Here is an 88635-nt window from a genome sequence, read left to right on the forward strand (position 1 = left end):
GCTGCACGACGCCCATGGCGGCAGCCAGCACCAGCATCTTCTCCGGCGCGCGGCGGCGCAGCGCGATCACGGTGCACAGCGCGAGCGCCACGAAGACCGCCGCAGGCCGCTCCGCACTGCCGAGGAGCGTGTCCTCGACGAGCCACAGGCCGCTGAACCCGAGCAGGATGACAGCCCAGAAGCTGTCGACCCCTGTCGGGTGCCTGCGGAGGAAGTCATAGAGGCGCTGCACGTAACCCAGCGTATGCAGACCGCGTACGTGCCGGGGTCAACCGGAGGGCCGATCCCTGTGCCGGGCACGTACTCCCCAAGGTGGATGGGTGGCGGATGGGAAGCGGGCGGGGGCGGGTGGGAGCGGGTGGGAGGTGGTCGAGGCCGCCGCGCCCGCTCGCGCTTACGGTGGGGGCGTGGTGAGCGATAGGGCGCTGTGGCGGGGATGGCGCGAGGCGACCGAGGAGGCGCTGTACGGGCCGGACGGCTTCTTCGTACGGGAGCACCCCGCGGGCCACTTCCGCACGTCCGTGCACGCATCACCGCTCTTCGCGGGTGCCGTCGCCGAGCTGCTGGCGCGGGTGGACGAGGCGCTGGGGCGGCCGGACGCGCTGGCGGTGGTGGACGTGGGGGCCGGGCGCGGGGAGCTGCTTGCGGGGGTGCTGGGCGCGGTGCCGCGCGAGCTGGGCGCGCGGCTGCGGCTCCGCGCGGTGGAACGGGCGGAGCGGCCGGAAGACCTCGACGAGCGCATCGAGTGGCTCCGCGAACTCCCGGAACCGGAATCCGTCACGGGGCTCCTCTTCGCCAACGAGTGGCTCGACGACGTACCGGTGGACGTCGCGGAGTGGGACGCGTCGGGCACCCCGCGAACGGTCCTGGTCGCCCCGGACGGCTCGGAGCGGCTGGGCGCTCAGGTGACGGGCGCGGACGCGGCCTGGCTGCGGCGATGGTGGCCGCCGGAGCCGCCGGTGGATCCGCTGGCAGGCGAGCCGGGGTCGTCGGGCGATCCGGGGCTCGGGGCTGGGATCAACGGGCCGCGGGACGCGGCGTACGCCGTAGAGGCGGACGCGCAGAGCGGCGAGGCACGCGACGCCGCGCCGAGCCCGGTGGCGGGGCTGCGGGCGGAGGTTGGGAGGCCGCGGGACGCGGCGTGGGCGCGGGCCGTGCGGTGTCTGGCCCGCGGTCTCGCGGTCGCCGTCGACTACGGGCACACCCGGACCGCCCGCCCGCCCTTCGGATCGCTGACGGGCTTCCGCGACGGCCGCGAGGTCCAGCCGGTGCCGGACGGCTCGTGCGACATCACGGCCCACGTGGCGCTGGACGCCTGTGCGTCGGCAGGTGCGGAAGCCGTCCCCGGCGGAGCCCGTGACCCGGTCCTGCTGCCCCAGCGCCACGCGCTGCGCGCGCTGGGCGTCGCCGGCGGCCGGCCGCCCCTCGCGCTCGCGTCGAGTGACCCCGCCGCGTACGTGCGCGCGCTGAGCTCGGCGGGCGAGGCCGCCGAGCTCACCGACCCGGCGGGCCTGGGAGCCTTCACCTGGCTCATTCAGCCGATGGGCCTGGCACCGGAGTTCCTGACCGCGACGGGCCTCGCCCGCGCGGCCACCGGCCGACCGGGCTGACCCGGCCCGCTCGCCCGGAACAGCAGCCGTGCCCCGGACTCCGTCCGGACCCCGTGCCGTCCACGGGTCGGTGGTGGGTGGGAAGACTCCCGCCCGAGGCCCGCCGTCGGGTTCGTCAGTCCGAGGTGAGCCAGCGGTCCGGGATGGAGTTGCGGCGGCCCGTGCGTGAGTGGTCCGCCTGGGACGCGGTGATGCGCGCCGCATCCGCCGCGTCGCGCAGCCGCGCCGTGACCGTCTTGTTCGCGCCCGTGTCCACGTGGACCCCCGCCAGCCCGAGCCGCCGCTCCCACGGCCCCTGCGTCCGCCGCACGCTCTGCACCTTCGCGTGCGGGACCAGGGACAGCGAGCGCCCCAGCAGCCCATGCCGGGCCGCGAACACCAGCCCGTCCGCCGCGAACCCGTACCCGCGCCACCACACCGGCACCCGCCACCGCGCCCGCCGCGGCGGCGGCTCCAGCGCCTCCGTCACGGCGCACAGGTCGACGCCGGGCAGGACGCGGCCGATGACCCGTTCCGCGACGGCCCGCTCGGCGACCGGCAGCAGGACGTCGTTCTTGGAGCCCGCCACGTCCAGCTCCACCCGGACCCACCCGCGCCGCCGCCACAGCAGCGGCTCCACGATCCGTACGGTCTGCACCCGCCCCGGCGGCACGGTCTCGTGCTCGCGGTCGAGCAGCCCGTGATCGAGCCGCAGCCCGTCCGGGGATTCGCCGACCGTCCAGTCGTACTCGGCGACGAACCGGCCCCCGCTGCTCGCCCACACCCCGCCCAGGAAGGGCAGCGCGGTCGCGATCGCGGCCCACGGACTGCCGCTCACCAGCCACACCACCGGCGGTCCCACGACCGCCGCGGCCAGCGCCGTCCAGGTGCTCGCCATCAGCAGCAGCGACACCGCAAGGACCCGCGGCTCGACGCGCACCAGCCGCCGTACGGGCGCCTCGCCCGCCTCCCGTACCGCCTCGGGCGCGATGCCCGCCGCCCGCGCCAGCAGCTCCGCGCGCAGCGTCCGCGCCTCCTTCTCGCTCAGGAAGGCCAGCTCGTCCTTGTCCTCCGTGCCGATGACGTCGAGCTTGAGCTTGGCGACGCCGAGGAAGCGGGCGAGCAGCGGCTGGGTGACGTCCACGGCCTGGAGCCGGTCGAGGCGGATGTGCGCGGTGCGCCGGAAGACCAGCCCCGTACGGATCCGCAGCTCGGTGCCAGTGACCGAGAAGTGCGTGAACCACCAGGACAGGAAGCCGTACGCGCCCGCGACGGGTATCAGCACGGCGAGGCCCAGCAGCGCGAGGCCGACGGTCAGTTCGGCGATCCACTTCTGCGCCTGGCCGAGGTCGTGGACGATGACGCCGACGGCCACGGCGATCGGTGCCCAGGCGCGGCGCAGCGGGGTCACCGGATGCAGCCGCCGCTCCACCCCCGCGTCCGGCGGCTCCCCCGATACGCCACCCGGTGCGCTCCCCGGAACGGCCGAAGGTACGTCCGACGGTATGGCCGCCGGCTCCGGCCCCGTCACAGCCCCGCCGATCGCGCCTGGCCGAGCTCGGTGAGCCGTTCGCGCAGCCGCGCCGCCTCCTCCGGCAGCAGGCCGGGGATACGGGCGTCGCTCGCGGCGGCCGCCGTGTGCAGCTGGACGCTCGCGAGGCCGAAGCGCCGCTCGAGCGGCCCCGAGGTCACCTCGACGAGCTGCATCCGCCCGTACGGCACCACCGTCAGCTCCTGCCACAGCACTCCGCGGCTGAGCAGCAGGTCGTCGGCGCGCTCGGCGTACCGCCAGGAGCGCCAGTTGCGGCCGGTCATCCACCAGCCCCAGCCGGTGAGCGCGAGCAGCGGGAGCGCGGCCGCCGCGGCCCGGCCGGGACCGGCGAGCGGCCACAGCACGGCCGCCGCTGCCGCGGCGAGCGGTGGCAGCGTACTCACGAGCAGCAGCCGCCGCATTCGCAGCAGTCCCCCCGGCAGCCCCGTCCAGACGGTAGCGGCGTCCGCTCCCGGGTCCGGTTCAGCGGCATCCGGCCCCGATTCAGCGGCCTCTTGTCGTCCCGCCCCGGCGTCCTGTCCCATCCCCGTGTCCATGCCACCAGCGTAAGCGGGAGAAGGAGCTGCGAGACTGTCCTCATGACGGAGACGACAGTCGGGATCGGCGGTGCGGCGGAGAGCACGGACATGGTGCTCAACATCGGGCCCCAGCACCCGTCCACGCACGGCGTGCTGCGGCTGCGGATCGTGCTGGACGGCGAGCGGATCCAGCACGCGGAGCCGGTGGTCGGCTATATGCACCGGGGCGCGGAGAAGCTCTTCGAGGCCCGCGACTACCGCCAGATCATCGTGCTCGCCAACCGCCACGACTGGCTGTCGGCCTTCTCCAACGAACTGGGCGTCGTGCTCGCCGTCGAGCGGATGCTGGGCATGGAGGTGCCCGAGCGCGCCGTCTGGATGCGGACGCTGCTCGCCGAGCTGAACCGGGTGCTCAACCACCTGATGTTCCTCGGCTCGTACCCCCTCGAACTGGGCGGAATCACCCCGATTTTCCACTCGTTCCGGGAGCGCGAGGATCTCCAGCACGTCATGGAGGAGATCTCCGGCGGCCGGATGCACTACATGTTCAACCGGGTCGGCGGGCTGAAGGAGGACCTCCCCGCGGGCTGGCTCGGCCGGGCGCGGGCCGCGGTGGCGGAGGTGCGCTCGCGGATGGACGTGTACGACCGGCTGGTGCTCGGCAACGAGATCTTCCGCGGCCGCACGCGCGGCGTCGGCGTGCTGGCGGCCGGGGCGGTGCACGCGTACGGCGTGAGCGGGCCGATCGCCCGCGCCTCGGGCGTCGACTTCGACCTGCGGCGCGACGAGCCGTATCTGGCGTACGGGGAGCTGCGGGACGTCCTGAAAGTGGTCACCAGGACCGAGGGCGACTGCCTGGCCCGCTTCGAGTGCCTGCTGGACCAGACGCACAACTCACTCGAGCTGGCGGACGCGTGCCTCGACCGGCTCGAGGGACTGCCGCAGGGGCCGGTCAACCAGCGGCTGCCAAAGGTGCTGAAGGCGCCGGAGGGGCACACGTACGCGTGGACCGAGAACCCGCTCGGGCTCAACGGCTACTACCTGGTGTCGAAGGGCGAGAAGACGCCGTACCGGCTGAAGCTGCGCTCGGCGTCGTACAACAACATCCAGGCGCTGACGGTGCTGCTGCCGGGCACGCTGGTCGCGGACATGGTCGCGATCCTCGGCTCGATGTTCTTCGTCGTGGGTGACATCGACAAGTAACCGGACCCTTCACCAAATAGCGGGGGCATTCACGCTGTTCACCGAACAGCCCGATAGCCGGACAGCCGGACAGCCACCGCCCTTCAGGACGAGTGGGCGCGCAGCTCCCGTACGTCGATCTGCTCGGTCTCGTCGTGCTCGGTGAGGTCGATGACCTCGCCCCCGTCGGCTTCCTCCTCGCGGGCGGCGGCCAGCGCCTCGGCACCGACGACGTCCGCCAGGTCCTCCCCCGCCAGGTCCTCGGCTACCACGTCCCCGGCCGCCACGTTCTCGGCCGCCACGTCCCCGGCCGCCACGTCTCCGGCCCCCAAGTCCTCGCCGGATTCCGCCGGGACCGGCGACGGCGACGGGGCCGCCGCCAGCTCGGGCCGCTGTGCCGAGGCCAGGGCTGGCCGCTCCGGGCGCTTGCGGCCCCCGGACTTGGCGCCGAAGAAGTCGAAGCCCCCTTCGACGCGGGACGTCGGGCGGCGCAGCGGCGCGTACGGCACGACCGCGGCGGCCACCGGCACTTTGTGGCCGTCGTCGTCCGACCCCGCCGCGTCGTCGGTTTCGGTCCCGCCATCGGCCCCGGCCCCGGCGGAGCCGGCAGGGGCGTCGGCGGAGTGGGCAGCGGCGTCAGCGGTGTCGACGGAGTCAGCGGAATTGGGGGAATGGGCCGAGTCGGCGGAGTTGGCGGCCGAACGGGACCCGGTGCCCTCCCCGGTGGCCGCCGCGTGCTTCCCCTGTGACTGCTCCTCCCCCGCGCGCTCCTGCTCCTGCTCCCGTTCCCGCTCCCGCTCCCGCTCGGCGAGGTCGCGGCGGCGGGCGGCTTCGACCGTCCGCTTCGCGTGCTGGCGGGCGCCGTTGCGGATCAGTTCGGTGAGCGCCCGGTCGGCCCTGGCGTACGCGCCGGGAGTCGGGGCGCCGTTGGCGTCGAGGAGGCCGTTGGCCGACGCCGCGGTCAGCTCCTTGGCCGGGGCCGCCGCCTCCAGCGCGAGCAGCCTGCGGCCTTCCAGCGCGCTCGCCCGCTCGGTCTCGGCGGTCGCGTACCGGCGCAGCAGTTCGGCGTGCTCGTTGCGCAGCCGGGAGAGCTCGGTGCGCTTGGCGCGCAGCTTGGCCTCGAGGGCGGCACGCATCTCGCGCGACTCCTCGAGGTCGCCCTCGACTTCGGCTATCCGCTCCTCGGCGCGCCACTCGTCGCTGCGGCGGGCCCGGGTGAGCTCGGCGACGCGCTTGCCCGCGGCGCGGTCCCAGGAACGCATCAGGACCGCGCCGGTGACAGCGGCGGCGGCAGCGGCCGCCACCAGCACACGGAGCGCCACGGGATCGCCGAGCAGCCAGGCACCGGAGGCGCAGGCGACTGACGCGCCGGCGACCGCCGAAGGGGGAAGAAGCCTGTGCAGGGGCGGCGAATGGCGGTGACGTCCACGTGGCATGGCCAGAAACTTACCGTGCGTGCGGTACGCGTGGGGAGGCAGCAGCCAATCTGTTTTCCGCCGGTTGCGTTGCCGCTACCCCTTCAGCAATCGCTTGGACTCCAAGTACTCCTTCGCCACATCCGCGGGCTTCTGCCGCTCCGCGTCGATCTTCCGGTTCAGCTGGATCAGGTCGTCGGTCGTCAGGACCTTCGTGAGCTTGCCGAGAGCCGCCTCGACGCCCTTGTCTCCCGCGTCCTTCGCATTCACCACGGGCAGTACGTTGTCGGCGTTCTGCAGGCCCTTGTCGTCCTCGAGGAGAACCAGGCCGAAGTCCTCGAGCGTCGCGTCGGTCGTGGTGGTGAGCACCAGCTGGTCGGTGCCGTCCTTGACCGCCTGCTTGGCCTGCGGCGTGCCGACGCCCTTGGGGTCGATCTCGGTGATGTCGATGCCGTACGTCTTCTCGAGCCCCGGCCGGCAGAACGGCCGGAGGTCGCACTCGTCGCCCGCCGCGATTTTGATCTTCTGCTTCGACTTCCCCAGGTCCGAGAGGGTTTTGACGTTGTGCTCGGCGGCGAATTCCTTGGTCACGGCAAAGGCGTTCTGATCGACGGCCTCACCGGCGGGGAGGACCTTCAGTCCCTTCGGCTCGGCGAGCTTCTTCAGCGCCTCGACGGTCTTGTCCACATCGCTGGACGCGACCGGCTCCGCCTCCGGCCCGTTCTTCTTCGTGTTGAGGAATTCGGCGAGCGTGGCGGCGTATTCCGGTACGACGTCGATCTGGCCCTTCTCCAGGGCCGGTTCGTACAGCTCACGGTTCTTCAGGGTCTTGATCTCCGTGCCGTAGCCATCGTCCTCCAGCAGTTGGGAGTACAGCTCGGCCAGGAGCGCGGACTCGGTGAAGCCGGCCGAACCGATCACCAAGGAGCCCTTCTTGCCCCCACCGCTGCCCGTGTCCGAGCCGCTGTCCTTCTCCTCCAGGCTCTCGCCACCGCACCCGGCAGCCGTGGCCGCCAGCGCGACGGCGGCCAGGGCCGCGCCCGCCGCCCGTACTCCACGCCTCGCGCGCGGGGTCCTGCTCATGGGAATCACCATCCAACCGATCGTTTCTCACACTGCCGTGGTCACTGCCCTGGCAGGGGCTGCCGCGGCAGTACGCCGCCGCATGGGGTCCAGGAGTCGCCCGGCGGCGACGAGCACGGCTTCGACGAGCAGCGCCAGTGCGGCCACGAGCACCGCTCCGGCCACCACCTGCGGGGTGTTGTACGTGTTGAAGCCGTTCGTGATGATCCGGCCGAGGCCGCCCTCTCCGGCCATCGCGGCGAGCGTCGCGGTCGCGACGACCTGGACGGCGGCGGACCGCAGACCGGTCATGATCAGCGGGTAGGCGAGGGGGAGTTCGACCCGGAGGAACAGCTGGCGCCCCGACATGCCCATCCCGCGGGCCGCCTCCACCACCGCCGCGTCCACCTCGCGCATCCCGATGTAGGCGTTGGTCAGCAACGGTGGCACGGCGAACAGCACCAGCGCGATGATCGTCGGCAGGTCGCCCTGTTTACCGAGCGGGGTGAGTGTCAGCAGCACCAGCACGGCCAGAGTCGGAACGGCCCGCCCCACGTTGGAGAGGTTGACGGCAAGCGCGCCGCCCCGCCCGATGTGTCCCAGATACAGCGCGTTCGGCAGCGCGATCGCGCAGGCCAGCAGCAGGCACACCGAGCTGAAGTACAGGTGCTCGGCGAGCCGGTGCCACACCCCGTTCTCCCCCGCCCAGTTGGCGCCCGTGGTCAGCCAGGTCCAGGAATCCGCGATCGCGCCCATCCGTCAGGGCCCCTTTCCCGCGCGCACCCGGCCCCGGGTCCACGGCGTGAGCACCCGCTGTACGGCGAGCAGCATCACGTCCGCGGCCACCGCGAGCACCACGCAGATGACGGAGGCGGTGAGCACCTGCGCCTTGAAGTTGCTGTCGAGACCTTCCAGGATGAGCGTGCCCAGACCGCCGTAGCCGACGATCGCGCCGACCGTGGTGAGGGCGATCGTGGACACCGCGGCGATGCGCACGCCCCCGAGCAGCGCTGGCAGCGAGAGCGGCAGTTCGACTTCGAACAACAGGCGTATCGGCCCGTAACCCATCCCGCGGGCCGCCTCCCTGGCCTCCTCGGGCACCGCGTCGAGTCCGGCCAGGATGTTCCGCACCAGGACCGTCAGCGAGTAGAGCACGAGCCCTGTGACCACCACGGAGACCGAGACCCCGAACAGGGGCATCAGCAGCGAGAACATGGCGAGCGACGGCACGGTGTAGAGCACGGAGGTCAGGCCGAGCACGGGCCCGGCGAAGGCGCCGCGCCGCCGGGCGAGCAGCGCCAGCGGGAAGGCGACCAGCAGGCCGATGGCGACCGAGGCGGACGTGATCCCGACATGCTCGACCGTGGCGTCCACCAACTCCTGGCTCCGGCTGCTGACGTACTCGCCGCAGATCCAGTCGTTCGCCCTCAGGCAGCCCCGCTCACTCATGCCCCTCCACCTCCCCCGGCCTGCTCGTTCCAATGCCTGGCGACCCTATCCCCAAGGACTGACAATCGGTGAAGATCGCCATACCCCGGCAATACGCTCTTCATAAATCCCGGCCCGGGACCAGCCACAATGGGGTGCCATGATCCGCTTCGACCACGTCACCAAGCGCTACGCCGACGGCACGACCGCCGTGGACGACCTGTCCTTCGAGGTCGCGGAAGGCGAGTTGGTCACGCTCGTCGGACCCTCCGGCTGCGGCAAGACCACCACGATGAAGATGGTGAACCGGCTCATCGAGCCCACCTCCGGCCGGATTTTCCTGGAGGGTGAGGACATTTCGGCCATCGACCCGGTGGAGCTGCGGCGCCGTATCGGCTATGTCATCCAGCAGGTCGGCCTCTTCCCGCACAAGACCGTCCTCGACAACACCGCCACGGTGCCGCACCTCCTCGGCTGGCACCGCAGGAAGGCCCGCGACCGCGCGGCCGAACTGCTCGACCTGGTCGGCCTCGACCCGTCCGTATACGGCGGCCGCTACCCCGACCAGCTCTCCGGCGGCCAGCGCCAGCGCGTCGGCGTCGCCCGCGCGCTCGCCGCCGACCCGCCCGTACTGCTCATGGACGAGCCCTTCGGCGCCGTCGACCCGGTCGTGCGCGAGCGCCTCCAGAGCGAGTTCCTGCGGCTGCAGTCCCAGGTCCGCAAGACCGTCCTCTTCGTCACCCACGACATCGAGGAGGCGGTACGGCTCGGGGACCGCATCGCCGTCTACGGGGACGGGCGCATCGAGCAGTTCGACCCGCCCGCGGCCGTCCTGGGCGCGCCCGCCACGCCGTACGTCGCCGACTTCGTCGGCGCGGACCGCGGCCTCAAGCGGCTGTCCGTGACCGCGATCGAGAGGAGCGACCTCGAACAGCCGCCGGTCGTCCACCTCGACGACCCGCTCCCGAAGGCAGCTGCCCGGCTGACCGACGAGGGCGCACGCTGGGCGGTCGTCCTGGACGACTCCGAGAACCTGCACGGCTGGATCTCGCTGGACGCGGTGACGTCGGGGAGCGCGGGGGGTTCCGGAGGCTCGGGGGGTTCCGGAAGCTCGGGGAGTTCCGGAAGCTCGGGGAGTTCCGGAAGCTCCGGCAGCGCAGCGGGCACGGTGCGGGGGCACGCCCGCCGCATGGAGGCCTGGCTACCGCTCGGCGCCACCCTGAAGCAGGCGTTCAGCACGATGCTCCAGCACGACGCGGGCTGGATCGCGGTCGTCGAAGGCGACCGCTTCCTCGGCGTCCTCACCCCGGCCCGCCTCCACGAGGCCCTCCGCCGATCCATCGACGCGGACGCCAACGCAATCGCCCGCGAGGACGTCGACCTCGAGACGGTGGCCGGAGCGTAACCCTCGCTGGGCGGGCCACTCCGCGCTGCGACCTCCGCCCCCACCGGGCGGTCAACTCCGCGCCACGCATCCCGCCGACGCGCCATAAAACCACCCTCAACTGCCCATTCCACCCCTACCGGACAGCCCGCCGACGCTGCGGGCCCGCCCCACCGGCCAGACCACCAAGGCCGCGGTCCGCCCTGCCGGGCAGGCAGCTCAGCGCCACGTGTTCCGCTGACGCACCGGAAATCCACCCCCACTGGCTACTCCCCCTGCCGGGCAAGCCGCCCCCGCGCCGCGTATTCCACTGACACGCCAGCTCCACTGCCCATTTCACTGCCTACCGGACAGGCCGCCGACCAGACGGGCAGCCGACGCCGCGGGGTCCGCCCTCACCGGGCTGGCGGTCCAGCGCCGCGTACTCCGCTGACGCGCAGGAAAATCGTCCCGCACCTGCCCACCTCGCCCCCGCCGGACAGGCGTCGCCTCTGCGGGACTCGTCCGTCGCCTGAGGCGGGATTTCTTCGCGGCCGCCCCGTCTTCTGCCCGACTCGCTGCCCGTTCTCCTACGGCGCAGGGGGCAGGCAGCGGGGGGTTGAAGGGGCAGAGCCCCTTCAAAGGGCGGGCAGGTGGGCGGGTAGGTGCCCGCCGCGCAGCGTCGGCAGCAGGGTCGCAGGCGCGCAGCGGCGACAGGAGGGTCGCAGGCGCGGAGCGGCCCGCCCGGCGAGGGCTATCGCGGAGCGGCCCGCCCGGCGAGGGCTATGCCGGCGCGGCGCCCTCCGGCTTGTCCTCGTCCTCGTCCTCCGGGAGTTTGCAGACGCGCTCCAGGAACAGCGCCGCGATCACCACCGCGATCCCCGCAACCACCGACAGGCCCGCGTAGATCGCCTGGTCGCGCCGCGGCCCGGCGTCCAGGCCGTCGAGCAGCAGAAAGACGAACGCCCCGCCGTACATCCCCGCCACCAGCGCCGCCACCAGCGCGCTCGCCTGCCCGAAGACCACAGCCCGGGCGGCCACCAGCGGATCCACGCCCTTCGCGCCGGGCCGCCGCTCCCGCTGCGCGTTCAGCCGCGCGCGCAGCGACAGCGCGGTCGCGGCCAGCACGGCCGCGATCGCCCCCAGCACGATCGGAGCCGCCACCGGAACCCTGGGCAGCGTGCCGAAGGTGTCCCAAAGACGCGCACCGGCCCAGGACAGCACCCCGGCCACGGCGAACAGCCCGAACAGGACCCTGACCCGCAGCTGCTTCACTGGCTCTCTCTCCTCGCGATGGCGCCCGAGCCCAATTGAGCCCGACAGAGCCCGACCGTGCCCGCCCGTCCTCGTACGGCGCCGCCCGCCCGCGGCCCCCTACCCGGGAGCCTAACGACTACTCGGGCAGCCGGAGTTCCAGGTCCGCGCGCGGTTCCACGCCCGTGCGCCCCACCGCCGCCAGCAGCTCGGTGACCGCGCCGCGCCCCGGAACCACGGCCTCCGGGTCGATGTCGTACCACGGCACCAGCACGAAGGCCCGCTCATGGGCCCGTGGGTGCGGCAGGGTCAGCACCGGATCGTCGGAGACCACGTCCTGGTACGCCACGATGTCGACGTCGAGGGTCCGCGGCCCCCAGCGCTCGTCCCGCACCCGCTCGAAGGCCTCCTCGATCGCGTGCCCCCGCTCCAGCAGCGCGGACGGCGGCAGCGTCGTCTTGACCAGCACCACGGCGTTGAAATACGTCGGCTGCGAACCCGGCTCCACGCCCCACGGCTGCGTCTCGTAGACCGGCGAGACCGCCTTGACGCGCAGCCCCGGGGTGTCCTCCAGCGCGTCGACCGCACCCTGCAGCGTCTCCAGGCGGTTGCCCAGGTTGCTGCCCAGCGCGATCACCGCCCGTTTGGGGTTGCTCAACGTGACATCGGCCGCGTCCACCTGCTGGACCACCGAGGCGGGCACGGGCTGCACGGTCGGGTCGCTGCTGGTGCTCATACTCGGCTCCGGGTGATGGTGATGGTCACGTCGTCGAACGGCACGGTGATCGGGGCGTCCGGCTTGTGCACGACGACCTCGACCTCCCGCACCGCCTCGTGCTTCAGACACTGCTGGGCGATCCGCTCCGCCAGCGTCTCGATCAGATCCACCGGCTCGCCCTGCACGAGGTCCACGACCTCCTCCGCCACCACCCCGTAGTGCACGGTCTTCGCGAGGTCGTCGTCGGCCGCCGCGGGGCGGGTGTCCAGGCCCAGCACCAGGTCCACGATGAAGGTCTGACCCTCCTCGCGCTCCCGCGGGAACACCCCGTGGTGACCCCGGGCCTTCAGGCCGCGCAGCGCGACACGGTCCACGCGAATCACTCCTGCTGGTCGTCTTGTCTTCGGGTGCCTTCGGGCGCGCACCGGGGCCGCGCCCGGGTGCCACTCGCTTTGAATCTACCTGCGAGCACGGACAACGCTCACGTACGGGGGCTGCGGACACGGGTTCCCCCCGGCCGCCGTGCGGCTCGGCCTGCGCTTACCCCACCGCCCTGCCCCCCACCCCTACCCGGCTCTCCCCCGGCTCGAACGAGTGGGCCCGGGCACGGCGCTGACGCCCGCGCTGACGCCCCCGCCGACGCTGACGATCAGCTCTCGCCGTCCTCCTCGTCCTGGTTGTCAGCGAGTACGGGTGAGCCGTGATGAGACCACACCTTCCAGCCATCCGCTGTGCGCCGGAACACATTCGTCGCGACGACCAGCTGCCCCACGAGCGGGCCCAGGGCGCCGTCCTCCTCCGCGGGCCCGCCGCTGAGGATGTTCTCGGTGCAGGTCACCAGCGCCGTGTCGTCCTCGACCGCGACCTCGACATCGGTCAGGAAGAACTGGATGTAGTCGGTGTTCGCCATGATCAGGGCGTACGAGCGCAGGACCTCGCTGTGACCGCGCAGCACCGGCCACCCCGGGTGCACACAGCTGACGTCGCCGTCCAGCCACATCCCGGACACGGCCTCGAAGTCGCCCTGCTCCATGGCCTCGTAGAGGGCCGTGTTGGCCAGCTCGACCTGCTCGCGGTCCGTGCGGGCCGCGCTCACGCCATCCCCTCGTACGCGTAGCGAACAGCAGTCACAGCGCCCCCTCCACCGCGCGCGCCACGCGCACCGCATCCGCCGTCGGCCGTACCTCGTGCACCCGTACCGCCCAGGCGCCCTCGCGCGCCGCGATGGCCGAGACGGCGGCCGTCGCCGCGTCCCGCTCGCGGGCCGGCGGGGGGCTGCCGTCGCCCCCGGCCAGCACCCGCCCCAGGAACCGCTTCCGCGAGGCGGCCACCAGCAGCGGCCTGCCCAGGCCGTGCAGTTCCCGCAGGTGGGCGACCAGCGCCAGGTCGTGCTCGGCCTGCTTGGCGAAGCCGAGTCCCGGGTCGACCACGATCCGCTCCGGGTCGACGCCCCCCTCGACCACGGCGTCCATACGGGCCCGCAGCTCGTCCAGGACCTCCGCGACCACGTCCCCGTAGACGGCCCGGCTGTTCATCTCCTCGCTGAACCCGCGCCAGTGCATGACCACGAACGGCACCCCCGCCGCGGCCACCACCGGCACCATCGCCGGGTCCGCGAGCCCTCCGCTCACATCGTTGACCAGCACCGCCCCGGCCGCGACCGCCTGCTCGGCGACCGAGGCGCGCATGGTGTCCACGGACACGACGACGCCCTCGGCGGCCAGGCCGCGCACGACCGGGATCACCCGGCGCAGCTCCTCGTCCTCGTCCACCCGCGTGGCCCCCGGGCGCGTCGACTCACCGCCGACGTCCACCAGATCGGCCCCGGTGGCGGCCAGATCCAGCCCGCGCTTGACCGCCGCGCCGGTGTCGAACCAGCGGCCGCCGTCCGAGAAGGAATCGGGCGTGACATTGACCACGCCCATCACCGCACAGCGGTCCCACTCCGGAAGACCGGTCACCCGCCCGCGCAACGTGCTCATGCCCCCAGCCTAGGCCGCGACGACGCGGCTTCGGCTAGTGGGTTGCGGGCCGGACGGGTCTACGTCGATCTACGCCACCTGAGGCTCTCGTTCCGGCTTGTGGGCCGGGGCCACGGCGCCGAGGTGCGCGTGAGCGCAGGGGCGGGCGGCCGAACCGCGGGCGAACGGGCGCGGCAGGCCCAGTGTGACGAAGCCCTCGGCCTGCATCGCGGCGAAGCCGATGCGCGGCAGGTCACGGGTGTTCCCGAAGACCAGGAACCGCGGCTCCCACCGGGGCCGGAACTTCGCGTTGAACTTGTAGAGCGACTCGATCTGGAACCAGCGCGAGAGAAAGACCAGCAGCCCGCGCCACCCGCGCAGCACCGGCCCCGCGCCGAGCCGCTCGCCGCGCGCCAGCGCAGCGCGGAACATCGCGAAGTTCAGCGACACCCGCTGCACCCCGAGCTTCGGCGCCGCCTGCAGCGCGGCCACGATCAGCAGTTCGTTCATGCCGGGATCCGCCGAGCGGTCGCGCCGCATCAGGTCCAGCGACATCCCGTCCGGCCCCCACGGCACGAAGTGGAGTACGGCCTTCAGGTCGCCGTACGGGCTGGAGTGACCGCGGGAGTGCCCGCCCGCGTGTCCGCCGGCGTGCACGCCCGCGTGCTCGCCGGAGAGCCCGCCGGACTGCTCCCCGCCGTCGTCCGCCTTGTGCGCCGTGGCGATCACGCAGTCGCCGTCCGCCGGGTCCCCGATCCGCCCGAGCGCCATCGAGAAGCCCCGCTCGGTGTCGGTCCCACGCCAGTCCGCCGCCGCCCGCCGGACCCGCTCCAGCTCCTCGGCGCACAGGTCGGACACCCGCCGCACCCGCGTCTCGTAGCCGTTCCGCTCGATCCGCTTCACCATCTGCCGTACGTTCCGCATGGCGCGCCCTGACAGCGTGAAGTCCGGTACGTCCACCACGGCCTCGTCGCCCAGCTCCAGTGCGTCCAGACCGGTCTCGCGGGTCCATACCTGGCCACCGGTCTCGCTGCAGCCCATGACCGCCGGGGTCCAGGAGTGCAGCCGCGCCTGCTCCATGAACCGCTCGATCGCCCCGGGCCACGCCTCGACGTCGCCGATCGGGTCGCCGCTGGCGAGCATGACGCCGGATACGACGCGGTAGCAGACGGCGGCCTTGCCGCTCGGCGAGAAGACGACGCCCTTGTCGCGGCGCAGCGCGAAGTGGCCGAGCGAGTCGCGCCCGCCGTGCCGCGCCAGCAGCTCGCGCAGCCGGGCCTCGTCGTCGTCCGTGAGCCGCGCGGCCGGGGTCTCGGGGCGCAGCGCGAGGTAGATGGTGGTGATGGCAGTCAGCAGACCGAGCGCGCCGAGCGAGTAGCCGACGGTCCAGGACACCCGGCCCGTGTAGCCGACCGGGCCCTCCAGGCCCACGAGCCCGTACAGCACGTGCTGCAGCCGGTCGGCGAATCCGGGTTCCCCGATGACCCTGCGCGGGTGCGAGCTGACGATGACCATGCCGAGGCCGATGCTTGCCGAGCCGAGCAGGACGAAGTTGGCCGGCGCCTTCCAGCGGCTGCGCGGGTCGGGGAGGGCGGCGAACTCGCCGCGGTGGCGCAGCAGCAGCGCGAGGAGCGCGAGGGAGAGCAGCGCACCGACGAGGGAGTGCCGGTAGAGGAACTGCGCCACCGCGCCCGCGGGCAGCAGTACGACGGCGGCCGTCCAGGCGCGCCGCTTGCGACGCTTGAGGCCGTGCGCGAGGAGCAGGAGCAGCATGCCCGCGGAGATCGCGAGGGCGGCGGCGAACGGGCCGAGCGCGCCGGGCAGCACCTCGGCGAAGGCGTGCATCCGGCTGTGCCGGAAGCGCGGGAAGACCCCGGCGGCGATGTCCAGCAGGCCTATGAAGGTGCAGGCGGTGCCGACCCGGCCCGGCACCTTCTCGGGACGCGGTCCGCGCAGCGGGCGGCGCAGCCGCCCCTGCCGCACCGGAACCACATCGGACTTTTCACCATCTACCGTGACAGACATCGCTTCGCGTGGCTCCGTCGGGAAATATTGCGGCGGCTGCTCGCGCCATCCGGACAAATTTGCGCCCTCTAGGACGCCGATTCCCGGGCCCGGGTTGCGCCTGCCGGACTCCATGTGCCCATGAGCCGGGAAGCGGTGGCACCACCTCCACCGCGACACCGGCGACGCCGGGTCGCCCGCACAGGAAGCCGTCCATGGGTCTTACCAGCAAGAAAGTCCTGCTGCTCGCCGTCGTGGCGGCGGTTTTACTGTTCGCGATGACCGTGTGGCTGTGGCCGCGGCTGGCCCGCCGCAGCGCGCCCGCGGTGCTCGGACGGATCGGCGTGCTGCTGGCGACCCAGCTCTCGATCCTCGCCGCCGGGGGTCTTTCGGCCAATTTCTACTTCGGCTTCTACGCCTCGTGGGCCGATCTGCTCGGCACCGACCAGGACATGGGCGTCGTCGTGGAGCACGGCGAGGGCTCCTCGAAGCAGCTCAGGGTGGTCGGGACGCAGAGCGTCGGCACCCCGGGCGGCGGCAGCCCGAAGCGCGCGGGCCGGATCGACAAGGTCCAGATCAACGGCGCGAGCACGGGGATTGCGGCGCCCGCATACGTCTACCTGCCGCCGCAGTACTTCCAGAAGCAGTACGCCCGTACGCGGTTCCCGGCCGCCCTCGTCCTCACCGGCTACCCCGGCACGGCCGAGAACCTGATCACGCGCCTGCAGTACCCGCAGACCGCGACCCGCCACATCGCCGCGGGAACCATGCGCCCCACCATCCTGATCATGATGCGGCCGACAGTCGCGCCGCCGCGCGACACGGAGTGCGTGGACGTTCCCGGCGGCCCGCAGGCCGAGTCCTTCTTCACCAGGGACATGCGCGCCGCAGTCGCCTCCCATTACCGGGTGGGCGAGCAGGCGCGCAGCTGGGGCGTGATCGGCAACTCCACCGGCGGCTACTGCGCGGTCAAACTGACCATGCGCAACCCCCGGGCGTTCTCGGCCGGCGCCGGCCTCTCCGGCTCGTACAAGGCCCCGCAGGACCCGACCACCGGCGACCTCTTCGGCGGCAGCACACAGTACGAACGGGAGAACGACATGCTGTGGCGGCTCGACCACCGCCCCATGCCTCCGGTGTCCGTTCTCCTGGCCAGCAGCAAGAAGGGCGAGACCAACTACCGGGACACCCGCGCCTTCATCGTCAAGGCGAAACCCCCGCTGCGCGTCTCGTCGATCATCCTCGACAGCGGCGGCCACAACCTCAACACCTGGAACCGCGAGGTCCCGCCGGCCCTGGACTGGCTGTCGAAGCGCCTCAGCGCGCCATGATGAGGCTCATGGCCTCGGAGCGCGTGGCGGGGTCACGCAGCTGGCCCCGCACGGCCGAGGTCGTGGTCTTCGCACCCGGCTTCCGTATGCCGCGCATCGACATGCACAGGTGCTCGCACTCGACCACCACGATCACGCCACGCGGCTCCAGGATCTGCATGAGCGAGTCGGCGATCTGCGTCGTCATCCGCTCCTGCACCTGGGGGCGGCGGGCGTAGACGTCCACGAGCCGGGCGAGCTTCGACAGTCCCGTGATCTTGCCGTCCGTGGACGGGATGTAGCCGACATGAGCGACCCCGTGGAACGGCACCAGGTGGTGCTCGCAGGTGCTGTACACCTCGATGTCCTTGACCAGCACCATCTCGTCGTGCCCGAGGTCGAACGTGGTCGTCAGGACGTCCTCCGGAGCCTGCCGGAGGCCGCTGAACATCTCCTTGTAGGCACGCGCCACGCGCGCCGGGGTCTCGAGGAGCCCCTCCCGGTCCGGGTCCTCGCCGACGGCGATGAGCAGCTCGCGAATGGCGTTCTCGGCCCGCTTCTCATCGAAATCGCCGATGTGGCCCTCGCCGTCCAGCGTCACCGGGTCGGTCATCTGTGCCTCGATCCTCGTACGTCCGTGCAGGCGCTCATGGCCGAAAGCCGCGCCTCCTCAGGTTAGAACCCGAGGGGGCGCGGCTTTCATTCCGGGCCCCGTGGGGCCTCAGGTGCTCTGAGCAGGCTCAGCTGTCGGCGCTGGGCTCCTCCGGGCGCTCCGCCTTCTCGGTCGGCACCGTGGCGGGTGGCGAGCTCGAGCCCGGCTGAGCGCCGTTGGCCATGGTCAGCTCTTTCGGGGAGAGCACCGGCGGGCGGGTGGAGGGCGTACGGCGCGAGGAGCCGGTCCACGCCGGGCGCGGCGGGCGCTTCACGACCGTCGAGAAGACCTCGGCGATCTCCTCCTTGCCAAGGGTCTCCTTCTCCAGCAGCGCGAGGACCAGGTTGTCCAGAACGTCGCGGTTCTCGACCAGGATCTCCCAGGCCTCGTTGTGCGCCGCCTCGATGAGCTTCTTGACCTCCTCGTCGACCAGCGCGGCGACCTCCTCCGAGTAGTCGCGCTGGTGAGCCATCTCACGGCCGAGGAAGGGCTCGGACTGGTCGGAGCCGAACTTGATCGCGCCGAGCCGCTCGGTCATGCCGTACTGCGTGACCATCGCGCGAGCCGTCGCGGTCGCCTTCTCGATGTCGTTCGCCGCACCCGTGGTCGGATCGTGGAACACGAGCTCCTCCGCGGCTCGGCCGCCCAGCATGTACGCCAGCTGGTCCAGCATCTCGTTGCGCGTGGTGGAGTACTTGTCCTCGTCCGGCAGGACCATCGTGTAACCGAGCGCTCGGCCGCGGGACAGGATGGTGATCTTGTGGACCGGGTCGCTGTTCGGAGAGGCCGCCGCGACCAGGGCGTGTCCGCCCTCGTGATACGCGGTGATCTTCTTCTCCTTGTCGCTCATGATCCGGGTCCGCTTCTGCGGGCCGGCCACGACGCGGTCGATCGCCTCGTCCAGGAAGTGGTTGTCGATCAGCTTCTTGTCGCTGCGGGCCGTGAGCAGCGCGGCCTCGTTCAGGACGTTGGAGAGGTCGGCACCGGTGAAGCCGGGGGTACGGCGGGCGACCGCACCGAGGTCGACGTCGGGGGCGACCGGCTTGCCCTTCTGGTGGACCTTGAGGATCTCCAGGCGGCCCTGCATGTCCGGGCGGTCGACGGCGATCTGCCGGTCGAAGCGGCCGGGGCGCAGCAGGGCGGGGTCGAGGATGTCGGGCCGGTTGGTGGCGGCGATCAGGATGACCCCGCCCTTCACGTCGAAGCCGTCCATCTCGACGAGCAGCTGGTTCAGCGTCTGCTCGCGCTCGTCGTGGCCGCCGCCGAGACCCGCACCGCGGTGCCGGCCGACAGCGTCGATCTCGTCGACGAAGACGATCGCCGGGGCGTTGGCCTTGGCCTGCTCGAACAGGTCGCGGACCCGGGACGCACCGACACCGACGAACATCTCGACGAAGTCGGAGCCGGAGATCGAGTAGAACGGGACGCCCGCCTCGCCTGCGACGGCGCGCGCGAGCAGCGTCTTGCCGGTGCCGGGCGGGCCGTACAGCAGCACACCCTTGGGGATCTTGGCGCCGACGGCCTGGAACTTCGCGGGCTCCTGCAGGAACTCCTTGATCTCCTGGAGCTCTTCCACCGCCTCGTCGGAGCCCGCCACGTCGGAGAAGGTCGTCTTCGGGGTGTCCTTGGTGATGAGCTTGGCCTTGGACTTCCCGAAGTTCATCACCCGGGAGCCGCCGCCCTGCATCTGGTTCATCAGGAACAGGAAGACGACGACGATGAGGACGAACGGCAGCAGTGAGAGCAGAACGCCGACGAAGGGGTTCTGCTTGGACGGCGACACCGTGTAGCCGTCGGGCAGCGTGTCCCGGTCTCCATCGTTGGTCTTGGCCTGCAGGTCCTGGGCGAGCTGGGCGCCCTGGTCACCGATGTAACTGGCCTGCAGCTTGTTGCTGCCCTCGACCTTGGTGCCGTCCTTGAGTTCGACCTTGATCTTGTTTTCGTCGCCGGTCGTCAGCTCGGCGGACTGGACCTTGTTGTCGGCGATGGCCTTGACGACCTGGCCGGTGTCCACCGTCTTGTAGCCGCCGGACGAGCCGACGACCTGCATCAACACGACCACGGCGAGGACGGCCAGCACGATCCACATGACCGGCCCACGGAAGTAGCGCTTCACGTCCATCCATACGGGGTGCCTTGCACCCCGTCCCTCCTGCCACAGTGAGGCACGACAGCTCCGGCTGGAACCGTCTGTGCGTGCGGTGTATTACCCGACCTATTGCGAGTCCGACCTTCGGACCGTACCCCAGCATTGTCACCCGACGCCGCCCCGCACGGTTAACAAAACCGTCTTCCCATGCTCCAACGGCGGAAGACCGCGAGACGTTCCCGCGCATGACCGCCGCCGGGGTGGGGGGCCGGACGCCCGGTCAGCCGCCGTAGACGTGCGGTGCGAGCGTGCCCACGAAGGGCAGGTTCCGGTACTTCTCCGCGTAGTCGAGGCCGTAGCCGACCACGAACTCGTTGGGGATGTCGAACCCGACATATTTCACATCGATGGCGACCTTGGCGGCCTCGGGCTTGCGCAGCAGCGTGCAGACGTTCAGCGAGGCCGGTCCGCGCGAGCTGAGATTCGACAGCAGCCAGGACAGCGTCAGGCCGGAGTCGATGATGTCCTCGACGATCAGCACGTCCTTGCCGGCGATGTCGGTGTCGAGGTCCTTGAGGATCCGCACGACGCCGGAGGACTTGGTGCCCGCGCCGTACGAGGACACCGCCATCCAGTCCATCGTGACGGGGTTGGACAGGGCGCGCGCCAGGTCCGCCATCACCATCACCGCGCCCTTGAGGACACCGATGATGAGCAGGTCCTTGCCCGCGTACTCCGCGTCGATCTTCGCGGCCAGCTCGGCCAGCTTCGCGTCGATCTCTTCCTTGGTGATGAGCACCGACTGGAGGTCGGTGCCCATGTCCTTGTCGTCCACCCGCGCCACTCTCGGTTGTTCCGGTGCAGCCGGACGCACGGCTCGGAGGTCCGTACGGGCCCGGTGCGGCCGAAGGTTTCGGCTCAGTGCTCGGCGGCGGCCTCGTCGCGTCGCCGAATCACCAGACTGCCACACCGGCGGTGCACCTCGACCCGGCCGGGGAGGTTGATGACCCCCTGGCCGCGCCAGCCGGTGATCAGCCGGTCGACTTCCTCGATGTGCTTGGCGAAGAGGGATCCGGGCGGAGAGCCCGCGGCGATGGCGGCACGGCGGAGCACGCGGCGCCGGACGGCAGGCGGGAGGGCATGGAGCTTGGCGGCGTCCAGGGCGGCGCTGCCGCTCTCACCGCCCGCGGCGGCGTCCGCCCGTACGAACTGCTCGGCGTCGGCGGCCCAGGCGTCGAGCGCGTCGGCGTCGTCGCGGGAGAGCTGGGCGGTGCGGGCGAGGGCTTCGATGACGCCCTTGCCCAGGGACTTCTCCAGGGCGGGCAGGCCTTCGTGGCGCAGCCGGGAGCGGAGGTAGGCCGGGTCGGAGTTGTGCGGGTCGTCCCAGACCGGGAGGCACTGGACGAGGCAGGCCTTGCGGGCGGTCTGGCGGTCGAGGTGGAGGAAGGGGCGGCGGTAGCGGCCGCGGGTGCCGGAAACGGCGGCCATCCCGGACAGGGAGCGGGTTCCGGAGCCGCGGGCCAGGCCCAGCAGGACGGTTTCAGCTTGGTCGTCGCGGGTGTGGCCGAGCAGCACGGCGGCGGCGCCGAGCCGCTCCGCGGCCTCGTCGAGGGCGGCGTAACGGGCGTCGCGGGCGGCGGCCTCGGGGCCGCCCTGACGTCCGACGCGGACTGCTGTCGTCTCCACGGGGTCGAGGTTCATGGCGCGCAGGCGCTCGGCGACCTCGGCCGCGCGCTGGGCGGAGCCGGGCTGCAGACCGTGGTCGATGGTGATGCCGCCGGCGCGGATGTCCAGCTTGGGGGCTTCGAAGGCGAGGGCGGAGGCGAGCGCCATGGAGTCGGCGCCACCGCTGCAGGCGACGAGGACGAGCGGGCGCGGGGAGGCGGCGGGCGGAGTTCGTGGGGTGTCGACGCCGTTCAGAACGTCGTTGAGCACGTCGTGCAGGACGCGGCGGACTGCCAGGCGTATCGCTGCGACCGCTGGATGGGGACCCATGTCCGGTTCACTTCCTCGAGGCCGGTGGCGGGCCGCAAGGGCTCAGCCACGGCGTGTCGGTGACGACTTGTCAGTCACGGCTTTCATCACACTGAGTAGATAGATGGTGACAGAGGCGAGCCGTTCCCCGGGCATCGCACGCCTAATCCTTGCCCCAGGGTCCCTCGGACGGGTGACTGGTGGGGCGTACTTCTGCCATCTTCGGCCTTCGAACGCGCCCCTTCCGCGACCCTGCCCTACGGTGCCCCGTCGGTCTTGCGGTGCACCCGCGCGATCCAGTCCGCCGGTTTGGAGATCTCCGCCTTGGTGGGGAGCGTGTTGGGAGAGGTCCAGACGCGGTTGAAGCCGCCCATGCCGACCTCGTCCACCACGGCCCGTACGAACCGCTCGCCGTCCCGGTACTGCCGCAGCTTGGCGTCGAGGCCGAGCAGCTTGCGCAGCGCCTGGTCGAGCCGGCCCGCGCCGCTGGCCCGGCGCCTCTGGAACTTCTCGCGGATCTCGGCGACGGACGGTACGACCTGGGGGCCGACGCCGTCCATCACGTAGTCCGCGTGGCCTTCGAGCAGCGACATCACGGCGGTGAGGCGGGCCAGGATCTCGCGCTGCACGGGCGTCTGGACCAGCTCGACGATGCTGCGTCCTGCGCCGTCCTCCGGGCTGTCGGGGCGGTTGCCGGTGAGCGACTGGGCGGCCTCGCGCAGCCGCTCGAGGAGGGTGGACGGGTCGATCTCGGTCTCGTCGAGGAAAGACTGGATCTCGCCCTCGATGTGGTCGCGCAGCCAGGGGACGGCGCTGAACTGGGTGCGGTGGGTCTCCTCGTGGAGGCACACCCAGAGCCGGAAGTCGTGCGGCTGGACGTCGAGTTCGCGCTCGACGTGGACGATGTTGGGAGCCACGAGGAGCAGCCGCCCGGCGCCGTTCTCGCCTGCGGGGAGTTCGCGGGTGGCCGGGGCGAACGTCTCGTACTGGCCCAGGACACGGGAGGCGAGGAAGGACAGCAGCATCCCCAGCTCGACGCCGGTGACCTTGCCGCCGACAGCACCGAGGACGGCTCCGCCGGGGGTGTTGCCGCGGCGCTCCTGCATCTTCTCGAGCAGCGGCCTGAGGACCTCGCGGAACCCGGCGACGTTGGCCTTGATCCACCCGGTTCTGTCGACGACCAGGACCGGCGTGTCATGGCCGCCGACGGCTCCCGGCTCCGCCAGACGGGTGAACGACCGAACGTGCTCCTCGGACGACTTGGCGTGCCGGCGCAGCTCGGCGACGACGGCCCGCGCCTCGTCGCGGCTCACCTCGGGACCCGGCCGCACGAGCCGGGTCGCGGTCGCCACCGCGAGATTCCAGTCGACCATCTCCGCACCACCGATGCTCGTCATGAATTCACGGTACGTGCTGAAACGCCCTTCCGGTGAGGCCTGCCCTTAGCCCGGCCCCGGAGCCCCACCCTCGGACGGGCGGGTTCGGTGCCCACCCACCCATCTGTTCGTGGGGCCCGGGGGCGGCCCGTGAGGGCGGGGGCGGGGGCAGGACGGCGGGTGACGGGCCGTGGGCCCCGTCCTCCGCGGGAGGTCTGGGTCCCAGGGAACGGGTGGGCGGGGGATCGCGGAGCGGCCCGGACGGCGAGGTCAGCGGCAGCCGCAGTTGGCGACCGCCGACGCCAGGCGGTCGAGAGCCGACTGGGCCGCCCTGCCGTCGCCGGACTTCGACGTCATGAACGCGAAGGCGAGCAGGCGGCCGTCCGCGTCGACGACCGTCCCCGCGAGCGTGTTCACACCGGTGAGCGTGCCGGTCTTGGCGCGGACCATGCCCGTGCCCGCCGGCGCGTCCGCGTACCGGCTGCGCAGCGTGCCGCTGAAGCCCGCCACCGGCAGCCCCGTAAGGACGGGCCGCAGTTCCGGCCGGTCCGGGTCCGCGGCCCGTACGAGCAGCTGGGCGAGGAGGCCCGCGGAGACCCTGTCGTCGCGGCTGAGGCCGCTGCCGTCCGCGAAGCGTGCGCCGTCGAGCGGCACGTCGAGCTTCTTCAGCCGGACCGTCACGGCCCGCTCCGCGCCCTCGAAGGTCACCGGTTCGCCCTCGGCGATCGCGGTCTGCCGGGCCAGGGCCTCGGCGATGTCGTTGTCGCTGACCGTGAGCATGCGCTCGACCAGCGCCGACAGGGGCTGCGAGCGTACGGCGGCGAGCCGCTCGGACCGCGGGGGCGCGGCCGTGAGGTGCGGGTCGCCCTCGGTGTCGACGCCCCGCTCGCGCAGCAGCTCGGCGAACGTCCGGGCCGCGTCCGCCGCCGGGTCGGCGGAGCGCGGGGCGGGGCCGCTGTCGCTGTCGTCGAGGCGGCCCTCGTCGGCCATGAGCGGGCTGACGGGCGCGATGTTCGGGTTGGGCCCGATGGCGTGCATCGCAGGCCCGGCGTAGCGGGAGGTGTCGTACGCGAGCTCGACCTTCTGCCGGCCGCGGTCCTTCAGGGCGCGTGCGGTCTCGTCGGCGAGGGTACGCAGGCCGGCGGGCCCGTCCGGGCCCTTCCCCTCGCGGGCCGTGAGCGTCGGGTCGCCGCCGCCGACCAGGACGATCTCGTCGTCGCCGCCCCCTTCGACGACGGTCGTCTCGATGCGGTGGTCGGGACCGAGCGCGTCGAGGGCGGCCGCGGCGGTGGCGATCTTGATGGTGGAGGCCGGTACGGAGGCGGTGCCCGCGCCCGAGCCGTAGAGCTGCTTGCCGGTCGTGGCGTCGACGACGGACGCCGTACGGAGCGGGCCGAGCGCCGGGTCCTTCAGGAGGGGCGCGAGGGCGTCGGCGAGCCCGGCCCTGGTGGGCGGCGGCACGGGATCGGGGGACCGCGCCGGGGCGGCGGCGCCGAGCGCGGCGAGTACCGCGGTCGCGGGCGGCGCGTCGCCCGCCGCCGCCCTGCCGGAGCGCCCGCCCCGCCCCTCGCCGTGATCCTCGCCACCCGTCCGGCCCGAAGCCACTGCCCGCTCCCGCTCGGCCGTACGCTGGCCTGAGTCCCAGGGACCCGCCGCCGTCACCGCACCGCCCGCGACGGCCAGTCCGACCAGGGCGGATACGACGGGCAGATGCAACGCCGGTACCGCCCGCCACCGTTCGACGGCCCAACTGAACTGCCACGATCTGGCCTCGGGCACCTCGGACCAGCCCCTTTCGCCACCACACACACGCGTGAGGGACACTTAATCACCCGAAGTATGTGCTGATCATGGAGGAGCCACCCGTGGAGTTCGACGTCACCATCGAGATCCCGAAGGGTTCGCGGAACAAGTACGAGGTGGACCACGAGAGCGGTCGCATCCGCCTGGACCGTCGACTCTTCACATCGACCAGCTACCCCGCCGACTACGGCTTCGTGGAGAACACGCTGGGTGAGGACGGCGACCCGCTGGACGCGCTGGTCATTCTCGACGAACCGACGTTCCCCGGGTGCCTGATCAAGTGCCGGGCAATCGGCATGTTCCGGATGACGGACGAGGCGGGCGGCGACGACAAGGTGCTGTGCGTGCCGGCGTCCGACCCGCGCGTCGAGCACCTGAGGGACATTCACCACGTGTCGGAGTTCGACCGCCTGGAGATCCAGCACTTCTTCGAGGTCTACAAGGACCTGGAGCCCGGTAAGTCCGTGGAGGGCGCGACCTGGGTGGGCCGGTCCGAGGCCGAGGCCGAGATCGAGGCCTCCGTGAAGCGGCTCGAGGCCCAGGGCGGCCAGCACTGAGTCGCTGCCGTCGGCGCTGAGTCGCTGAGCAGCGGTTTTCTTTCCCGCGGGCGGGCGGCGCACCCTAGGAAGGGTTTGCGTCGCCCGCCCGTTGCGCGGTCCCCCCGCGCCCTGTGGGGGGCGATCGGGGCGACCGTGCGGCATGGTGTCCGGTGACGTCCCGGAAATAGCTATCCAAAAGCACCCGAACAGCACAGGCTCAACGCCCGTGGCAGGAAACACCCGAAGGCGTGAGAGAGGAGGAACGAAACGACGTGGTCGCGAACCCGAAGGGGCCACGCCCCCTGGCTTCGCCCGGAGGATCCCCGCACAACGGCGGCTGGGGGAGGAACAGCGCCGGTCCGGAGGCCGAGCAGTCCGAGGACCGCAAGCCGCAGTCGGACGAGGCGCACAGCGCCTTTACTCCTCCGTCCGGCGTGCCCCTGCCGCCAGTGCCAGAGGACGATCAGCCCACTTCGGAGTTCGCCGTGCCGAGCGGGCTCGCGCCGGAGCCCCCGCCGGAGCCGGAGGGTTCGGCCTTCGCCCCGCCCAGCGGGCAGATCGCGCAGCCGCAGTCACAGACGCAGACACAGACGCAGGCCGGGCAGCATCCCGGCTTCGTGGCCTTCACGCCGCCGAGTGGCATCCCCATGGTCCGGCTGACCAAGGACACGCCGTGGCAGGACCGGATGCGCACGATGCTGCGTATGCCGATCGCCGAGCGGCCCGTGCCGGAGCGGGTGCAGCGACAGGAGGACGAGACCGGCCCCGCGGCGCCGCGCGTCCTGGACCTGACGCTCCGCATTGGCGAGCTGCTGCTGGCGGGCGGTGAGGGCGCGGAGGACGTCGAGGCGGCGATGTTCGGCGTCGCCCACGCGTACGGCCTGGACCGCGTCGAGCCGACCGTCACCTTCACCCTGCTGTCGGTGTCGTACCAGCCGTCGCTCGTCGACGACCCGCTGACGGCCAGCCGGACCGTACGGCGGCGGGGTACGGACTACAACCGGCTGTCCGCGGTCTTCCGCCTGGTCGACGACATCTGCTCGGAAGACGTCGAGGTCACGCTGGAGGAGGCCTACCGGCGGCTGGTGGAGATCCGGCGCAACCGGCACCCGTACTCGAAGTGGACGCTCACGGTCGCCAGCGGTGCGCTGGCGGGCGCGGCGAGCACCCTGGTGGGGGGCACCTGGCTGGTGTTCTTCGCGGCGGCGATCGGCGCGATGCTCGGCGACCGGCTGGCGTGGATGGCGTCCAAGCGCGGGCTGCCGGAGTTCTACCACTTCGTGGTGGCGGCGATGCCGCCCGCCGCGGTGGGGATCGCGGTGAGCCTGGCCCAAGCGGATGTGCAGGCCTCCGCGGTGATCACCGGTGGGCTGTTCGCCCTGATTCCGGGGCGGGCGCTGGTCGCGGCCGTCCAGGACGGGCTGACGGGCTACTACATCACCGCGTCCGCGCGCCTGCTGGAGGTCTGCTATCTGATCGTCGGCATCGTCTGCGGCGTGCTGATCGTGCTGTACGGCGGTGTGCGGCTGGGCGCGACGCTGCGGCCGGAGGAGGCGCTGGGCGGCGTCGCCCAGCGGCCGGTGACGCAGATCCTCGCGGCGATGCTGCTGACGCTGGCCTTCGCGGTCCTGCTCCAGCAGGAACGTCACACCGTGCTGATGGCAACGCTCAACGGCGGGGTCGCATGGGTCATCTTCGGAGCCCTGCACTTCGACCCGGTCGGGATGAACCCGGTGGCCTCGACGGCGGTGGCGGCGGGTCTGGTCGGCCTCTTCGGCCAGCTGCTGTCGCGTTACCGGTACGCGTCCGCGCTGCCGTACGTCACGGCGGCGATCGGGCCGCTGCTGCCCGGTAGCGCGACGTACTTCGGACTGCTGGGGCTGGCCCAGGGCAACATGAACGCGGGCATGTCGTCGCTGACGAAGGCGGCCGCGCTGGCGCTCGCCATCGCGATCGGTGTGAACCTGGGCGGTGAGATCGCCCGGCTCTTCATCCAGGCCCCGGGCGCGGCCGAGGCCATGGCCCGCCGAGCCTCCAAGCGCACCCGCGGCTTCTAGGCCCCCTGACTCAAGGCTTACGGGGCGGGGGTGTGCCCAGGGTTGTGCCTGCAGGAGGCCGCCCGGGGGCGCCGGCTCGGCGAGGCTGTCCCCCGGCGGAGTTACCTCTTGGCGTGGCGGCGGCGCTGGGCCGGTGACGGGGACGGGGTGTCGCCCGGCTCGGCGGGGGCCGCCGCGGCGGCCTTCTTCGACTTGCCGCGGGCGCGGAGGTACTCGATCACGATCGGCAGCACCGAGAGCAGGACGATCCCGACGAGGATCCCCTCGATGTTCTTGTGGACGAAGTCGACCCGGCCGAGCGCTGCTCCGAGCAGCGTGACCCCGACGCCCCACAGCACGCCGCCGATGACGTTGAAGGTGATGAAGGACCGGTAGTTCATCCGGCTCACGCCCGCGATGATCGGCGTGAAGGTCCGCACGACGGGCACGAAGCGGGCCAGGACCAGGGACTTCGGGCCGTACTTCTCGAAGAACTCGTGGGCCTTCTCGACGTTCTCCTGCTTGAAGAACCTGGAGTCCGGGCGCTTGAAGAGCGCGGGCCCCACCTTGCGGCCGAAGAGATAGCCCGCCTGGTCCCCGGCGATCGCCGCGAGTGCGATCAGCGTGCAGATGAGCCAGAGCGGGGTGTCCAGCTTGTCCGTGACCACCAGCAGACCGGTGGTGAACAGCAGCGAGTCGCCCGGCAGGAAGAAGCCGATGAGCAGGCCGGACTCGGCGAAGACGATCGCGAGGATGCCGATGAGCCCGAAGGTGTTGATCAGGTAGTCCGGGTCCAGCCAGCTTGGGCCGAGCGCGAGGGTGGTCACGGTTGACAGGCTCCTGGGTCGAGGGCGCAGGCACAAGCAGGGCCCGGGCACAGGTTCGGGGCTGGGGGTGTGGCGCTGGGTGTACCGCCCAAAGCTATCAACGCGAACGCGCGTTCCCCGGTTCCGGAGGCCGGACCGGGCACCCGAGGTGCGCCCACACCGCCACCACGCGACGCTTTCGGGAGGAGGTGGATGTGTGATGGGCATCGACGAGTACGGAGGCGGACAGCGGACCGCGTCCGACGTCCTGGTAGTGACGACGAACGACGTGCCGGGCTACCACGTCCAGCAGGTCATCGGAGAGGTCTTCGGCCTGACGGTGCGCTCGCGCCACCTCGGCAGCCAGATCGGCGCGGGTCTGAAGTCGATGGTCGGCGGCGAGCTGAGGGGCCTGACCAAGACGCTGGTCGAGACCCGCAATCAGGCCATGGACCGGCTGGTGGAGCAGGCCAGGGCGCGCGGCGGGAACGCCGTACTGATGATGCGCTTCGATGTGACGGAGGCTGCGGACGTGGGCACCGAGGTGTGCGCGTACGGCACGGCCGTGGTGCTGGCCCCGCAATCCTGACGGGTGCCGCCGATCCACCGGGGCCCCGCCTCCTGCGGACGGACGCGGGGCCCCGGCCTCGGACCGGGCCCAGCGGGCCCAGCCCCGGGGGCATGGCCCCACGCGCCGTCAGGCGTCGCGGGCGGCGTTGGCGAGGATCGCGTCCCGCAGGTACCCGGCGAGGCCCGGCTTGATCTGCTCGAACGTGGCAGAGAAGCGCTCGTCCGACATGTACATCTCGGCGAGCCCGGTGTGTATCTCGTACGTGCACTCGTAGAAGTTCCGGCTGATCTGCTGCCGGTGCTCCTCGGCCAGGTCCATCGCCTCCCCGGAGTCCGGCGCGGCACCGGCGTCCATCAGGGCGGTGAAGGCGCTGGTGTTCTGAGCACCTTCGGCCTTGATGCGCAGCCAGTCCTCCTTGGTGTAGGAGGACGCCCTGCGCACCGACTCCCGATAGGGCTCGGTGTCTCCCCAGCGCTGCAGCGACTCCTCCGCGTACTGGTCCGGGTCGTGCTCGCCGAAGACCTCGAACTTCTCCTCGGGCGTGAGGTTGATGCCCATCTTCCGTGCCTCCATGGCGTGTTGGACGGCGGCGGCCATCTTCTGAAGCTTCTCGATCCGGACGGTGAGCACGTCGTACTGCCTCCGCAGGTGCTCCTGCGGATCCGCGTCCGGGTCGTCGAGCAGGGCCGCGACCTCTTCGAGCGGAAAGCCGAGCTCCCGGTAGAACAGGATCTGCTGCAGCCGGTCGAGGTCGGCGTCGTCGTACCGCCGGTGACCCGCGTGGCTGCGGGCGCTCGGGGAGAGCAGCCCGATCTCGTCGTAGTGGTGCAGGGTGCGCACCGTGACACCGGCGAAACCGGCGACCTGTCCCACGGAGTAGCTCATCGTCTCCGCACTCCTTTCTGCGTGCGCTCCTCAGCCTGGGTCCTCACGCCACGTAAGGTGCAACCCCCTGAGTTTCTCTGCAGTTTCGTCCTATTGGTACGTCTATGGTGTGGCGGTGGTCACGGAAGCCTCCCGCCAGCCCTCCAGCGTCGGCGGTCCGAGGCTGCTGCTCCGGCTGACCGTTCCCGCTCTCGTGATCGGGGTCGCGGCAAGCTTGCTGCTCATCGGGGTGGAGAAGCTGGCCGGGCAGCTGGAGCACGTCCTGTGGACCACGCTGCCCGGCACCCTGGGCATCGGCCGCTGGTCGGCCGGCTGGATGCTCGCCGTCCTTACGGACACCGGTCTCGCCGTGGGACTCGTGGCCTGGAAGGTCCCGGGGCACGCAGGCCCGGATCCGGCCACCACCGGGCTGGTGGAGCCCCCCCATGCCCGCCTCCGTCGTGCCGAGCGTGCTGGCCGCCAGCGCGCTGGCCCTCGCGGGCGGCGTGAGCCTCGGTCCCGAGAACCCCGTCACCGTGGCCAATGTCGCGCTCGCGTACTGGTTCGGGCGGCGGGTGGCGCCCGGCAGCCCGGCCGAGCTGTGGGTGTCCCTCGCCGCCGCGGGCACGATCGGGGCGCTGTTCGGGACGCCGGTCGCGGCCGCGCTCGTGCTCACCGAGACACTCGCCGGCGGCACGGTGCAGACGCCGCGCCTGGCGTCGCTGTGGGACCGGCTGTTCGCGCCGCTGGTAGCCGCCGGGGCGGGCTCGATCACGACGGTCCTGATCGCCGAGCCGTCGTTCACCGTCAACCTGCCCGACTATTCCGGCCCGAGGTACGGGGACATCCTGACCGCCATGGTGATCTCCGCAGCCGGAGCGGTGGTCGGCATGGCGGCGGTGTACGCGTTCCCTTACGCCCACCGGGCCTTCAGGGTGCTGCGGCACCCGGTGGCGATGATCACGGCCGGAGGTGTGGTGCTGGGGCTGCTCGGTGCGCTCGGTGGACATCTCACCCTCTTCAAAGGTCTCGATCAGATGCTGGAACTGACGGAGGATCCGGGCGACTGGTCGGCCGGCAGGCTCGCGCTGATGACCGGGGTCAAGCTCGCCGCGGTGGTGGTCGCCTCCACCTGCGGCTTCCGGGGTGGCCGGATCTTCCCCTCGGTCTTCGGCGGCGTCGCACTGGGGCTGTTCGCCCACGCGGTCGTGCCCGAGGCGCACACCACCGTCGCCGTGGTGTGCGGGGTGCTCGGCGTCCTCATGGCGGTCACCCGGCACGGCTGGCTGAGCCTGTTCACCGCGGCTGTCCTGACACCCCAGATCACCATCCTTCCGCTGCTGTGCCTGGCCGCACTCCCCGCCTGGCTGCTGGTGACCGGGCGTCCGCTGATGCAGCTGCGCGAGGACGGCACGTCGGTGCGGTGACGCTCGACGCCATGCGCAGCAACCGGACGGGCCGGGCGGGCGATATGCCCGTATCGTCACGGCGAGAGGAGGCGCCAGCACGATGTCGCTGCACAAGGGACCGGGGCCCGCGGGGGCCGAACGAGCCGGGCTGTCGGTCAACCCCTTCATCGGCCCCGCCGATCCGGTCGGCGGCATGGCCTCGGAGCCGCCCCGCCACCGGCTGCCGAACGGCCCGATGACCCCCGACGCCGCCTTCCAGCTCGTCCACGACGAGCTCATGCTCGACGGCAACTCCCGGCTGAACCTCGCCACCTTCGTGACCACGTGGATGGAGCCGCAGGCCGGTCGGCTCATGGCCGTCTGCCGGGACAAGAACATGATCGACAAGGACGAGTATCCGCGCACCGCCGAGCTCGAGCGGCGCTGCGTGGCCATGCTCGCCGATCTCTGGAATGCCCCCGACCCGACCACCGCCGTGGGCTGTTCCACCACCGGGTCCAGCGAGGCGTGCATGCTCGCCGGGATGGCTCTCAAACGCCGCTGGGCCAAGCGCGCCGCGACGCGGGACGAGGGCGGCCGCTATCCCGGGAGCGCGCGGCCGAACCTCGTCATGGGAACGAACGTCCAGGTCTGCTGGGACAAGTTCTGCAACTTCTGGGAGGTCGACGCCCGCCAAGTCCCCATGGAGGGCGACCGGTTCCACCTCGATCCGCAGGCCGCGGCCGACCTCTGCGACGAGAACACCATCGGAGTCGTGGCCGTACTCGGCTCGACCTTTGACGGGTCCTACGAGCCGGTGGCCGAAGTGTGCAAAGCCCTGGACGCGCTTCAGGAGCGCACCGGCCTCGACATCCCGGTCCACGTGGACGGCGCGTCCGGCGCGATGATCGCCCCCTTCCTCGACGAGGACCTGGTCTGGGACTTCCGGCTGCCGCGCGTCGCCTCCATCAACACCTCCGGTCACAAGTACGGCCTGGTGTACCCGGGCGTGGGCTGGGCCCTGTGGCGCGATGTCGCCGCCCTGCCGGAGGAGCTCGTCTTCCGGGTCAACTACCTGGGCGGCGACATGCCCACCTTCGCGCTCAACTTCTCCCGTCCGGGCGCGCAGGTCGCCGCCCAGTACTACACCTTTCTGCGGCTGGGCCGGGACGGCTTCCGGGCCGTCCAGCAGACGGCGCGGAACGTGGCCCGCTCGCTGGCCGAACGGATCGAAGCCCTGGGCGACTTCCGCATGCTGACCTACGGCGACGAGCTCCCGGTCTTCGCCTTCACCACAGCGCCGGAGATCGCCAACTACGACGTCTTCGACGTCTCCCGGCGGCTGCGCGAGCACGGCTGGCTCGTGCCCGCATACTCCTTCCCGCCCAACCGCGAGGACCTGTGCGCCCTGCGGGTGGTCTGCCGCAACGGCTTCACGGCTGACCTCGCCGAGATGTTCGTCGAAGACCTCCGGACGCTGCTGCCCGAACTTCGAAGCCAGTCCGCGCCCCTGGACCGTCCCGAGTCCGAGGCGACCGCCTTCCACCACTGAGGCATGTCCGGCGGGCCTTTCTCCCATCCCACCCCTCCCCGTCACCAGGGCCCGCGGCGCAGCCGCTGTCGGACACAGCGCCCCTGGTGACGGCAGTCCGGGACGGAGCCACAGACCCCCGCAGGCGCCCAAAATCCGCCGGACACGCGCTGATTCAACAAGCTCATACGGATAAAACCGACCGGCCACGATGCCCCCTCAGTGCGGACGCCCCCGACGGGCGCCGTCACTTTCTGTACACCGCAGCCCGCCGCGAGGTTCCCACCCCGGCCCGCCTCACCTGCTGAGCCGTCGGAAGCGCCCCACCGCCAGCGGGAAGAAGACCGCGAGCAGAACCAGGGGCCAGACCACGGCCATCTGCAGGGAGTGCTGCGCGATCCACGAGTCGCCGCCCCAGCCCGGGTTGGCGAACAGCTCACGGACCGCCGCTGCCGTCGCCGACAGCGGGTTCCACTCCGCGATCGCCCCCAGCCAGCCCGGCATCGCCTCCGGTGACGAGAAGGTGTTGGACAGGAACCCGACCGGCCAGACGAGGATCTGGACGGCCTGGACGAGCTCGGGCCTGCCCGCGACCAGACCGAGGAAGATGCCGATCCACAGCATCGCGAACCGCAGCAGAAGCAGCAGCCCCATGGCGGCGAGCGCCTCACCGAGGCCGCCGTGCCAGCGCCAGCCCATCGCGAGCCCTACCCCGACCATGATCAGCAGACTGACCGCGGACTGGAGCATGTCGGCGACGCTGCGGCCCACCAGCACCGCCGACGGTGTCATCGGCATCGAGCGGAACCGGTCCACGACCCCCTTGTTCAGGTCCTGCGTGATCGCGATCATCGTCGCTTCGAGCCCGAAGGCCATGGTGAGGGCGAGCATGCCCGGGACGAGGAACTCCTTGTAGCCGCCGCCGCCCGCGACGGTCATCCCGCCGCCGATGAAGTACGCGAACATCAGCAGCATCATCACCGGGAAGACGAGGCCGACGACGACCTGGACGGGCTCCCGCGCCCAGTGGGCGAGTTCGCGCCGGGTCATGGTCCAGGAGTCCGCGAGAGCCCAGCCCAGCGTGGAGCCGCCCATGGCCGCGGGAGGGGTTGTGGTGGTCATACGACAGCCTCCTGGTCGTCCCGGTCACCGGCGTCAGGGGCGCCACGGCCGTCATGTGCGGCATGTACGTCTCGGGCGTCACCCGCGCCACTGCCCTCGGGGCCGCTACGGCCCCCCGTGAGGTGCAGGAACACCTCATCGAGCGTGGGCCGCCGCAGGGCGATGTCCTCCGCCTCGATCCCGGCCGCGCCCAGGGCACGTACGGTCTCGGTCAGTGCGGTCATCCGATCGGTCACCGGGGCGCTGACCCGGCGGCCGTCCACATCCGTCTCGACGGCCCCGGCCCGCGCCGCCGAGCCACCCGCAGCCGGGCCGCGCGCCACTGAGCCGCTCACCACCGAGCCGCCCGCCGCCGAGCCGCCCGCCGCCGAGCCGATCAGCGCGGCGGCGCGCGCCAGTTGACCCGCGTCGTGCAGAACGACGTCGATGCGGTCTCCGCCGATCTTGGACTTGAGCTCGTCCGGCGTGCCCTCGGCGATGGCCCGCCCCCGGTCGATCACCGAGATACGGTCCGCGAGCTGGTCCGCCTCCTCCAGGTACTGGGTCGTGAGCAGCACCGTCGTACCGCCGCCGACCAGCGAGCGGACCGCGTTCCACACCTCGGTGCGGCCACGCGGGTCGAGCCCGGTCGTCGGCTCGTCCAGAAAGAGGATCCGCGGGGCGGTGATGAGGGCGGCGGCCAGGTCGAGCCGCCGCCGCATGCCACCGCTGTACTGCTTCACGGCCTTCCGGCCGGCGTCGTCGAGACCGAACCGCCCCAGCAGCTCGTCCGCGCGCGTGCCCGCCCGGCGCGCGCCCAGGTGGTAGAGCCGCCCGAACATCTCCAGGTTCTGCCGACCGCTCAACTCCTCGTCGACTGCGGCGTGCTGACCGAGCAGGCCGATCCGGGAGCGGACCTCGTCGGGCCGGCGCAGCACGTCGAAACCGGCCACCTCGGCGCGGCCGCCGTCGTGCCGCAGCAGGGTGGAGAGGATGCGGACAGCCGTGGTCTTGCCGGCGCCGTTCGGGCCGAGCACCCCGTGGACGGTGCCGGCGGGGACGGTCAGATCCAGGCCGTCGAGGGCCTGCTTGCTCCCGTACGTCTTCCGTAGTCCTTCGACGACGATCGGCAGATCGAAGTCAGTCACAACGCTCGCCTCCAGATTCCTGCTTGTAGTCAAACTTGACTACAGCCTGGAAATTACTGCCCGCTCGACCATTAGTCAAACTTGATTAATCGTGGTCCCGCCCAGCCACGGCCCGCCCGCCGGCTCCACCGGCCCGACCGGCCCCTGGATCTCCCGCCCCCGCCCCCGTCGCGTACGGGTTCTCGACCCCCTCCGGCAGGACGCCCACGAACGGCTCCCCCTCCCCCGCGAAGGCGTACGCTCCGGCCTCGATCCGCTCGATCAGGCCGCGGGTCCACTCGGCGCCGCTGTCGGCCGAGTGGACCCACATGTTCATGATCTCGCCGATGTGGCCGATCGATTCGGGCCCTTCCTCGGGCGTGTAGTACTCGGTCACCGACGAACGCCACCGCTCCAGGCCCTGCACCCGCTCCTTGAGGAGCGCCACCGCCTCCTCACGCGGAAGGTCGACGATGAAGCCGATCCCGGCCGACAGCATGTCGATCTTCTGGTCGTGCCGGGACACCGCCTCGCGCAACAGCTTGAAGTACTCCTCCCGGCCCGCGTCCGTAACCTCGTACTCCGTACGAGGAGGGCCGCCTGCCGTGCTCGGCGCGGTCTCGTGGGCGAGCAGCAGCCCCTGCTTGGCCATCTGCTTGAGGGCGTGATAGATCGATCCGGGCTTGGCGTTGGACCACTCGTGGGCGCCCCAGTACTCCAGGTCGTTGCGCACCTGATAGCCGTGCGCACGCCCGTGCTGGCGGACCGCCCCCAGCACCAGCAGCCGGATCGCTGACATCGCCCGTATCTCTCCGTCTCGCCTGTCGGCCCTGATGGCCCCGCGTGTGGCCTGCGCCTATGCCTATGCCTATGGCGCCACAGTAGCCGGGACAGCGCGCTATTCAACCTTGACTAGCCTCGGCGACCAGCGCGAAAGCGGTCTTGCCGTCCAGCGACTCGCGGATGATGTCGGCGTGGCCCGCGTGCCGCGCGGTCTCCTCGATGAGGTGCAGCACCAGCCAGCGCATCGAGACCCGCGAAGCCGGCGGGAACCAGGGCGCCTCGGGCAGCGGGAAGGTGTCGTCGAGGCTGGGCACCGAGCGGATCCACTCCTCGGTCTCCCGCGCCGTCTTGTCCCAGAAGGCGAGCGTGCCCGCGACGCTCTCGCCCTCGACGAGGCGGAAGCTGTCGGCCCAGGTCTCCTCGGTCCGCGCGACTTCGCTGGGCCGCTGCTGGGCGCGGCGGAGCCAGCCGAGTTCGGTCTCGGCGACGTGCTTGAGGAGCCCGGACAGGGAGAGTTCGCTGGCGCTCGGCTTCTGCGCCGCCTGCTCGTCCGTGAGGCCGAGGAGCGTGCGGCGGACGCCGCCGCGCTGGGCCTCGAGGAAGGCGAGGAGGGCGCCGCGCTCATCGCCGTGGGCCTCGGGGAGTACGTGCGTGGGCATGGGGTCCGCCTTTCGTCACGCAGCCTCGCGCTGCGTCGCGTTGGTGTCGTCCGTCCTTCTCGACACCCACGACGCTATGGGCCCTTGCGGTCAGACTCTGTCCGCAATCCCCGCGCCGGAGAGAATCCGCGCGCGAAAATTCCGTACGCCAAGGACCCGCGCGATCAAGGAACCGCAAACCGCTACGAGGAACTGCGCTACGAATGCGTCGCCTCGGAAGCCTGGCAAGGCCGGCCTCAGAAGGGGAAGCCGCTGCGCCCGTGCTGGATGGAGATCCACTTCTGGGTGGTGAACGCCTCCACCATGGAATCGCCGTTCAGCCGCCCGATCCCGGAGTGCTTCTCGCCCCCGAAGGGCACGATCGGCTCGTCGTGGACCGTACTGTCGTTGATGTGGATCATGCCGGTCTGGATCCGCTGGGCGATCCGGACGCCCCGCTCGATGTCGCCCGTGTGCACCGCGCCGCTCAGGCCGTACGGGGTGTCGTTGGCGATCCGTATCGCCTCCTCCTCCCCGTCGAAGGGCACCACGAGCGCCACCGGCCCGAAGATCTCCTGCGACAGGACGGGCGAGTCGGCCGGAAGCCCCGTGAGCACGGTGGGGGCGACCAGGTTCCCCTCGGTGCCGCCCCGCACCAGGGCCCTCGCGCCCGCCTCGACCGTCGTCTCGACGAGCGCCGAAACCGCCTCGGCCTGCGAGGAGTTGATGAGCGGACCGATGTGGGTCTCCGGGTCCGCCGGGTCGCCGACCTTCAGGGCCTTCACCTTGGCGACGAACTTCTCGGTGAACTCCTTCTCGACCGTGCGGTCCACGAGCACCCGGTTCGCCGCCATGCAGACCTGCCCCTGGTGCACGAACCGGCTGAAGACCGCCGCGTCCACCGCGTAGTCGACGTCGGCGTCGTCGAGCACGATGAGCGCGCTGTTGCCGCCCAGCTCGAGGACGACGCGCTTGAAGTTGGCCGCGCAGACGGTGGCGACGTGCCGCCCCACCTTGTCGGAGCCCGTGAAGGAGATGACCTTCGGCACCGGGTGCTCGAGCAGCGCGTCGCCGATCTCCGCGATGTCGGTGACCACGACATTGAGCAGGCCTGAGGGCAGGCCCGCGTCCTCGAAGACCTTGGCCACCAGAGTCCCGCCGCAGATCGGCGTGTTCTGGTGCGGCTTGAGGACCACCGCGTTGCCGAGCGCCAGCGCCGGGGCGATCGACTTGATGGACAGCAGGAAGGGGAAGTTGAAGGGGCTGATGACCCCGACGACACCGACCGGCACGCGGTAGAGGCGGTTCTCCTTGCCATCGACCGGTGAGGGGAGGATCCGGCCTTCGGGCCGCAGCGCCAGCTGCATCGCCTCGCGCAGGAACTCCTTGGCGAGGTGCAGCTCGAAGGCCGCCTTCAGCCGGGTGCCGCCCAGCTCGGCGATGATCGCCTCGGTGAGCTCCTGATCGCGGTCCTCGATGATCCGCAGGGCCCGTTCGAAGACGAGGCGGCGCGTGTACGGGTTGGTGTCGGCCCAGGCGCGCTGCGCGCGTTCCGCGGCCCGGTACGCCTGGTCCACCTCGCCGACCGTGGCGACGGTGATCGAGGCCAGCTTCTCGCCGTCGTAGGGGTTGAAGTCGATGATGTCCCAGGAGCCGCTGCCGGCCCGCCACTCGCCGTCGATGTACTGATGGGCCAGGTCTGTGAAGTAGGACATGCCATCCCTATCTGGAGGCCGGGGCGTCCGTGCGGGCGCCCGCGGACGCGTGTGCCGACAGTGCGTACTCCTGATGGCACGTCATCGTAGTGATGTGTCAGGCGCGTTGGAGGATCTTGGCCAGGAGGCCACGGCTCTCCTTCGGGCTCAGGCTGTCCTCGTGCAGCCGGTGCATCGCCTGCTCGTACTGGCTGACGTCCTCGCGCTTGTCGAGGTAGAGCGCGCTGCTGAGCTGCTCCAGGTAGACGACGTCGGGGAGGTCGGACTCGGGGAAGCGGAGCAGTGTGAAGGCACCGCTCTCGCCCGCGTGGCCACCGAAGCGGAACGGCATGATCTGCAGGGTCACATTGGGCCGTTCCGAGATCTCGATGAGGTGGCGGAGCTGCCCGCGCATAACCGTTCCGTCACCGTACGGGCGGTGCAGCGCGGCCTCGTCGAGCACCACGTGGAAGTCGGGCGCGCGCTCGGCGACCAGCAGCTTCTGGCGCTCCAGACGCAGCGCGACGCGCCGCTCGACCTCGCTCGGGGAGGCGTCGGGCTGGCCGCGGACCACGACGGCGTGGACGTAGTCCTCGGTCTGCAGCAGCCCGTGCACGAACTGCACCTCGTAGCTGCGGATGAGCGAGGCCGCACCCTCCAGCCCCACATATGTCTGGAACCAGCCGGGCAGCACATCGCCGTAGCTGTGCCACCACCCGGCGACGTTGGCCTCCCGGACCAGGCTGAGCAGCGCGTCCCGCTCGGCCTCGTCGGTGACGCCGTAGAGCGTCAACAGGTCCTCGACGTCCCGCGCCTTGAAGCTCACCCGGCCCAGCTCCATACGGCTGATCTTCGATTCTGAGGCGCGGATCGAGTAGCCCGCGGCCTCACGCGTAACACCGCGGGCCTCACGGAGGCGCCTGAGCTGGGAGCCGAGCAGGATGCGACGCACCATCGAGCCGCTCGACCCACCCGCCCCGTCCATACCGTTTCCCGGCTGCACTGTGCTCATTGACCGACTGCCTGTCTCCGTTGGTGATGCACTGCGACCGTCGACGTGCCGAGTGTGCCACCTCTGGGCTCCGTTGCGTGCCCGCGCGGTTACACAGACCTGAAGTAGTCGGGTGAGGCTACGAAACCGGCCGCAGGAAGAATTGGGGCCGAAACCACACGCGTATACTCAAGTCCGGCGCGTGCACGTGCATCTGCCCTTGCATCTGCCGTACGCATTGGGAACCATGGTCCACGAGCACAGCACGCCGCCTTGACCGATTCCTATAGGGCCAGGAGTGCCACGCATGGGGACCGAAGGATCGACCATGCTCGAGCCGTTAAGGCAGGGCCTCCCTCCCGTTGACCCCACGAGCGTGTCGAGTTCCGTCTCCTGCTCGCTCGCCGCTCGCTACGAATCGGTCAAAGGAGCGCGCGAGTTCACCAAGTCCGCGCTTCAACGGTGGGAGCTGAACGAACAGTTCGACGATGTGGCACTGGTCGTTTCCGAACTGGTCACCAATGCACTCCGCCACGCGCTCCCCCGGGGCTCCAACGGCGCACCGGACCCCCCGGTCCGCCTTCATCTGATGCACTGGACCTCGCGCCTGGTCTGCGCCGTGCGGGACCCCAGCGACGAGTGTCCGGTCGCCCGGGACACCTCTCCCGGGGACCTGGACTTCGCGGCCGAATGCGGCCGCGGGCTCCATCTGGTGGAGGCCGTCAGCGACAGTTGGGGGTGGCATCCCCTCGCCGGGACCTTGAGAGGCAAGGTCGTCTGGGCCCTCTTCCGCCTCCCGCCCACGAGATTCCCGCTGTGACGCACCAGTCGGACCCCTCGTGCTCTCCCCCTGAACCCCCGGTGATCCCCTGACCCGCCCTGGTCGGTGACCCGCCCTAGTCGACCAGGTGGTCGAACTCCCCGTCCTTGACGGCGAGCAGCAGCGCCTCCACCTCGGCCGTGGTGTAGATGAGCGCAGGCCCATCGGGGAATCGCGAATTGCGCACCGCCACACCGCCGTCCGGCAGCTTGGCCAACTCCACGCAAGCGCCTTGTGAGTTACTGCGCCGGCTTTTCTGCCATGCGACACCCCCGAGATCCGCAGCCGCCATGCCGTTCCGGTACGGGTGGTGCACAGGACTCTCCCGAGGTAGTTGTGTGCATCAACTGACCTGGGATCATAGCTGCGTTCACGTGCCGTTGCATGGGCGAATGCACGTGCACAGGCCGTGTCGGAATCGCTCCGCACTGTTGTTCCCCGGGCTACTTGGCCTTCGAGGAGTACGGCAGTAGCGCCATTTCCCGGGCGTTCTCGATGGCACGGGCCAGCTCGCGCTGCTGCTGCTCCGTCACGCGCGTGACCCGCCTGCTGCGGATCTTGCCCCGGTCGGAGATGAACTTCCTCAGCAGATCGGTGTCCTTGTAGTCGATGTGAGTGACGCCGAGAGCGTCCAATGGGTTGGGCCGGGGCCTGGAATTCCTGCGGGCTTCGCTGCGTCGGGCCATGAGGAGCCTTTCTCCGGGGAGTTGGGAGGGGCGGGGGGCTGGGGTATGCGGGATATTCAGGAAACGGGGTCGAGGAGCGAGTCGAAGGCGGGCGGCAGTTGCTTCCACGCCTCGCGCCCCGCCTCGTATTCGGCGTCCGTGAGCAGGCAGGATTCGAGGAGCTCGAGCAGTCCTTCGCGGTCCAGGCCCGGCGAGGTGAAGACGAGGTGCTGGGCGCGGTCGCCGTGTTCGGGGTCCCAGTCCAGGGCCGCGGCCGCGCGGCGCACCGGCGGGACCATCTCCCAGGCCGCGTCCGGCAGCGCGGCCAGCCAGGGCCCGGCGTTCTCCACGCACAGCGCCCCGCCCGCCGCGTCCCACGACAGCAGCGTGTCCGGCCGGTCGGCGAGCCAGAAGCGGCCCCGGCTGCGGGCCGCTGCGCACGTCAGGTCCTCCAGCGCCGCGTACAGCCGCTCCGGGTGGAACGGCCGGGTGCGGTGCCAGACCGTCGTCGTGACGCCGTGCTCCTCGGCCTCCTGGGGCAGCTGCGCGCAGGCGGGGTGCAGGCGCGACGCCGCGGCCTCGACGTCGAAGCCCTCGAGGGCCGCGGCCGCCAGCGCGCCCGTGCCGGTCGGCACCTGACGGGCGGTCGGGTGGAGCTGGCTCAGCAGCGCGAGGTCGGCCGGGTCCGGCTCCTCGCCGCCCTCCGGCGGGGCGATGGCGAGCACCGGCGGGTACTCCAGCTGCCGGGCCCAGGTGTCGGCGACGGTGCGCCGGTCGCTCGCTGCGGCCGCGAGGCCGGCCTCGGCCAGGTCGTCGCCGCAGCTCAGGTACGGGACGAGGAGCGAGGGGTCGACGACGGTGATCACACCGGTCAGCTCCAGCGCCTCGCCGCTGAGCGCGGCCACCACCTCCGCCATGGCCTTGGGCTCGACGGAGTCCCACAGCTCGACGACGGCGAGGCGGCACAGCCCGCCGTCCGCGAGCCGCTCCAGCTCGGGTACGAGGTCCTCGCGCAGCGCGCAGCAGGCGCAGTCGTTGATGAGCGGGGCCTCACCGGTGCCGAACACGCCGCCGCTGTCGCGGACCGTGCGCAGCACCGTTCCCTCGCCTGCCGTCGCCAGGTCGTGGTGGAGCGCCACGCTGCCGGGGACCGTGCGCAGCAGCCCCTCGACGGCGGCCCTGCGGGCGTCGGCGTGCAGCCCCGCGACCAGCGCCACAGGGAGCCGGTCGCGGCCGCCGGGCCCCCGACGGTCCCGATCGTGACTACCTCTGTCGTGACTGCCCCGGCTGTGATCGCCTCGGCCGTGATCACCTCGGCTCTCCATCAGCGGGCCTCGCGCTTGCCGTAGCGGCGCTCGAAGCGCTCGACGCGCCCCGCGGTGTCCAGGACGCGGGTCCTGCCGGTGTAGAAGGGGTGGCTCGCCGAGGAGATCTCGACGTCGATCACCGGGTAGGTGTTGGCGTCCTCCCACTCGATCGTCTTGTCGCTGGTCGCCGTCGAGCGGGTGAGGATGGCGAAGTCGGACGCGGTGTCGCGGAAGGCGACGGGGTGGTACGGGGGGTGGATTCCGGGCTTCATGGGCTGTCGGTCCTCCTTCAGCGCTCTTCGCGGAACGTCACGTGGCGGCGTGCGACCGGGTCGTACTTGCGCAGCTGGAGCCGGTCGGGGTCATTGCGGCGGTTCTTACGGGTCACGTACGTGTAGCCCGTTCCGGCCAGGGACCGGAGCTTGATGATCGGGCGTAGTTCGTTGCGGGCCATGGGGGCTACTATACAGAAATGGTTTCCATTTTCATTAGGAGGTTCTGAGCCTTGTCGGCCCACTGCCAGCTGACCGGCGCCAAGCCGGGCTTCGGGAACACCATCTCCCACTCGCACCGCCGCACCAGGCGGCGCTTCAACCCCAACATCCAGTCCAAGCGCTACTGGCTGCCCAGCCAGCGCCGCTACGTCCGGCTCACGCTGAGCGCAAGGGGCGTCAAGACGGTGGACACGATCGGCATCGAGAAGGCCGTCGCCCGCATCCGGGCACGAGGGGAGCGCGTCTGATGGCGAAGAAGAGCAAGATCGCGAAGAACGAGCGGCGGCGGGCGGTCGTCGCCCGGTACGCGGCCAGGCGCGCCGAGTTGAAGGAGATCATCCGCAACCCGCGCACCCCGGAGGACGAGCGGATCGCCTCCCGGCGGGAGCTCGGCCGCCAGCCGCGCGACGCCAGCGCGACGCGGGTGCGCAACCGGGACTCGGTGGACGGGCGCCCCCGCGGCTACTTCCGTACGTTCGGCCTGTCCCGGGTCCGGCTGCGCGAGCAGGCGCACGCCGGATTCCTGCCGGGCGTACGCAAGTCGAGCTGGTAGCCCGCCGCCCCTGCCGAGCTGGTGCGGCGGGCCTCGCCGCCACCGCCGCACCTCCGGCCCTGCACAACTCTTCGCCCACCCGCCCCTTTGGTGGGTGAAGAGTTGTGCACGGAGCCGCGCCGCGGATTCCGCGTCCGCACGTCCGCGCGTCCGGCTCATCCCGCGGGCGGGCCCGCGCTCTCCTGGTCCAGCGGGAAGGTGCCTGCCGTCTCCGTCACATCCTCCAGCGCCTCCAGGAGCAGTTCGGCCCCGCGCCGTACGAGCCGGTCCTGGCCGCCCGGCCGCTTCTCCCAGGCGTCGAAGGCCGTCTCCACCTCGTCCCAGCGCGGCGCGCGGCCCTCGCTCAGCTCCCGCGCACCCCGCTCCGTGGCCACCCGCAGCGCCTCGGCGAACCGCGCCGCCTCGGGCACCGGTTGGGCGCCCCGCTCCGGAGGATGCGCCTCCAGCAGCATCGCGGCCCGCCCCAGCGCCGCCATCGCGTCATGGGCGGCGTCCGCGGTCGCACGTGTCAGGCCGGGGTGGCGTACGGGCTCCCGCTTGGCGCGGGCCAGGGCCTCTTCCCAGGCGGCCCGCGCCGTACGGGCGGCCAGCAGCGCCTCGCGCACGGCACGGGCGCGCCGCGGGTCCGCCGGGTCGGCGAAGCCGTCCATCACCGCGGCGGCGTAACGGCCGTTCGCGGCCAGCCAGTCCGCGAGCCGGTCCAGCAGCCGGGGGGTCTCCCAGGCCGGGAAGACGGCGTACGCGATCATCGCGAGCGCGCCGCCGAGCAGGGTGAGCAGCACCCGGTCGGGGACGGTCTGCTGCCAATCCGAACCGCCCATGCCGAGCAGGAAGACCACGTACGCCGCCACGCACGCCTGCGTGACGACGTATCCGGTGCGCATGAGCAGGTACATGAGCGCGACGGAGATCACCGCCAGCGCGCCCGAGAGATAGGCGCCGGGGCTGGTCAGCTGCACGACGCCGGTGGCCACGCCCACGCCGACGAGAGTTCCCGCGAGTCGGGCCACCACGCGCGCGTACGTCCGGTGGAAGTCCGGGCGCATCACCAGGACCGAGGTCATCGGGGCCCAGTAGCTGTGGCTCAGGGACAGCGCGGAGCCGAGCAGCTGGCCGAGCGAGGCGACGGCGGAGAGGCGTACGGCGTGGCGCAGGACCGGGGAGTCATGGCGGAGTTCGCCCCGCGCGGCGCGGGCCGCGGACGCCACGAGGGCGGGCATCGCCGGGCGCAGCAGCGGCGCGGCGTCCGGCCGGTCGGCGGAGGCGAACGAGACGGCGCGGGACGACGAGGAGCCGCCGGGCTCCGCGCTCTCCAGTGCCTCGCCCAGCAGCGCGACGAGCCGCGCCTCCGCACGCTTCGCCGCGCCCGTCAGCCGATCGGCGTCCCTCGCCCGCAGCACCTCCACCACGGCCGCGGGCACCCGGGCGGGCTCGCCGTGCCGGATCGAGCGGGCCGCCGCGTCGAGGACCGAAGCCGCCGCGTCGAGCAGTTCACGTGCCCGGTCGCGCTCGGGCCCCGCCGCCGCGGCACCGACCGCGGGGTCGGCGAGCGACCCGAGCACGGGCCTGATGCGCTCCGCGAGGGCGCGGCTGCCGTGGAGTTCGGCCGGGCGCCGCCGCGCCTGCCACGGCGTCACGGCGGCCGCGGCGCGCGCCGTCATCAGCGGCTCCGGGTCGAACAGCGCCTCCGGGTCGTGCCGCAGCCGCCGCGCGTAGTCCGCAACGGCCGCGAAGGCGTCGGCGAGCGCATCCCGCTGAGCGCCCCATCTGCGGACCGGGAACAGCACGATCAGCGCGGCCTGTACGAGCGCGCCGAAGGCGATCACGGCGGCGTGCCCGAGCGCGCCCGGCACGGTGGACGGGATCGTGACGGTCACCAGCATGATGCCGACCGTCAGCGATGCGACGATCCCCGAGGTCGGCCCGATGGCCCAGGCGAGTCCTGCGAGGAACGCCCACACCGCGAGCAGCACGACGAACAGTCCCCAGTGGCCGTCGGCGGCGAGAAAGCCGACGAAGGTGCTGACCGCGAGTCCGGCACCGGCGGCGAGGGCCAGCCACGCGCGCGGGCGCCAGGTGCGCTGGAAGGTGGCGACCCCGGCGGCGAACGCGCCGAAGGCGGAGGACGCGGCGAAGGCGGGCGAGACCAGCCACAGGGCGAGGCCGATGACCAGCGCCATCCCGGCCGCCCCGCGCAGCGCGACGAGCGGCTCGAGCCGTGCCCGCTCGACCGTCAGCCCGGAACGTACGGTCTCCCTCAGCACGCGCAGCCACATACCGGCCTCACCCCCTCAGCGCCGTCGCGCTCGGCGGCCGCCGCTCTCGGTGCCCGCCGCCCCTCAGCGGCCACAGCGCTCAGTGGCTGCCTCAGCGGTTGGCGCCTCAGTGGTCGCCGCCTCAGTTGGTTGGCACCTCAGTGGTCGCCGCCCTCGTCGATCAGGCGGCGCACCTCCCGGTCGATCAGCCCGAGCCGGGCCTCGGCGACCAGCGGCACCGCCCGCCGCTGGCGCCGCGCCTCGTGCAGGTCGATGTCGACCGTGACGATGCCCGGCTCCCACTTCGGGGCCTGCGCGACGACCGCGCCGCGCGGGTCGACCACCCGCGAACCGCCCCAGAAGGACGCGCCGTTCTCGTTCCCGACCCGGTTGACGAAGACGACCCAGCACTGAAGCATCTTGGCGGTGTAGGAGATCAGGGTCTCCCAGTACAGCCCGGTGTCCATGGCCTCCGGGTCCAGGCTCGCCGCACTGTTGGTCGGTACGACGATGAGCTCCGCCCCGTCCTGCACCGCCAGCCACGGTACGACGGGCTGCCAGGCGTCGTTGCACACCAGCATGGCCGCCCGGCCGTGCCCGCCCGGCACCTCGAACGCGCGCATCGACTGCCCCGGGCTGACGTGCTTGCGCTCCTCCCAGGCCAGATAGGTGGGCAGGAAGAGCTTGCGGTGGGCGTGCACCAGCCCGCCGTTCGAGTAGTAGGCGGCCGTGTTGTACGCACGCAGGCTGGTGTACTCGTGGAAGCCGAGGACCACGTCCGCGCCGAGCTCGCTCAGCGCCAGCAGCCGGGGGTCGCGCGCCTCGACGGACGTATCGCGCCTCAGGGCGCCCAGGTGGTAGCCGTTGACGCTCAGCTCGGGGAAGACGACGAGGTCGGCGCTCTGGGCGGCGGCCTGTTCGATCTGCTCGCGGGCGACGTCGAGATTCGCGTCGACATCGCCCAGCACGCAGTCCGTCTGTGCCAGCGCCACCCGCATTGCTCGCTCCACTCCTCGTTCGACTCGGCTCGGCTCGATTCAGCTCGATTAGGGTCATCCAGACTTTTCATATGTTCCCCGGCAACCTTGCCATAGCCTCTCCGCCAGGAGGGAGACTGCTTCGGTACGCGCGAGCGTGCGCGCGTACCGGCGGCGAACGGGGAGATGCGTGCTCAACGTGACCCAGGACCAGGTGCTGGCGTGGCGGCTGCGGCAGCAGAGCCTCGCGCCGCGTACGGCCTCGACCGTCGAGCAGCTCGTCGAGCGGCTCGCCGGGGTCCAGGCACAGGTCGCCTCGTCGGCCGAGCCGGCCGTCGCCACCCGGCAGCGCAGGCGAAGGCGGGCGCGGTGGACAAGGCCCTGGCGGCCCGTACGGTCGCCAGGACCTGGGCGATGCGTGGTCGCTGCTCGCCGCCGCCCGCACGTGGGAGAAGCCCGTCTGGCAGCGCAACTTCGGGGTGTCGCCGCGCCAGATGGAAGCGCTCGGCGACGCCGTCGAGGAGCTGCTGGACGGCGGGCGTTCGCTGAGCCGGGCGGAGCTGGCCGAGGCGCTCGTCGCCCGTCCCGGCTTCGGCGAGCTCCGGGACCAGCTGACCTCGGGGTGGGGGACGGTCCTGAAGCCGCTGGCGTGGACCGGTCGCCTGTGTCACGGCCCGGGCGAGGGCGGCCGTACGACCTTCGTCTCGCCGCGCTCGTACGTCCCCGGCTGGAAGGGCGTCCCGGAGCCCGAGGCCGCGGCCCAGGTCGCCATCCCCGCCTACCTGCGGGCCCACGACCCGGCGACCGCCGAGGCGTTCGACGCCTGGCTGATCCGCGGGATGACGCGGAAGGCCGACCTCCGGGCCCGCTTCGCCTCGCTCGGCGGCCGCCTGGCGGAGGTCGAGGTCGACGGCGAGCACGCGTACGTCCTGGCGGAGGACGCGGAGGCCGTGGCCCGCGTCCGGCCGTCGAAGGAGGTACGCCTGCTGGCCGCCTTCGATCAGTACGTCCTCGGACCCGGAACGGCCGACGCGCGCGTCATCGCGGCCGGGCGCCGCAAGGCCGTCAGCCGCACGGCGGGCTGGATCGCCCCGGTTGTGGTGCACCGGGGGCGGGTGGCGGGGGTGTGGGACCTCACGGACGAGGGCACGGTGGACGTCCAGCTCTTCGAGGAGAGCCCGGAGGTCCCGAGGGACGCGCTGGAGTCGGAGCTGGCGCACCTGGCCGCTTGCACGGGGCGGGTGCGGGGGCTCTCCGTGCGTGCGGTGTGAGCGGGGGCGTTGGGCAGAGGGCTCGAGCGGCGGGGCGTGAGCAGGGGGCCTTGAGCGGGGGCGAGAACCGGGGGCGGCCGGGGGCCGTCAGTCGCGCCAGTCCCGCCGGTCCCGCCTGAGGGCCGCAAAGTGGCGGCCCGTGTGGGTCCACTCCTCGACCGGTGTCCAGCCCGCGGCCGCGGCTTCGCGGAGGAGGGCGGTCATGCCCACCCTGGCCCAGGGGAAGTCCGTGTCGCAGCGCGGGCCAGGACCCGTACGGGCATCCAGTCCATGGCCGGAACCCCTATGCGTACACGGGCCTGTGGCCGGACGGGCGGCGCGGCCGTCGTCTATGCGGACGCGGACCCGCTCGTCGACGTCCGCCGGGGCCGCCTCGACCAGGGCCAGGCCGCCCGGGGCGACGATCCCCGCGACGCGTTCGAGCAGGGCGCGCGGGTCGCCGCCGATGCCGATGTTGCCGTCGATCAGCAGCGCCGTACCCCAGCGGCCCTCCCCCGGCAGCGGGTCGAACACCGAGCGGCGCAGCGCGGAGCCGCCCTCGCGGACCGTACGGGCGACAGCCGCCGGGCTGACATCGATGCCCAGGGCCGGGCGTCCCTTCGCCACCAGGGCCGCGACCAGCCTGCCGGGGCCGCAGCCGATGTCGAGCACGGTCCCTTCGCAGCGGCGCAGCACGGTCATGTCGGAGGTGTCGGCGCCGGCGCACCAGCGCTCGACCTCGAGGGGGAGCAGCCAGCCGTCGGCGCGGCGGAGGAAGAGCGGGCCGCGGCCGGTGCGGAGGGCGGCGGCGTACGGGTCGGCGCGCCAGGGGGTCGCGGGCGCGGATGCCGCCGCGGCGGCCACGGCGGATGCTGCGGCGGTCGCGGCGGTCGTCGAGGCCTTCGCCGCCTTCGGCGCTTCCGAGGCTTCGGGCGCTTCCGGCACTTCCGGCACTTCCGGCACTTCCGACGCCCTGGACGCGTACGGGGTCACCGCGTTCCCGCCCCGGCCATGCGGGCGACCGCCGCGGCGAACCGGCTGCCCGGCGCCGCGGCCGCCACCGCTGCGGCGTCGGCCGGCGTGTCGACGTCGCGCAGCGGCGGCAGATCCCGCACGAGCAGCCCGGCGCCGGTGAGCCGCTGCCGCTGTACGGCGCCGGTGTCGGCGGCCGACATCGGTATGCCGCGCAGCAGTTCGGGGTCCGGAGCCGCCAGGCCCAGGGCCCAGAAGCCGCCGTCAGCGGCCGGTCCGAACCAGGCGTCGCAGCTCCGCCAGGCGTGCTCGCCCAGCGCCGGGGCGAGCAGCGCGGGCGTGACCTGCGGAGTGTCCATCCCGATGAGCAGCGCCGGTCCATCGCAGCCGCCGAATGCCGCCGCGAGCCGCTCGTCGAGACCGCCGCGGCCCTGCGGCACCACTTCGATACCCGGCGGCAGCCACGGCCCGGTGCCGCCCTCGAGCACGAGCACGCGCCGCCGCGCGGGCGCGGCGAGCACGGCGTCGAGCGTGTCGGCGAGCGCGGCGGCAGCGAGCTCCGCGGCCTCCTCCGGGGTGTACGCGGGCGTGAGCCGCGTCTTCACCCGGCCGGGCACCGGTTCCTTGGCGATGACGAGGAGCGTGGTACCCCCGCCGCACCCGGCGACCCCACGGGCAGTCCGCGGGGCCGCGTCCGGCGCATGGCTCTTCGCGCGGGGGGCGGGTTCGCCGGCGGTCATTCGGTGGCCGTCCGTTCGCGGGGCGCCGGGGAGGGTGGTGGCTGGTGGAGGACGGCGCGCATGTCGTGGACGGCGTGCCATGTGCCGCGCCAGGTGCCGGTGACCTTCGAGGTCCCGGTGCGTGGCAGGTACGGCACGTCCCGCTCCTCGATGTGCCAGCCCGCGTCCGCCGCCCGTACGACCATCTGGAGCGGGTAGCCGCTGCGCCGGTCCGTCAGGTCGAGGTCGAGCAGGGCCTCGCGCCGGGCGGCGCGCATCGGGCCGAGGTCGCGGAGCGTCACACCCGTACGGCGCCGGAGCATCCGTGCGAGGGCCAGGTTGCCCACGCGCGCGTGCAGCGGCCACGCGTTCCAGGACTGCGGCCGTCTGCGGCCCAGCACCAGGTCCGCGGACCCCTCCTCCACGCGCCGTACGAGACCGGGCAGCAGCCCGGGGTCCAGCGAGGCGTCGCAGTCGCAGAAGCAGACGATCCCGGCGTCGGATGCCAGGAGCCCGGTGTGGCACGCGGATCCGAAGCCGCGCTGCGGCTCGTGCACCACCGTGGCGCCCAGCTCACGCGCGATCTCGGCGGAGCCGTCGGTCGAGCCGTTGTCGACCACGACGGCCCGCCAGCCCTCAGGGATGCGCTCCAGCACCCACGGGAGGGCAGCGGCTTCGTCCAGACAGGGGAGCACGACGTCGACGTCGGCTGCAGTCGAGTTGGTCACCCTCATCACCGTACGAATCCGGCATGGACATTTCGGACCTTGGATCCTTACGAAACGCGGACGTCGGGCGGCTGCGGTCGCCCGGACCGCTGCGGACGCCGCGCCGGGTGCCACGCTGGGAGCATGCAGAATCCGGCACCGCCACCGTCCACGACGTCCACGCCGACCGCGCCGCCGCCCGGCCGCGTACTCGTCGTGGACGACGACCCGACCGTCGCCGAGGTCGTCGCGGGCTACCTCGACCGCGCGGGCTACGCCGTCGACCGCGCCGCCGACGGGCCCGCAGCCCTGGCCAGCGCCGACACCCGGTGGCCCGATCTGGTGGTGCTCGACCTGATGCTGCCCGGCATGGACGGCCTCGAAGTGTGCCGGGTGCTGCGCGAGAAGGGGCCGGTGCCGGTCATCATGCTCACCGCGCGGGGCGACGAGGACGACCGGATCCTGGGCCTGGAGATCGGGGCCGACGATTACGTCACCAAGCCGTTCAGCCCGCGTGAGCTGGTGCTGCGCGTCGAGTCCGTGCTGCGCAGGTCGCGTGCCGCCGTGAGCGACGCCGTACGGGGGGCCGGGAGCGGGACCGTAGACGGCCGAGGTGCCGGAGGGGCCGGTGCGCGGATCGGTGCCGCAGGTCTCGAGCTCGACCCGGCCGCCCGCCGCGCCACCAAGGACGGCCGGGAACTCGCCCTCACCCTCCGCGAGTTCGACCTCCTCACCTACCTCCTCCGCCACCCCGGCCGGGCGTGCGGCCGCGAGGAGCTGATGCGGGAGGTGTGGGGCTGGGAGTTCGGCGATCTGTCGACCGTCACCGTCCACGTGCGGCGGCTGCGCGGAAAGATCGAGGACGACCCGGCCGCGCCGAAGCTGATCACGACCGTGTGGGGCGTCGGCTACCGCTTCGACCTGCCGGGGGACTCAGCGGATCAGGGACCGGGGACTGAGGATTGAGGGACTGGGGACCACCATGCACGATCTGCTGCTCATCGCCCTCTACGCCTTCCTCGGCGCCGCCGGAGCCGGGCTGCTGGGCGCGCTCGCCGTACGCCTGCTGCGCCACCGCTCGGTGGCCGTCTCCCTGACGGTCGTCGCGGCGGTCGCGGTGACGGCGATGCTGGCCGGAACCCTGGCCGTCGCCTGGGCGATGTTCCTGTCGCCGCACGACCTGACCGTGGTCACGACGGTCGTGGCGATGGCCGCGGTCGTCTCCCTCGCGACCGCGCTGCTCCTCGGCCGCTGGGTGGTCGCGCGCAGCAACGAGCTGACCCGGGCGGCCCGTTCCTTCGGCGATGGCGGCAGCTTCGCGGCCCCCGACGGCGAGGCCACGGCCGAACTCGCCGAGCTGGGCCGCGAACTGGCCGCCACCAGCGCCAGGCTCGCCGAGTCGCGGGAGCGCGAGCGCGCGCTCGACGCCTCGCGACGCGAGCTCGTCGCCTGGATCTCGCACGACCTGCGCACCCCGCTCGCCGGCCTGCGCGCCATGTCCGAAGCCCTGGAGGACGGCATGGTGGAGGACCCCGAGCGCTACCACCGCCAGATCCGCACCGAGGTCGAGCGCCTGAACTCGATGGTCGGCGACCTCTTCGAGCTGTCCCGCATCCACGCGGGCGCGCTGTGCCTGTCGCCGAGCCGGATGTCCGTCTACGACCTGGTGGGCGACGCGCTCGCGGGGGCCGACCCGCTGGCGCGCGAGCTGGGCGTACGGCTGGTGGGGGACCGCGTGGAGGCGGTGCCGGTGGAGGTGGACGGCAAGGAGATGACGCGGGTGCTGGGCAACCTGCTCGTCAACGCCATCCGCCGCACCCCGGCCGACGGCACGGTCGCGGTGGCCGCGCAGCGCCAGGCCGACGACACGGTGGTCCTGTCGGTCACGGACGGCTGCGGGGGCATTCCGGAGGAGGACCTGCCGCGCGTGTTCGACACGGGCTGGCGCGGCAACCACGCCCGCACGCCGACGCTCCCCCTGGGGGCACCTCCCGGGCCGCCAGGCCCAGGGGGACTACCGCTGGGGGGACCCCCACCGGCGGGGGCGGGCCTGGGGCTGGCGATCGTCCGCGGCATCGTCGAGGCCCACGCGGGCCGGGCGGGCGTCCGCAACGTGGAGGGCGGCTGCCGCTTCGAAGTGACCTTGCCGGCGGCCGGGCGGTAGGTACCGGCCGCTAGGCCGCTGCCCGGAGAGGGGCGTGGGCGAACTCCGTCATTCCCTCCGTGAATCCGATCCGCGGGCGCCAGCCCAGTTCCGTCGTCAGGCGGTGCGAGGACGCCGTGATGTGGCGGACGTCGCCGAGACGGTACTCGCCGGTGACGACCGGCGGCGGGCCGCCGTGGGCCGCGGAAAGAACCGTCGCCATCTCCCCGACCGTGTGCGGCTCCCCGCTGCCGGTGTTGTAGGCGCGAAAGGATCCCGGGGCCTGCCCCGGGAGGGCCGCCAGCGCCGTGGCGTTGGCCGCCGCCACATCCCGTACGTGCACGAAGTCCCGCCGCTGCCCGCCGTCCTCGAACACCCGCGGCGCCTCGCCGCGTTCCAGCGCCGAGCGGAAGAAGGAGGCCACGCCCGCGTACGGGGTGTCGCGCGGCATGCCGGGCCCGTAGACGTTGTGGTAGCGCAGCGATACCGCGCGCCCGCCGGTCGCCCGGGCCCAGGCCGCGGCCAGGTGCTCCTGGGCGAGTTTGGTGGTCGCGTAGACGTTGCGCGGGTCGGCCGGGGCGTCCTCGGTGACGAGGCCGGGCTGCAGCGGCTCCCCGCAGGCCGGGCACGTGGGCTCGAAGCGGCCCGCCTTCAGGTCGTCCGCGGCGCGCGGGCCCGGCCGGACCGTGCCATGGCGCGGGCAGCCGTAGCGCCCCTCCCCGTACACCACCATCGACCCGGCCAGCACCAGCTCCCGTACCCCGCTCGCGGCCATCGCGGCGAGCAGCACGGCCGTGCCGAGGTCGTTGCAGGCGACGTAGTCCGGCGCGTCCGCGAAGTCCTTGCCGAGGCCGACCATCGCGGCCTGGTGGCACACCGCGTCCACGCCCCGCAGCGCGCGGTCGACCAGCACCCGGTCCCGTACGTCGCCGTGGAACCACTCGGCGCCTTCAGGGGCGGGCGGCGTTCCGGAACGGCGGCGTGGGTGGGCCGACGGGAGCAGGGCGTCGAGGACGACCGGCTCGTGGCCGAGACCGGCCAGGGCGGTGACGATGTGCGAGCCGATGAAGCCCGCCCCTCCTGTCACGAGTACGCGCATGCCGGCGACGCTACGGCCGCGGCGGCGCGGGTCGTACGGGTACGCACCGCGCCGTCACGGGTCCGTAAGGTCCTGGGCCTTGGACCGTGTCCCTGGCCGGTGGATCCCCGGACACGGCCTCGGCCCAGCCGTCAGCGGCGTGCTCTCGAACGGTCGAGGGCGGCCACTCCGGCGGCCGCCAGGCCGACCTGGATGAGCAGTTCGAGCCAGTCCACGCCTTCCGTGTCGGCGACGTCGAGCCCGTAGGCGAGGGCCGTTCCGAGGAGCGCGGCGACGATGCCGACGAGAACCGTCAGCAGGACGCCGATCCGCTGCCGGCCCGGCAGGACGAGCCGGCCGAGCACCCCGATGATGATGCCGATGATGATGGCGCTGATGATGCCGGAGATCTCCATGGGGTCCTCCCACGGCTACGCTGCAAGGGGCTTCCGACGAAGTCCTGCGGTACGTGTGCCCATCTTGAGCCGTGCCACTCTGCCCAGGAGGCCCGAACCCCGGGGCACGCCCCGGGCGGTAGTCCCCGGGGCTACGCGCTTGGGACCACAAGACCCGGACGACGCGCCCGGCTCTACCGGTCCCGGAAGGCCAGGACTGTCTCGACCGTGTCCGCCTCCGCCGCTGTCTTGTCCTCGCGGTAACGCAGCACGCGCGCGAAGCGCAGCGTCACGCCCTCCGGGTAGCGGGTGGACCGCTGCACCCCGTCGAAGGCGATCTCCACCACCAGCTCGGGCCGTACGGTCACCACCCACCCGTCGTCGCTGACCGCGAGCTCCCGCAGCCGCTCGGTCTGCCAGGCCAGCATGACGTCCGTCAGCCCCTTGAAGGTCTTGCCGAGCATGGCGAACGAGCCGTCGGGGCGACGCGCGCCCAGGTGGAGATTCGACAGCTTGCCGGTGCGCCGCCCGTGCCCCCACTCGGCGGCCAGCACCACCAGGTCGAGGGTGTGCACGGGCTTCACCTTCAGCCATGAAGCACCGCGCCGCCCCGCGCTGTACGAGGAGTCCAGCGCCTTGACCACGACACCCTCGTGGCCGCGGGCCAGCACCCCGTCAGCGAACGCCCGCGCCCCGGCCCGGCTCTCGTCGTCCCGCGGATCCTCGACCGCCAGGCGGCGTACGCGCAGCGGCTCCGGTACGACGCGGGCCAGCTCCGCGTGCCGCTCGGCTGCGGGCAGCGCCAGCAGGTCGCGGCCGTCGACCGACAGCAGGTCGAAGAAGACGGGAGAGAGCGGCAGCGACGCCTGCGCGCTCGTGACGTCGAGACGGGAGCCGACCCGCCCCGCCGTCTCCTGGAACGGCCGCGGCCGCCCGTCCTCGCCCAGCGCGATGACCTCCCCGTCCAGGACCGCCCGCTCGGCCGCCAACCTCCGTGCTGCCGATACGACTTCGGGGAGCCGGTCGGTGATCTCGTCCAGCGTGCGGGTGAAGACCCGTACGTTCTCGCCGTCCCGGTGCACCTGCATCCGGATGCCGTCGAGTTTCTCCTCGATCGCGCAGGGGCCGAGCCTGTCGAGCGCCTCGTCCACGTCCTTGGCGGTCTGCGCGAGCATCGGGAGGACGGGGCGGCCCACTTCGAGCCGGAAGTCGGCGAGCGCGGCGGGTCCGCGCGCGAGCAGCGCCTCGGCGACCGCGCCGAGCGAGCCGCCGAGCATGACCGCGCGCCGTACGTCGCCGGGGACCGCCCCGACCGCGGCCGACAGGCCCTCGACGGCGAACGCATCCAGCGCGCCCTGCCGCAGCTCGCCGCTGATCAGCCCGAACAGGAAGCGCTGCTCGTCGCCGGTCGCGGCGGACAGCAGCTGCTGCAGCAGCCGCTTGCGTTCGGCCTGCGAGCCTTTGCCGGCCACGGCGGCGATCCGGTCCAGCACGTGATGGACGTGGAGGACGGACAGGCCCGGCTCGGCGGCGGGCGCCACGGGGTCGCGCAGGGCGCTCCAGCCCACGCCGATCTTGCGCTGGGGCAGTCTGCCCGCGAGATACGTGATCACGATCGGCGCCTCGGCGGGCTCCGCCTTGCGGAACAGCCCGGCCAGCAGGGCGACCTTCTCCGTACGGGCGGAGGTGGCGGCGACCTCCCGCGAGGTCCGCGCGATGTCAGCCAGCAGCATGTGCCCATTACACCTCGCCGGGTTGTGGGCAGTCGTTCCGCAGGGGCGATGGGGGTGCCCCCATCGCCCCTGCGGAACGACTTCCCACAACCGGCCGGCTATTTCGCGTCCGCGTAGCACCGCACCACCGCCGTGGTGAAGGGGAAACGGACCGGGGTGTCGCCGAAGGCGACGCGGCCCGCGCGTTCGCCCGCGGCGCGCACCGCATCCGTGACCGCCTCGGCCTCCTCCTCAGGGCAGTGCACGATCACCTCGTCGTGCTGGAAGAACACCAGCTCGGCGTTCATGCCGCTCAGCGACTGGCGCAGAGCCGCCAGCATCAGCAGGGCCCAGTCGGCGGCGCTGCCCTGGACCACGAAGTTACGGGTGAAGCGGCCGCGGGCGCGCGCGTCCCGCGAGGCGTACCCGTACGTCTGCGGCCCGTACGCGTACCCGGCCTGCCCGGCCTGCCCGGCTGCGGCGGCCGCGCTCTCCTCCTGCGGCAGCCCCGCCTCGCCCGCCTCCTCCGGGTCGCCGTCCTCGGCAGCGGCCGCGGGCGGGCAGGTCCGGCCGAGCCAGGTCCTGACGAGGCGGCCCTCCTCGCCCGCGCGGGCGGCGTCGTCCACGTACGCGACGGCGGCCGGGAAGCGGCGTCGCAGATCGGCGAGGAACTTCAGGGCGTCCCCGGACGTCTGCCCGTACACCGCGCTGAGCAGGGCGAGCTTCGCCTGGTCCCGGTTGCCCGCGAAGGCACGGTCGGACAGCGCGGCGTACAGGTCGCCGCCGTGGCCCGCCACCTCCATAAGACCCGGGTCACGGGAGACCGCGGCCAGCACGCGCGGCTCCATCTGGTCGGCGTCGGCGACGACGAGCCGCCAGCCGGGGTCGGCGACGACGGCCCGGCGCACCACCTTGGGGATCTGGAGCGCCCCGCCGCCGTTGGTGGTCCAGCGGCCCGAGACGGTGCCGCCCGGCACGTACTCCGGCCGGAACCGGCCGTCCCGCACCCAGGCCGTGAGCCACGCCCAGCCGTGCGCGGTGTGCACGCGGTAGAGCTTCTTGTACGCGAGCAGGTGCGGCACCGCGGGGTGGTCGACCGCCTTCAGCTCCCAGGCCCGGGTCGAGGTGAGCTCGATGCCCTCGCGGGCGAAGGCGCGGATGATGTCGGCGGGCAGGTCGGGCCGTACGCGTACGCCACCGAAGGCCCGTGACACCTCGTCGGCCAGCTCGGCCAGCCGCTGCGGCTCCTGGACGCCCGGGTAGCGCTCGCCGAGCAGCTCGGCGAGCAGCTCGCGGTGCACATCCGCCCGCCAGGGGACGCCGGCGCGGTTCATCTCGGCCGCGACGAGCATGCCCGCCGACTCGGCCGCGGTGAGCAGCCGCATCCGGTCCGGGTGCTCGGCCGCCCGGTGTCTTCGCAGCTGGTCGGCGTACACCTCCAGCAGGGCGGTCAGCGGGTCGGTGCCGGGCGGCAGCGGCACGGGGCCGGGCTCGAAGAGGGAGGGCTGGGAATCCGCGGTCCGCGGGGGCGGGTCGTCGGGTACGGGCAGCCGGTGCAGGCGTGCCCAGGCGGCGGCGAGCGAACGCGGCCGTCCCCAGTGGCCCTCGTGGCCGGTCAGCAGCGCCTCGGCGGTCTCCACGTCGTAGCACCGCTCGACGCGGACGCCCGCGGCCAGCAGCTGCGGATGGATCGCGGCGGTCGACCGCCACACCCACCGCTCGACGTCCGGCAGCCGCGCGCGGACGGCCTCGCCGAGGCCGTCGGCGGGCACGTCGACGACCGGCCCGTCCGGCCGCCCCTCGCTGTCGAGGCCCACGAGCCGGGCGCCACCGTCCTCCGTCCCGGCCACGGCACACCGCATGGGGTGGAGTCTCGCACCGGGGTACGACAACGCGACCGCCGCCGACCACGGGCCTCAACGGCTGCGACAGCCGCCCCGCGGATGCCGGTGTCGTGGCGGGCCCCCGCGGCCCCCGCCCTCCTCGAAACAGGCCCGAGGGCCGAGGGATCCGTCTCTGCCCGGCCCTCCCTCAACCGCCGCCGGGCGGAACGCCCCAGCGAGCCTCGCGGCTCCCCCCTGCCCGCCTCCCCAACCACCCATTGACGGGCCCCCCTCCACCACCCGGCGCCCTCTGGGTCTCCGGGGTCGGGCTTCGGGAGCCCGGTTTTCGGGGAGGCGCGGGTTGGGGGAGAGGTCCGTCGCCGGGCGTCTCGATTCGTCGGGCAGCCCAAGTCGTCCGGGGCAGCAGCGAGTTGGCCGGAAGGACCGCCAACCTCAGGGCTTGTGCGAGGGACCGCCCCCGCCGCGGCCGCGTATCAGGCGGAGTGCCGCCACCGCCAGCCCGCACGCGGCCGTGACGCCCAGCGCGATCAGCCAGTTGCGCGGATAGTCCAGCGGCAGCGCTGTCGCGTTCGACGGGCTGCCCGGCCGGAGGAGCGGCGGGAGCGCGATCAGGGTCAGGCAGCCGCCGACGATCAGCGCGCCCCGGAGAGGGCCCCGTACGGCACCCCGCACCCGGCCGCCCCGCACCCCGCCGGAGGCGGCCCCGCCACTCCCCCGCGCCATCAGCGCCCTCCCGGTCGTCGCGACCAGCAGCCAGACACCCAGCACCAGCGGAGCGATCACAGCGTCGTGGAGCAGGACCGCCCCGCCCAGCCACACCACCACGTCCCCCGGATCCCTGACCCGGCCGCTCGCGAACAGGAACCATCCCCCGACCCCCATCAGGCCGAGCCCCAGCGCCCCCACCACCCACCGCAACACCCGCGTCGCCCCCATCACAGAACCTCCAGCCGCGTAACCCACTTGGTCTGCAGCACGCCCGGCCGGTTCGGCGCGATGATCCGGGCCGGGTAGCCGTGGTCGAGGGAGAGCTCCTCGCCTTTCAGCCGGAGGGCCAGGAGCGTGAGCGGGTCGCGGGCGTAGCCGCGGCCCATCTCCATCACGCGGTACGCGCCGCGCCGCTCCATCGAGGTCACGCGGATCCGGGCGCCCGGCGGCGCGCCCGCCCGTTCGAGCAGATCCCGCACGCGTACGCCCGTCCAGCGCGCCGACTTGCTCCACCCCTCCACGCACGCGATGGGCAGCGTCACCTCCCGCTGCGGCATCGCCCTCAGCTGCTCCAGCGTCAGTTCGTACGGCAGCGGGCCCGCCACCCTCAGCCGCCACTGCCCGTCCACCACCGCGCGCGTGCCGATCCCCGCCGCCACGGCCGTACGGTTGACCGGCAGGCCCTGCGGCGCGTGGTCCGGGTGGCGCGGGGCGAGCAGGTCCAGGCGCCTGAGCGGGGTGAACGACTGGCCCACCGTCACGACCGTCACCGCGCCGACCGCCGCGCCCACGGCCGCCAGCAGCGAACGGCGGTCCGTCCCCTCCAGCGCACCCGCCTCCAGCGGCGCGAGGGTTCCGGCCGAGCGGCGGCGCCAATGGACCGCGATCTCCGGGGCCTTGACGGCCACGTGCAGCAACAGCGCGCCGATCAGCACCCAGCCCACGGCGAAGTGCACCGGCACGAAGGAGAACGGCCAGGGATACCACTGCGCGACATTCAGCAGTCCGCTGAAGAGCTCGAAGACCTCCGCCGCGACGAGCACCGCCACCGAAAGGCGCTCCAGCGCATGCCGTACGGACCGCAGCGCGGGCCATACGAAGAGCCGCGGGTAGACCGTCCACAGCTTCGCGAGGAGCAGCGGGATGGCGGCGATGCCGGCAGCGACATGCAGGCCCTGGGTGACCCGGTAGCCCCACACCGGGCGGCTCGGCAGCGCGTCCTTCAGCCACTCGGGCGGCTGCTGCAGATAGTGGCTGATCAGGCCCGTCACAAAGCACACGGCGACCGCGACGGCAAGCCGGCGGCCGATGACCGTCGCCGTACGGGCGTCGTGCAGCTTCCCGCGGAAGGACGGCAGCGGCGGACGGCGCAGCAGGGGGCGGAGCCCACGGGTGGGCCGGACGTGGAGGGTCATGCCCTCCATCAGAACCCGGGACGGGGCCCTTCAGGTCGGCCCGGCACCTTACGGAATGCGGACATCGGGGCCGCGACGAGCGACCCGGCGCCGTCCCGGTGCGACGCTGAACCACGTGATCATCAGCGCCGTCCCGCCCCATGCCGCCGCCCCGCCCCGCACCGCCGCCACCCTCCGCACCGTGCTCAGCGTCACCCTGCTCGCGGCCCTCACCACCGTCCTGGCTCTGACCGTCCGCAGCGACATCTTCCACAGCGACCCGGCGAAGCTGACGGCGTGGTACGCGGCGGCCTGGGCGCTCTTCGCCGCGGCCGCCTGGGCCGTACGGAAGGTGCCCGCGCGGCGCGCGGCGCTGCTGGTGCTGGCCGGGGGCGTGGCCGTCGCCGCCACGGGCCTGCTCGCGCCGCCGCGCACGAGCACGGACGCGTACCGCTACGCCTGGGACGGCCGGGTGCAGGCCGCCGGCATCTCGCCGTACGACCACGCGCCCACCGACCCGGCGCTCGCACGGCTGCGGGACGGCTGGCTGTTCCCGGCAGGCGACGCGTGCAGCGGCCCGGACCGCGCCCGCATCCCGGCCTCCCAGGGCGAGGTCCGCTGCACACGCCTCAACCGCCCGACCGCGCACACCATTTACCCGCCGGTGGCCGAGGGCTACTTCCTCCTCGTCCACGAAGTCTCGCCCGCGGACGCCCGGTTGAAGCCACTGCAGGCAGGGGGCGCGCTGCTGTCGGCCGGGACAACCGCCGCCCTGCTGATCATCCTGCGGCGCCGCGGCCGGAGCCCGCAGCTCGCGGCGTACTGGGCATGGTGTCCGGCCGTCCCCCTGGAGGCGGTGAACAACGCGCACGCCGATGTCCTGGGCGCCTTCCTCGCGGTCGCCGGTCTCGGGGTCGCCGGTCTTGCAGCGCGAGCCACTCCCCGCTACAGAGCAAAGGCCATCGGCGGCGCGCTGCTCGGCGCGGCGACGGCCGTGAAGCTGCTGCCCGTCGTCGTCCTCCCCGGCGCTCTGTCCGGCGTCCTCGGCAGAGGCCCGGCGTCAGCGCGGGAACGGCTCCGGACCGCAGCCGCCGTCCTGCTGCCCGCGGCCGCCGTCCTCGCGCTCGGCTACCTCCCGTACGTCCTGGCCTCCAGCTCCTCCGTCCTCGGCTATCTCCCGGGCTACGCGCAGGAGGAGGGCTACGAGGACCCGTCCGTCAAGAACCGCTTCGCGCTCCTCCGGCTCATCCTCCCCGACTCATGGGCGCAGGCCGCGGCCGCCGCCGTCCTGCTGATCGTCGTCCTGGGCGTGCTGCGCCGCGGCGACCCCGAACGCCCCTGGCAGGGCGCCCTGGTGGTGACCGGCGCGGCCTTCCTGCTGCTGACGCCCGGCTATTCCTGGTACGCGCTGCTGGTCGTGGCGCTCGTCGCGCTCGACGGCAGGTGGGAGTGGCTCGGCATCGCGCTGGCGGGGGCGGCCAAGTACGTGGCGGGCCGGGCTGTCCCGGACAGCGATACCGTCGGCACGTGGGCGTACGCGGTGGCAGCAGCCGCCGTCCTCGCGGGCTGGGCGCTGCGGAGCCGCGGCCGTAGGGACTGATTTTCGCGGGTCCGCGTTGGCAGTTGTTGACGGGTAGGGCGACAGGCCGCGGCCGCCGGACGGCGTGAGGGGCCGGGGCGGGGGTGGTCCCGGCAGGGGCGTAAAGCGTGATTTGTGGGCCGGCTTTCCGGCGGCCCACACACGACAACGCGACCGTGCCGGCCCGTAAATCATGCAGCCCCAGAGGGACCACTCCCGCCCCGGCCCCGACCGCGCACACACCCGGCGCACCGCCCCCGCCCGCCCAGGCGCAGCCGTCACGGCTCCGGCGTGTAGACCGCGAACGCCCCGCCCTGCGGGTCGAAGAGTCCCGCCACCCGCCCCGTGCCCGGGATGTCCATCGCCGGGTAGCCCACGCGCCCGCCGAGCTTCGCAGCCGTGTTGACGGCCGCGTCGACGTTCAGCACCGCGAAGTAGAGCGTCCAGTGCGGCGGCAGGCCCTCGGGGTAGCGCTCGTCCATCTTCACCATGCCGCCGAAGTTCTCCCCGCCCACGCCCCAGTGGACGTACTCCTCGCCCTCGGTGCTCCAGCCGAAGACGGACGAGTAGAACGCCTCGGCCGCGGCCGTGTCCCGCGTGGCGAGCTCCACCCAGCACAGCGTCCCCGGCTCGTTCAGCCGCGCCGCCCCCCGGAACGTACGGGCCTGCCACAGCGTGAACACCGCACCGCCCGGATCGGCGGCCACCGCGAACCGCCCCAGGTCGAACACGTCCCCCGGATCCATCAGGACCGAGCCGCCCGCCTTCCGGATGTCCCCGGCCGTCTCGTCCGCGTCCGCCACGGCGACGGACATCGTCCAGGCGACCGGCTGCCCCTCCTGCTGGATCGGCGAGAGCCCGGCCACGGGTTCGTCGTCCAGCAGCAGCATGGTGTAGCCACCGGCCTCGGGGCGGGGGTCGGTCTCGGCCCGCCAGCCGAAGAGACGGCTGTAGAAGGCGGCAGCGCCTTCGGGGTCCGAGGTCCCCAACTCGGCCCAGCAGGGCGCGCCGAGCACCGGCTCGGTGATCTTCACGGGACTACTCCTCACGCACGACGGCCGTGGCTCCTCCTGACACTCTCACGCAGTGGATGACCACGCAGCGCGAAGCAAAACCCTTACGCTGCCATCTCCTACGGCCCCGCCCCCGGGAACTCACTCCTCTCTGTCCGGCCCCTGCGCGTCCGGCCCTTGCGCACGGACCTGATGAACGTGCTCAAGCGAGTCGCGCAGATCCTTCAGCCAGCTGTCCGCGTTGCGCTGGACCAGCCGTACGCACCAGGACAGGGCGTCGCTGCGGCTGCGGGCGACCCCGCCCGCGATCAGCGTGTCGAGCACCTGGCGCTCCGGCTGGCGAAGCCGGGTCATGACCGGTGCCGAGACATTGGTGTAGACGGCCCGGCGGCCACCGCATTCCACGCCCCACGACACCTTGCGCCCGTAGCGCCGCTCGGCCTCCCGGGCCACGGCGATGCGGTCGTCGCGCGTGCGCTCCCGGAACTCCGCGATCCGCCCGTCGAGCGCCGCCTCGCGCTCCGCTTCCGGCGCATCCGCGGGCAGCTCCGGCTCCGGGATCCGGCCGATGACGGTGATCTCTTCCCGGTCGACTGTCACATCCAGCAGTTCGAGGAAGAGCCCGTCCGGCAGCCGCCCGGCGAACCAGCCACGCAGTGCGTCTCTCTGCTCTGCCGTAATCATGTAATCAAGGTTACGCCGTAGGGGCGCGCCAGACCAGAGTCGTGCCGCCGCCGGGCGGGGAGGACAGCTCCAGCTTTCCGCCGAGCTGCTCGGCCCGCTCCGCGAGGTTGCGCAGACCGCTGCGCGGGGCGTCGGCGGTGATGCCCACGCCGTCGTCGCTGACCGTGATCGTGAGGTACGAGGAACCGGCCTCGAGGGCCACATCCACGTGGCGGGCGTGCGCGTGCCTGGCCGCATTGGTCAGCGCCTCCGAGAGCACCGCGACGGCGTGGTCCGCGATCTCCCTCGGCACCTGGGTGTCCAGCAGGCCCTCCATCCGCAGGCTCGGCGCGAACCCCAGGACGGAAACCGCCTCCCCTACGGTGCGCACCGCACGCGCCCGGAGGTTCTGGCCCGAGCCCGTCTCCCGGGACCGCAGGCCGAAGATCGTCGACCGGATGATCTTGATCGTCTCGTCCAGGTCGCCGACCGCGCGCAGCACCCGCTCCGAAGCCTCGGGGTGCTGAATGATCCGCTCGGCGCTCTGCAGTGTCATGCCCGTGGAGAAGAGCCGCTGAATGGCCAGGTCGTGGAGGTCGCGGGCGATGCGGTCACGGTCCTCGAGCAGCGTGATCTGCTCGGCGTCGCTGCGCCGGTCGGCCAGCTCCATGGCCACGGCGGCCTGCCCTGCGAACCCGAGCAGCGGCTGGATCTCCTCCCCCGTGAACACCGGCCCTCCGGCCACGCGCACCAGCATCACGACGCCGCGCATCTCATCGCCCGTGCCGATCGGCACCGCCACGGCGGGACCGAGCCCCGCGAAGCGCTCGGACCCCTGTGTGACCCGCGGGTCATTGCGGACATCGGTGCTGGTCACCGGCTTGCCGGCGGAGAGCGCCTCGCCCCTGAGCGTCCCCTCGACCGACAGCACCAGACCGCGGTGGGTCTCCGCATGCTCACCGATCGCCAGCTCCACCGCCATGGTGCCGGTGTCCTTGACCGGCACGGCCACCACCGCGAGAGCGGCACCGGTGATCTCCTTCGCCTGCTCCGCGACCAGGCCGATCACCTCGTCACGCGGCCGGCCGGACAGCAGACTGCTGGTGATCTTCCCGCTGGCGCGCACCCAGCGCTCACGGCGCTTGGCCTCCTCGTACAGCCGGGCGTTGTCGATCGCCACACCGGCCGCCACGGCCAGCGTCGACAGAACGGCCTCGTCCTCGGCGTCGAACTCGGCATCGCCCCGCTTCTCGGTCAGGTAGAGGTTGCCGAAGACCTGGTCGCGGACGCGGATCGGGACGCCGAGGAAGCTGCTCATCGGCGGGTGGTTGGGCGGGAAGCCGTACGAGGCGGGGTGGTCGGCGATCCGGGGCAGCCGCAGCGGCTCGGGGTGACGGATGAGCTCGCCCAGGATGCCGTGCCCGGACGGGTAGGGCCCGATCGCCCTGATCTCCTCCTGGGTCACCCCGACGGTCAGGAACTGCGACAGCTTCCGCCCGTCGGGGCCGATGACCCCGAGCGCCGCGTACTCGGCATCGACCAGCACCGCCGCGGCCTCGGTGATCCGGCGCAGCACCTGCTCCAGCTCCAGCCCGCGGCCGACCGACAGCACGGCCTCCATCAGCCGGTGGATCCGGTCGCGCGTGCCCCGCACCACGTCCAGCCGGGTCTGCACCTCGTCCAGCAGCTCGTCGAGCCTCAGCTGCGGCAGCTTCTCGCGGTCCTCACGCGCGCGTTCCTCCCCGCCGAACGGCTCCCGGCCGTACTCTTCCCGGCCGTGCGCCGCCCCGCCGTGCGCGTCCCCGGCACGTCCCGCGCTGCCCAAAGTGATCCCTCCGGGTGAACGACCGCCCTTCGGACCGGGGCCAGAGCAACCCCACCCTCCATTCTCACGCCAACGGCCAAGCATGGCTTGCGGAGCCGGAGCCGGAGCCGGAAGCATGGTTCGCGGAGCCGGGCGTCGCAGCATCGCTCGCGGAACCGGGCGTCGCAGCATCGCTCGCGAAGCCGGGCGTCGGTCCGGCCTGCCCTTCCCTGCCTGGCCATCCCGCACGGGGTGGCGCACGCTGTTCACGTGAGCACGAAGGTCTTCCTCCTCGACGACCACGAGGTCGTACGGCGCGGGGTGCGCGACCTGCTCGACGACGAGCCGGACATCACGGTGATCGGCGAGGCGGGCACCGTCGCGCACGCGCTGGTACGCATCCAGGCCCTGCGCCCGGATGTCGCGATCCTGGACGTGCGACTGCCGGACGGGGACGGGGTCAGCGTGTGCCGGGAGCTGCGCTCGCGGATGCCGGAGCTCGCCTGCCTGATGCTCACCTCGTTCGACGACGAGGAGGCGCTGCTGGACGCGATCATGGCGGGTGCCGCCGGCTATGTGCTCAAGCAGATCCAGGGGTCGGACCTGATCACCGCGGTCCGTACGGTCGCCTCCGGCAAGTCGATGCTGGATCCGAGCACCACGGCGAAAGTCCTGGCGCGGCTGCGCGGAGCGGATGAGGAGGAGCCCTCTCCGGCGGAGATGCCGCAACTGACCGAGCGCGAGCGGGAGATCCTCGGCCTGATCGGCGAAGGGCTCACCAACCGGGAGATCGGGCTGCGGCTCCACCTCGCCGAGAAGACGGTCAAGAACCACGTCTCACGGCTGCTGGCCAAGCTGGGAGTGGAGCGGCGCGTCCAGGCGGCGGTCATCGCCACACAGGCGCAGGACCGCCGGGAGTTCCAGGAGCGGGAGTTCCAGGAGCGGCACGGCCCCGAGTAGCCCGCGTCCGACGGACCATGGCGCCCTTCGGAGGGCTTCACCCATGGCAGGGTTCACCCGTCGCAAGGCTCCACCCATCGCAGGGTTCACCCGTCGCAAGGCTCCACCCATCGCAGGGTTCACCCTCGCAGGGCCCCGCCCGTCACGTGGCTTCACAGCTTGGCGAGGGCGCCCTCGACGGTGTCGTGCAGGTCGAAGTAGCGGGACAGCCGCGCGAGCCGCAGAACCCGCGGCACGGACGGATCACCGATCACGAGCGAGAGGCGCCCGTCGCGCTCCGCGGTCCGGCGCCGGACTCGTACCAGCATCGAGAGACCGCTGGCGTCGATGAAGCTCACCCTGCGCATGTCCAGCACGAGGCGCGGTTCCGTACCCTCCGTCAGCACGTCCAGATAGTCCGAGATCCCCGGGGTGTTCAGGACGTCGAGCTCCCCGCGGAGTTCCACGACGGCCTGCTTGCCCATGATCCGCTGGCCCACGAACTCGGCGTGCCTGTCCTGCCGCCTGTCCTCAAGCATGGCCATCACCGCACTTCATCACGTATCTATGGCGTCGTTGTCGGTCGAGTCGAGGTCATGGGTGCGGAACCACCGCCACCGGGCACCGGGCGTGATGGATCACCGCATGGGCGATGGGCCCGAGGTGCGTACCGCGACGGCCGGGGCCGTGCACCCGGCGGCCGACGACCACAAGGCCGGACCGGGCCGCCGCTTCCACCAGGCGATGGCCCGCCCGCCCCGTCACCGCCTCTTCCCCGACCTCGACGTCGGGGAATTTGCTCCGCCACGGCTTCAGCACCTCGGTCAGCACGCTGCGCTGCTCCGCCTCGAGCCGAGGGTCGATCGTGGGGCCGGGAAGGCCCGCCGCGTACCGGTGCACGGGCGGGACGTCCCAGGTGTACGAGGCTCGCAGCGGCACCCGCCGGCGGTCGGCGGCTTCGAAGGCGAACTCGATCACCTCGTCGGAGGGGCGGAGCGCATCCAGCCCGAGCACCACCTCACGGCCCGCCCCTCCCGCCCCTGGGGCACGCCCCGGTTCGCTCTCGCCCTGCTCGCCGGGGCGGACCAGCACCACGGGCCGCTCGGCCCCGGCGAGGATCTCGAGACCGGTCGAACCGAGCAGGAAGCCGATGAAGCCGCCGAGCCCGCGGGAGCCGAGCGCGAGCATCTCGGCGTGCGCGGCGGAGGAGAGAAGCGCCTCGACGGGGGTACCGGGAACCAGTTCGGCCGTGACGGCCAGGTCCGGGTGCAGGCCGGTGATGCGCTCTTCCGCCTCGTGCAGGAGGCGAGCCGCCCAGTCCCGTTGGGTCTCATCGGACGGGACGACGGCTCCGGGGTGGACCTTCCACTCCCATGCCTGCACGAGCCGGAGGGACGTACCGCGCAGCAGCGCTTCCTGGGCAGCCCAGTCCGCCGCGGCCAGGCTCTCCAGAGAACCGTCCACGCCTGCGGCGATGGGTCCGGCCAACGCGCCACCTCCAGGTTCTGTCCCTGCGCCTATCAGCCTCGGGCCGCGGGCGCGCCGCGGCGATGGGGCACACGGCCCTCTCCGGGACCGACCGGCCCAACCCGCGGCGGCCGGGCAGGGGCCGGTCGGCCCGGCAGGGTGCCCGGTCAGCCCCTCGGCGGAGCCGGAGGCGGAGGGGGACGCTGGAGACGTACGGGCGGTGGACAGCTCGTACGGAGCCGAGAAGGGTGAGCCGTACGCCGGAAGGGAGCGCGAGATGACCGGCGTGATCACCAGAGGCGGGGTGCTGGCCGCTCTGCCCGCGGACCATCTGGATCCGCTCATGAACCTCGCCCGGGAGGTCTCGTTCCCGGCCGGTGTCCGCATCATCGAGGAAGGCAGCCGGGCCGACCGCTTCTGGGTCATCCGCTCCGGAAGCGTCGCCCTCGACATCCGCGTCCCGGGGCGGCGCGCGGCCACGGTGGAGGAGATCGGCGCGGGCGAACTCCTCGGCTGGTCCTGGCTCCTCCCGCCCCGCCACTGGCACCTGGGCGCGGAGGCGGAGAGCGAGGTGTGGGCCTACGAGTTCGACGGGCCCGCGGTGCGGACCCTGTGCGAGAAGGACCCGGTGCTCGGCATGGCACTCGCCATCGAGGTCGCCGACGCCATCGCGCAGCGCCTGATGGCGTCCCGTACGCGGCTGCTGGACCTGTACGGACCCAACGGCAGCGGCCCGAAGTGGTAAGCCACCCGCCCCAGTTCGGTCGCACCCCCTCGGCCGCGAGGCTCGGGGCACGAAGATCGAGCCGCTCGCCGCATGAGGCGGGCCTGGTCCGCATGGCAATGGCTCGCCGCCGAGGCGTGGTGCCGCGGCTACTGCTCAACCGGCGCGCTGCCGACGGTTCACCCAGGCCAGGCGAAGGCTGCGCGAGGCTAGGCGATCCATGTGCTCGTCAGGGCCTGCACGGCCGAGCCGTCGCCGTCCGTGAGCTTCACGGCGGTGAAATCGCGCGCGGTATCCGAGGTCTGCACCCGGAAGGCGGGCTGCTCGGCCTCCAGCAGCTCGACGATCGGTGCCGCCGCGCCAGGCGGCGTCTGCGCGGCGGCGAAGGCGTCGCGGGTGCGGGCCAGGTAGGCGGCCAGCGCGGGCGCATACGGGCCGGCCTGCTCCACCACGGTGTCGCGGCCGCCCACGTTGCTGACGAACTCGCTGGCCACCGCACCCGGCTCGACCACGCTGACGGCCACGCCGACCGTCGCCGCGGCCGGGGCGAGCGACTCCATGAAGCCCTCGACGGCGAACTTGGCCGCGCAGTACGCCTCGTTGAACGGCTGGCCGACCACGCCGCCGACGCTGGTCACGGTCACCACGCGGCCCTTGCTCGCACGCAGCATGGGCAAGGCCGCCTTGGTGACGTGCAGGACGCCGAAGAAGTTGACCTCCATGACGGCGCGCACGTCCTCGACACTCTCCTGCTCGAGCGTGCCAAGGTGGCCGGCGCCGGCGTTGTTGACCAGCGCGTCCAGACGGTCGAGGCCGGCCAGGCAGGCTGTGACAGAGGCCGGGTCGGTCACATCCAGCGCGCGGACTTCGACGCTCACCCCGGCCGCCTCGGCCGCCGCCAGCAGCCCGCCCGCCTTGGTGGTATCGCGCATGGTGGCGACGACGCGCCAGCCGCTCTGTGCGGCGGCGACGGCGGTGGCGAGGCCGATGCCCGAGGAGGTGCCGGTGATCAGGACGGTCTTGATGCTCATCTTTCGGCAATCCTTTACTTACGAATCGCCTCCCGCTCGGCGGCGAGCACCTTCTGCGCCGACCCCTTCGGCAGGTCCAGACGGCGGGCCTGGAGTTCGAGCAGCAGGACCGGCTCAAGCTCGGCGTCGTCGAGCGCCTCGCCGCCCGCAAGCCCTCCAGCGCATCGACCCGGCGAGCGAGGGGCAGGCCAAACCTGGCCGGGAGCGGGGAGGTGAGCGCTCTTCCTGGCCCGGCCTTCCGCTTCCGCGACGGCAAGGCGCACGCTGGAGGTGAGGCCGCTCCGCCGTCCCGGCCGGCGGGCTCCGTCCGGGGCAGCCTCGCCACTCTCATGGACTTCGGCGGTCGTGGGAGGGGAGGAGCGAGATGACCGAGCAGACCACCAGCAGCCCGCCCTGGCATGTGGTCGGGGACTGGTTCGACACCTGCAAGTGCGCCATACCGTGCCCCTGCACGTTCGCCCAGCCTCCGACCGAGGGTGATTGCGAGGGCGTGCTCGCCTGGCACATACGCGAGGGCCGATACGGGGATGTCCCGCTCGACGGTCTGAATGTCCTGATGCTCGGGTCCTTCACCGGCAACCCATGGGAGGGAACCCACACGGACGCGTACGCCGCCGTCTTCGTCGACGAACGCGCCGACGATCAACAGCGCGCCGCGCTCGGAGCGATCTTCGGCGGTGAGGCCGGCGGCTGGCCGCAGCAGTTCAGCGAAATCTTCGGCGCCGAGATGCGCGGCATGGACGTCGCCCCCATCACCATCGAGATCGACGACGAACTGGGGGCCTGGAGCGCCGAGGTCCCCGGGCGTGTTACCGCCCGCGCCGAGGCCCTCACCGGTCCCACGACTCCCGAGGGCGCGCGGGTCCAGGTTCACAACGCCCCCGGTTCCGAGGTCGGCCCCGGCCAGATCGCCACATGGGGCCGGGCCACCACGGACGAAGCCGACGCCTTCGGCTTCAGCTGGAGCCGCAGCGGCAAGTCCAGCAAGCACTTCCCCTTCGACTGGAGCGGCCCCGACTGACGTACGGCGGGCGCTCAGTGCGGTCGGACCATCGTTGAGTCCATCGACGGCTCCGACATCTGCAGTCCTGGCAGCAGCCAGTCGTGGAACGGGGCCAGCGCGCCCAGGGCGAGAAAGGCCAGACCAACCGCCCAGGTGAGCCACGGGCCGCGCCGCCACAGCTTCTCCAGGAAGATCACCGCTGCCAGGCCGGCCATGGCTGCCACGTTCATCACACCGAGTGGAACGAGGACGATCATCAGGCCCCAGCAGCAGCCCACGCAGTAAAGCCCGTGGTGCGCGCCCACACGCAGGTCGCGGGCCCACGGCCGGAATTGCGCGTACCGCATCAGGTGCGACATCGGATTGCGGCAGTGCAGGAGACAGACGCGCTTCAGGGGCCCGAATTGGTACAGCCCCGCGAGCAGAAACGCAGCCGCGCCCAGCCAGCGGCCTGCCTCGGGGGCGTCGTCCACCAGACGCGCGGCGGCTGCCAGGACTCCGTAGGCGAGCAGACCGAATACCGTCCAGGCGAGCAGGTAGCCCCCGGCGAACTCGGCGATCCGAGCGGCGCGGACCGCACCGGCCGACTGACGGCCGATCGCACGCGCCCAGGTGATGGCCACCGGTGCGACCGACGGGAACATCATCGCCACCATCATGGTCACCCACAGCAGCAGAAAGAGTGGCAGCGCCAGACCCATCGTTCCCGGCTCCATGCCCATGTCGCGGGACTGGGCGACGGTGAGTACCCATGCCAGCGCGGCGAGCAGAGCCATCAAGATCCACGCCATGGCCAGATCACGCCGCGGCAGCAGGAATCCGGGCTGTGTCGGTGCTGGGGCGGCGATGCGGACGTGCAGCATGGCGCTCCTCCCAGGGGCCCGCTCTGCCGTGGTCACCAGACGCTTCACAACCGGGTGCCCGGCAATGTCGACCGCGGCCCACGATGGGGTGAGAAGTCGGCCCGACTCCTCCAGCAGATCACAGACGGTTGTGTTGCAAAACCGAAGGAGGGAGGAGCCGGGCCATAGCGCCCGTCAGCGGTCCAAGGGCTGGAAGCGGCGGAGCCGCAGGCTGTTGGAGACCACGAAGACCGAGGAGAAGGCCATGGCCCCGCCGGCGATCATCGGATTGAGCATGCCGAGCGCGGCCAGCGGCAGCGCCGCGACGTTGTAGGCGAAGGCCCAGAACAGGTTGGCCTTGATCGTACGGAGGGTGCGCCGGGCCAGCCGGATCGCGTCCGCCGCCGCCCGCAAGTCCCCGCGTACCAGGGTCAGATCGGAGGCGGCGATCGCCGCGTCGGTGCCCGTGCCCATCGCCAGGCCCAGGTCGGCCTGGGCGAGGGCCGCGGCGTCGTTGACGCCGTCGCCGACCATGGCCACCACCCGGCCCTGCTGCTGGAGGCGTTCGACCTCGGCGACCTTGTCCTCGGGATGGACCTCGGCGATCACTTGGTTGATACCGACGTCGGCCGCCACCGCGCCGGCGGCCGCCGTGTTGTCGCCGGTGAGCAGGACTGGCGTGAGGCCGAGCCGCTTGAGGTCGGCCACCGCCTCGGTACTGGTCGCCTTGACGGTGTCGGCGACCACCAGCGCGCCGCGCACCTGTCCGTCCCAGGCGGCGAAGACGACCGTCCGGCCGTTGGCTTCGGCCTCCTTCTGCGCGCGCCGAAGCTCCTCGGGCAGCGACAACCCTTCCTGCTCCTCCAGCCAACGGGCCCGACCGGCACGGACCGTACGGCCCTCAACCTGCCCGGTCACGCCCCGCCCCTGCGTATTGGCGAAGCCGGCCACCGCAGGCAGCGCGCCCAGCCGCTCCCGCGCGGTGTTCGCGATGGCGGTGGCGATCGGGTGCTCGCTGGCGTCCTCCAGACCGCCGGCCAGCCGCAGCACCTCGGCCGCGTCCTCACCGTCGGCCGTTACGACGTCGACCAGCCGCATCCTTCCCTCGGTGACCGTGCCGGTCTTGTCCAGGACGACGGTGTCGATCCGCCGGGTCGACTCCAGCACCTCCGGCCCGCGGATCAGCAGCCCGAGCTGCGCGCCACGCCCGGTGCCGACCATCAGCGCGGTCGGTGTGGCCAGCCCGAGCGCGCACGGGCAGGCGATGATCACCACGGCGATGGCCGCCGTAAGCGCGGTCGCCGCCGCGGCTCCGGTCCCCAGCCACACACCGAACGTGCCTACGGCGAGGGCGATGACGACCGGGACGAACACCGCCGAGATCCGGTCCGCAAGGCGCTGTACCTCGGCCTTGCCGGTCTGCGCCCGCTCCACCAGCGCGGCGATCTGCGCCAGCTTGGTGTCCGCCCCGATGCGGGTCGCGCGGACGACGAGTCGGCCGTGGCTGTTGACGGTGGCGCCGGTGACCGGCGAGCCGGGCTCGACCTCCACCGGCACGCTCTCCCCGGTCAGCAGCGACTCATCGACCGCCGACGCGCCCTCGACGACCTCCCCGTCCGTGGCGATCTTCTCCCCGGGCCGCACGACGAACAGATCCCCGACCACCAACTCCTCAACGCGGATACGCACTTCGGAACCATCGCGGAGCACCGCGACGTCCTTGGCGCCCAGGTCCATCAGCGCCCGGATCGCCTCCCCGGCCCGCCGCTTGGCCCGCGCCTCGAAGAACCGCCCGGCCAGTAGGAACGCCGTCAGCACGACGGCGACCTCCAGATACAGGTGCTTCCCACCGACGGCCAGGGCGCCCGCGCTCCACAGATACGCAGCCAGCACGCCCAGCGACACCAGGGTGTCCATGGTCGCCGAGCCATGCCGCACATTCACCGCCGCCGCCCGGTGGAACGGCCACGCGCCCCACGCCACCACCGGCGTAGCCAGCGCCAGCGCCACCCACTCCCACCCGGCGAAATGCACCGCGGCAACCATCGATATGACCACCACGGGCAGTCCGAGCAGCGCCGAGACGATCAGGCGGCGCCGCAGCCCGGCGACATGCGCCTGCTCGGCATCGATGGCCTCGCCTTCCTCCGTCTCAGGCGCGCCGCCCCCGGCCACCTCGGCGCCGTAGCCGATGGCCTCGACGGCAGCAACCAGCTCCGCCACCTCAACCGCCGGGTCCTCGCGGGTGACATGCGCGGTCGCCGTCGCCAGGTTCACCGTCGCGCTCACGCCAGGCAGCTTGCCCAGCTTCCGCTCGACCCGCGCCACGCACGAGGCGCAGGTCATCCCGGTGATCGCCAGCTCTATGGGGCGGTCAGTTCCGGTGCCGGTAGTGCCGGTAGTGCCGGTCGTCGTCGACATCGTGGAGGTTCCTTCCCGCTTCATTCTCGGCCCGCCGGTGTGACTACGGCGAAGCCCTGCCCGGTGGCGGGCCGCCGGCCCAGTTCACCGATGGACGGGCGGCGCAGCACGTGTGGCGGCTGGTGGTCGATTCCGGTCGCAGAGAAGTAACTGTTGAACGGGCTGGCCCCGAAGCAGGCGTGCTCGCCCCGCTCCATCACGGCCGCGCATGCGGTATTCAACGGCTCCACGGTCATCGCCGGGCGGCCGTCCCCTTGATCCGTCCTCATGTCCGCACGGTAGAACCTTGCCCTAAGGGCAAGGTCAAGCCCACACTGAAGATACGACCCACGAACGGAGCCCCGTCATGCTCACCGTCGGCCGCATTGCCGCCCAGACCGGACTCAGCCCCAAGGCCGTCCGCCTCTACGAGGCCAATGGCCTGATCGACCCTCCCGAGCGCACCTCCGCCGGCTACCGCACCTACACCGACGACGCCGTGCCCGTCCTCGGCTTCATCCGCCGGGCCCAGGCCCTCGGCCTCAGCCTGAAGGAGATCAAGCGCATCCTCGACCTTCAACGCCACGGCCAGCAGCCCTGCGACCTCGTCATCAGCCTGCTCGACGAACACCTCGCCCAGGTCGACCAGCGCATCGCCGACCTCCAAGCCCTGAAGAAGACCCTCCAGGACGCCCGCCACGTCGCCGACCAGGCCGCCGGACGCGGCGAGCCCGGCGTGATCTGCCCGATCATCGAATCCACCCCCGTCGCGCCCGAGGACGCATGACACTCCTCCGCGCGCGGGCACCCTCCGGGAGACACGGTTTCCTGAATTCAGGCTCGGTATCGCCAGTTTTTTGGTGCTGACCGTCGCCTCCGAGGTCGAGGTGCTCGCGCGCTTCGGCCGCGCCCTCGCCGACCCGATCCGCTGCCGACTGCTCCTCTCCGGCCACGCCCTCGACGACCTGCGCACCCCCGTCGTCGCCGTGGAAACCGACCGTGCCTGCGTGGACGCGGACGAGACGCGACTCCGGGCTGGTCTTGGGCCGACCCGATCGCCGCCCTCGCCATCGCCGCCGTCGCCGTCGGAGAAGCGCTGAACGCCTGGCGTGGCGACGCATTTCTACTGGTCGACCCGGCGGCGCCGGCCGCCGGACTCACCGAGCGAATCGTCCTCGTCTCGGTCATGGCTGCCAACAACGAGACCGGGGCCCTCCAGCCCACGACCACACGCCCTCACCCGTACTCAGCACCATGGGCCTGGCCGACGGGCAGAGCCTCACCGCACTCCGCCTTTCCCTCGGCCGCTGGACCACCGCCGCCGACATGGACCGCACGGTCGAGCTGCTGACCGCCGCCTGCACCAGAGTCCGCCCTCTTCAGCAGGCGGGGGCGCTGCTCCGGCCTCCTGCGGCGCGGGTGACGCGGCCGCTCAGCTCGCGGAGATAGTCAGCGAGCTGGGGCGGCTCGTGCACCTCGAACTCGCAGCCCAGCGCGGCCAGTCGGAGGGCCAGCCACTCCAGGGAGTCGGCCTCGGTGCGCAGCACGCAGGCGTTCTCGCCGGCCGCCTCGAGGCCGGTGGCGGCGTCGCCGAGGCGAGGGGCGAGTTCCTTGTACGGGGCGTGGAGTGTGGCCACCGCCTCGTACGTGGGGCGGTCCTCGGTCATCCGGGCGGCGAGGTAGGCCGCGGCGTCCTTGGCCGGGAGTTTGCGCGGCGCCCCGCGGACGCCGGTCAGGAACGGCTTGGTGATGCGGTCGACGCGGAAGATTCGCCAGTCGTCGCGGTCGTTGTCGTAGGCGACGAAGTACCAGCGGCGGCCCGCCGAGACGAGTCCGGCGGGCTCGACGAGGCGCTTGGTCTCGGTGCCGTCCGCGGCGCGGTAGCCGAATCGCAGCTTTTCGCCGCCGGCGGCTCCGGTGGCGAGCACGGTCAGTACGTCGGGGTCGATCTGAGGGCCCTGCCACCGGGTGAGCGGGGTGGTGGCGTTGCCGAGGATGGTCACACGGCGGCGAAGCCGGGAGGGCAGCACCTGCTCGAGCTTGGCGAGGGCGCGTACGGACGCCTCGGGAAGACCCGTGACTGTGTGTCCCGCGGCGCTGCGCAGTCCGACGGCAATGGCGACGGCCTCGTCGTCCTCGAGCAGCAGCGGGGGCATGGCCTTGCCGGCGACGAGTCGGTAGCCCCCGACCGCGCCCCGGGCGGCCTCCACGGGATAGCCGAGGTCGCGCAGCCGGTCGATGTCGCGGCGGATGGTGCGGGTGGTGACGCCGAGTCGCTCGGCGAGCTCGCTGCCGGGCCATTCGCGCGGTGTCTGCAGCAGGGAGAGGAGGTTCAGCAGTCGTGCCGGGGTGTCTGTCGTCATGAGTCCCAGATTGCTCAGCATTTAGGACGAGATCTGTCCTATACGGGCTCTAGCTTAGCGCGCATGGAAACGAAGACGCAGGAGAATTCCCTGCCCAGCGGCACTTCCGCCGCCACCGACCGGCGCCGCTGGATCGCGCTTGCCGTCCTCCTCACCGCCTCGTTCATGGACCTCGTGGACGCCACGATCGTCAACATCGCGATCCCCAGCATCCAGCGCGGCATAGGCGCCTCGTTCAGCGCCGTCCAGTGGATCACCGCTGGGTACGCCCTCGCCTTCGCCGTCGGGCTGATCACTGGCGGGCGGCTTGGCGACATCTTCGGGCGGAAGCGGATCTTCCTGCTCGGCATCGGAGGCTTCACCCTCGCCTCGCTGCTGTGCGGAATCGCGGCCGACCCCGGGATGCTCGTCGCCTCCCGTGTGCTGCAGGGCACGATGGCGGCACTGATGGTGCCGCAGGTGCTGAGCATCATCCACGTCACCTTCCCAGCGCACGAGCGTGGCAAGGTCTTCGGGATGTTCGGCGCCGTCGTCGGACTCGGCGCGGTCTCCGGCCCCCTGCTGGGCGCGCTGCTCACGCAGTGGAACCTCCTCGGCCTGGAGTGGCGGCCGATCTTCCTCATCAACCTCCCGGTCGGCATCACGGGACTCGTCCTCGGCCGCCGGTACATCACCGAGTCCACCGCCCCGAACGCGCTGCGACTCGACCTGGGCGGCGTTGTCCTTGCCACTGCGGGACTGCTGATGCTGCTCTACCCGATCACCATGGGCCACGAGAACGACTGGCCGGTGCTGGGCTTCGTTTCGATGGTGGCGAGCGTGCCGATGCTGGCGGTGTTCGTGGCGTACGAGCGGCACAAGAAGCGCAAGGACGGGGCACCGCTGGTCGAGCTGTCGCTGTTCAAGGTGAAGAGCTTCGCCGCGGGTATCGGCGTGCAGGTGGCGTTCAGCACCACGCTGGGCATCTTCTTCCTCGTCTGGACCCTCTACATGCAGATCGGCCTGGGCTGGAGCCCGCTGCACGCCGGGCTGACGGGCCTGCCGTTCACCGTGGCATGCTCCGCCGCCGCCGGGGTGTCCGTGCAGCTGTTCACCCCGCGCTTCGGCAGTCGCCGGGTGCTGCAGACCGGCGCGGTGCTCCTCGCCCTGGGTGCGCTGCTCTACCTGTGGGAGGCCGACCGGTACGGCACGGCCATCGCCTCGTGGCAGATGGCGCTGCCGCTGATCGCGATGGGCGGCGGCATGGGCCTGGTCTTCGCACCGCTGACGGACGCGGTGCTCTCCGGGGTGCCGCAGCAGCACGCGGGCTCGGCATCAGGGCTCATCAACACCACCAATCAGCTGGGCATGGCGCTCGGCCTCGGGGTGACCTCCGTGGTGTTCTTCGGCGCCATGGACGAGTCCCTCGCACCGCGAGCAGGTGGGCCGGAGTTCGTGGGCGCGTTCAGCAACGCGATGGGGTGGGTCGTCGCGGTGCTGGGTGCGGTGTTCCTGCTGATGTTCGCGCTCCCCAAGCAAGTGCGGCCGCACGACGACCTCACGGCGGACGGGGGCGAGCACCCCGGGGCGAAGCCCGAGCCGGAGCTCGCCGGCGCCTGACGCCCGTCCAGCACAGTAGCGGGCGGTTCCCTTGCCGAATGCGGGGGAACCGCCCCGAGCGCAGCGGCATTGACTGGAACATCGTCTTCCTGCTCCTCGGGATGAGGTCGTCGTCGGAGTGCTCAAGAAGACTGGCAACGTCTGTTTCAGGCCTCGTCGGCGTGCGGCCTCTCGGTGCCGGACGAGTGGTGGGTGAGCACCCCGGACTGGAATGTCTGCAAGGCCTGGGGGCGTTGCATGGTGTCCACGGTGAGGTGGAGCCGCGTGCTGCCGTCGTGGCCTGCCGGGTAGCTGCGCTGTTCGGTGCCGGCGAAGCGGTGACGGAGCACTTCGGCTACTTTCCGGGCCGCTTCCGGCGACGCGGCGACGATGCGGACCTCGGCGAGCCCGGGCGCAGACGCCGACTCGTCCGAGCTCACGGTGCCGGCCTCTCGGTCCGAAGCGGTGACCCGGCTGCGGCCTGGGGAAGCGAGCAGCCGTCGCGAGCGCGTCATGCCTCCCGCCGGCTCCTTCGCCGACCGCGGTCGCCGACGGCTTCTGACCGGTTGCTTCTGGCGAGCGCGAGCCCTTCCGGCGGGCGGACCGGCGGTGTCGCCGGTCTTCTCCAGCGGCTCGGTGGCCCGGCGGCGGTACGGCAGGAGGTCGCCGTACCGGAAGGCGGCGATGCGCTGGTTGTGCTGGCCGTTCAGAGCGTGGATCAGAAGTACTCCTGCAGCGATCATCACGAGGATCACGGCCACGGTGATGGCGGTCGTCATCGTTCTCACATCCCTTGGGCGGAGCCGGGAAGCCTGGCCGGATTCCCGGGACGGGACGGCACGGTGCCGCCTTCCGACTCCCACTCCGCCTCCCCGCCACGGTCGGCCTCCGTGGCGCTGAGGGCCTCCTCGTTCGCCATCAGAGCGGTGGCGGTGAGGTGGCCCCGTGGCTCGGTTGCGGCTGCCATCAGCCGGGCGGCGGCGGCCTCTCCGGTCCCCGGCGGGATCACCAGCAGGTCCCAGCGGCCCGCGGTGTAGGAGAGCAGCAGCAGCTTGTGCGGGTCCTGCTCAGCCGCGAACCATCCCACGTGCACCACGTGCCCGGCGACGGGCACCTTCCGCGGGATCACGGGCCAGAGTGTGGGATTCACTGCGATCCGGGTGATCCGCCCCCAGCGGCGATCCAGTACGTCGATCATGGCGGGGAGTTCACGTGCGAGATCGTGCGAGTAGGGCCACCAGGCGCCGTCCAGAAGTCCTGGGCCGGCATCGTCCGGGGCCAGAGACAGGCGGGCCGGTCGCGAGGACGCGCGCTCGCCAGTGGTCGGAGTGTGCTCGGTGGTCGCGGTCATGGCGCGGACCTGCCTCCGGGAGCGTTTCCGTCTGCCCGGCATAGTTGTTCGCCGCGAACGACCCCGACATGAAAGTCGCGGCACGAAGTGCTCCCGGTAATTCAAGCCTACTCCGGCGGAGACCCGGCCAGGCCCTGATTGGCCTGCTGGTTCCGCGGATCTGCCCAGGGACGGGACGGTCTCACCGCGGGTACCGTGGAGGCAGTGCCGAGGACGCATGCATGTCGGCAACCGTGCCGACGTCGTTCCCGGCAGTGAGCGGGCCCCGCCGGGCTCCGCGGACGGGCGGCGCACCATGATGGCCGGCTTCGAAGACTTCACAAACTCATCCCGCCCCAGACTGCTGCCGGATGCCGTCCACCAGCACGCGGAGCCCGGCGCGCTTCTGTTGAGGCTGGAGACGAGGCGGACCCGTGAAGGAATTCTCGATGGCGCCTGGTGGCCGCGCTCCCGTGACGTCGGCGATCAGCTGCCCGGCTTGATCAGTGCCCTGACCGAGCATTTGGGCCCCATCACCCGCGTGGGCCTGGACGCGAGTGCCTGGGATGAGGTCCCGGTGCGCCTGATCATCGATGACCGGGTCGTACACATCGACTGGTACCCGGTCGGCGACGACACGGTGCTCATCACCCGTGGCGATCAAGACTATTTCCTGCTGCTCGTGGTCCCGCCGGAGGCAACCCCGTCGGCGGCACGGGAGGCGATGTCCAGGGCCGTACAGGCCGACAACGTCACACAGGCCGAGCAGATCCTGATCGACACCAGCATCAATCCCACGCGTACGAGTCGCCCGGCGGAGCGGAACACCGACCGGGAACGCGCCGAACCGGACTGAAGTCCGACGTGAAAACGACCCCGGCGCATTCACACCGGGGCCGTCCCTTCCAGGTCATCGCACGTGAGAGTGCAAAGACCCACTGCAACACTACGCCGACGAGGCCGGAGCACCCCCTCATTCCTGCTCCTCCTCTTTGGCCTCCATGACACGGATACCTTGATGGGTCAGCATGACCATGGCGGGTGTATTGCCCGCCGCCCAGTCGACCGTGACCAGACCTTCGCCCTCCAGATACGTGCAGGCGGCGGCGATGTCCGCGTCGGGGATGCCGAGATCGTCACGCAACTTCGACCCAGTGACCCCCAGAAGGCGATTTCCCTCTGCGGTCTCGTAAAGCCCCTGCATGATCTTCTCGCGGTACGCCTTCCGCTCGGCAAGAGATGCCATGGCCCTCACCTTCTGAGGACGCTACGCCCCCAGCTCAACGCTAGGCCGTCAACCGATCGACGGCGACTCATCGGGCCGCGGAATTCTCGACACCACCAGGCTGTGGCGAGGGGCCTTGGCCGGCGCGTTTGCCGCATCTCCGAGCGCCGTCCCGTTCCGGCTGGTGCACGGTGCCGGCGCATGGGCTCGGGGCCCCGGCGGCAGTCGGACAGAGCGTTCCGGAAGTGTGCCGTGGCTGTCGCGTCAGCGCTCGACCTCGTAGTTGTGCAGGCGTTCGGCCAGCGGGAGAGGAGTCTCCCCGAGTCCGGTGACGGACCCGCTTGCCATGCGCGCGCACACCCCCTCGCAGGCGAGCAATTGCTTGTTGCCGTGGTGCGAGACCACCTTCGCGTCCGTGTCCGGCGCCTGCCGGTAGTCGGTGCGGCAGACGACGCAGACCAGCCCGGCCATCATCTCCTCGGTCGGTTCGGCACGACTATGACGGCGGTTTGAGATCGCGTCAGGTGAATACATGCGCAGCCTTTCCTCTCGCTCATCGGGTGGCAGTGGGACCTGAGCGATTCCTGGCAAGGGCCGGGTGTTCCGCCTGGTTCCGTGGTGCTCAGGGAGTCGTACTGGTCTCGTGGCGCAAACGACTCGTGGTGCGCTGCGTGATTACCGGAGGTCGGGCCTCCTCCCGCGCGTTGTGCCCGGCCTTGCGTCCCCTGGGTCGGCGCCGCGAGAGATGATGGCTCCTCTCAGCGCACTGGTTATCGCCACCGTACTCCCGTTGGTGCACCGGATTGCGTGTGCTCGCTTCCGGGCCGCAGCGGAAATGTGCCTCTCGCGCACGGGGAGTACGGTGGGGACACGGGGGGGCAGTCCGCATGCTGACCGCCGTACCACCGCCGTCCTGGGCGGTTCACAGGCGAGTGTGCATACCAGGGTTGAGACGCCCCCCGCCTTGTCGCATCGGATGCGGTAGCGCTCCGACGGCACCGCAAGAGCGGCCCGCGTCCGCGCGCCGCTGACATCAACCAGGATCGAGCTCATGGAGCCCATCAACTTCGCTCAGCGCGCCGTGTCCGCGCGCGCCCCAACCGGAACACCGTCGGTTCCGCAGGCCGAGCCCTCCGGAAACATCCGGGCCGGGCAGACAACGCTCCGCGAGCGGCCCGCAGGAAGTGACTACGCGCTGCTCTCCCGACGGGTCAGGAACGCCCAGCTGTTGCGACACCGTCCGCTGCGCTCAGCTGCGGCGCTGGCAGCCACACTGCTTCTGCTGGCCGGAGGTTGGGCCGCTCTCCTCCTGATCGGCGACTCCTGGTGGCAGCTGACGGTCGCCGCTGTGCTGGCCTTTGCCTTCACCCAGAGCGGATTCCGCGGCCATGAAGCCGGCCACCGCCAACTGTTCCGGAGCAAGCGGGCCAACAATATGACGGGGCTGGTGTTCGGCAATCTCTTCATCGGTCTCGGCTTCGGATGGTGGGTGGCCAAACACAACCGTCACCATGCCCATCCCAACCAGATCGGCCGCGATCCCGACATCGAGACCGGCGCCGTGGTCTTCAACGGTCACGACGCTCCCGGGCGCTCGGGTCTGGCCGGCTTCATCACCCGTCACCAGGCCGCACTGTTCTTCCCGATGCTGCTGCTGGAGGGCTGGGCACTGCACGTGGACTCGGTCCGGGCACTGCGCAAGGGCAGGACGAGCGCTCCCGCTCCCCTGGCGGTCGAAGCGCTGGCACTGCTCGCCCACGCGGCGGCATATCTCACCGCTGTGCTCCTGGTCCTTTCCCCGCTGAAGGCGCTGGTGTTCGTTCTGGCACAGCAGGCCCTTTTCGGCCTGTATATGGGGGCCTCCTTCGCTCCCAACCACAAGGGCATGGCGATGCCCGAAGAGCACGAGCGCCCGGACTTCCTGCGTGCCCAGGTCCTCACCTCGCGTAATGTGCGGGGCGGGCGTATCACCGATCTTGTGCTCGGCGGCCTGAACTACCAGATCGAACACCACCTGTTCCCCAGCATGCCCCGGACCGCCCTCCCGGCAGCCCAGCCCCTGGTTCGTGACTACTGCGCCGAACTCGGCCTGCCTTATACGCAGACAGGCTTGCTGGACTCGTACCGACAGGCACTGCGCCATCTCCGCACGGTAGGAGCACCCTTGCGGGCCGAACCACGGGCGCGACCGGTATGACATCGCCGCTTCTGGCCTAATGGGTGCGTTGGGCCGGTTGGACGGGTCAAGCTGTGCAGGTTGATCACGGTCGTGTCAGGAGCTCGGGTACACAGATCGCGTGAGTGGGCTTCGAGCGGATCCACCGTGACCGCGGGATGGACCCGCGTGTATCGGGGCGGGTCTTGGGACGAGTTCGGGGTGCCTCGGCTTGGACAGGACTCGACTTGGACAAGAGGGGCGCGAAGGGTAACTGTGGTGAAAGATCGCGGATATGGCGGGAGGTGAGCAGCCCCCCGCCGCGGGCCCGGTGGACCGTTCCGAAGGATTCGGTGAGCGGCTGTTGGGGGTGCTGCTGGACCGGGCCCATGAGATGCCGCCCCAGCTGATCGCCCCGCTGATCGCGGAAGAGGTGGCCAGAGTCGGTGGCCGTGACGTCTCGATCCTCCTCCAGGACTACGGCCAGCTGATGCTGGTGCCGCTGCCGGGCAGGGGAATGGTCGTCGGGCAGCCCGAGCCGATCGGTGACTCCGACGCCGGCACGGCCTTCCTGCGCGCGACCCCCGTCGAGGTATCGCAGGCCGACGGCGTGCGTATGTACCTGCCGTTGCTGGACGGCAGCGACCAGGTGGGAGTGATGGCCCTCACCCTGGACAGCGTCGATGACGACGACCGGCGGCTCCTGCGCAGGCTCGCCGGCCTGGTCGCCGACATGCTGGTCACCAAGCACGGCTACACCGACCGGTTCTTCCAGGCCCGGCGCCTCAAACCGATGACCGTGGCCGCGGAGATCCAGTGGTCCCTGCTGCCCCCGCTGGCGATGGCCGTCCCGCAGGTCGCCGTGGCCGGAATCCTCGAGCCCGCCTACGAGGTTGCCGGCGACAGCTTCGACTACGCCCTCAACGACGACATCCTGCACATGGCCACGGTCGACGCGATGGGCCACGGCCTGGACGCGGCCACGATGGCAACCGTCGCCATCGGCGCATACCGCCACGCCAGACGCTCCGACATCGGACTGGCCGAGATCTACACCTTCATGGACCGGGCGATCGCCGAGCAGTTCGGACCCGACCACTTCGTCACCGCGCAGATGATGCGCCTGAACATCGCAACGGGCCACCTGCAATGGGTCAACGCCGGCCATCCCGCACCGCTGCTGGTCCGCAACCACGAGGTCGTCCAGCAACTGGAGAGCGCAACCACCCTGCCGGTCGGCTTCGGCGGTGAACAGCCGCAGGTCAGCGAGCTGGCCCTCCAGCGCGGCGACAGGGTTCTGTGCTTCACCGACGGCCTGATCGAGGAGCGCGAAGCCGGCGGGGAGCAGTTCGGCGAGGAACAGCTCATCGGCTGGGTCAACCGCATCGAGCGGACGGAGGAGGGAGTGCGGGCGGTGGTGCGCTCCCTCTCTCACACCCTGAAGGAGGAACGGGGCGGCAGAACCAGTGACGACGCGACCCTCTTCCTCATCGAATGGCGCGGGGGCGAATCCAACCACCTCGCCACCCTGACGTGAGCCGGCTTCCGCACCACCAATGGCGGAGCCGGCGACGAGCGGCTGCCGCTGCTCGCAGGCGGCGTCTTCGGCACACCCGCGCATGCACGGGCGGGGAAAGCCGCGGCGCCCTGACCGGTCCAGCCCGGCCAGGGCGCTGCGTAGCAGGTCAGAAGGGGGTCTCCCCCACCTGCGCACGGTAGGCCGTGTGGGACTCGAACCCACAACCAATGGATTAAAAGTCCACTGCTCTGCCAATTGAGCTAACGGCCCGCGATCGTGCTGCCCCCGAGCATAGCGGTGCTGGGCCGGGCAGCCGATCGGGTATCGCGCGGGCCGCCCAGCGCCAGCGGCGCCGCCCCAGCAGAACGGCACGCAGTCCTGCGAGGCCTGCGCTCAAGGCGCGCCCCCGCCCCGAGCCAACCGTACGTCTGTCGGCTGCCCGCGTCAGACCGCTCGAGCAATTGAGGGTGACCAGCTCGCCGCAGCTGTGGCTGCCGAGAAAAGCGGGCCCGTCCGTGAAGGATGGGCCCGCTTGTGCTGGTCAGCGGCTTGTGCGACGCGAGCGGCGGCTCGCGCAGGCGTCAGCCGTTGCGCTTCCAGCGGGGCTTGTCGGCGCGGCGGTCGAAGGAGCGGCCGCCCGTGCTGCCGCCGCGGTGGTCGTCCCGGCGGGCCGGACGGTCGTCGCGGCGGTCGCGGTTGAACGGCCTGTCGCCGCCGCGGTGGTTGTGGTCGCGGTGGCCGTGGTCGCGGCGCTCGATGGAGCGGCCGCCGCCGAAGCCGCCGCGCTCGCCGTCCCGGCGGTCGCCGTTGAAGGGACGGTCGTCCCGACGGTCACGACTGCTGAAGCGCCCGCCCCGGTCGTCGCGGCGCTCGAACGGGCGGCCGCCGCGGTCGTCCCGGCGGTCGCGGCCGAACGGGCGGTCGTCGCGCCGGTCGCGGTCACGATCACGGTCCCGGCCCCCGAAGCCGCCGCGGTCGTCACGGCGCTGGAATCCACCGCGGGCACCCCGGTCGCCACGGTCACCGCGCTCGTCACGGCGCTGGAATCCGCCGCGCTCGCCGTCCCGGCGGTCACGGCTGTACGGCCGCTCGTCCCGCCGGTCGTAGTCCCGACGGTCGTCCCGCCGGTCGTCCCTGCGGTCCCGCGCGGAGGGGCGGTCGTCGCGGCGGTCGTAGTCACGGCGGTCGGACCGCTCGTACGAGGTGCGGCGCGGCTGCTCGTACGACACCGGCTTCGCGGCCGGAGCCGGAGCGGACGCCTCCGTCACCACGGCCTCAGTCCCGGCCCGGGACCCGGACCCGGCAGCAGGCGCCGCCTGGGCGGGAACCTCGGCCAAAACCTCACCCGAGGACCCACCCGAGACCTCGCCGGCCCCGGCCGGAGCGGCCGCGGAAGCCGCCGAACCCACCGAACCCGCGGATGTCACCGGCTCCTCGCCCCGCTCCCGCGCAGCCCGCGCCGTCAACCGGTCGGCGTCCTCGCGGAGTTCGGTCGCCCGCCGCTGAGCCCGCTCCAGCTCCCGCGTCAGGTCGTGCACCTCGCGCTCCGCCTGCCTGGCGGCGTTCGAGGCGGACTCGGCCTGCACCTCGGTGAGCGAGCGCGCGCCCGTAATCCGGGCCACGTCCTCGTCGAACGCGCCGGCGCCGCCGACGATGTGGCGCGAGGCGTCCACGCCCGCGTCCTCCATCAACCGGAAGATCTGCCGCCGCTGATGCGGAAGAGCCAGCGACACCACCGTGCCGCTGCGGCCCGCGCGGGCCGTGCGGCCCGACCGGTGGAGGTAGTCCTTGTGGTCACCGGCCGGGTCGACGTTCAGGACCAGGTCGATGCCGTCGACGTGAATACCGCGCGCGGCGACGTCCGTTGCGACGAGCACGTTCACGTACCCGTCCTTGAAGTCGGCGAGCGTACGGGTCCTGGCGCCCTGCGTCATACCCCCGTGCAGCGCGTCCGCCCGCACCCCGGCGTCCTGCAGCTGCTCGGCGACGCGGTCCGCGCCCAGCTGGGTGCGGACGAAGATGATGGTGCGGCCCTTGCGGGCGGCGATGGCGGCGGTGACCGGAGCCTTGTCCTTCGGCTTCACGACGAGGACGTGGTGGGTCATGGTCGTGACCGCGCCCTGCGCAGCATCCACCTCGTGAGTGACCGGGTCGGAGAGGTAGCGCTTGACGAGCGTGTCGATCTCGTTCTCCAGCGTCGCGGAGAACAGCATCCGCTGACCGCCCGGCGGCACCAGGTCCAGGATCTCGGTGACCTCGGGCAGGAAGCCCATGTCGGCCATCTGGTCGGCCTCGTCGAGGACCGCGATCTGCACCTTGTCGAGCGCGGCGGCACGGCGGTCGATCAGGTCGCGCAGCCGGCCGGGAGTGGCGACGAGGATGTCGACACCGCGCTCGAGGGCGCCGATCTGATTGCCCATCGACGTACCGCCGCAGACGACCTTGAGCTTGAGGCCGAGCACGTCGCCGTACGGCTGGAGCGCGTCCGACACCTGCATCGCGAGCTCGCGGGTCGGGGTGAGGATCAGGCCGCGGGGGCGCTTCTTCTCGGTGTGGCCGCCGGCCAGCTGGGTCAGCAGCGGGAGGCCGAAGGAGAGGGTCTTGCCGGAGCCGGTACGGCCTCGGCCGAGGATGTCCTGGCCGGCCAGGGCGTCCGGGATGGTCGCGGCCTGGATCGGGAACGGGGTGGTCACGCCGTTCTGGGCGAGCTTGCGGACGACGGGCTCGGGGAGGCCCAGGTCCGCGAAGGTGGTCTGCGGCGCCTCGGTGGCGTCGGCAGCCTCGGCGACCTGGCCGTTCTCACCGTTCTCGGGCACGACGGCTTGGTCAGTAGCGGAAACAGACATGCGAAATGCGAAACCTTCCGGAGTCTCGGCACGCGCCCAAACTCCGTGATTCGCATACGACCGCCTCTATGCGGTCAGCCACGGCAAGGACAAGGAACGCGCCATCACGGCGCGCTTCGGTTCGGCGCCGGGCAACATGGGATCAAACGATCTACCACCATACGCACCCGGCGGCCCCGCAGGCAAACCCGCTCCGGGAGACGTGCGCCACCCCCGGGTAGCCTCCGCGCAGCTTTACGTGACGGGCTCGGACTGCGGTGTCGCGTTGGGTTCCCGCTGCGCCGTCGGCGAGTCCTGTGAGCCGGAGCCGGAGTCCGAGCCGGAGCTCGGCGGTGACCACTGAGGCGTGGACCCGCTCGGCTGGGGGCTCGACTCCGACGGCTCCGGCTGCGACTGCGACGAGGTGGCGCTGGGCTCCGGTGACGCGGTGCCGCCCGTCGGCGAGGCCGTGGACCCGGAGGGCTCGGAGGGGCCGGGGCGCACGTCCGAAGTCCCTGGGCGCGCCCGGTCGCTCGACGGACTCGCGCCCGCACCCGCGCCCTTCCCGTCCCCCTGCGCGCCGCCCTCCCACGCCTGGCTCCCCCCGTCCGCCGAGCCGCTGCCGCCCGCGCGGCCGTTCCGTACATCCCCGCCGGCGCCGCCGTTGGTCACCGCCACCCCGCCGTCCGGCTTCGCCGCACCGCCCGGGTGCCCGGCCGGACCGGTCCGCTTCGCGTCCTCCGCACCGCTCACGCTCATGCAGCCCGTCGCCGCCGCGAGGACGAGCGCGGCGGCGGCCAGGCGACGGACCGGCGTGTGCGCGCCGGGCCTGCGCGCGCCGGGCCTGCGGGCGGCGGCGGTACGGGAGGGAAGGCGGCGGTCGGGGAACAAGAGCACGTGCGGGCACCTCCGGCGTGGCGGCTGGACAGAGTTCGCCGTGCTCAACTCCCCCTCCCCCGGCCAGGACACGGCCCGCGCGGCGGGCAAGAATGTCATGTCTCTGCCGAAGTCGCCTGTCTCAGCCGAACAGGCCCTCCGCCACCGTCACTCCGAGAAAGGCCGCGCCGAGCCCGACCAGCAGCGAGCCCACCGCGTTCGCCACGGCCATGAACCCCCAGCCGCGCTCGGTGAGCCGCAGCGACTCGTACGAGAAGGTCGAATACGTCGTCAGAGCCCCGCACAGGCCGGTCCCCAGCAGCAACTGCACCTGCGAGGAAGCGGCTCCCGCCGAGGCCGCGCCGGTCAGCACACCCAGCACCAGACTCCCGGCGGCGTTGACGACGAAGGTCCCCCAGGGAAAGACCGAGTCGTGCCGCGCCTGCACCGCGCGGTCGACGAGGTAGCGCAGGGGCGCGCCGACGGCCGCGCCCGCCACCACCAGCAGCCAGCTCACCGCCGCGCCTCCGCTCTCACCACCGCGCGCGTCACGGTGGCCGCGGCCCACACCGCGCAGAGCGCGGCCACGAGCGTCCCGGCCGCGTACGCCAGCGCCGTACCGGCCTCCCGGCGGTCCAGCAGCTCGGACAGATCCACGGCGTACGTCGAGAAGGTGGTGTAGCCGCCGAGCACGCCGGTGCCGAGGAAGGGCCGTACGAGTGGGTGGCCCGCTCCGTGCTCGCTCACCAGCACCATCAGCACGCCGATCAGCGCGCAGCCGCTGACATTCACGCCGAAGACGGCCCACGGGAACGAGCCCTCGGGGGCGGGCCAGGCGAGCTGGGCGCCGTACCGGGCACTGGCTCCGAGCCCGCCGCCGATCGCGATCACGGCGAGCACCTGCCAGAGGCGGTGGCCCGCGGTTTCCGCCCGGTCGGCGGGGACGTGGAGATCGACGTCGGGGTCGACGGGCTCGCCGCGGTACTCCTCGGTCGCGGCGGACGCCCCGTGCGGCTCCGGCGGGCGCCGCCGCACTTCCCGGCCTGCGTCGCTCACCCGTACCCCAGGGCGTGCAGCCGGGCGTCGTCGATGCCGAAGTGATGGGCGATCTCGTGCACCACGGTGACCTCGGTCTCGGAGACGACGTCCTCGCGGGTGTCGCACATCCGCAGCGTCGGGCCCCGGTAGATCGTGATCCGGTCCGGCAGGACGCCCGCGTACCACTCACCGCGGTCGGTGAGCGGCGTCCCCTCGTACAGCCCGAGCAGCTCGGGATCGTCCGTGGACGGCTCGTCCTCGACGAACACCGCGACGTTGTCCATCAGCCTCATCAGCTCCGGCGGAATCCGGTCGAGGGCTTCGGCGACCAGTTCCTCGAACTCCTCACGCGTCATCTCCAGCACGTGTCTCATTCTCCGCCAACCCACCCCCGACGGAGCCCGCACGCCGAACCGACCCGCTCAGCCGCGCCGGGCGGGGCGGGCGGGGCCGGGCCGAGCCGGGCGAGAAGGCCGGGGAGCCCCGGTCCCAGGGCCACGAAGAACGCAACGGGCACGGCGGCCCCGACCCCACCGGTCGACGTCGCGACGGGAACGATCCGCGCCCGCCGCAAGGGCCGGCCGCAGTGCCGCGCAACGGCCACGGGTCCTGTGGAGCGGCGCGGACCTCGCGGCGCGAACGTCGCAGAACCCCACGGGCGCGCATCGCCCGGGGGCCACGCCCCCGAGAGCGCGCAACGCCCCGCGGGGTGGCTCCAGGCCGGGAGGCCACCCCGCATGGCGCCCGCACCCTCTGGGCATACGGCCCCAATGGACCGCGCATCTCCCCGGTCGCCCCATCTACCGCATCTACTACGTCCACTGAGCGCTTCACTGCGCGCAGTCGGCGCGAGCGCGCAGCGGCGCCGGCGGGCGTTCGCCAAGCGCGTCGCGCCCGCACCCGGATACCGGTCCCCGACGGTCACGCTCACCCCCCCCCCCCCCCCCCC

At 72.1% G+C, this 88635-nt stretch carries 86 protein-coding genes, 1 tRNA gene and 2 pseudogenes (1 of these 89 only partly in view); 25 read left to right on the forward strand and 64 right to left on the reverse strand.

Features of this window, described 5'->3' with window-relative positions:
- Positions 1-232: the 5' end (the start) of a sensor histidine kinase gene (locus tag ACTWP8_RS26115; protein ID WP_443324556.1), read on the reverse strand. Its footprint begins 968 nt before the window's first position; the window shows 232 of its 1200 coding nt (coding positions 1-232); its start codon is at positions 230-232; its stop codon lies off the left edge, out of view.
- A gap of 175 nt (positions 233-407) precedes the next feature.
- Between ACTWP8_RS26115 and ACTWP8_RS26120 the strand changes: the two genes are divergently transcribed.
- A complete protein-coding gene (locus ACTWP8_RS26120) occupies positions 408-1610 on the forward strand; it encodes an SAM-dependent methyltransferase (protein ID WP_443324557.1) in 1203 nt (400 codons plus the stop codon).
- 115 nt (positions 1611-1725) lie between these two features.
- Here the strand turns inward: ACTWP8_RS26120 and ACTWP8_RS26125 are convergent, their stop codons facing one another.
- A complete protein-coding gene (locus tag ACTWP8_RS26125) occupies positions 1726-3120 on the reverse strand; it encodes a PH domain-containing protein (RefSeq protein ID WP_443324558.1) in 1395 nt (464 codons plus the stop codon).
- Positions 3117-3677: a PH domain-containing protein gene (locus ACTWP8_RS26130; protein WP_443324559.1), complete on the reverse strand. Its 561-nt coding sequence runs from the start codon at positions 3675-3677 to the stop codon at positions 3117-3119. The genes ACTWP8_RS26125 and ACTWP8_RS26130 overlap by 4 nt, the downstream gene beginning before the upstream one ends.
- A gap of 42 nt (positions 3678-3719) precedes the next feature.
- On the opposite strand from ACTWP8_RS26130, the gene ACTWP8_RS26135 reads away from it, so the two are divergent.
- Entirely contained in the window at positions 3720-4862 is a 1143-nt protein-coding gene (locus tag ACTWP8_RS26135) for an NADH-quinone oxidoreductase subunit D (protein ID WP_443324560.1), read from the forward strand.
- An 83-nt stretch (positions 4863-4945) separates the two neighbouring features.
- Here the strand turns inward: ACTWP8_RS26135 and ACTWP8_RS26140 are convergent, their stop codons facing one another.
- The 4 genes from ACTWP8_RS26140 to ACTWP8_RS26155 all read right to left on the reverse strand — a co-directional run bounded on the left by ACTWP8_RS26140 (position 4946) and on the right by ACTWP8_RS26155 (position 8767).
- The gene (locus ACTWP8_RS26140) at positions 4946-6277 is read right to left on the reverse strand and encodes a hypothetical protein (protein ID WP_443324561.1); all 1332 of its coding nucleotides are present in this window, start codon (positions 6275-6277) and stop codon (positions 4946-4948) included.
- Between the two features lie 75 nt (positions 6278-6352).
- Positions 6353-7339, reverse strand: coding sequence for an ABC transporter substrate-binding protein (locus tag ACTWP8_RS26145; RefSeq protein ID WP_443324562.1), 987 nt, complete (start codon positions 7337-7339; stop codon positions 6353-6355).
- Between the two features lie 27 nt (positions 7340-7366).
- On the reverse strand, positions 7367-8074 hold the full coding sequence (locus ACTWP8_RS26150) for an ABC transporter permease (RefSeq protein WP_443324563.1): 708 nt from the start codon (positions 8072-8074) through the stop codon (positions 7367-7369).
- Between the two features lie 3 nt (positions 8075-8077).
- Positions 8078-8767 (reverse strand): ABC transporter permease, encoded by a 690-nt coding sequence (locus tag ACTWP8_RS26155; protein WP_443324564.1) that lies wholly within the window; start codon positions 8765-8767, stop codon positions 8078-8080.
- Positions 8768-8906: 139 nt separating this feature from the next.
- Between ACTWP8_RS26155 and ACTWP8_RS26160 the strand changes: the two genes are divergently transcribed.
- Positions 8907-10151 (forward strand): ABC transporter ATP-binding protein, encoded by a 1245-nt coding sequence (locus ACTWP8_RS26160; protein ID WP_443324565.1) that lies wholly within the window; start codon positions 8907-8909, stop codon positions 10149-10151.
- A gap of 741 nt (positions 10152-10892) precedes the next feature.
- Here ACTWP8_RS26160 and ACTWP8_RS26165 read toward each other — a convergent pair.
- The 6 genes from ACTWP8_RS26165 to ACTWP8_RS26190 all read right to left on the reverse strand — a co-directional run bounded on the left by ACTWP8_RS26165 (position 10893) and on the right by ACTWP8_RS26190 (position 16067).
- Positions 10893-11384: a DUF3180 domain-containing protein gene (locus ACTWP8_RS26165; RefSeq protein WP_443324566.1), complete on the reverse strand. Its 492-nt coding sequence runs from the start codon at positions 11382-11384 to the stop codon at positions 10893-10895.
- A gap of 118 nt (positions 11385-11502) precedes the next feature.
- Positions 11503-12099 carry a 2-amino-4-hydroxy-6-hydroxymethyldihydropteridine diphosphokinase gene (gene folK, locus ACTWP8_RS26170; RefSeq protein ID WP_443324567.1) on the reverse strand — a complete coding sequence of 199 codons (597 nt, stop codon included), beginning with the start codon at positions 12097-12099 and terminating at the stop codon, positions 11503-11505.
- On the reverse strand, positions 12096-12455 hold the full coding sequence (gene folB, locus ACTWP8_RS26175) for a dihydroneopterin aldolase (RefSeq protein ID WP_443315706.1): 360 nt from the start codon (positions 12453-12455) through the stop codon (positions 12096-12098). Before folB ends, folK begins: the two co-directional genes overlap by 4 nt.
- 275 nt (positions 12456-12730) lie before the next feature.
- A complete protein-coding gene (locus ACTWP8_RS26180; protein WP_443315705.1) occupies positions 12731-13177 on the reverse strand; it encodes a nuclear transport factor 2 family protein in 447 nt (148 codons plus the stop codon).
- Between the two features lie 31 nt (positions 13178-13208).
- Complete coding sequence (folP, locus tag ACTWP8_RS26185; protein WP_443315704.1) at positions 13209-14063, reverse strand: dihydropteroate synthase; 855 nt, start codon at positions 14061-14063, stop codon at positions 13209-13211.
- 69 nt (positions 14064-14132) lie between these two features.
- Positions 14133-16067 carry a phosphatidylglycerol lysyltransferase domain-containing protein gene (locus ACTWP8_RS26190; RefSeq protein WP_443324568.1) on the reverse strand — a complete coding sequence of 645 codons (1935 nt, stop codon included), beginning with the start codon at positions 16065-16067 and terminating at the stop codon, positions 14133-14135.
- Positions 16068-16261: 194 nt separating this feature from the next.
- On the opposite strand from ACTWP8_RS26190, the gene ACTWP8_RS26195 reads away from it, so the two are divergent.
- Positions 16262-17377: an alpha/beta hydrolase gene (locus ACTWP8_RS26195; RefSeq protein WP_443324569.1), complete on the forward strand. Its 1116-nt coding sequence runs from the start codon at positions 16262-16264 to the stop codon at positions 17375-17377.
- Here ACTWP8_RS26195 and folE read toward each other — a convergent pair.
- The 6 genes from folE to dacB form a co-directional block, all read right to left on the reverse strand.
- On the reverse strand, positions 17364-17969 hold the full coding sequence (folE, locus tag ACTWP8_RS26200) for a GTP cyclohydrolase I FolE (RefSeq protein ID WP_443315701.1): 606 nt from the start codon (positions 17967-17969) through the stop codon (positions 17364-17366). The two genes, ACTWP8_RS26195 and folE, sit on opposite strands and share 14 nt — an antisense overlap.
- A gap of 127 nt (positions 17970-18096) precedes the next feature.
- Positions 18097-20130 carry an ATP-dependent zinc metalloprotease FtsH gene (gene ftsH, locus ACTWP8_RS26205; protein WP_443324570.1) on the reverse strand — a complete coding sequence of 678 codons (2034 nt, stop codon included), beginning with the start codon at positions 20128-20130 and terminating at the stop codon, positions 18097-18099.
- Positions 20131-20377: 247 nt separating this feature from the next.
- The gene (gene hpt / locus ACTWP8_RS26210) at positions 20378-20917 is read right to left on the reverse strand and encodes a hypoxanthine phosphoribosyltransferase (protein ID WP_443315768.1); all 540 of its coding nucleotides are present in this window, start codon (positions 20915-20917) and stop codon (positions 20378-20380) included.
- Positions 20918-21015: 98 nt separating this feature from the next.
- On the reverse strand, positions 21016-22092 hold the full coding sequence (tilS, locus tag ACTWP8_RS26215; protein ID WP_443324571.1) for a tRNA lysidine(34) synthetase TilS: 1077 nt from the start codon (positions 22090-22092) through the stop codon (positions 21016-21018).
- 236 nt (positions 22093-22328) lie between these two features.
- Positions 22329-23468 carry a zinc-dependent metalloprotease gene (locus ACTWP8_RS26220; protein ID WP_443324572.1) on the reverse strand — a complete coding sequence of 380 codons (1140 nt, stop codon included), beginning with the start codon at positions 23466-23468 and terminating at the stop codon, positions 22329-22331.
- Positions 23469-23717: 249 nt separating this feature from the next.
- The gene (gene dacB / locus ACTWP8_RS26225) at positions 23718-25226 is read right to left on the reverse strand and encodes a D-alanyl-D-alanine carboxypeptidase/D-alanyl-D-alanine endopeptidase (protein WP_443324573.1); all 1509 of its coding nucleotides are present in this window, start codon (positions 25224-25226) and stop codon (positions 23718-23720) included.
- An 86-nt stretch (positions 25227-25312) separates the two neighbouring features.
- Here dacB and ACTWP8_RS26230 point away from each other — a divergent pair, with 86 nt between their 5' ends.
- Together ACTWP8_RS26230 and ACTWP8_RS26235 are read left to right on the forward strand one after the other, a co-directional pair.
- Positions 25313-25807: an inorganic diphosphatase gene (locus ACTWP8_RS26230; protein WP_443324574.1), complete on the forward strand. Its 495-nt coding sequence runs from the start codon at positions 25313-25315 to the stop codon at positions 25805-25807.
- A 284-nt stretch (positions 25808-26091) separates the two neighbouring features.
- Entirely contained in the window at positions 26092-27846 is a 1755-nt protein-coding gene (locus ACTWP8_RS26235) for a threonine/serine ThrE exporter family protein (RefSeq protein ID WP_443324631.1), read from the forward strand.
- Between the two features lie 101 nt (positions 27847-27947).
- Here ACTWP8_RS26235 and ACTWP8_RS26240 read toward each other — a convergent pair whose 3' ends face one another.
- Complete coding sequence (locus ACTWP8_RS26240) at positions 27948-28652, reverse strand: DedA family protein (protein ID WP_443324575.1); 705 nt, start codon at positions 28650-28652, stop codon at positions 27948-27950.
- Between the two features lie 199 nt (positions 28653-28851).
- On the opposite strand from ACTWP8_RS26240, the gene ACTWP8_RS26245 reads away from it, so the two are divergent.
- Positions 28852-29220, forward strand: coding sequence for a YbjQ family protein (locus ACTWP8_RS26245; protein ID WP_443324576.1), 369 nt, complete (start codon positions 28852-28854; stop codon positions 29218-29220).
- Between the two features lie 108 nt (positions 29221-29328).
- On the opposite strand, the gene ACTWP8_RS26250 is transcribed toward ACTWP8_RS26245, so the two are convergent.
- Positions 29329-30087: a MerR family transcriptional regulator gene (locus ACTWP8_RS26250; protein ID WP_443324577.1), complete on the reverse strand. Its 759-nt coding sequence runs from the start codon at positions 30085-30087 to the stop codon at positions 29329-29331.
- A gap of 115 nt (positions 30088-30202) precedes the next feature.
- Here ACTWP8_RS26250 and ACTWP8_RS26255 point away from each other — a divergent pair.
- A pseudogene (locus ACTWP8_RS26255) lies at positions 30203-31493 on the forward strand (ion channel protein).
- 82 nt (positions 31494-31575) lie between these two features.
- Positions 31576-33006 carry a glutamate decarboxylase gene (locus ACTWP8_RS26260; RefSeq protein WP_443324578.1) on the forward strand — a complete coding sequence of 477 codons (1431 nt, stop codon included), beginning with the start codon at positions 31576-31578 and terminating at the stop codon, positions 33004-33006.
- Positions 33007-33282: 276 nt separating this feature from the next.
- On the opposite strand, the gene ACTWP8_RS26265 is transcribed toward ACTWP8_RS26260, so the two are convergent.
- From ACTWP8_RS26265 to ACTWP8_RS26290, 6 genes are all read right to left on the reverse strand, one after another.
- Entirely contained in the window at positions 33283-34107 is an 825-nt protein-coding gene (locus ACTWP8_RS26265) for an ABC transporter permease (RefSeq protein WP_443324579.1), read from the reverse strand.
- Positions 34104-35234 (reverse strand): ATP-binding cassette domain-containing protein, encoded by a 1131-nt coding sequence (locus ACTWP8_RS26270; RefSeq protein WP_443324580.1) that lies wholly within the window; start codon positions 35232-35234, stop codon positions 34104-34106. The genes ACTWP8_RS26265 and ACTWP8_RS26270 overlap by 4 nt, the downstream gene beginning before the upstream one ends.
- A gap of 85 nt (positions 35235-35319) precedes the next feature.
- Entirely contained in the window at positions 35320-36012 is a 693-nt protein-coding gene (locus ACTWP8_RS26275) for a PadR family transcriptional regulator (RefSeq protein WP_443324581.1), read from the reverse strand.
- Between the two features lie 103 nt (positions 36013-36115).
- Positions 36116-36655 carry a DinB family protein gene (locus ACTWP8_RS26280; RefSeq protein ID WP_443324582.1) on the reverse strand — a complete coding sequence of 180 codons (540 nt, stop codon included), beginning with the start codon at positions 36653-36655 and terminating at the stop codon, positions 36116-36118.
- 236 nt (positions 36656-36891) lie between these two features.
- Entirely contained in the window at positions 36892-38349 is a 1458-nt protein-coding gene (locus tag ACTWP8_RS26285) for an aldehyde dehydrogenase family protein (RefSeq protein WP_443324583.1), read from the reverse strand.
- A 97-nt stretch (positions 38350-38446) separates the two neighbouring features.
- Positions 38447-39340, reverse strand: a complete 894-nt coding sequence (locus ACTWP8_RS26290; RefSeq protein WP_443324584.1) for a helix-turn-helix domain-containing protein — start codon at positions 39338-39340, stop codon at positions 38447-38449.
- Positions 39341-39626: 286 nt separating this feature from the next.
- Between ACTWP8_RS26290 and ACTWP8_RS26295 the strand changes: the two genes are divergently transcribed.
- Entirely contained in the window at positions 39627-40139 is a 513-nt protein-coding gene (locus ACTWP8_RS26295; protein WP_443324585.1) for an ATP-binding protein, read from the forward strand.
- Positions 40140-40215: 76 nt separating this feature from the next.
- Here ACTWP8_RS26295 and ACTWP8_RS26300 read toward each other — a convergent pair whose 3' ends face one another.
- From ACTWP8_RS26300 to rpmG, 5 genes are all read right to left on the reverse strand, one after another.
- The gene (locus ACTWP8_RS26300; protein WP_443315685.1) at positions 40216-40455 is read right to left on the reverse strand and encodes a DUF397 domain-containing protein; all 240 of its coding nucleotides are present in this window, start codon (positions 40453-40455) and stop codon (positions 40216-40218) included.
- 127 nt (positions 40456-40582) lie between these two features.
- Positions 40583-40825, reverse strand: a complete 243-nt coding sequence (gene rpsR, locus ACTWP8_RS26305) for a 30S ribosomal protein S18 (RefSeq protein ID WP_443324586.1) — start codon at positions 40823-40825, stop codon at positions 40583-40585.
- A gap of 56 nt (positions 40826-40881) precedes the next feature.
- Positions 40882-42021 carry a GTP-binding protein gene (locus tag ACTWP8_RS26310; RefSeq protein WP_443324587.1) on the reverse strand — a complete coding sequence of 380 codons (1140 nt, stop codon included), beginning with the start codon at positions 42019-42021 and terminating at the stop codon, positions 40882-40884.
- A gap of 107 nt (positions 42022-42128) precedes the next feature.
- The gene (locus ACTWP8_RS26315; protein WP_443324588.1) at positions 42129-42383 is read right to left on the reverse strand and encodes a type B 50S ribosomal protein L31; all 255 of its coding nucleotides are present in this window, start codon (positions 42381-42383) and stop codon (positions 42129-42131) included.
- A 17-nt stretch (positions 42384-42400) separates the two neighbouring features.
- Positions 42401-42565, reverse strand: a complete 165-nt coding sequence (gene rpmG / locus ACTWP8_RS26320; protein ID WP_443324589.1) for a 50S ribosomal protein L33 — start codon at positions 42563-42565, stop codon at positions 42401-42403.
- Between the two features lie 51 nt (positions 42566-42616).
- On the opposite strand from rpmG, the gene rpmB reads away from it, so the two are divergent.
- On the forward strand, positions 42617-42853 hold the full coding sequence (gene rpmB / locus ACTWP8_RS26325; protein WP_443324590.1) for a 50S ribosomal protein L28: 237 nt from the start codon (positions 42617-42619) through the stop codon (positions 42851-42853).
- Positions 42853-43158 carry a 30S ribosomal protein S14 gene (gene rpsN, locus ACTWP8_RS26330; RefSeq protein WP_443324591.1) on the forward strand — a complete coding sequence of 102 codons (306 nt, stop codon included), beginning with the start codon at positions 42853-42855 and terminating at the stop codon, positions 43156-43158. Before rpmB ends, rpsN begins: the two co-directional genes overlap by 1 nt.
- A 155-nt stretch (positions 43159-43313) precedes the next feature.
- Here rpsN and ACTWP8_RS26335 read toward each other — a convergent pair whose 3' ends face one another.
- Both ACTWP8_RS26335 and ACTWP8_RS26340 read right to left on the reverse strand, forming a co-directional pair.
- Positions 43314-45434, reverse strand: coding sequence for an FUSC family protein (locus tag ACTWP8_RS26335; protein WP_443324592.1), 2121 nt, complete (start codon positions 45432-45434; stop codon positions 43314-43316).
- Positions 45435-45571: 137 nt separating this feature from the next.
- Complete coding sequence (locus ACTWP8_RS26340; RefSeq protein WP_443324594.1) at positions 45572-46411, reverse strand: nitrilase-related carbon-nitrogen hydrolase; 840 nt, start codon at positions 46409-46411, stop codon at positions 45572-45574.
- 404 nt (positions 46412-46815) lie between these two features.
- Between ACTWP8_RS26340 and ACTWP8_RS26345 the strand changes: the two genes are divergently transcribed.
- Complete coding sequence (locus tag ACTWP8_RS26345; protein WP_443324632.1) at positions 46816-47661, forward strand: DNA glycosylase AlkZ-like family protein; 846 nt, start codon at positions 46816-46818, stop codon at positions 47659-47661.
- An 87-nt stretch (positions 47662-47748) separates the two neighbouring features.
- Here the strand turns inward: ACTWP8_RS26345 and ACTWP8_RS26350 are convergent, their stop codons facing one another.
- Genes ACTWP8_RS26350 through ACTWP8_RS26360 form a run of 3 tightly spaced genes read right to left on the reverse strand, consistent with a single transcriptional unit; the run spans position 47749 to position 50065 of the window.
- Positions 47749-48603 (reverse strand): methyltransferase domain-containing protein, encoded by an 855-nt coding sequence (locus tag ACTWP8_RS26350; RefSeq protein ID WP_443324595.1) that lies wholly within the window; start codon positions 48601-48603, stop codon positions 47749-47751.
- A 26-nt stretch (positions 48604-48629) separates the two neighbouring features.
- Positions 48630-49352: a TIGR04282 family arsenosugar biosynthesis glycosyltransferase gene (locus tag ACTWP8_RS26355; RefSeq protein WP_443324596.1), complete on the reverse strand. Its 723-nt coding sequence runs from the start codon at positions 49350-49352 to the stop codon at positions 48630-48632.
- On the reverse strand, positions 49349-50065 hold the full coding sequence (locus ACTWP8_RS26360) for a glycosyltransferase family 2 protein (protein ID WP_443324597.1): 717 nt from the start codon (positions 50063-50065) through the stop codon (positions 49349-49351). Before ACTWP8_RS26360 ends, ACTWP8_RS26355 begins: the two co-directional genes overlap by 4 nt.
- A 117-nt stretch (positions 50066-50182) precedes the next feature.
- On the opposite strand from ACTWP8_RS26360, the gene ACTWP8_RS26365 reads away from it, so the two are divergent.
- Positions 50183-51004: a response regulator transcription factor gene (locus tag ACTWP8_RS26365; RefSeq protein WP_443324598.1), complete on the forward strand. Its 822-nt coding sequence runs from the start codon at positions 50183-50185 to the stop codon at positions 51002-51004.
- A gap of 16 nt (positions 51005-51020) precedes the next feature.
- Positions 51021-52202, forward strand: a complete 1182-nt coding sequence (locus ACTWP8_RS26370; RefSeq protein WP_443324599.1) for a sensor histidine kinase — start codon at positions 51021-51023, stop codon at positions 52200-52202.
- Positions 52203-52212: 10 nt separating this feature from the next.
- On the opposite strand, the gene ACTWP8_RS26375 is transcribed toward ACTWP8_RS26370, so the two are convergent.
- The 6 genes from ACTWP8_RS26375 to ACTWP8_RS26400 all read right to left on the reverse strand — a co-directional run bounded on the left by ACTWP8_RS26375 (position 52213) and on the right by ACTWP8_RS26400 (position 59333).
- Entirely contained in the window at positions 52213-53280 is a 1068-nt protein-coding gene (locus ACTWP8_RS26375) for an NAD-dependent epimerase/dehydratase family protein (RefSeq protein ID WP_443324600.1), read from the reverse strand.
- A gap of 131 nt (positions 53281-53411) precedes the next feature.
- Positions 53412-53675, reverse strand: coding sequence for a GlsB/YeaQ/YmgE family stress response membrane protein (locus ACTWP8_RS26380; RefSeq protein WP_443324601.1), 264 nt, complete (start codon positions 53673-53675; stop codon positions 53412-53414).
- Between the two features lie 173 nt (positions 53676-53848).
- The gene (locus tag ACTWP8_RS26385; RefSeq protein ID WP_443324602.1) at positions 53849-55387 is read right to left on the reverse strand and encodes an ATP-dependent DNA ligase; all 1539 of its coding nucleotides are present in this window, start codon (positions 55385-55387) and stop codon (positions 53849-53851) included.
- A 98-nt stretch (positions 55388-55485) separates the two neighbouring features.
- Positions 55486-57228: a bifunctional 3'-5' exonuclease/DNA polymerase gene (locus ACTWP8_RS26390; RefSeq protein ID WP_443324603.1), complete on the reverse strand. Its 1743-nt coding sequence runs from the start codon at positions 57226-57228 to the stop codon at positions 55486-55488.
- A gap of 414 nt (positions 57229-57642) precedes the next feature.
- Positions 57643-58146, reverse strand: coding sequence for a hypothetical protein (locus ACTWP8_RS26395; RefSeq protein WP_443324604.1), 504 nt, complete (start codon positions 58144-58146; stop codon positions 57643-57645).
- Complete coding sequence (locus ACTWP8_RS26400) at positions 58146-59333, reverse strand: molybdopterin-dependent oxidoreductase (protein ID WP_443324605.1); 1188 nt, start codon at positions 59331-59333, stop codon at positions 58146-58148. The genes ACTWP8_RS26395 and ACTWP8_RS26400 overlap by 1 nt, the downstream gene beginning before the upstream one ends.
- A gap of 106 nt (positions 59334-59439) precedes the next feature.
- Between ACTWP8_RS26400 and ACTWP8_RS26405 the strand changes: the two genes are divergently transcribed.
- On the forward strand, positions 59440-60912 hold the full coding sequence (locus ACTWP8_RS26405; protein ID WP_443324633.1) for a glycosyltransferase 87 family protein: 1473 nt from the start codon (positions 59440-59442) through the stop codon (positions 60910-60912).
- A 257-nt stretch (positions 60913-61169) separates the two neighbouring features.
- On the opposite strand, the gene ACTWP8_RS26410 is transcribed toward ACTWP8_RS26405, so the two are convergent.
- The 3 genes from ACTWP8_RS26410 to ACTWP8_RS26420 form a co-directional block, all read right to left on the reverse strand.
- Positions 61170-61925 (reverse strand): VOC family protein, encoded by a 756-nt coding sequence (locus ACTWP8_RS26410; protein WP_443324606.1) that lies wholly within the window; start codon positions 61923-61925, stop codon positions 61170-61172.
- A gap of 120 nt (positions 61926-62045) precedes the next feature.
- The gene (locus ACTWP8_RS26415) at positions 62046-62588 is read right to left on the reverse strand and encodes a hypothetical protein (protein WP_443315663.1); all 543 of its coding nucleotides are present in this window, start codon (positions 62586-62588) and stop codon (positions 62046-62048) included.
- A 10-nt stretch (positions 62589-62598) separates the two neighbouring features.
- The gene (locus ACTWP8_RS26420) at positions 62599-64278 is read right to left on the reverse strand and encodes a sensor histidine kinase (RefSeq protein ID WP_443324634.1); all 1680 of its coding nucleotides are present in this window, start codon (positions 64276-64278) and stop codon (positions 62599-62601) included.
- Between the two features lie 363 nt (positions 64279-64641).
- Between ACTWP8_RS26420 and ACTWP8_RS26425 the strand changes: the two genes are divergently transcribed.
- On the forward strand, positions 64642-65331 hold the full coding sequence (locus tag ACTWP8_RS26425) for a response regulator (protein ID WP_443324607.1): 690 nt from the start codon (positions 64642-64644) through the stop codon (positions 65329-65331).
- 152 nt (positions 65332-65483) lie between these two features.
- Here ACTWP8_RS26425 and ACTWP8_RS26430 read toward each other — a convergent pair whose 3' ends face one another.
- Complete coding sequence (locus ACTWP8_RS26430) at positions 65484-65855, reverse strand: STAS domain-containing protein (protein WP_443324608.1); 372 nt, start codon at positions 65853-65855, stop codon at positions 65484-65486.
- 49 nt (positions 65856-65904) lie between these two features.
- Positions 65905-66798 (reverse strand): universal stress protein, encoded by an 894-nt coding sequence (locus ACTWP8_RS26435; RefSeq protein ID WP_443324609.1) that lies wholly within the window; start codon positions 66796-66798, stop codon positions 65905-65907.
- Between the two features lie 256 nt (positions 66799-67054).
- On the opposite strand from ACTWP8_RS26435, the gene ACTWP8_RS26440 reads away from it, so the two are divergent.
- Positions 67055-67522, forward strand: coding sequence for a cyclic nucleotide-binding domain-containing protein (locus ACTWP8_RS26440; protein ID WP_443324635.1), 468 nt, complete (start codon positions 67055-67057; stop codon positions 67520-67522).
- Between the two features lie 188 nt (positions 67523-67710).
- Here the strand turns inward: ACTWP8_RS26440 and ACTWP8_RS26445 are convergent, their stop codons facing one another.
- Together ACTWP8_RS26445 and ACTWP8_RS26450 are read right to left on the reverse strand one after the other, a co-directional pair.
- Positions 67711-68532: an SDR family NAD(P)-dependent oxidoreductase gene (locus ACTWP8_RS26445; RefSeq protein WP_443324610.1), complete on the reverse strand. Its 822-nt coding sequence runs from the start codon at positions 68530-68532 to the stop codon at positions 67711-67713.
- A gap of 14 nt (positions 68533-68546) precedes the next feature.
- Entirely contained in the window at positions 68547-68795 is a 249-nt protein-coding gene (locus tag ACTWP8_RS26450) for a hypothetical protein (protein WP_443324611.1), read from the reverse strand.
- Positions 68796-68896: 101 nt separating this feature from the next.
- On the opposite strand from ACTWP8_RS26450, the gene ACTWP8_RS26455 reads away from it, so the two are divergent.
- Positions 68897-69553: a DUF1326 domain-containing protein gene (locus ACTWP8_RS26455; protein ID WP_443324612.1), complete on the forward strand. Its 657-nt coding sequence runs from the start codon at positions 68897-68899 to the stop codon at positions 69551-69553.
- Between the two features lie 14 nt (positions 69554-69567).
- Here the strand turns inward: ACTWP8_RS26455 and ACTWP8_RS26460 are convergent, their stop codons facing one another.
- The 3 genes from ACTWP8_RS26460 to ACTWP8_RS26470 all read right to left on the reverse strand — a co-directional run bounded on the left by ACTWP8_RS26460 (position 69568) and on the right by ACTWP8_RS26470 (position 73067).
- Positions 69568-70398 carry a DUF2182 domain-containing protein gene (locus ACTWP8_RS26460; protein WP_443324613.1) on the reverse strand — a complete coding sequence of 277 codons (831 nt, stop codon included), beginning with the start codon at positions 70396-70398 and terminating at the stop codon, positions 69568-69570.
- Positions 70399-70572: 174 nt separating this feature from the next.
- Positions 70573-72798 (reverse strand): heavy metal translocating P-type ATPase, encoded by a 2226-nt coding sequence (locus ACTWP8_RS26465; protein ID WP_443324614.1) that lies wholly within the window; start codon positions 72796-72798, stop codon positions 70573-70575.
- 20 nt (positions 72799-72818) lie between these two features.
- Positions 72819-73067, reverse strand: coding sequence for a tRNA-dependent cyclodipeptide synthase (locus tag ACTWP8_RS26470; RefSeq protein WP_443324615.1), 249 nt, complete (start codon positions 73065-73067; stop codon positions 72819-72821).
- A gap of 77 nt (positions 73068-73144) precedes the next feature.
- Between ACTWP8_RS26470 and ACTWP8_RS26475 the strand changes: the two genes are divergently transcribed.
- A complete protein-coding gene (locus ACTWP8_RS26475) occupies positions 73145-73564 on the forward strand; it encodes a heavy metal-responsive transcriptional regulator (protein ID WP_443324616.1) in 420 nt (139 codons plus the stop codon).
- 73 nt (positions 73565-73637) lie between these two features.
- Positions 73638-73799 (forward strand): annotated as a pseudogene (locus ACTWP8_RS26480) (transcriptional regulator); the annotation flags it as partial.
- 357 nt (positions 73800-74156) lie between these two features.
- Here ACTWP8_RS26480 and ACTWP8_RS26485 read toward each other — a convergent pair.
- Positions 74157-75140: a helix-turn-helix transcriptional regulator gene (locus ACTWP8_RS26485; protein ID WP_443324617.1), complete on the reverse strand. Its 984-nt coding sequence runs from the start codon at positions 75138-75140 to the stop codon at positions 74157-74159.
- A gap of 63 nt (positions 75141-75203) precedes the next feature.
- Between ACTWP8_RS26485 and ACTWP8_RS26490 the strand changes: the two genes are divergently transcribed.
- Positions 75204-76739, forward strand: a complete 1536-nt coding sequence (locus ACTWP8_RS26490) for an MFS transporter (RefSeq protein WP_443324618.1) — start codon at positions 75204-75206, stop codon at positions 76737-76739.
- Between the two features lie 146 nt (positions 76740-76885).
- Here ACTWP8_RS26490 and ACTWP8_RS26495 read toward each other — a convergent pair whose 3' ends face one another.
- Together ACTWP8_RS26495 and ACTWP8_RS26500 are read right to left on the reverse strand one after the other, a co-directional pair.
- The gene (locus ACTWP8_RS26495) at positions 76886-77158 is read right to left on the reverse strand and encodes a hypothetical protein (RefSeq protein WP_443324636.1); all 273 of its coding nucleotides are present in this window, start codon (positions 77156-77158) and stop codon (positions 76886-76888) included.
- A 344-nt stretch (positions 77159-77502) separates the two neighbouring features.
- Positions 77503-78069 (reverse strand): DUF5994 family protein, encoded by a 567-nt coding sequence (locus tag ACTWP8_RS26500; protein ID WP_443324619.1) that lies wholly within the window; start codon positions 78067-78069, stop codon positions 77503-77505.
- 298 nt (positions 78070-78367) lie between these two features.
- On the opposite strand from ACTWP8_RS26500, the gene ACTWP8_RS26505 reads away from it, so the two are divergent.
- On the forward strand, positions 78368-78904 hold the full coding sequence (locus ACTWP8_RS26505) for a DUF5994 family protein (protein WP_443324637.1): 537 nt from the start codon (positions 78368-78370) through the stop codon (positions 78902-78904).
- 117 nt (positions 78905-79021) lie between these two features.
- Here ACTWP8_RS26505 and ACTWP8_RS26510 read toward each other — a convergent pair whose 3' ends face one another.
- Together ACTWP8_RS26510 and ACTWP8_RS26515 are read right to left on the reverse strand one after the other, a co-directional pair.
- Positions 79022-79294 carry a hypothetical protein gene (locus ACTWP8_RS26510; RefSeq protein ID WP_443324620.1) on the reverse strand — a complete coding sequence of 91 codons (273 nt, stop codon included), beginning with the start codon at positions 79292-79294 and terminating at the stop codon, positions 79022-79024.
- Positions 79295-79537: 243 nt separating this feature from the next.
- Positions 79538-79807 (reverse strand): hypothetical protein, encoded by a 270-nt coding sequence (locus ACTWP8_RS26515; protein WP_443324621.1) that lies wholly within the window; start codon positions 79805-79807, stop codon positions 79538-79540.
- A gap of 517 nt (positions 79808-80324) precedes the next feature.
- On the opposite strand from ACTWP8_RS26515, the gene ACTWP8_RS26520 reads away from it, so the two are divergent.
- Positions 80325-81470, forward strand: coding sequence for a fatty acid desaturase family protein (locus tag ACTWP8_RS26520; RefSeq protein ID WP_443324622.1), 1146 nt, complete (start codon positions 80325-80327; stop codon positions 81468-81470).
- Between the two features lie 253 nt (positions 81471-81723).
- Positions 81724-82965 (forward strand): PP2C family protein-serine/threonine phosphatase, encoded by a 1242-nt coding sequence (locus ACTWP8_RS26525; RefSeq protein WP_443324623.1) that lies wholly within the window; start codon positions 81724-81726, stop codon positions 82963-82965.
- A gap of 179 nt (positions 82966-83144) precedes the next feature.
- Here the strand turns inward: ACTWP8_RS26525 and ACTWP8_RS26530 are convergent.
- The 6 genes from ACTWP8_RS26530 to ACTWP8_RS26555 all read right to left on the reverse strand — a co-directional run bounded on the left by ACTWP8_RS26530 (position 83145) and on the right by ACTWP8_RS26555 (position 88051).
- Positions 83145-83217, reverse strand: a tRNA-Lys gene (locus ACTWP8_RS26530).
- A gap of 311 nt (positions 83218-83528) precedes the next feature.
- Positions 83529-85793 (reverse strand): DEAD/DEAH box helicase, encoded by a 2265-nt coding sequence (locus ACTWP8_RS26535; RefSeq protein ID WP_443324624.1) that lies wholly within the window; start codon positions 85791-85793, stop codon positions 83529-83531.
- Between the two features lie 234 nt (positions 85794-86027).
- Positions 86028-86669, reverse strand: a complete 642-nt coding sequence (locus ACTWP8_RS26540; RefSeq protein WP_443324625.1) for a hypothetical protein — start codon at positions 86667-86669, stop codon at positions 86028-86030.
- Between the two features lie 121 nt (positions 86670-86790).
- Positions 86791-87165 (reverse strand): fluoride efflux transporter CrcB, encoded by a 375-nt coding sequence (gene crcB, locus ACTWP8_RS26545; protein WP_443324626.1) that lies wholly within the window; start codon positions 87163-87165, stop codon positions 86791-86793.
- Complete coding sequence (gene crcB / locus ACTWP8_RS26550) at positions 87162-87683, reverse strand: fluoride efflux transporter CrcB (protein ID WP_443324638.1); 522 nt, start codon at positions 87681-87683, stop codon at positions 87162-87164. Before crcB (ACTWP8_RS26550) ends, crcB (ACTWP8_RS26545) begins: the two co-directional genes overlap by 4 nt.
- A gap of 17 nt (positions 87684-87700) precedes the next feature.
- A complete protein-coding gene (locus ACTWP8_RS26555) occupies positions 87701-88051 on the reverse strand; it encodes a metallopeptidase family protein (RefSeq protein ID WP_443324627.1) in 351 nt (116 codons plus the stop codon).
- Positions 88052-88635 lie beyond the last annotated feature (584 nt).

Source organism: Streptomyces sp. 7N604, from assembly GCF_052245475.1.
Classification (GTDB): Bacteria; Actinomycetota; Actinomycetes; order Streptomycetales; family Streptomycetaceae; genus Streptomyces.

What these genes read in the sequence shown, in the direction of transcription:
- ACTWP8_RS26470 (WP_443324615.1), bottom strand. Translation starts at nt 73,067, where the DNA reads ATGAGGACGGATCAAGGGGACGGCCGCCCGGCGATGACCGTGGAGCCG.
- folP (WP_443315704.1), bottom strand. Translation starts at nt 14,063, where the DNA reads ATGAGCACGTTGCGCGGGCGGGTGACCGGTCTTCCGGAGTGGGACCGC.
- ACTWP8_RS26535 (WP_443324624.1), bottom strand. Translation starts at nt 85,793, where the DNA reads ATGTCTGTTTCCGCTACTGACCAAGCCGTCGTGCCCGAGAACGGTGAG.
- ACTWP8_RS26260 (WP_443324578.1), top strand. Translation starts at nt 31,576, where the DNA reads ATGTCGCTGCACAAGGGACCGGGGCCCGCGGGGGCCGAACGAGCCGGG.
- ACTWP8_RS26415 (WP_443315663.1), bottom strand. Translation starts at nt 62,588, where the DNA reads ATGATTACGGCAGAGCAGAGAGACGCACTGCGTGGCTGGTTCGCCGGG.
- ACTWP8_RS26155 (WP_443324564.1), bottom strand. Translation starts at nt 8,767, where the DNA reads ATGAGTGAGCGGGGCTGCCTGAGGGCGAACGACTGGATCTGCGGCGAG.
- ACTWP8_RS26390 (WP_443324603.1), bottom strand. Translation starts at nt 57,228, where the DNA reads ATGCGGTGTGCCGTGGCCGGGACGGAGGACGGTGGCGCCCGGCTCGTG.
- ACTWP8_RS26130 (WP_443324559.1), bottom strand. Translation starts at nt 3,677, where the DNA reads ATGGACACGGGGATGGGACAGGACGCCGGGGCGGGACGACAAGAGGCC.
- ACTWP8_RS26520 (WP_443324622.1), top strand. Translation starts at nt 80,325, where the DNA reads ATGGAGCCCATCAACTTCGCTCAGCGCGCCGTGTCCGCGCGCGCCCCA.
- ACTWP8_RS26515 (WP_443324621.1), bottom strand. Translation starts at nt 79,807, where the DNA reads ATGTATTCACCTGACGCGATCTCAAACCGCCGTCATAGTCGTGCCGAA.
- ACTWP8_RS26145 (WP_443324562.1), bottom strand. Translation starts at nt 7,339, where the DNA reads ATGAGCAGGACCCCGCGCGCGAGGCGTGGAGTACGGGCGGCGGGCGCG.
- ACTWP8_RS26510 (WP_443324620.1), bottom strand. Translation starts at nt 79,294, where the DNA reads ATGGCATCTCTTGCCGAGCGGAAGGCGTACCGCGAGAAGATCATGCAG.
- ACTWP8_RS26455 (WP_443324612.1), top strand. Translation starts at nt 68,897, where the DNA reads ATGACCGAGCAGACCACCAGCAGCCCGCCCTGGCATGTGGTCGGGGAC.
- ACTWP8_RS26135 (WP_443324560.1), top strand. Translation starts at nt 3,720, where the DNA reads ATGACGGAGACGACAGTCGGGATCGGCGGTGCGGCGGAGAGCACGGAC.
- ACTWP8_RS26340 (WP_443324594.1), bottom strand. Translation starts at nt 46,411, where the DNA reads ATGCGGGTGGCGCTGGCACAGACGGACTGCGTGCTGGGCGATGTCGAC.
- ACTWP8_RS26395 (WP_443324604.1), bottom strand. Translation starts at nt 58,146, where the DNA reads ATGGGGGCGACGCGGGTGTTGCGGTGGGTGGTGGGGGCGCTGGGGCTC.
- ACTWP8_RS26355 (WP_443324596.1), bottom strand. Translation starts at nt 49,352, where the DNA reads ATGACCGCCGGCGAACCCGCCCCCCGCGCGAAGAGCCATGCGCCGGAC.
- ACTWP8_RS26245 (WP_443324576.1), top strand. Translation starts at nt 28,852, where the DNA reads ATGGGCATCGACGAGTACGGAGGCGGACAGCGGACCGCGTCCGACGTC.
- ACTWP8_RS26525 (WP_443324623.1), top strand. Translation starts at nt 81,724, where the DNA reads ATGGCGGGAGGTGAGCAGCCCCCCGCCGCGGGCCCGGTGGACCGTTCC.
- ACTWP8_RS26280 (WP_443324582.1), bottom strand. Translation starts at nt 36,655, where the DNA reads ATGCCCACGCACGTACTCCCCGAGGCCCACGGCGATGAGCGCGGCGCC.
- rpsN (WP_443324591.1), top strand. Translation starts at nt 42,853, where the DNA reads ATGGCGAAGAAGAGCAAGATCGCGAAGAACGAGCGGCGGCGGGCGGTC.
- ACTWP8_RS26265 (WP_443324579.1), bottom strand. Translation starts at nt 34,107, where the DNA reads ATGACCACCACAACCCCTCCCGCGGCCATGGGCGGCTCCACGCTGGGC.
- ACTWP8_RS26375 (WP_443324600.1), bottom strand. Translation starts at nt 53,280, where the DNA reads ATGCGCGTACTCGTGACAGGAGGGGCGGGCTTCATCGGCTCGCACATC.
- folE (WP_443315701.1), bottom strand. Translation starts at nt 17,969, where the DNA reads ATGACCGACCCGGTGACGCTGGACGGCGAGGGCCACATCGGCGATTTC.
- ACTWP8_RS26400 (WP_443324605.1), bottom strand. Translation starts at nt 59,333, where the DNA reads ATGACCCTCCACGTCCGGCCCACCCGTGGGCTCCGCCCCCTGCTGCGC.
- ACTWP8_RS26465 (WP_443324614.1), bottom strand. Translation starts at nt 72,798, where the DNA reads ATGTCGACGACGACCGGCACTACCGGCACTACCGGCACCGGAACTGAC.
- ACTWP8_RS26190 (WP_443324568.1), bottom strand. Translation starts at nt 16,067, where the DNA reads ATGTCTGTCACGGTAGATGGTGAAAAGTCCGATGTGGTTCCGGTGCGG.
- ACTWP8_RS26490 (WP_443324618.1), top strand. Translation starts at nt 75,204, where the DNA reads ATGGAAACGAAGACGCAGGAGAATTCCCTGCCCAGCGGCACTTCCGCC.
- ACTWP8_RS26385 (WP_443324602.1), bottom strand. Translation starts at nt 55,387, where the DNA reads ATGCTGCTGGCTGACATCGCGCGGACCTCGCGGGAGGTCGCCGCCACC.
- rpmG (WP_443324589.1), bottom strand. Translation starts at nt 42,565, where the DNA reads ATGGCCCGCAACGAACTACGCCCGATCATCAAGCTCCGGTCCCTGGCC.
- ACTWP8_RS26445 (WP_443324610.1), bottom strand. Translation starts at nt 68,532, where the DNA reads ATGAGCATCAAGACCGTCCTGATCACCGGCACCTCCTCGGGCATCGGC.
- rpsR (WP_443324586.1), bottom strand. Translation starts at nt 40,825, where the DNA reads ATGGCCCGACGCAGCGAAGCCCGCAGGAATTCCAGGCCCCGGCCCAAC.
- ACTWP8_RS26195 (WP_443324569.1), top strand. Translation starts at nt 16,262, where the DNA reads ATGGGTCTTACCAGCAAGAAAGTCCTGCTGCTCGCCGTCGTGGCGGCG.
- ACTWP8_RS26335 (WP_443324592.1), bottom strand. Translation starts at nt 45,434, where the DNA reads ATGTGGCTGCGCGTGCTGAGGGAGACCGTACGTTCCGGGCTGACGGTC.
- hpt (WP_443315768.1), bottom strand. Translation starts at nt 20,917, where the DNA reads ATGGGCACCGACCTCCAGTCGGTGCTCATCACCAAGGAAGAGATCGAC.
- ACTWP8_RS26430 (WP_443324608.1), bottom strand. Translation starts at nt 65,855, where the DNA reads ATGGCCATGCTTGAGGACAGGCGGCAGGACAGGCACGCCGAGTTCGTG.
- ACTWP8_RS26370 (WP_443324599.1), top strand. Translation starts at nt 51,021, where the DNA reads ATGCACGATCTGCTGCTCATCGCCCTCTACGCCTTCCTCGGCGCCGCC.
- ACTWP8_RS26250 (WP_443324577.1), bottom strand. Translation starts at nt 30,087, where the DNA reads ATGAGCTACTCCGTGGGACAGGTCGCCGGTTTCGCCGGTGTCACGGTG.
- ACTWP8_RS26485 (WP_443324617.1), bottom strand. Translation starts at nt 75,140, where the DNA reads ATGACGACAGACACCCCGGCACGACTGCTGAACCTCCTCTCCCTGCTG.
- tilS (WP_443324571.1), bottom strand. Translation starts at nt 22,092, where the DNA reads ATGGGTCCCCATCCAGCGGTCGCAGCGATACGCCTGGCAGTCCGCCGC.
- ACTWP8_RS26275 (WP_443324581.1), bottom strand. Translation starts at nt 36,012, where the DNA reads ATGTCAGCGATCCGGCTGCTGGTGCTGGGGGCGGTCCGCCAGCACGGG.
- ACTWP8_RS26140 (WP_443324561.1), bottom strand. Translation starts at nt 6,277, where the DNA reads ATGCCACGTGGACGTCACCGCCATTCGCCGCCCCTGCACAGGCTTCTT.
- ACTWP8_RS26315 (WP_443324588.1), bottom strand. Translation starts at nt 42,383, where the DNA reads ATGAAGCCCGGAATCCACCCCCCGTACCACCCCGTCGCCTTCCGCGAC.
- ACTWP8_RS26285 (WP_443324583.1), bottom strand. Translation starts at nt 38,349, where the DNA reads ATGTCCTACTTCACAGACCTGGCCCATCAGTACATCGACGGCGAGTGG.
- ACTWP8_RS26290 (WP_443324584.1), bottom strand. Translation starts at nt 39,340, where the DNA reads ATGAGCACAGTGCAGCCGGGAAACGGTATGGACGGGGCGGGTGGGTCG.
- ACTWP8_RS26500 (WP_443324619.1), bottom strand. Translation starts at nt 78,069, where the DNA reads ATGACCGCGACCACCGAGCACACTCCGACCACTGGCGAGCGCGCGTCC.
- ACTWP8_RS26475 (WP_443324616.1), top strand. Translation starts at nt 73,145, where the DNA reads ATGCTCACCGTCGGCCGCATTGCCGCCCAGACCGGACTCAGCCCCAAG.
- ftsH (WP_443324570.1), bottom strand. Translation starts at nt 20,130, where the DNA reads ATGGACGTGAAGCGCTACTTCCGTGGGCCGGTCATGTGGATCGTGCTG.
- ACTWP8_RS26220 (WP_443324572.1), bottom strand. Translation starts at nt 23,468, where the DNA reads ATGACGAGCATCGGTGGTGCGGAGATGGTCGACTGGAATCTCGCGGTG.
- ACTWP8_RS26295 (WP_443324585.1), top strand. Translation starts at nt 39,627, where the DNA reads ATGGGGACCGAAGGATCGACCATGCTCGAGCCGTTAAGGCAGGGCCTC.
- ACTWP8_RS26440 (WP_443324635.1), top strand. Translation starts at nt 67,055, where the DNA reads ATGACCGGCGTGATCACCAGAGGCGGGGTGCTGGCCGCTCTGCCCGCG.
- ACTWP8_RS26505 (WP_443324637.1), top strand. Translation starts at nt 78,368, where the DNA reads ATGGCCGGCTTCGAAGACTTCACAAACTCATCCCGCCCCAGACTGCTG.
- ACTWP8_RS26380 (WP_443324601.1), bottom strand. Translation starts at nt 53,675, where the DNA reads ATGGAGATCTCCGGCATCATCAGCGCCATCATCATCGGCATCATCATC.
- ACTWP8_RS26360 (WP_443324597.1), bottom strand. Translation starts at nt 50,065, where the DNA reads ATGAGGGTGACCAACTCGACTGCAGCCGACGTCGACGTCGTGCTCCCC.
- ACTWP8_RS26160 (WP_443324565.1), top strand. Translation starts at nt 8,907, where the DNA reads ATGATCCGCTTCGACCACGTCACCAAGCGCTACGCCGACGGCACGACC.
- ACTWP8_RS26150 (WP_443324563.1), bottom strand. Translation starts at nt 8,074, where the DNA reads ATGGGCGCGATCGCGGATTCCTGGACCTGGCTGACCACGGGCGCCAAC.
- ACTWP8_RS26365 (WP_443324598.1), top strand. Translation starts at nt 50,183, where the DNA reads ATGCAGAATCCGGCACCGCCACCGTCCACGACGTCCACGCCGACCGCG.
- ACTWP8_RS26460 (WP_443324613.1), bottom strand. Translation starts at nt 70,398, where the DNA reads ATGCTGCACGTCCGCATCGCCGCCCCAGCACCGACACAGCCCGGATTC.
- folK (WP_443324567.1), bottom strand. Translation starts at nt 12,099, where the DNA reads ATGAGCACCAGCAGCGACCCGACCGTGCAGCCCGTGCCCGCCTCGGTG.